The 115,343-nt window shown below is 69.4% G+C and carries 103 protein-coding genes and 1 tRNA gene (2 of these 104 cut by a window edge); 36 read left to right on the forward strand and 68 right to left on the reverse strand.

Features of this window, described 5'->3' with window-relative positions; genetic code table 11:
- The 12 genes from WEF05_01595 to WEF05_01650 all read right to left on the reverse strand — a co-directional run.
- On the reverse strand, window positions 1-26 hold the beginning of the coding sequence (locus WEF05_01595) for a dihydropteroate synthase (GenBank protein MEX1100593.1). 898 nt of this gene lie to the left of the window's left edge; the window shows 26 of its 924 coding nt (coding positions 1-26); it begins with the start codon at window positions 24-26; its stop codon lies beyond the left edge, outside the window.
- Window positions 23-334, reverse strand: coding sequence for a virulence factor (locus WEF05_01600; protein ID MEX1100594.1), 312 nt, complete (start codon window positions 332-334; stop codon window positions 23-25). Before WEF05_01600 ends, WEF05_01595 begins: the two co-directional genes overlap by 4 nt.
- Window positions 335-339: 5 nt before the next feature.
- Window positions 340-1,038: a B12-binding domain-containing protein gene (locus WEF05_01605; GenBank protein MEX1100595.1), complete on the reverse strand. Its 699-nt coding sequence runs from the start codon at window positions 1,036-1,038 to the stop codon at window positions 340-342.
- Between the two features lie 9 nt (window positions 1,039-1,047).
- Entirely contained in the window at window positions 1,048-3,507 is a 2,460-nt protein-coding gene (locus WEF05_01610; protein MEX1100596.1) for an FAD-dependent oxidoreductase, read from the reverse strand.
- 115 nt (window positions 3,508-3,622) lie between these two features.
- A complete protein-coding gene (locus tag WEF05_01615; protein ID MEX1100597.1) occupies window positions 3,623-5,077 on the reverse strand; it encodes an aldehyde dehydrogenase family protein in 1,455 nt (484 codons plus the stop codon).
- 93 nt (window positions 5,078-5,170) lie between these two features.
- Window positions 5,171-6,181 (reverse strand): ABC transporter substrate-binding protein, encoded by a 1,011-nt coding sequence (locus WEF05_01620; GenBank protein ID MEX1100598.1) that lies wholly within the window; start codon window positions 6,179-6,181, stop codon window positions 5,171-5,173.
- Between the two features lie 97 nt (window positions 6,182-6,278).
- On the reverse strand, window positions 6,279-8,369 hold the full coding sequence (locus tag WEF05_01625; protein ID MEX1100599.1) for an ABC transporter permease subunit: 2,091 nt from the start codon (window positions 8,367-8,369) through the stop codon (window positions 6,279-6,281).
- A gap of 3 nt (window positions 8,370-8,372) precedes the next feature.
- On the reverse strand, window positions 8,373-9,386 hold the full coding sequence (locus WEF05_01630; GenBank protein MEX1100600.1) for a glycine betaine/L-proline ABC transporter ATP-binding protein: 1,014 nt from the start codon (window positions 9,384-9,386) through the stop codon (window positions 8,373-8,375).
- Window positions 9,387-9,527: 141 nt separating this feature from the next.
- A complete protein-coding gene (betA, locus tag WEF05_01635; GenBank protein MEX1100601.1) occupies window positions 9,528-11,192 on the reverse strand; it encodes a choline dehydrogenase in 1,665 nt (554 codons plus the stop codon).
- A gap of 122 nt (window positions 11,193-11,314) precedes the next feature.
- The gene (locus WEF05_01640) at window positions 11,315-12,256 is read right to left on the reverse strand and encodes an EamA family transporter (GenBank protein ID MEX1100602.1); all 942 of its coding nucleotides are present in this window, start codon (window positions 12,254-12,256) and stop codon (window positions 11,315-11,317) included.
- 39 nt (window positions 12,257-12,295) lie between these two features.
- Window positions 12,296-14,398: an acetate--CoA ligase family protein gene (locus WEF05_01645; GenBank protein ID MEX1100603.1), complete on the reverse strand. Its 2,103-nt coding sequence runs from the start codon at window positions 14,396-14,398 to the stop codon at window positions 12,296-12,298.
- Complete coding sequence (locus WEF05_01650) at window positions 14,395-15,258, reverse strand: enoyl-CoA hydratase-related protein (GenBank protein MEX1100604.1); 864 nt, start codon at window positions 15,256-15,258, stop codon at window positions 14,395-14,397. Before WEF05_01650 ends, WEF05_01645 begins: the two co-directional genes overlap by 4 nt.
- Before the next feature lie 168 nt (window positions 15,259-15,426).
- Here WEF05_01650 and WEF05_01655 point away from each other — a divergent pair, with 168 nt between their 5' ends.
- Window positions 15,427-16,719, forward strand: a complete 1,293-nt coding sequence (locus WEF05_01655) for a spermidine/putrescine ABC transporter substrate-binding protein (GenBank protein MEX1100605.1) — start codon at window positions 15,427-15,429, stop codon at window positions 16,717-16,719.
- Window positions 16,720-16,729: 10 nt separating this feature from the next.
- On the opposite strand, the gene WEF05_01660 is transcribed toward WEF05_01655, so the two are convergent.
- Together WEF05_01660 and WEF05_01665 are read right to left on the reverse strand one after the other, a co-directional pair.
- A complete protein-coding gene (locus WEF05_01660; protein ID MEX1100606.1) occupies window positions 16,730-17,221 on the reverse strand; it encodes a hypothetical protein in 492 nt (163 codons plus the stop codon).
- Between the two features lie 78 nt (window positions 17,222-17,299).
- Window positions 17,300-18,523, reverse strand: a complete 1,224-nt coding sequence (locus tag WEF05_01665) for an NAD(P)/FAD-dependent oxidoreductase (protein MEX1100607.1) — start codon at window positions 18,521-18,523, stop codon at window positions 17,300-17,302.
- Window positions 18,524-18,685: 162 nt separating this feature from the next.
- Between WEF05_01665 and WEF05_01670 the strand changes: the two genes are divergently transcribed.
- From WEF05_01670 to WEF05_01680, 3 genes are all read left to right on the forward strand, one after another.
- On the forward strand, window positions 18,686-19,972 hold the full coding sequence (locus WEF05_01670; protein ID MEX1100608.1) for a spermidine/putrescine ABC transporter substrate-binding protein: 1,287 nt from the start codon (window positions 18,686-18,688) through the stop codon (window positions 19,970-19,972).
- Window positions 19,973-20,043: 71 nt separating this feature from the next.
- Entirely contained in the window at window positions 20,044-21,072 is a 1,029-nt protein-coding gene (locus WEF05_01675; GenBank protein MEX1100609.1) for an ABC transporter permease, read from the forward strand.
- Window positions 21,069-22,007, forward strand: coding sequence for an ABC transporter permease (locus WEF05_01680; GenBank protein ID MEX1100610.1), 939 nt, complete (start codon window positions 21,069-21,071; stop codon window positions 22,005-22,007). Before WEF05_01675 ends, WEF05_01680 begins: the two co-directional genes overlap by 4 nt.
- A gap of 52 nt (window positions 22,008-22,059) precedes the next feature.
- Here the strand turns inward: WEF05_01680 and WEF05_01685 are convergent, their stop codons facing one another.
- A complete protein-coding gene (locus WEF05_01685; protein ID MEX1100611.1) occupies window positions 22,060-23,184 on the reverse strand; it encodes an ABC transporter ATP-binding protein in 1,125 nt (374 codons plus the stop codon).
- Between the two features lie 70 nt (window positions 23,185-23,254).
- Here WEF05_01685 and WEF05_01690 point away from each other — a divergent pair, with 70 nt between their 5' ends.
- A complete protein-coding gene (locus WEF05_01690; protein MEX1100612.1) occupies window positions 23,255-24,478 on the forward strand; it encodes an MFS transporter in 1,224 nt (407 codons plus the stop codon).
- A gap of 171 nt (window positions 24,479-24,649) precedes the next feature.
- A complete protein-coding gene (locus WEF05_01695; protein MEX1100613.1) occupies window positions 24,650-25,798 on the forward strand; it encodes an aromatic ring-hydroxylating dioxygenase subunit alpha in 1,149 nt (382 codons plus the stop codon).
- On the opposite strand, the gene WEF05_01700 is transcribed toward WEF05_01695, so the two are convergent.
- The 3 genes from WEF05_01700 to WEF05_01710 all read right to left on the reverse strand — a co-directional run bounded on the left by WEF05_01700 (window position 25,795) and on the right by WEF05_01710 (window position 28,769).
- The gene (locus tag WEF05_01700) at window positions 25,795-26,409 is read right to left on the reverse strand and encodes a TetR/AcrR family transcriptional regulator (GenBank protein ID MEX1100614.1); all 615 of its coding nucleotides are present in this window, start codon (window positions 26,407-26,409) and stop codon (window positions 25,795-25,797) included. The two genes, WEF05_01695 and WEF05_01700, sit on opposite strands and share 4 nt — an antisense overlap.
- 7 nt (window positions 26,410-26,416) lie before the next feature.
- Complete coding sequence (locus tag WEF05_01705) at window positions 26,417-27,874, reverse strand: aldehyde dehydrogenase family protein (protein ID MEX1100615.1); 1,458 nt, start codon at window positions 27,872-27,874, stop codon at window positions 26,417-26,419.
- 61 nt (window positions 27,875-27,935) lie between these two features.
- Window positions 27,936-28,769, reverse strand: coding sequence for an SDR family oxidoreductase (locus tag WEF05_01710; GenBank protein ID MEX1100616.1), 834 nt, complete (start codon window positions 28,767-28,769; stop codon window positions 27,936-27,938).
- A 98-nt stretch (window positions 28,770-28,867) separates the two neighbouring features.
- Here WEF05_01710 and WEF05_01715 point away from each other — a divergent pair, with 98 nt between their 5' ends.
- Complete coding sequence (locus WEF05_01715) at window positions 28,868-29,143, forward strand: hypothetical protein (protein MEX1100617.1); 276 nt, start codon at window positions 28,868-28,870, stop codon at window positions 29,141-29,143.
- Here the strand turns inward: WEF05_01715 and WEF05_01720 are convergent.
- Together WEF05_01720 and WEF05_01725 are read right to left on the reverse strand one after the other, a co-directional pair.
- The gene (locus tag WEF05_01720) at window positions 29,130-30,599 is read right to left on the reverse strand and encodes an FAD-binding oxidoreductase (protein MEX1100618.1); all 1,470 of its coding nucleotides are present in this window, start codon (window positions 30,597-30,599) and stop codon (window positions 29,130-29,132) included. The genes WEF05_01715 and WEF05_01720 overlap by 14 nt on opposite strands.
- 9 nt (window positions 30,600-30,608) lie before the next feature.
- Window positions 30,609-31,031: a DUF3054 domain-containing protein gene (locus tag WEF05_01725; protein ID MEX1100619.1), complete on the reverse strand. Its 423-nt coding sequence runs from the start codon at window positions 31,029-31,031 to the stop codon at window positions 30,609-30,611.
- Between the two features lie 103 nt (window positions 31,032-31,134).
- Here WEF05_01725 and WEF05_01730 point away from each other — a divergent pair, with 103 nt between their 5' ends.
- Window positions 31,135-32,205 (forward strand): polysaccharide deacetylase family protein, encoded by a 1,071-nt coding sequence (locus WEF05_01730; protein MEX1100620.1) that lies wholly within the window; start codon window positions 31,135-31,137, stop codon window positions 32,203-32,205.
- Window positions 32,206-32,262: 57 nt separating this feature from the next.
- Window positions 32,263-32,694 (forward strand): DCC1-like thiol-disulfide oxidoreductase family protein, encoded by a 432-nt coding sequence (locus tag WEF05_01735; protein ID MEX1100621.1) that lies wholly within the window; start codon window positions 32,263-32,265, stop codon window positions 32,692-32,694.
- A gap of 18 nt (window positions 32,695-32,712) precedes the next feature.
- Here the strand turns inward: WEF05_01735 and WEF05_01740 are convergent, their stop codons facing one another.
- Both WEF05_01740 and WEF05_01745 read right to left on the reverse strand, forming a co-directional pair.
- Entirely contained in the window at window positions 32,713-33,648 is a 936-nt protein-coding gene (locus WEF05_01740; protein MEX1100622.1) for a TIGR03620 family F420-dependent LLM class oxidoreductase, read from the reverse strand.
- Between the two features lie 51 nt (window positions 33,649-33,699).
- Entirely contained in the window at window positions 33,700-36,039 is a 2,340-nt protein-coding gene (locus tag WEF05_01745) for an MMPL family transporter (protein ID MEX1100623.1), read from the reverse strand.
- A 132-nt stretch (window positions 36,040-36,171) separates the two neighbouring features.
- Between WEF05_01745 and WEF05_01750 the strand changes: the two genes are divergently transcribed.
- From WEF05_01750 to WEF05_01770, 5 genes are all read left to right on the forward strand, one after another.
- Window positions 36,172-36,864: a TetR/AcrR family transcriptional regulator gene (locus WEF05_01750; protein MEX1100624.1), complete on the forward strand. Its 693-nt coding sequence runs from the start codon at window positions 36,172-36,174 to the stop codon at window positions 36,862-36,864.
- A gap of 49 nt (window positions 36,865-36,913) precedes the next feature.
- Entirely contained in the window at window positions 36,914-37,771 is an 858-nt protein-coding gene (locus WEF05_01755; protein MEX1100625.1) for a hypothetical protein, read from the forward strand.
- Between the two features lie 250 nt (window positions 37,772-38,021).
- Window positions 38,022-40,280, forward strand: a complete 2,259-nt coding sequence (locus WEF05_01760) for an EAL domain-containing protein (GenBank protein MEX1100626.1) — start codon at window positions 38,022-38,024, stop codon at window positions 40,278-40,280.
- A gap of 51 nt (window positions 40,281-40,331) precedes the next feature.
- Window positions 40,332-41,630 (forward strand): GAF domain-containing sensor histidine kinase, encoded by a 1,299-nt coding sequence (locus tag WEF05_01765; protein MEX1100627.1) that lies wholly within the window; start codon window positions 40,332-40,334, stop codon window positions 41,628-41,630.
- A complete protein-coding gene (locus tag WEF05_01770) occupies window positions 41,627-42,283 on the forward strand; it encodes a response regulator transcription factor (GenBank protein MEX1100628.1) in 657 nt (218 codons plus the stop codon). The genes WEF05_01765 and WEF05_01770 overlap by 4 nt, the downstream gene beginning before the upstream one ends.
- A gap of 18 nt (window positions 42,284-42,301) precedes the next feature.
- Here WEF05_01770 and WEF05_01775 read toward each other — a convergent pair whose 3' ends face one another.
- Window positions 42,302-43,507: a DEAD/DEAH box helicase gene (locus tag WEF05_01775; protein MEX1100629.1), complete on the reverse strand. Its 1,206-nt coding sequence runs from the start codon at window positions 43,505-43,507 to the stop codon at window positions 42,302-42,304.
- Window positions 43,508-43,683: 176 nt separating this feature from the next.
- Here WEF05_01775 and ade point away from each other — a divergent pair, with 176 nt between their 5' ends.
- Window positions 43,684-45,450, forward strand: coding sequence for an adenine deaminase (ade, locus tag WEF05_01780; protein ID MEX1100630.1), 1,767 nt, complete (start codon window positions 43,684-43,686; stop codon window positions 45,448-45,450).
- Window positions 45,451-45,463: 13 nt separating this feature from the next.
- Here the strand turns inward: ade and WEF05_01785 are convergent, their stop codons facing one another.
- From WEF05_01785 to WEF05_01795, 3 genes are all read right to left on the reverse strand, one after another.
- Window positions 45,464-46,636, reverse strand: coding sequence for a hypothetical protein (locus WEF05_01785; protein MEX1100631.1), 1,173 nt, complete (start codon window positions 46,634-46,636; stop codon window positions 45,464-45,466).
- Window positions 46,633-47,733 carry a hypothetical protein gene (locus tag WEF05_01790; protein MEX1100632.1) on the reverse strand — a complete coding sequence of 367 codons (1,101 nt, stop codon included), beginning with the start codon at window positions 47,731-47,733 and terminating at the stop codon, window positions 46,633-46,635. The genes WEF05_01785 and WEF05_01790 overlap by 4 nt, the downstream gene beginning before the upstream one ends.
- 129 nt (window positions 47,734-47,862) lie before the next feature.
- Window positions 47,863-48,846, reverse strand: a complete 984-nt coding sequence (locus tag WEF05_01795) for a phosphoribulokinase (protein MEX1100633.1) — start codon at window positions 48,844-48,846, stop codon at window positions 47,863-47,865.
- A gap of 178 nt (window positions 48,847-49,024) precedes the next feature.
- On the opposite strand from WEF05_01795, the gene WEF05_01800 reads away from it, so the two are divergent.
- Window positions 49,025-50,857, forward strand: a complete 1,833-nt coding sequence (locus WEF05_01800) for a transketolase (protein MEX1100634.1) — start codon at window positions 49,025-49,027, stop codon at window positions 50,855-50,857.
- On the opposite strand, the gene WEF05_01805 is transcribed toward WEF05_01800, so the two are convergent.
- Window positions 50,854-53,313 carry an EAL domain-containing protein gene (locus WEF05_01805; protein ID MEX1100635.1) on the reverse strand — a complete coding sequence of 820 codons (2,460 nt, stop codon included), beginning with the start codon at window positions 53,311-53,313 and terminating at the stop codon, window positions 50,854-50,856. The genes WEF05_01800 and WEF05_01805 overlap by 4 nt on opposite strands.
- Window positions 53,314-53,460: 147 nt before the next feature.
- Here WEF05_01805 and WEF05_01810 point away from each other — a divergent pair, with 147 nt between their 5' ends.
- Both WEF05_01810 and WEF05_01815 read left to right on the forward strand, forming a co-directional pair.
- Window positions 53,461-53,919: a hypothetical protein gene (locus tag WEF05_01810; GenBank protein MEX1100636.1), complete on the forward strand. Its 459-nt coding sequence runs from the start codon at window positions 53,461-53,463 to the stop codon at window positions 53,917-53,919.
- 226 nt (window positions 53,920-54,145) lie between these two features.
- The gene (locus WEF05_01815) at window positions 54,146-55,561 is read left to right on the forward strand and encodes a lysine 2,3-aminomutase (GenBank protein MEX1100637.1); all 1,416 of its coding nucleotides are present in this window, start codon (window positions 54,146-54,148) and stop codon (window positions 55,559-55,561) included.
- Between the two features lie 12 nt (window positions 55,562-55,573).
- Here the strand turns inward: WEF05_01815 and WEF05_01820 are convergent, their stop codons facing one another.
- Window positions 55,574-56,806 (reverse strand): spermidine/putrescine ABC transporter substrate-binding protein, encoded by a 1,233-nt coding sequence (locus tag WEF05_01820; GenBank protein MEX1100638.1) that lies wholly within the window; start codon window positions 56,804-56,806, stop codon window positions 55,574-55,576.
- Window positions 56,807-56,930: 124 nt separating this feature from the next.
- Here WEF05_01820 and WEF05_01825 point away from each other — a divergent pair, with 124 nt between their 5' ends.
- Window positions 56,931-57,794, forward strand: a complete 864-nt coding sequence (locus tag WEF05_01825) for a carbon-nitrogen hydrolase family protein (protein MEX1100639.1) — start codon at window positions 56,931-56,933, stop codon at window positions 57,792-57,794.
- Here the strand turns inward: WEF05_01825 and WEF05_01830 are convergent.
- The gene (locus WEF05_01830; protein ID MEX1100640.1) at window positions 57,764-58,426 is read right to left on the reverse strand and encodes a TetR/AcrR family transcriptional regulator; all 663 of its coding nucleotides are present in this window, start codon (window positions 58,424-58,426) and stop codon (window positions 57,764-57,766) included. The genes WEF05_01825 and WEF05_01830 overlap by 31 nt on opposite strands.
- A gap of 70 nt (window positions 58,427-58,496) precedes the next feature.
- On the opposite strand from WEF05_01830, the gene WEF05_01835 reads away from it, so the two are divergent.
- Window positions 58,497-59,933 (forward strand): alkaline phosphatase family protein, encoded by a 1,437-nt coding sequence (locus WEF05_01835; GenBank protein ID MEX1100641.1) that lies wholly within the window; start codon window positions 58,497-58,499, stop codon window positions 59,931-59,933.
- Window positions 59,934-59,936: 3 nt separating this feature from the next.
- Here the strand turns inward: WEF05_01835 and WEF05_01840 are convergent, their stop codons facing one another.
- Both WEF05_01840 and WEF05_01845 read right to left on the reverse strand, forming a co-directional pair.
- Entirely contained in the window at window positions 59,937-60,755 is an 819-nt protein-coding gene (locus WEF05_01840; protein MEX1100642.1) for a hypothetical protein, read from the reverse strand.
- Window positions 60,752-62,269, reverse strand: a complete 1,518-nt coding sequence (locus WEF05_01845) for an alkaline phosphatase family protein (protein MEX1100643.1) — start codon at window positions 62,267-62,269, stop codon at window positions 60,752-60,754. The genes WEF05_01840 and WEF05_01845 overlap by 4 nt, the downstream gene beginning before the upstream one ends.
- 147 nt (window positions 62,270-62,416) lie before the next feature.
- Between WEF05_01845 and WEF05_01850 the strand changes: the two genes are divergently transcribed.
- Window positions 62,417-63,901 carry a sulfatase gene (locus tag WEF05_01850; protein MEX1100644.1) on the forward strand — a complete coding sequence of 495 codons (1,485 nt, stop codon included), beginning with the start codon at window positions 62,417-62,419 and terminating at the stop codon, window positions 63,899-63,901.
- On the opposite strand, the gene WEF05_01855 is transcribed toward WEF05_01850, so the two are convergent.
- The 3 genes from WEF05_01855 to WEF05_01865 are packed head-to-tail and all read right to left on the reverse strand — an operon-like array spanning window position 63,889 to window position 68,098.
- Window positions 63,889-65,379 carry a hypothetical protein gene (locus WEF05_01855; protein ID MEX1100645.1) on the reverse strand — a complete coding sequence of 497 codons (1,491 nt, stop codon included), beginning with the start codon at window positions 65,377-65,379 and terminating at the stop codon, window positions 63,889-63,891. The genes WEF05_01850 and WEF05_01855 overlap by 13 nt on opposite strands.
- Complete coding sequence (locus WEF05_01860) at window positions 65,376-66,812, reverse strand: sulfatase (GenBank protein MEX1100646.1); 1,437 nt, start codon at window positions 66,810-66,812, stop codon at window positions 65,376-65,378. The genes WEF05_01855 and WEF05_01860 overlap by 4 nt, the downstream gene beginning before the upstream one ends.
- A gap of 8 nt (window positions 66,813-66,820) precedes the next feature.
- Entirely contained in the window at window positions 66,821-68,098 is a 1,278-nt protein-coding gene (locus WEF05_01865) for a molybdenum cofactor synthesis domain-containing protein (protein MEX1100647.1), read from the reverse strand.
- A gap of 136 nt (window positions 68,099-68,234) precedes the next feature.
- On the opposite strand from WEF05_01865, the gene WEF05_01870 reads away from it, so the two are divergent.
- Both WEF05_01870 and moaA read left to right on the forward strand, forming a co-directional pair.
- Window positions 68,235-68,498 (forward strand): DUF6457 domain-containing protein, encoded by a 264-nt coding sequence (locus WEF05_01870; GenBank protein MEX1100648.1) that lies wholly within the window; start codon window positions 68,235-68,237, stop codon window positions 68,496-68,498.
- A 121-nt stretch (window positions 68,499-68,619) separates the two neighbouring features.
- Window positions 68,620-69,645 (forward strand): GTP 3',8-cyclase MoaA, encoded by a 1,026-nt coding sequence (moaA, locus tag WEF05_01875; GenBank protein ID MEX1100649.1) that lies wholly within the window; start codon window positions 68,620-68,622, stop codon window positions 69,643-69,645.
- A gap of 244 nt (window positions 69,646-69,889) precedes the next feature.
- Here the strand turns inward: moaA and WEF05_01880 are convergent, their stop codons facing one another.
- The gene (locus WEF05_01880; GenBank protein ID MEX1100650.1) at window positions 69,890-71,842 is read right to left on the reverse strand and encodes a prolyl oligopeptidase family serine peptidase; all 1,953 of its coding nucleotides are present in this window, start codon (window positions 71,840-71,842) and stop codon (window positions 69,890-69,892) included.
- Between the two features lie 15 nt (window positions 71,843-71,857).
- Window positions 71,858-72,721, reverse strand: coding sequence for a HemK/PrmC family methyltransferase (locus WEF05_01885; GenBank protein MEX1100651.1), 864 nt, complete (start codon window positions 72,719-72,721; stop codon window positions 71,858-71,860).
- Between the two features lie 58 nt (window positions 72,722-72,779).
- On the opposite strand from WEF05_01885, the gene WEF05_01890 reads away from it, so the two are divergent.
- A complete protein-coding gene (locus tag WEF05_01890; protein ID MEX1100652.1) occupies window positions 72,780-73,190 on the forward strand; it encodes a co-chaperone GroES in 411 nt (136 codons plus the stop codon).
- Window positions 73,191-73,238: 48 nt separating this feature from the next.
- Here the strand turns inward: WEF05_01890 and WEF05_01895 are convergent, their stop codons facing one another.
- Entirely contained in the window at window positions 73,239-73,643 is a 405-nt protein-coding gene (locus WEF05_01895) for a secondary thiamine-phosphate synthase enzyme YjbQ (GenBank protein MEX1100653.1), read from the reverse strand.
- On the reverse strand, window positions 73,640-74,245 hold the full coding sequence (locus WEF05_01900) for a hypothetical protein (protein MEX1100654.1): 606 nt from the start codon (window positions 74,243-74,245) through the stop codon (window positions 73,640-73,642). Before WEF05_01900 ends, WEF05_01895 begins: the two co-directional genes overlap by 4 nt.
- A 225-nt stretch (window positions 74,246-74,470) precedes the next feature.
- On the opposite strand from WEF05_01900, the gene WEF05_01905 reads away from it, so the two are divergent.
- Window positions 74,471-74,992, forward strand: coding sequence for a hypothetical protein (locus WEF05_01905; protein ID MEX1100655.1), 522 nt, complete (start codon window positions 74,471-74,473; stop codon window positions 74,990-74,992).
- A 31-nt stretch (window positions 74,993-75,023) separates the two neighbouring features.
- Here WEF05_01905 and WEF05_01910 read toward each other — a convergent pair whose 3' ends face one another.
- Complete coding sequence (locus tag WEF05_01910) at window positions 75,024-75,260, reverse strand: hypothetical protein (GenBank protein ID MEX1100656.1); 237 nt, start codon at window positions 75,258-75,260, stop codon at window positions 75,024-75,026.
- A 54-nt stretch (window positions 75,261-75,314) separates the two neighbouring features.
- Here WEF05_01910 and WEF05_01915 point away from each other — a divergent pair, with 54 nt between their 5' ends.
- The gene (locus WEF05_01915) at window positions 75,315-76,670 is read left to right on the forward strand and encodes an NlpC/P60 family protein (GenBank protein ID MEX1100657.1); all 1,356 of its coding nucleotides are present in this window, start codon (window positions 75,315-75,317) and stop codon (window positions 76,668-76,670) included.
- On the opposite strand, the gene WEF05_01920 is transcribed toward WEF05_01915, so the two are convergent.
- From WEF05_01920 to groL, 3 genes are all read right to left on the reverse strand, one after another.
- Entirely contained in the window at window positions 76,663-77,067 is a 405-nt protein-coding gene (locus tag WEF05_01920) for a thioesterase family protein (GenBank protein ID MEX1100658.1), read from the reverse strand. The genes WEF05_01915 and WEF05_01920 overlap by 8 nt on opposite strands.
- Window positions 77,068-77,124: 57 nt before the next feature.
- A complete protein-coding gene (gene larE, locus WEF05_01925; GenBank protein ID MEX1100659.1) occupies window positions 77,125-77,949 on the reverse strand; it encodes an ATP-dependent sacrificial sulfur transferase LarE in 825 nt (274 codons plus the stop codon).
- Window positions 77,950-78,088: 139 nt separating this feature from the next.
- Window positions 78,089-79,714 (reverse strand): chaperonin GroEL, encoded by a 1,626-nt coding sequence (gene groL, locus WEF05_01930; protein ID MEX1100660.1) that lies wholly within the window; start codon window positions 79,712-79,714, stop codon window positions 78,089-78,091.
- Window positions 79,715-79,927: 213 nt separating this feature from the next.
- On the opposite strand from groL, the gene WEF05_01935 reads away from it, so the two are divergent.
- Window positions 79,928-81,718 carry a prolyl oligopeptidase family serine peptidase gene (locus WEF05_01935; protein ID MEX1100661.1) on the forward strand — a complete coding sequence of 597 codons (1,791 nt, stop codon included), beginning with the start codon at window positions 79,928-79,930 and terminating at the stop codon, window positions 81,716-81,718.
- A gap of 25 nt (window positions 81,719-81,743) precedes the next feature.
- Here WEF05_01935 and WEF05_01940 read toward each other — a convergent pair whose 3' ends face one another.
- Window positions 81,744-82,154 (reverse strand): pyridoxamine 5'-phosphate oxidase family protein, encoded by a 411-nt coding sequence (locus WEF05_01940; GenBank protein ID MEX1100662.1) that lies wholly within the window; start codon window positions 82,152-82,154, stop codon window positions 81,744-81,746.
- A 16-nt stretch (window positions 82,155-82,170) separates the two neighbouring features.
- Window positions 82,171-84,135, reverse strand: a complete 1,965-nt coding sequence (acs, locus tag WEF05_01945; protein ID MEX1100663.1) for an acetate--CoA ligase — start codon at window positions 84,133-84,135, stop codon at window positions 82,171-82,173.
- Between the two features lie 366 nt (window positions 84,136-84,501).
- On the opposite strand from acs, the gene WEF05_01950 reads away from it, so the two are divergent.
- The gene (locus WEF05_01950; GenBank protein ID MEX1100664.1) at window positions 84,502-84,654 is read left to right on the forward strand and encodes a DUF5679 domain-containing protein; all 153 of its coding nucleotides are present in this window, start codon (window positions 84,502-84,504) and stop codon (window positions 84,652-84,654) included.
- Between the two features lie 64 nt (window positions 84,655-84,718).
- Here WEF05_01950 and WEF05_01955 read toward each other — a convergent pair whose 3' ends face one another.
- Window positions 84,719-85,189, reverse strand: coding sequence for an Rrf2 family transcriptional regulator (locus tag WEF05_01955; protein ID MEX1100665.1), 471 nt, complete (start codon window positions 85,187-85,189; stop codon window positions 84,719-84,721).
- A 135-nt stretch (window positions 85,190-85,324) separates the two neighbouring features.
- On the opposite strand from WEF05_01955, the gene WEF05_01960 reads away from it, so the two are divergent.
- The 3 genes from WEF05_01960 to WEF05_01970 all read left to right on the forward strand — a co-directional run bounded on the left by WEF05_01960 (window position 85,325) and on the right by WEF05_01970 (window position 88,962).
- Window positions 85,325-86,119, forward strand: a complete 795-nt coding sequence (locus tag WEF05_01960) for an HAD hydrolase family protein (protein MEX1100666.1) — start codon at window positions 85,325-85,327, stop codon at window positions 86,117-86,119.
- A gap of 78 nt (window positions 86,120-86,197) precedes the next feature.
- The gene (locus tag WEF05_01965) at window positions 86,198-87,475 is read left to right on the forward strand and encodes a glycosyltransferase (GenBank protein ID MEX1100667.1); all 1,278 of its coding nucleotides are present in this window, start codon (window positions 86,198-86,200) and stop codon (window positions 87,473-87,475) included.
- Window positions 87,472-88,962: a trehalose-6-phosphate synthase gene (locus tag WEF05_01970; protein ID MEX1100668.1), complete on the forward strand. Its 1,491-nt coding sequence runs from the start codon at window positions 87,472-87,474 to the stop codon at window positions 88,960-88,962. Before WEF05_01965 ends, WEF05_01970 begins: the two co-directional genes overlap by 4 nt.
- A gap of 19 nt (window positions 88,963-88,981) precedes the next feature.
- Here the strand turns inward: WEF05_01970 and otsB are convergent, their stop codons facing one another.
- The 3 genes from otsB to WEF05_01985 all read right to left on the reverse strand — a co-directional run bounded on the left by otsB (window position 88,982) and on the right by WEF05_01985 (window position 90,638).
- Window positions 88,982-89,707, reverse strand: a complete 726-nt coding sequence (otsB, locus tag WEF05_01975; protein ID MEX1100669.1) for a trehalose-phosphatase — start codon at window positions 89,705-89,707, stop codon at window positions 88,982-88,984.
- 2 nt (window positions 89,708-89,709) lie between these two features.
- Window positions 89,710-90,276, reverse strand: coding sequence for a LytR C-terminal domain-containing protein (locus WEF05_01980; GenBank protein MEX1100670.1), 567 nt, complete (start codon window positions 90,274-90,276; stop codon window positions 89,710-89,712).
- A 68-nt stretch (window positions 90,277-90,344) separates the two neighbouring features.
- Entirely contained in the window at window positions 90,345-90,638 is a 294-nt protein-coding gene (locus WEF05_01985) for a DUF3263 domain-containing protein (protein MEX1100671.1), read from the reverse strand.
- Window positions 90,639-90,766: 128 nt separating this feature from the next.
- Here WEF05_01985 and WEF05_01990 point away from each other — a divergent pair, with 128 nt between their 5' ends.
- From WEF05_01990 to WEF05_02005, 4 genes are all read left to right on the forward strand, one after another.
- Window positions 90,767-92,992, forward strand: a complete 2,226-nt coding sequence (locus WEF05_01990) for an ATP-binding protein (GenBank protein MEX1100672.1) — start codon at window positions 90,767-90,769, stop codon at window positions 92,990-92,992.
- Between the two features lie 184 nt (window positions 92,993-93,176).
- Window positions 93,177-94,178 carry a GGDEF domain-containing protein gene (locus WEF05_01995; protein MEX1100673.1) on the forward strand — a complete coding sequence of 334 codons (1,002 nt, stop codon included), beginning with the start codon at window positions 93,177-93,179 and terminating at the stop codon, window positions 94,176-94,178.
- A 161-nt stretch (window positions 94,179-94,339) separates the two neighbouring features.
- Complete coding sequence (locus tag WEF05_02000; GenBank protein MEX1100674.1) at window positions 94,340-95,638, forward strand: hypothetical protein; 1,299 nt, start codon at window positions 94,340-94,342, stop codon at window positions 95,636-95,638.
- 7 nt (window positions 95,639-95,645) lie between these two features.
- A complete protein-coding gene (locus WEF05_02005; protein MEX1100675.1) occupies window positions 95,646-97,250 on the forward strand; it encodes a D-aminoacylase in 1,605 nt (534 codons plus the stop codon).
- A 34-nt stretch (window positions 97,251-97,284) separates the two neighbouring features.
- Here WEF05_02005 and WEF05_02010 read toward each other — a convergent pair.
- From WEF05_02010 to WEF05_02050, 9 genes are all read right to left on the reverse strand, one after another.
- Window positions 97,285-97,358, reverse strand: a tRNA-Thr gene (locus WEF05_02010).
- 12 nt (window positions 97,359-97,370) lie between these two features.
- Window positions 97,371-98,153, reverse strand: coding sequence for a 23S rRNA (guanosine(2251)-2'-O)-methyltransferase RlmB (rlmB, locus tag WEF05_02015; GenBank protein MEX1100676.1), 783 nt, complete (start codon window positions 98,151-98,153; stop codon window positions 97,371-97,373).
- A complete protein-coding gene (ispF, locus tag WEF05_02020) occupies window positions 98,150-98,644 on the reverse strand; it encodes a 2-C-methyl-D-erythritol 2,4-cyclodiphosphate synthase (GenBank protein MEX1100677.1) in 495 nt (164 codons plus the stop codon). Before ispF ends, rlmB begins: the two co-directional genes overlap by 4 nt.
- On the reverse strand, window positions 98,637-99,359 hold the full coding sequence (ispD, locus tag WEF05_02025) for a 2-C-methyl-D-erythritol 4-phosphate cytidylyltransferase (protein ID MEX1100678.1): 723 nt from the start codon (window positions 99,357-99,359) through the stop codon (window positions 98,637-98,639). The genes ispF and ispD overlap by 8 nt, the downstream gene beginning before the upstream one ends.
- Complete coding sequence (locus WEF05_02030; GenBank protein ID MEX1100679.1) at window positions 99,356-100,471, reverse strand: PIN domain-containing protein; 1,116 nt, start codon at window positions 100,469-100,471, stop codon at window positions 99,356-99,358. Before WEF05_02030 ends, ispD begins: the two co-directional genes overlap by 4 nt.
- A 94-nt stretch (window positions 100,472-100,565) precedes the next feature.
- The gene (locus tag WEF05_02035; GenBank protein MEX1100680.1) at window positions 100,566-101,075 is read right to left on the reverse strand and encodes a CarD family transcriptional regulator; all 510 of its coding nucleotides are present in this window, start codon (window positions 101,073-101,075) and stop codon (window positions 100,566-100,568) included.
- Between the two features lie 114 nt (window positions 101,076-101,189).
- Window positions 101,190-102,563: an AAA family ATPase gene (locus WEF05_02040; protein ID MEX1100681.1), complete on the reverse strand. Its 1,374-nt coding sequence runs from the start codon at window positions 102,561-102,563 to the stop codon at window positions 101,190-101,192.
- A gap of 56 nt (window positions 102,564-102,619) precedes the next feature.
- The gene (locus WEF05_02045; GenBank protein ID MEX1100682.1) at window positions 102,620-103,252 is read right to left on the reverse strand and encodes a peroxiredoxin-like family protein; all 633 of its coding nucleotides are present in this window, start codon (window positions 103,250-103,252) and stop codon (window positions 102,620-102,622) included.
- 183 nt (window positions 103,253-103,435) lie between these two features.
- Window positions 103,436-105,922, reverse strand: a complete 2,487-nt coding sequence (locus WEF05_02050; protein MEX1100683.1) for an ATP-dependent Clp protease ATP-binding subunit — start codon at window positions 105,920-105,922, stop codon at window positions 103,436-103,438.
- Between the two features lie 431 nt (window positions 105,923-106,353).
- Between WEF05_02050 and WEF05_02055 the strand changes: the two genes are divergently transcribed.
- Entirely contained in the window at window positions 106,354-106,746 is a 393-nt protein-coding gene (locus WEF05_02055; GenBank protein ID MEX1100684.1) for a response regulator transcription factor, read from the forward strand.
- Window positions 106,747-106,778: 32 nt separating this feature from the next.
- Here WEF05_02055 and WEF05_02060 read toward each other — a convergent pair whose 3' ends face one another.
- The 11 genes from WEF05_02060 to ftsH form a co-directional block, all read right to left on the reverse strand.
- On the reverse strand, window positions 106,779-107,561 hold the full coding sequence (locus WEF05_02060; GenBank protein ID MEX1100685.1) for a type III pantothenate kinase: 783 nt from the start codon (window positions 107,559-107,561) through the stop codon (window positions 106,779-106,781).
- Between the two features lie 151 nt (window positions 107,562-107,712).
- The gene (panC, locus tag WEF05_02065; protein ID MEX1100686.1) at window positions 107,713-108,573 is read right to left on the reverse strand and encodes a pantoate--beta-alanine ligase; all 861 of its coding nucleotides are present in this window, start codon (window positions 108,571-108,573) and stop codon (window positions 107,713-107,715) included.
- The gene (locus WEF05_02070; protein ID MEX1100687.1) at window positions 108,564-109,418 is read right to left on the reverse strand and encodes a Rossmann-like and DUF2520 domain-containing protein; all 855 of its coding nucleotides are present in this window, start codon (window positions 109,416-109,418) and stop codon (window positions 108,564-108,566) included. The genes panC and WEF05_02070 overlap by 10 nt, the downstream gene beginning before the upstream one ends.
- A 94-nt stretch (window positions 109,419-109,512) precedes the next feature.
- Window positions 109,513-110,628 carry a hypothetical protein gene (locus tag WEF05_02075; GenBank protein ID MEX1100688.1) on the reverse strand — a complete coding sequence of 372 codons (1,116 nt, stop codon included), beginning with the start codon at window positions 110,626-110,628 and terminating at the stop codon, window positions 109,513-109,515.
- Between the two features lie 299 nt (window positions 110,629-110,927).
- On the reverse strand, window positions 110,928-111,452 hold the full coding sequence (gene folK / locus WEF05_02080) for a 2-amino-4-hydroxy-6-hydroxymethyldihydropteridine diphosphokinase (GenBank protein MEX1100689.1): 525 nt from the start codon (window positions 111,450-111,452) through the stop codon (window positions 110,928-110,930).
- 5 nt (window positions 111,453-111,457) lie between these two features.
- Complete coding sequence (locus WEF05_02085) at window positions 111,458-111,805, reverse strand: dihydroneopterin aldolase (protein ID MEX1100690.1); 348 nt, start codon at window positions 111,803-111,805, stop codon at window positions 111,458-111,460.
- Window positions 111,802-112,527: an alpha/beta fold hydrolase gene (locus WEF05_02090; protein ID MEX1100691.1), complete on the reverse strand. Its 726-nt coding sequence runs from the start codon at window positions 112,525-112,527 to the stop codon at window positions 111,802-111,804. The genes WEF05_02085 and WEF05_02090 overlap by 4 nt, the downstream gene beginning before the upstream one ends.
- A 29-nt stretch (window positions 112,528-112,556) precedes the next feature.
- The gene (gene folP / locus WEF05_02095) at window positions 112,557-113,423 is read right to left on the reverse strand and encodes a dihydropteroate synthase (protein ID MEX1100692.1); all 867 of its coding nucleotides are present in this window, start codon (window positions 113,421-113,423) and stop codon (window positions 112,557-112,559) included.
- 56 nt (window positions 113,424-113,479) lie between these two features.
- Complete coding sequence (locus WEF05_02100; GenBank protein ID MEX1100693.1) at window positions 113,480-114,067, reverse strand: histidine phosphatase family protein; 588 nt, start codon at window positions 114,065-114,067, stop codon at window positions 113,480-113,482.
- Window positions 114,068-114,084: 17 nt separating this feature from the next.
- The gene (gene folE / locus WEF05_02105; protein ID MEX1100694.1) at window positions 114,085-114,693 is read right to left on the reverse strand and encodes a GTP cyclohydrolase I FolE; all 609 of its coding nucleotides are present in this window, start codon (window positions 114,691-114,693) and stop codon (window positions 114,085-114,087) included.
- Window positions 114,694-114,754: 61 nt separating this feature from the next.
- Window positions 114,755-115,343, reverse strand: the 3' end of a protein-coding gene (gene ftsH, locus WEF05_02110) for an ATP-dependent zinc metalloprotease FtsH (GenBank protein MEX1100695.1). It continues 1,295 nt past the right edge of the window; only the last 589 of its 1,884 coding nucleotides appear in the window; the start codon falls outside the window, past its right edge; the stop codon is at window positions 114,755-114,757.

A 115,343-nucleotide genomic window follows, 5' to 3' on the forward strand; every position in this document is an offset into this window, starting at 1 on the left:
GCCGAGCTGAGGACGGTCTCGGTCATGCGGGGCCTCCGTCGGCGCGCCGGCCGCCGCTGCGGATCAGGGCGCGCAGCGCCTCGTCGGGATGCGCGGCCTCGATCCGTTCCGCCTCCGCATGCGCCTCGGCCTCGAGGTCGTCTCCGCACGGGCGGGCGTCGCGCGCCCACTCGGCCAGATACTCGTCGGTGCCGATCAGTCCGATGCTCGTCGCGGCGGCGTCGATCGCCTCCTGGAACCGGTCGGTCAACTGGACCCGCGCCGACTCCCTCCCCTGCTTTGCCGTGACCTGCGCGGGGATGTCGCGCCAGCGGATCACCGTGAGCTCGGCCATCGCGATCAGGCCCCCGCCGCCGCGCGGCGCGCGAGCACGAGCGCCTGCGCCGTCTCGGCGGCGATCGCGGCGTCACGGCAGTAGGCGTCGGCGCCCACGGTCTTGCCGAACTCCTCGTTCAGCGGCGCGCCACCCACCAGAACGATGTAGTCCTCGCGGAGGCCCTTGTCGACGAGCTCGTCGATCACGACCTTCATATACGGCATCGTCGTCGTCAGCAGCGCCGACATCCCGAGGATGTCGGGCTCGTGTTCCTCGAGCGCCTCGAGGTAGTTCTCCACCGGATTGTTGATGCCGAGATCGACGACCTCGAACCCGGCGCCTTCGAGCATCATCGACACGAGGTTCTTCCCGATGTCGTGGATGTCGCCCTTGACGGTGCCGATCACGACCTTGCCGACCCGTTCCACACCGGTCTCGGCGAGCAGCGGCCGGAGGATCTCCATCCCGGCCTTCATCGCGTTCGCGGCCAGCAGCACCTCCGGGACGAACAGGATGCCGTCGCGGAAGTCGATCCCGACGATCCGCATCCCATCGACCAGGGCGTCGTTCAGCACCCGGTCGGCCGCCCATCCGCGACCCAGGAGGATGTTCGTTCCCTCGACGATCTCGTCGGCCATGCCGTCGTAGAGATCGTCGTGCATCTGCTTGGTGAGCTCGTCGTCGGGGAGGGTCGACAGGTCCAGTTCCTGCTCGTCGCTCATCGGGCGCTCCTAGCTCCTCGGGCGTTCGTTCTTGGGGTCGAACAAGGGATCGGCCGCGACCGTCGCGGCATACCGCTCGTCGAAGTACTCGATCCGGACGGGGGTTCCCTCGACGGCCAGCTCGACCGGCAGGTACCCGTAGGCGATCCCTCGACCGATCGAGTAGCCGTGGTTGGCCGAGGTGACGTAGGAGACCACCGCTCCCTGTGCGTCGCGGATCGGCTCCTTGCCGAGCACGACCGCGGACGGATCGTCGAGGGTCATACACGCGAGCTTGTGGCTCGAGCCACCTCGGGCGATCCGCTCGAGCGCGTCGCGGCCCTGGAACCCGCCCTTGTCCATCCGCACCGCGAACCCGAGGCCGGCCTCGAACGGATCGTGCTCGGTGTGGATGTCCTGACCCCAGAGGCGGTAGCCCTTCTCCAGGCGCAGGGAGTCGAACGCCCCGAGGCCCGCCGCCACGATCCCGTGCTCACGCCCCGCGTCGAAGAGCAGCTCCCAGGCCCGCGCGCCCATCTCGAACGGGCCGTACACCTCCCATCCGAGCTCACCGACGTAGGAGATCCGCTGGGCGAACACGGGCACCTCGCCCAGGTGGATCGGCCGTCCGGTGAGGTACCCGAACGCCTCGTTCGACACGTCGTCGGTCGTCACCGCCGACAGCACGTCGCGTGCACGCGGCCCCCAGAGTCCGAAGCAGAACGAGCTCGTCGTGCGATCGACGATCCCGACCCGCTCACCGTCGCGGGCCTGCGCGCGCAGCCACGCGAGGTCGTGCATCGCCGATCCGCCACCGGTCACGACCTGGAACAGGTCCTCGGCCAGCCGCGTCACGGTCAGGTCGCACCGGATGCCACCCCGGGGCGTGAGCATCGCCGTGTAGATCACCGACCCGACGGCCCGGTCGATCCGGTTCGCGCAGATCCGCTCCAGGAATGCGAGCGCGCCGGCACCACCGACCGCGAACTTTGCGAACGGCGTGATGTCGAACAGCGCGACACGTTCGCGGGTCGCCAGGTGTTCGGCGCCCTCGATCGGCGACCAGTGCTGCGCTGCCCATCCCGATCGCCGCTCCCACGGGTCGCCACGGAGCAGGTCCCCGTTGGACGCGAACCATTGGGGGCGCTCCCACCCCGCTCCCACCACGAACTCCGCGTCGAGCGCGGCGTGCGCCTCGTAGGCGGGGGTCAGGCGGAGCCTGCGTGGGCGCTCCATCTGCTGGCGGGGATGGATGATGTCGTAGACCTCGCGGTAGTTCTGCGCACCGCGTTCGCGGACGTACGGCGGGGTCGTCATGTACGGGTAGAACCGGTTCGCGTCGGCCTCGGCGAGGTCCATGCTCGGCTCGCCGGTCGCGATCCACTCGGCGACCTGACGGCCCATGCCGCCTCCCTGCGTGACCCAGACCGCTTCGCAGATCCAGAATCCGCGCACGTCGGTCGACTCGCCGACGATCGAGCCCATGTCGGGCGTGAACGAGAACATCCCGTTGATCGCGGTGGACAGGTCGATCCGATCCGTCAGGGCCGGCATGATCCGGGTCGATTCGCGTTCGCACTCGGAGAAGTGCTCCGGCGTGAACGGCATCACCGACGGCATAGGACCGGGCTCGGACGGGTGGCGGATGTCTTCCGGGTCGGTGAGCACGGGTTCGTGGCGATAGTTGCCCAGCGCGTAGCGGTCCTCGCGCTGGCGGTAGTACAGCGAGACGTCCTGGTGACGCAGGATCGGGTGAGCAATCTCGTCTGTCTGACCCGCGAGCTCGGGGAGCGGCTCGGTCCACACGAGCTGGTGTTGCACGGCCGCGAGCGGGATCGGCACCCCCGCCATCGCCCCGAGCCGCGGCCCCCAGATCCCCGCGCACACGAGCACCTGCTCGCACTCGACGTCGCCCCGGTCGGTCCGCACACCGTGGACGTGTCCCTCTCGGATGTCGAACCCGGTGACCGTCACGCCACCCTCGAACGCGGCGCCCCTGGCCTCCGCCTTCCGCGCGTACGCGGCGGCGAGACGAACGGCCTTCGCAGCTCCGTCGGAGGGGACGAAGAGCGAGCCGTGGATCGTCGACGGGTCGAGCAGAGGGATCTTCGCGGCGGTCTCGCCGGGGTCCAACAGCTCGGCACCCTCGATCCCGTAGGCGCGGGCGAACCCGAGACGGCGCTTCAGCTCCTCCATGCGCTCGTGTGTAGTCGCGATCTCGATCCCGCCGACGCCGTACCAGCCCGGCTGCCCGTCGAGAGCGAGCTCGGCGTACTGGGCGACCGTGTCCTGCGCGATCCGGCACATCGTCCGGGATCCGTTCGTCTGGAACACCAGTCCCGGGGCGTGTGAGGTCGACCCGCCGGTCTCGAAAAGCGGTCCCTGATCGAGAACGAGGACATCCGTCACGCCGAGTTCGGCCAGGTGGCGGGCGGCGCTCGTGCCCACGATCCCCGCTCCCACGATCACCAGTTGGGCCCGATCGCGCATCCGGTTCCCCGCGCTCCTTAAGCTTCTCGCCCGTGCGACGGCGTACGCCGTCGCCGGCACCGATGGTCGGCCCGCGTGGTTGCGCTGACAACCCACCGGTTGCGACCTCAGCAACTCAGCTCTCGCCGAGGTTGAGCACCACGGTCTTGAGCTCGGTCAGGCGCTCCATCGAGTAGCGCCCTCCGACACGGCCGATACCGCTCTTGGAGCCCGCGCCGCCGCCGAAGGGAAGGTGGGACTCCCAGTAGTTGGTGCCCTCGTTCACGTTCACCCACCCGGTGCGCACCCGCTCGGCAAACCGTAGCCCCCGCGCCAGGTCGGCGGTGAAGATCGCCGACAGCAGCCCGTACTCCGAGTCGTCGACGAGCGCCACCGCCTCGTCCTCGCTGCGGATCGTCGAGACCGGAACAACCGGACCGAACGTCTCCTCGCGCGCCACCTGCATCCGGTCGGTCACGCCGTCGAGGACCGTCGCCTCGAAGAACAGCTCGCTGCCGTGCTCGGGCGCACGACGGCCGCCGGTGACGACGGAGGCACCTGCCTCGACCGCTTCGGCCACGTGCCGCTCGGTCTTGTCGGCGACACCGGCGTTGTTCACCGGACCCATCGTGGTCGCGTCGTCCAAGGGATCGCCGAGGTGGATCTTCTCCGCGACGGCGGCGGAAAGCTTGCCGACGTACACGTCGTGGACGGTTTCGTGGACGAGGATCCGTTCACCCGCCGTGCAGCTCTGTCCGGCGTTCAGGAAGCACGCCGTCAGCGTCGCCTCGACCGCCGCGTCGATGTCGCCGTCCTCCATCACGACGAGCGGTCCGTTGCCACCCATCTCCAGCAGCAGATCCTTGCCGGCCGCGCGCTCCGCGACGCGATGACCGGTCGCGATCGAGCCGATGAACCCGATCGCGCTCGTCCCGGGATTCGCGGCGACCTCGTCGCCGACGACCGCGCCCTCGCCGGTCACCATGTTGAAGACGCCCGCCGGCAGGTCGGCCTCGACGATGCACTCGGCGAAGCGAACGGCGCACACCGACGTCGAGGGCGCGGGCACCCAGACGATCGCGTTCCCGTAGGCGAGCGCCGGGGCCAGGATCTCCCCCGGCATGGTGTACGGCCAGTTCCACGGACTGATGATCCCGACGACGCCGCGCGGCACGCGGTAGAGCAGCACGCGCTTGTTCGCATCGAACGACGGCGGCATGATCCCGTCCATTCGGATCGCGTCGGCCGCGGCCATCTCGAAGTAGCCGAGTAGTTCCTCGACCTCGTCGTTGGCCTCGGCGGCCAGGGGCTTGCCCTGATCGATCGCGAGCGTGCGCGCGAGCTCGATGCGGTTGGCGTCGATCGCCGCGGCGATCCGTCGCATCCCTGCCGCCCGGTCGAAGGCCGACATCCCGGCCCACCCACGACGCGCACGCTGGGCAGCGCCGATCGCGCGCTGCACGTCCCCGCGCGTGCCGCTGGGCACGGTTGCGACCACCTCGCCCGAGCGCGGGCTCGTCGCTTCGAGCGTCGCGCCGTCGGACGCGTCGGCCCACGTTCCGTCGATGTACAGCTTCAGGTTCTCGCTCATCGCTCCCCGTCCCCGCAACGGCGACGGGGGCGGCCCATGGACCGCCCCCGTCTCACCGCCGTGCTTCCCGTGTTCGGACCGTCCTGTTCGTGCTCAGGCCGCCGGCATCCAGGAGTCGACGACGTCCTGGTTGGCGTCGATCCAGGTCTGCGCGGCCTCCTCGGGATCCGCTCCCTCCTGCAGCTCGAGGGCGACCGAGTTCTGGTCCTCTTCGGTCCACTGGAAGTTGGAGAGGAACTCGAACGCCGCCGGGTCCTTCTCCGCGAAGTCCACGCTGAACGCCTTGTAGAGCACGTCGTCGGCGTAGTCGCAGTCATAGCCCGCCGCCTCGTCCGGATCGTCGAGCGCGATCTGCTCGCACTCCTCATCGAACTCCGGCAACTCGACCTCGACGAGGTCGTACTTCGCATTGGCCCACTGCGGGGTCCACCAGTACATGACGATCGGCTCTTCGTTCTTCACGGCGTTGTCGAGCGCCGACAGCGACGCGGTCTCCGATCCGGAGTACACGACCTCGAGGTCCAGTCCCAGACTCTCGATGATCGCCTCGTCGAAGATCGAGTACGTCGTGTCCGCACCGAGGAAGCGGCCCTTGTCGCCCGTCTCCGCCGTTGAGAACGCGTCGGCCTCGGTGAAGCCCTCGTACGTGGCGTACTCGGGGGTATCCTCGACGACGTAGGACGGCACGAACCATCCGATGTTGCCGGTGATGCCGAGCTCGCCTCCGTCGACGACGGTGCCGGCCTTCTCGATGTACTGCGACCGGTCCTTCGCATGGCCGGAGGGCCAGACCTCGAGCGTCGCGTCGACATCACCCGAGGCCATCGCGGGGAACTGCGCGGATTCGTTGATCTCCTGGAGCTCGACCTCGCAACCCATCTCCTCCTGCATCACCTGTTGGACGACGACCGCGTTCGCCTCGGCCCCGATCCACGGGTTCACGGCGATCACGATCGGGTCGTCGGTGGAGCACTGCGCGACGCTCGCCGTGTCGCCGTCGCCTCCGGTGTCCTCGGGTGTGTCCTCGACGTCGCTACACGCGGCGCCCACGAGCGCGAGTCCCGCCACGCAGGCGACGAGCGTCAGCCACTTCGAACCCTTCATGCGTCCTCCCTCCGTCGGCACGGCCGCTGCCGCTGCCGCTGCCTCACCCCGGCCGTCGCCACCGCTCCGGCCGCTGCTTCCTGGTACGCCATTCGAGTCATCTCGAGCTCTGATCGCCCGATCCGCCCGATCCGCCCGATCCGTTCGCTCCGTTCGCTCCGCCCACGATCGCGCGCAGCTTGGTCCACGGCGCGAACCCCATCTCCCCGACCGGCCCGCGCAGGGTGCGCGGCGCCGATCCCATCGCCTGCGTGATGCGATCGAGCACGATCGCCAGCAGCAGGATGCACGTACCGGCGACCACCCCGCGGCCGATCTGCTGCTTGCCGAGCGCGAACACCACCTCTTGTCCCAGCCCGGCCGCGCCGATCAGCCCGGCGATGATCACGACGGACAGGACCATCATGATCGTCTGGTTGATCCCGAGCAGGATCGTCGGTCGCGCGAGCGGCAGTTCGACCTTCGCGAGCATCTGCTTCGAGGTCGCACCGTACGAGCGACCGGCCTCGGTGATCTCGGCCGGAACCTGGCGGATCCCGAGGTTGGTCAGCCGCACGCCCACGGGCAGCGCGTAGATCAGCGACGCGATGATCGCCGGGACGCGTCCGGGCTCGAAGAGGAGCAGCACCGGCACCAGGTAGACGAATGCGGGCATCGTCTGCATCGCGTCGAGCACGGGCCGTGACCACCGCTCGAACCGGTCGCTGCGCGCGGCGAGGATGCCGAGCGGGATCGCGAACGCCGCGGTGATCGCGACCGCGACGAGCACCTGGGTAAGGGTCCCCATCGACAGATCCCACATCCCGAGGAACCCGAGCGCGGCGATGCACGCGAAGCACCCGATCGCGAGCTTGATCCCGGACACCCGCCACGCGAGCAGGGCGAACGCACCCGCGACCATCCACCACGGGACGCCGACGAACAGCGCCTCCAGCGGATCGAGGACGTAGATGATGAGGAAGTCGTTGATCGCGCCCGTGACCCCGGCAAGGTTGGTCTGGGACCACTCGACGATCGCGTTCGCCGGCGTGGCGACCGAGGTCTCGAGCGCCTCGGGGAACACCTGCTGGCGGAGCACCTCCCGGCCGATCAGCACCGCCGCGACGGTCACCACGACCGCTGCCACCACTTGCATCCGCCGGGTCACCACGAGTCCGCCGATCCGCAGGGGGGGCGTCGTGCGGCGATCCCGGTCGCTCCAGGCGGTCGTCACGCGATCGAGCACGATCGCCATCACGACGATCGCGATCCCGCCGTTGAGCGCCTCCCCGACGTTGAAGTCCTGGAGACCCTCGATCACCGCCTGACCGAGTCCCCCGGCGCCGATGAACGCGGCGATCACGACGAGGCCGAGCGCCATCATGATCGTCTGGTTCACCCCGAGCATGATCGAGGGCTTGGCCATCGGGATCTGCACCGACCGCAGCTTCTGCCGTTCGGTCGCACCGAAGGAATCGGCCACCTCGAGCGAGGTCTCCGGAACGTTGCGGATCCCGAGCGCGGTCAGCCGGATCGCGGGCGGCAGGGCGAACGCGAGCGTGGCGAGCAACGCCGGCGGGGCCCCGACCCCGAACAGCAGCACGAACGGCAACAGGTAGGAGTAGGCGGGAATCGTCTGCATCGCGTCGAGGATCGGCCGGAGGGCCCGCTCGACGCGGGGACGCCGCCCCGCCCAGATCCCCAACGGGATCCCGACCAGTACGGCGAGTGAGACCGACACGATGATCAGGGCGAGCGTCTCGAGGCTCGCCTCCCACACGCCGAGCAGCCCGAAGCTCGCGACGCCGAGGCCGGCGAGCAGCGCCATCTTCCAGCCCGCGAGCACCCCCGCGAGCGCTCCCGCCCCGACCACGAGGCCGAGCCAGGTCATCCGCTCCAACGCGGCCACCGTGCTGTCGATCGCCGCCTCGACCGCGTCCGAGATCGGCGTCAGGAACAGCGTGAACAACGGGCTGGTGCGGGAGTTCTCCACCGTCCAGTCGCGGAACGCATCCAGTGGAGCGGTGACGTCGATCACCAACGACTCGGGGAACCCCGCGCGCAGCCATACGAGCCCGATCACCGCGACCACGACGGCGACCACCGCCCAAGCGATGCGACGCGGCCAGGGGCTCGCCGCTCGATGGAACACCGCCGGCGCGACCTCGCCCACCACGGGGGACGGCGTCCGCGGCGGAGCGATCGCCATCCGCTAGCGCTCCTCGACCATCGCGCCGAGCACCCGCGACCGATCCACGATGCCGAGCACCCGCTCGTCCTCGACCACGCGCAGCGTGAGGTCTTCGTCGACGACGAGCGGCAGCAGCTCCTGCACGACGGTCGTGGGTGCGACATCCGGTCCGTAGCGGCGTCCGTCCGTTGACGGCGGCGCCACCATGATCGAACGGGCCGTGAGCACGTGGGCGCGCGGAACGTCGCGGACGAAGTCGGCAACGTAGTCGTCGGCGGGAGCGGACACGACCTCCTCGGGGGTTCCGACCTGGACGAACCCGCCGTCTTTCATGATCGCGATCCGGTCGCCGAGCTTCAGCGCCTCCATCAGGTCGTGGGTGATGAAGACCATCGTCTTGCGGAGCTCGCGCTGCAGGCGGATCACCTCCTCCTGCATGTCGCGGCGGATCAGCGGATCCAGGGCACTGAACGGCTCGTCGAACAGCATGATCTCCGGATCGGTCGCGAGCGCTCGGGCGAGCCCGACGCGCTGCTGCATCCCACCGGAGAGCTCGTCGGGGTAGGACTCGCCCCAGCCTCCGAGTCCGACCACCTCGAGAACCTCGTTCGCGCGCGCGGTGCGGGCGTCTTTGTCCACCCCTTGCACCTCGAGGCCGAACGCGGCGTTGTCGACGATCCGCCGGTGCGGGAACAGACCGAAGTGCTGGAACACCATGCTGACCCTCGTCCGGCGGAGCTCCCGCAGACGATCTGCGCTCAGCTGCAGGATGTCGTCGCCGTCGATCGCCACGCTGCCGGCGGTCGGCTCGATCAGCCGTGAGATGCATCGCACGAGCGTGGACTTCCCGGAGCCCGACAGCCCCATCACGACGAAGACCTCGCCGGTCCCGACGTCGAACGAGACGTCCCGGACGGCGGCGACACAGCCGGTCTTCTCCAGCAGTTCGGCGCGGGCGAGGTTCGCGTCCGGCGAGCCGATGATCCGTTCGGCCTTCGGACCGTAGACCTTCCACACGTCACGACACGACAGCATCAGGTCGGCAGGGGGATCGGTCCGTTCGTTCCCGCTAGACACCCTGGTCGAAGATACTGGGAGCACCTCCTCCCGTGCGCAAGGCAGGGGTTGCGGTCATCGCAACCATCCGCGCACTCGTCAACCGGACGCCGCGGCCAGTCACGAGGCCTGCTGATGCCGGTAGAACCCGACCTCCTCCGGGGGAAGGGGTGTGTTGCCGAGCAGCAGGTCGGCGGCCTTCTCCGCGACCATCATCACGGGGGCGTAGATGTTGCCGTTCGTGACGTAGGGCATCACCGAGGCGTCGACCACCGACAGACCCTCGGTGCCCCGAACCCGCATCGTCAGCGGATCGACGACGGCGAGCTCGTCGGTTCCCATCTTCGCCGTGCACGAAGGGTGCAACGCCGTCTCGCCCTCCCGCGCCACCCACTCGAGGATCTGCTCGTCGGTCTCGACCGCCGGCCCCGGCGACAGCTCGCCGCCGTCGAACGGAGCGAACGCCGGGCGGCCCAGGATGTCGCGCGCGACGTCGATCGCCTCGACCCACTCGCGGCGATCCTGGTCGGTCGACAGGTAGTTGAACCGGAGCGCCGGATGCGTCCACGGATCACGGCTGGTGATCTTCACCGTCCCCCGCGCATCGGAGTACATCGGGCCGATGTGCACCTGGTAGCCGTGGTCCCCGGCGGGAGCCGACCCGTCGTAGCGAACCGCGACCGGGAGGAAGTGGAACATCAGGTTTGGGTAGGCCACCTCGTCGTTGCTCCGTACGAACCCTCCGGCCTCGAAGTGGTTCGTCGCGCCGAGACCCGAGCGGAACACGAGCCACTGGAACCCGATCCACGGGCGGTTGCGCCACTTCAGACCCGGTGCGACCGACACCGGCTGGGTACAGGCGTGCTGGATGTAGACCTCGAGGTGGTCCTGAAGGTTCTCCCCGACGCCCGGCAGGTCCGCGACCATGTCGACCCCGAGCGCGCCGAGCTCGTCCGCTGCGCCGATCCCCGACAACTGCAGCAGCTGTGGCGAGTTGATCGCCCCTCCGCACAGCACGACCTCCCCGGCGCGAACCCGCTTCGGCGAGGTCCCCAACCCGTGGACGTATTCGACGCCGACGGCACGCGACCCCTCGAACAGGATCCGTGTGACGAACGCACGGGTGCTGACCTCGAGGTTGGGACGATGCCGGACCGGGTGGAGGTAGGCGCGTGCGGCCGAGAGACGACGGCCATGGTGCACGTTCCGGTCGAAGGGCGCGAACCCCTCCTGGCGGTAGCCGTTGACGTCCTCGGTCAGGGGATACCCCGCCTGCTGCACGGCCTCGAAGAACGCCCCGAACAGGGGGCTCGTCGCCGGACCGCGCTCGAGCGCGAGCGGGCCCGCGTGGCCGCGGAACGGATCCTCGAGCTCGGCCGCGAGGCAGGACTCCATCCGCTTGAAGTACGGCAGGCAGTGCGCGTAGTCCCATGTCTCCATCCCCGGATCCGCGGCCCACCGCTGATAGTCCAACGGGTTCCCGCGCTGGAAGATCATGCCGTTGATGCTGCTCGAGCCGCCGAGAACCTTCCCCCGCGCGTGGTAGATCCGGCGCCCGTTCATGCGTGGCTCGGGCTCGGACTCGTACTTCCAGTCGTAGAACCGGCTCCCGATCGGGAACGTGAGCGCCGCGGGCATATGGATGAAGACGTCCCAGAGATAGTCGGGCCGGCCCGCTTCGAGCACCAACACCCGGTTCGAGGCGTCGGCGCTCAGTCGGTTCCCGAGCGCGCTCCCCGCCGAGCCGCCGCCCACGATCACGAAGTCGTACTGCGTCGCAGTCACCTGCGCCCCTTCCGGTGATGCATGTCTCCGACGCCTCGGAGCGTTCCGACGCCCGGCGCCGGAGGCCGAACGCGGGCGATGCTACAGGAGGGCCGGCGAGCGCGGGACCGGCCGGTTGCGCATCACGCGCCACCGATACCGAGCAGGATGAGCCCGACGACCACGAGCCCGATGCCCGCGTACTGGTTCGGCGCGGGGCGCTCCCGGAACAGGGTCACGCCGCCGAGGACCGGGATCAATGTGAAGGTTGCCGACACGGCCGCCGTGATCGATACGAGCCCCAGCTCGCTGCCGCGGGCGTACGCCCAGATGCCGAACACGTCGGCGATCCCGACGGCGATCGCGAGCACCACGTTGCGGCGCGTCGTCCCCGATGGCGCGAGGATCCGCTCCGCGCGCGATCGATCCCGCCCGGGAGCCTCGGAGGCCAGCATCTCGTCGACCACGCCGTGCTCGACGACGGGGGTCGCCCGGCGCCGCACCGTCAGGACGACCGCGATCAGCACGAGCGAGCCGATCCGCGACACGATCGTCGGCGGGAACACGCCGTAGTCCTGCGCGTAGCCGCCCGTCGCGAAGGCGCCGACCCCGAACCCGATCATCGCCGCCACGGCGTACGGGATCCCTCGGCGGCTCCCGGCTTCCGCGACGCCGAGACGCCGGATGTCGGTCGAGGTCAGCACGACCCCGACCAACGTGGCCACGATCCCGGCGATCTCGAGCCCGCCCAGCGACTCTCCGAGGACGGTCACCGCGAGGAGCACCGTGACGACGCCGAAAGCCGAGGCGATCGGCGAGACGAGGGCGATCGGCCCCAGCTCCAGCCCGCGGTAGAGGCCGAAATAGGCGACCCCCGCGCACAACCCCGTCCCGAACAACACGAGCGTGCCGCCTGCGGGGAGGTCCCACGGCGGGGAGAGCACCGCGAAGAGCAGGAGGAACCCGGCGACGCCGGTCAGCTGGGCGATGACGGTGACCGGACGGCTGCCCATCCGGCGCGAGGCGATCGCGGCAGAGAGGTCGGAGACGCCCCATCCGAGTGCGGCGAGCAGCCCGAAGAACATCTGCCGTGGCCGCCTACCGGCCGCCGCACCGTGTCGGGATCACTCGGGGGCGCGCGCCTCCGCGAGCGCGTCCACCGCCACGGCCCCACGCGCCCCCACCAGGAGCGGGTTCGCCTCGAGGGAGGTCAGCCGGCCGCGCAGATCGTGGGCGGCACGCGCGATCGCTTCTACGGCCTTCGCGACGGCCTTCAGATCGTGCTCCTCGGCGTCGAGCCCACACCGGGATGCTTGTTCGTCCACGTAGCGTTGCGCTTGCTTGGGCGAGAGCGGCGCCGGGACGAACACGGCCTCGCCCATCTCGGCCCGCCCCCCGCCGGGACGCATCGTGATGCACGCACCGAAACGCTCGTCGATCACCGCGCCGACCAGCACCTCGTGGCCACGCACCATCTGCTGCACGATCACCTTCGGAGCCTTGGCGCCCGCGCGTTCCGCCGCCGTGAGGACCTCCCCGGCCGCCTCCGCCACCTCGGTCGGATCCTTCAGCCCGAGCCGGACGCCACCGAGCTTCGCCTTGTGCGGGATCTCCGGCGCGAGCGCCTTCACGGCGACCTGGCCCCCGATCGCCCGCGCCGCCTTGGCTGCCTGCTCCGGGGTCGTGACGACGTGCTCCTTCGGCCGCTTCACCCCGTAGAGCTCGAGCAACGCCGCCCCCTGTTCCTCGTCGAGCGCGCCCTCGAGTCCACGCAGCAGCCGCATCGCCTTCGTCCGCGCCGGGTGCGCCTCGAGATCGGGCACACGACGCTCCTTCGCCGACTGCAGGTCGACGAGTGCCTTGATCGCACCGGCGGCGGCACGATGTCCCTGCAGGAACGGGATCTGCGCGTCGTCCACGAAGATCTTCGCGGCCTTCGGGTACGACAGCGGGCTCATCGCCACCGATGCGAACACGGTCTTCGTCTCCTTCTGCAGCTCGCGCACCCGTTGGAGCACCGGTTCGGCCCAGCTGTCCTCACCCTCGAGCCGGGGAGGGAACGCGTCGAACGCGACGAAGCCGACGTTCGGATCGTTGGCGAGCGCCTCGAGGGCGCCGACGAACATGTGGGTCTCGACCGCGGCCTGTCCGGTCACGTCGAGCGGGTTGTTGAGGTTCGCGAACGACGGAAGGGTCGCGCGTAGCTTCTTCGCCGTCGCCTTCTCGAACTCCGGAAGGTCGAGCCCGGCCGCACCGGCCGCCTCCGCGTAGAGTGTGCAGGCCCCGCCGGACTGCAGCGCAGCCGAGACGCCGGTCGTCGTGAGCTTGCGGTGGTAGCTGAGCAACAGGGCGGCCTCGAACATCTCGACCGGGTCGGCGACCAGCGTCGCACCAAGCCCGCGGAGCCACGCGTCGCGCAGGTCCGTATCGCCGGCGAGGGCGCCCGTGTGTGCGACGATCGACCGCCGGGCGGCCTCGCTCTTGCCACCCGGAGCGCACACGAGGATCGGCTTCCTCGCGTCGGCGAGGGCGCGCAGGCCGCGCTCGATCCCCTCGACGTCGCGCATCGTCTCGATGTAGGTCGTGACAACGCTCGTGTGCGGATCGTCGGCGGCCCACTCGAACATGTCGCCGAGCCCGAGCACCGCCTCGTTCCCGACGCCGAGGATGATCCGTAGGCCGACCCCGCGGTCCGAGGCGATCTGGTTCATCGTCCACGCGACCGTTCCCGACTGGGAGAGCACACTGATCGAGCCCGGGATCGGATCGGGTGGCGGCGTCGTGCCGTACGCGGCAACGCGATCGACGTAGTTGATGAACCCTTCGACGTTCGGCCCGAGGACCGGCATCTTGTGGTTCGCGGCCACCTCCTGGAGCTGGCGCTGGAGCTCGCGACCTTCGTCCCCCGCCTCGGCGAATCCAGACGACACCACCATCGCCGAGCGCACGCCTGCTGCACCCGCCTCGTCGACCGCGCGCACCGCGACCTTCGCGGGAACGACGCACACGAGCAGATCCACGCCCTTCGGCAGGTCTCCGGCCGAGGCGTAGCAGCGCCGTCCCCACACCTGTTCGTATTTAGGGTTCACCGGGAGGATCTCCCCGGAGAACCCGACGTGCTGCAGGCTCCGGAAGATCTCCGGCGCCCACGAGTCCGGCGACTCCGAGGCACCGACGATCGCGATCGATCTCGGTGCGAGCAGCGGCTCGAGCTTCGACGGCTTCACGCGTCACCGCCGCCGTGCTGCTCGCGGAAGCGCGCGTCGCGCCAGGCGATCGCTTCCTTCAGTCCCTTCTCGAGCGTGATCGAGCGGAACTCCTCGCGCTCGGGGAGGTCCGCCGTCTCGATCAGGGTGTCGAGCGCGACGTTCGCATCGATCGCCTCGCGGAACCCCTGCACCTCCCACATCTTGTTGATCGCCTTCTTCTGGAGTGAGATCGCGAACGGATCGTTCTTCGCGATCTCGTTCGCGAGTTCGAGTGTCGCGTCGTCGAGGTTCTCGCGCGGCACCACGCGGTTCACGAGCCCGATCGCCTTCGCCTCCTCCGCCGAGATGCGGTCCTCGCCGGTGAACAGCAGCTCCTTCGACTTGCGGGAACCGATCACCCACGGCATCACCATCGTGACGACGCCGGACCCGAACCGGATCTCCGGCTCGCCGAACCGCGCGTCATCCGACGCCACACACAGGTCGCACACCATCATCAGGTCGCAACCGCCTGCGAGGCAGTAGGAGTGCACCTGGGCGATCACCGGCTTGGGATGGTCGAAGAACGCGAGCATGTCGTCGGCCGAATGCTTCAACTCCTCGTACCAGCCGGCGGAGTCCTTCGTGCCGGCGTTCGCGTCCTCGTTGAGGTCGTAGCCGGAGCAGAACGCTCGGCCCTCCCCGCGAAGGACCAAGACGCGAACCGTGTCGTCGTCCGCCGCCGACGCGAGCGCCTGCTGCATCGCGCCGAGCAAGGTGCCATTGAGCGCATTCAACGCTTTCGGTCGGTTCATCGTCAGCCGGCGAACGGGACCGATGTTCTCGACGAGCAGGACGGGGCCGGTGTTCTCGGGGGTGCTGATGCTCTCACTCCTCACCGCGTGACGGTCCCCACCTGCGCGCGGGAACCGGGCCGCCGCATCATACAAGAGCAGGTCAGGGCACCGATCCATGCCCGACGCGGGCTCCTCGCGCCGGCCGATCGACCCGAAGGAGCATCCGCGCGTGCATTGCCGAAGGGCGGGACCGTGGCCCAGGATGGACGGATGCCGCCCCGACACGACCGCGCGCGCACCCGCATCGACCGCCGGACGTTCCTGCACGCTTCGCTGGCGGCGACCGCCGGGATCGCGACAGCCGGTCTGGTCGCCGGCTGCCGCAAGACTGCCGCCTCCGGGCCCGCGGGTCCGACGACCGGCGTGCTGCTCGATCCCGGAAGGCCGAGCGTGTGGCCGATCGACGAACGCGCGGCGCCGATCCCCGGCGGGCTCACCCCCGAGCGCGGCGCCACTCTGCGCGTGTACCAGTGGCGCGACTACCTCTACGACGATGTGCTCGAGTCGTTCGCCCGCCGCCACGCGCGCTACGGCGTCGACGTCCACGTGGAGAGCTTCACCACGATGGAGGAGGCGATCGCCCGGCTCCGCCGCCCGGGGGCGTCCTTCGACGTATTCTTCCCCACGATCGACGCGCTGCCCGACCTGGTCCTATCGGGGATGCTCCGGCCCCTCAACCACGCCTACCTGCCGAACGTGGCGAACCTGTGGCCCTGGTTCCGCGGGTCCTCGCGTCCCTTCTACGACGCCGGGCAGCGCTTCACCGTGCCATACACGGTGTATTCGAGCGGGATCGCCTACAACCGCGACCTCGTCCGCGACGTCGACGCTCCTCCGACGGCCGGGTTCGACCTGTTGTGGAACGAGCGGTACGCCGGGGCGACGGCCTTCTACGACCAGTACCGCGAGGCGATCGCCCTGTCGCTGCTGCGCGACGGCCTCGACGATCCGATGCGCGCGAGCGACGTCGAGATCGAACGGGCAGCGTCCTCGCTCGTCGATGCGGTCGGAGGTCTGGACGCGCGTCTGGCAACCGACGCGGCCTACAGGGACGTTCCGGCGGGGCGCCTCGCCGCGGCGCAGGCGTGGTCGGGCGACGTGGTCTCGGCCGTTCGCCACGGCCGCGGCGGGCCGCGGGCCGCGGACCGTTTGGGCTACTGGTGGCCGATGACCGGAGGCGTCGTCGGCATCGATCTCACGGCCGTGCTCATCCAAGGCCGCAACCCCGTCCTCGCGCACGCGTTCCTCGATCACCTGCTCGACGAGCGCGTCGCGATCGAGAATTACTCCTGGAACGGATACCAACCGCCCGTCGCCGCGCTCGACCGAGCATCGCTCTCGTCGCCCGGTTCGCCGTGGACCGGGATGCTGCCCGATCACCTGCTGCATTGCGGCGTGCTGACCCAGCGCGAGTTGGAGCAGGGACGGTTCCTCGTGCGGCCGGCGCCCTCGGCCGACGGGACGTGGTTGCGAGCGTGGCAGCGCGTGGTCGCAGCGACCTGACCCGCCGCGGTCAGATCGTCGATCCGGCCCGGGCGAGCGCGAAGGTCACGTCCGGGTCGTAGCCGCGGGTGCGCAGCACGCTGTCGCCTGTCGTCGCGTCGATCATCTCGAACCACAGGTTCCGGTCGTCGCAGATGCCCTGGCGGTTCGGGTGGCGGCTCGCCTGAACCAGCTCGCCCTTGAAATCGGAGATACAGATCCCCCGGGTAAGGACCACCCACGCCGTGGCATCCGTCCCCTCGAACCGGTCGTGGACCGTGGCCAGCGACAGCACCGCGGTGCGACGTGCGCGGTCGCCGTAGGTGCCCTGGGTCCGAGCGGCCTCGGGATCGATCGCAGGCACGAATCCGTCCGGCGGGGGGCGGAGCTCGAAGCCGAGGGACCCCGGCAGCTCCTGGACGCCCGTCTGTCGCAGGGTCGCGTAGGCGTCCGGTCCCCCACGGAACGCGAGGAGCGCGGCAACCGCCGCACCGACCGCCGCGAGGCCGGCCACTCCGATCATCCACTTGCGCACCGTTCGAGGACCTCCCTACCCGGAAGGTCCACGCTACCCGCGTGAACCAACGAACCGCCAGGCAGCTCAGACCAGCAGCTCGATGAGCAGCTGCGCGGCGTGACGACCGGAGCGCAGCGCCCCCTCCATCGTTCCCACATGATCTGGGTCGGCGACATGCTCCCCGGCGAACGCGACCGATCCCCATCGCTCCTGCAGCAGGGGCAACCGATCCCGTCCCGGAGCGTCGAGGGCCGAGTACGCGCCGCGAGCGAAGGGCTCGTCGGCCCACACCTGCAGCCGCGCGCGGCCCTCGAGCGCAACGTCGGGAACCAGTTCGCGCAGGCGCTCGAGCCACACGGTCGGATCACCCCCCGCGACCTTCAGGGCCCGCACCGCCGCGGGGGAGCCGCAGAACGAGGTCAGCGTCGGCCGGGTTCGGCCGTCGGCACCCGCGGCGATCCAGCACCACATCGGGATCCGCGCGCTCTGGACGGACCGGGGACGCGCTCCCGGTTCGATCGCCACCGCGAGCTTGGCGGCGACCCCCATCGGACGCTCGCGCAGCGCCGCCGAGACTCCGACGGGCAGGGGTGGTTCGAACGCGATCTCCGGGACGATCGTGACCGGCACCGCGATCACGGCCGCCGTCCCGGACACCGTCACCTCCCGGCCGTCGGCCCGCTCGGCGAACACCCGCACCGAGCCCTCCTCCTGCCGGACCCGCGTGACGCGGTGGCGCAGGCGCACATCGGCCAAGGAATCGGCGATCGCGACGGCGACGGACTGGTTGCCCTCCTCGCAGCGGAGGTACTCGGCACGATCGAGCGAGAGGTCGCCCGGTTCGAGGCTCGCGAGCGGGACCCGCGCCAGGTCCACCGCGCAGGTTCCCTGCAGCCGCATGCGCAGCGTCGCGACCGCGCCGGGATCCGTATCGATCCCGTCGAGGAAGTCGGCGATCGAAGCCGCGTCCACCGTGCCCACATCCAGCGTCGCGAGACGGGTCGCGGCGGAGGCGACGGCGGACTCGAACGCCGCGAGGGACGGCGCCCCAGGCCCGGCGGGCGTCCGTCGCCGGTAGTCCGTTCGGGTGGGCGCCAAGGCGAGACCGAACCGATCGCACAGGGTCCGGATCTCGGCGTCGCCGGGCATGATCCACTCGCCCCCGAGCTCGATCACCGACCCGTTCGGCAGGCGGGACGATCGAACCCTGCCCCCCGGCTCGAATCGCGCGTCCAGCACGGTCGTCGCGACTCCCCGGTCCTGCAGAGCACGCGCGGCCGAGAGCCCGGCGAAACCGGCCCCAACCACGACGACCCTCGGCGACGTATCTCTCAACATACGGTCACGCCCGGTCGACGCGGTGGAAGGCTTGCGTAGTCCGGTCGGACTATGGTACTCACCCGCCTGAACCGCGAGTCAGACCCCGGGGCGGTCCCGGAGGTGGCTCGCCTGGCATCGCAAGGAGGGCCGATGCTGCGTCACCCACGAGACCGATCGAGCTCCATCAGCCGTCGCGAGTTCCTTCGGCGCGCCGCGGCTGCCGGCATCGCGCTCCCCAGTGCCGCGGCGATCCTCGCCGCCTGCCAGGGCGGCGACGACACCACGACCACCTCGGACACCGGCGTCGGCTTCAACCTCACGCCGTCACCGGACGACCCCGTCACGATGCCGATCTACGACGACAACCCGGCGATCGCCTCGAACCTGGAGCCGGAGACCGACACGGTCTTCAAGGTCTTCAACTGGACCGACTACTACTGGAAGAAGAAGCTCGAGGAGTTCGGTGCGATGTACGACGTCGAGGTCGAGTACACGAACTTCTACAACATGGAGCAGGCCGTCGAGCGGCTGCGCACCGGTGACCTGGACGCCGATGTGTTCTTCCCGACGATCGATCAGCTCGGGCGTCTCGTGGCCGGCAAGCTGCTGCAGCCCATCAATCATGACTACGTCGGCACCTTCGACAACGTCTGGGCCGAACTCCAGAGCCCCTTCTACGACCAGGAATCGCGCTACTCGGTCCCGTACGTGATCTATACGACGGGGGTCGGGTTCCTGCGTACCGCGATCGACCCGGACGAGGTCTTCGCGATGGAGAACCCGTACGAGATCCTCTGGGACGAGAGGTTCGCCGGGAAGGTCGGTGTCTACGACGACTTCCGCGAGGCGATCGCGATGTCGCTGCTGAAGAACGGCATCGCCGATGTCAACACGGAGGATCCCGCCGACATCGACGTGGCGAAGAATGATCTGATCGAGATGGTGAACACCGTCGACGCGCGGTTCTCGATCAACGGCGCCTACGCGAAGCTGCCGCAGGGTGTGTTCGACGTCCACCAGGCGTGGTCGGGAGATATGATCGGTGCCCAGTACTACACGGGCAACGACGTCACCGCGGAAGACCTCGCCTTCTGGTTCCCGGAGGAAGGTGGCGGGGTGATCGGCAACGACCTCATGGCGATCCCCGCCACGGCGAACAACCCGGTCCTCGCCCACCTGTTCCTCGATTTCAGCCTCGATGCGAAGCACGGGCTCGAGAACTTCAGCTGGGTCGGCTACCAGCCGCCGCTGAAGTCGATGGAGGCCGACACGCTGGTCGCCGATGGGTACGTGCACGAGAGCGTGGCCAATGCCGTGGTCGGGCAGGGACAGTTCAAGGACAACGTCCGATACCTGGCCCTCTCGGCCGAGGGCGAACAGCTCTGGCTCGAGGCATGGGAGGAGATCAGCTCGGGCGCCTCGCAGGGCGACAGTTGATCGACCCGGCGCGGGCCACCCCCTCCATCGGTACGATGCCGATGGAGGGGCACCGAGTGGGAGGCAGCTAGGTGGGTCGATCGACCACCGACACCGCACGCACCGCAACGGCGCTCGACCGACTGCCCGGGGGCGGAGACGGCGCACCGGAGCCGGACGGGTCGAAGCGTCGGCGGAGGGGCCGGACGAGGGTCGTAGCACGAGGCGTCGGCCTGCCCACCTGGTTCTGGAAGGCGTTCTCCGCTCCCGGTCTCCTCTGGCTGGTCGTCCTGTTCCTCGTACCCTTCTACACGGTGTTCGCCGTAGCGCTCGGGGGCCGGGATCCGATCTTCCTGAGCCCGGTCCCGGTCTACAACCCGATCGCGTGGAACCCGACCGAGTTCCAGAGCGTGGCGAGCCAGATCTTCGGCGGGGGTCCGCTCCAGGTCGTCCTGCTGCGTACCTTCGGGTATGTCGCGGTGGCCGCGGCGCTGTGTCTGATGATCGGCTACCCGGTCGCGTACTACATCTCGCGTCACGCGCGGAGAACCAAGGCTTTGCTGCTGGTCGCGCTGATCGCGCCCTTCTGGATCAGCTACCTGATGCGCATGCTGGCGTGGGTGAACCTGCTCGAAGAGAACGGGATCGTGAACAGGTTCCTGCAACAGATGGGCCTGATCGGGCAGCCGATCAACTTTCTGAACGGGAGGCCGTCGACCGTCATCCTCGGGCTGGTGTACGGCTACATCCCGTTCTTCATCCTGCCGCTGTACGCCTCGCTCGACCGGATCGGTCCGAGCATGCTCGAAGCGTCCCGTGACCTCGGCGCGAGTCCGCGGCGGACGTTCTTCCGGGTGACCTTGCCCCTGTCGCGACAGGGGATCCTCGCCGCGGGCGTGATCATCCTGCTCCCGATGTTCGGCGACTACTACACGAACACCCTGCTGTCGGGGAACCCGAAGACGAACATGTTCGCGAACCTGATCGACCAGCAGCTGCACTCACGCACAGGACACGCCCGCGGAGCGTCGATGGTGATCATCCTGTCGGCGCTGCTCCTCGTGTTCATGGGCTACTACCTCTGGAGCACCACCCGCGCGGCGAAGGAATACGAAGCATGAGCGCGGCCGCACCCCCCCTCGACCAGCACGGACGGATCCGGACCTGGTTCGCGAACCCGTGGGGCAAACCGCGGTTCTTGGCCGTCCTGACCTGGGGATTCGTGCTCTGGTCGATCGTGCCGGTCGTCATCGCGGTGCTGATCTCGTTCAACTCGAACCGCTCGACATCCACGTTCACGGGACCGTCGTTGTTGTGGTGGACCGGCGGCGAGCTCGGCACCACCGGTGAGGAGGTCCTCGGTGTCTTCACGGACCCCGACCTGCGCGGCGCCGTGGCACAGACCCTGAAGCTCGCGTTCGCCGACATGCTGATCGCGACACCGATCGGCGTCGCGTTGGCGCTCGGTCTGGCGCGTTGGCGCGGGCGCGGATCGGGGAGTGCGAACTTCCTGATGCTGTTCCCGCTCGTGACGCCGGAACTGGTCATGGGAACCGCGCTGTTCCTGGTCTTCATCAACCTGTACGACTTCGTGAGCATGGGAACGCCCGCCCAGATCCTCGGACACGTGACGTTCTCCATCTCCTACGTCGTGATCGTGGTGCGCGGGCGGCTGTTCACGATCGGTCGGGAGCAAGAGGAAGCCGCGATGGACCTCGGCGCCTCGCCCTTCGGCGCCCTGCGCCGCGTTCTGCTCCCGCTGCTGGCGCCCGCGATCTTCGCTTCGGCCATGATCGTGTTCGCGATCTCGATCGACGACTTCGTGATCACGAGCTACCTGCTCGGCGGACAAGACTCGACGACCGTGCCGGTGTTGATTTATCAAACGGCCCGAGCCGGCCCTACGCCGGCCTTGAACGGCGTCGCAACGCTGATGCTCGTGGGTTCTCTGGTCGCGATCACCTTGGGCGTGCTCGTCCAGCGTCGCGTGAACAGGCGGCGCGAGGGCGATCGGCGTGGGTCGGCGGTCGAGGATTTCGCGCGCTTCGAGCTGTAGCGATCCCGAGAAGTCGCAAGGGGGGCCTCCCCCAGGAGATGCGGCGGTCGGGTCAGGCGGTGCGCGCTTGCAGATCCGCTTGCAGCTCGGACTCCGGAGTGGCGTCCTGCAGCACGCGGAGCGCTTCGGGCGGGAAGTGCACCGACACGGGAGTCCCCGCCTCGTACGGGAAGGCCTCCGAGCCGTCGTTGGTGACCCATGCCTGCAGCTTCTGCCCGTCGGCGAGCGTCACGAGCCCGTGGATCACCGAACCGACGTAGACCTTGCGCTCGACCAGACCCGGCAGGCGGTTCTCACCGGCCGCCCCCTGAGGTTCGACGTCGACCCGCTCGGGACGGATGCACAGCTTGACCGCCCCGGTCGCGTCGATGTCGCCCTGGCCCGCCTCGACGGTGACGTCCCCGAGCTTGACGCGGCAGCGCTGACCCGTGGTGCCCTCGGCGGAGCCGTCCATCAGGTTCGAAACGCCGAGGAAGTCTGCGACGTAGGCGGTCGCCGGCTGCTCGTAGATCTCCGCCGGGGGGCCGATCTGCTCGACCCGGCCGTTCGACATGACCGCGATGCGGTCCGACATCGTCAGTGCCTCTTCCTGGTCGTGGGTCACGTAGATGAACGTGATCCCGACCTCTTCCTGGAGGGCCTTCAGCTCGACCTGCAAGGCCTTGCGCAGCTTGGCGTCGAGCGCCCCGAGCGGCTCGTCGAGCAACAGGACCGACGGGTTGAGGATCAACGCGCGAGCGAGCGCGACGCGCTGCTGCTGGCCGCCCGAGAGCTGCGTCGGCCGGCGCTCGCCGAAACCGGCGAGCTGCACGAGCTCGAGAGCCTCCCCGACCCGCCGGTTGGTCTCCTCCTTCGAGGCGTCCTGGTACTTCAACCCGAACGCCACGTTCTGCTCGACCGTGAGGTGGGGGAACAGCGCGTAGTTCTGGAAGACCGTGTTCACGTTCCGCTTGTGCGGTGGGATCTGCCCCACGTCCACGCCGTCGAGCAGGATCTGCCCCTCGGTCGGTCGCTCGAAGCCCGCGATCATCCGGAGCGTCGTGGTCTTGCCGCATCCGGAGGGGCCGAGCATCGAGAAGAACTCCCCGGTCGGCATCCGAAGGTTGACGCCGTCGACGGCGACGACGTCGCCGAAGCGCTTCACCAGGTCGACGAGTTGGACCTCTCCCCCAGCCATGACTGGCGGAGTCTATACCATTCCCTTCGGCGGTCGGTACCCCCGACCGGCATGGCATGCTGTCGCGTCCATGGACGAGTTGGGACCCCAACACAGCCCCGGCGGATCGGTCACCCCGAGCTCGCTGGCGAACCGTCGTGGTCCCTCGGGCGTGCTCGTGCTGCTGGCGGGTTACGCAGCGTTCGGGATGTACTGGGGCGTCTGGGTGGTCATCCAGCTCGATTTCCTCCGCGAGAACCACATGAGCGAGGGCGCCCTCGGGTTGCTGTTCTCGGGATTGTCCGTCGTCTCGATCGCGACGATGACGCTGCTGACCCCTCGGATCCAGCAGCGACCGCTCGCGATGACCATCGCGATCGGACTCATAACGATGGCAGGGGGTGGCGCCCTGATCGCGATCGGCGCGGGTCCGATCCTCCTGGCCGGCTTCGTGGTCCTCGGCGTGGGCAACGGTCTGATCGACGTGTTCTCGAACATCGCCGCCCAGGGGGTCGAGGCCCGCGAGCGCCGGCCGGTCCTCCAATGGTTGCACGCCTCGTACAGCGTGGGCGGCATCGTGGGGGCGATCGGAGCCGGAGCGGCGATCGAAGCAGGCGTGTCGTTCACGACGGTCATGCTCGTGGAGATGCTGGCACTCGTCGCGGCGGCGACGTGGACGATCACCTCACCGCGGCTCCGCCGGCTCCCGCGCCCGGCCGCGGCGCAGAGCGGGTTCTCGCTCGGCGTCCTGCGCCGCGCTCCGAGGTTGCTGCTCCCCGCCCTCGTGATCATGTTCGCCTTCTTCGTCGAAGGCTCGATGGACGTGTGGTCGGGCACCTACGTGCGCAAGACCCTGGGATCGACGGCGTTCGTCGCCGGGGCCGCCTTCGCCGCCTTCAGCCTCGCGATCGCCGTGGGCAGGCTCACCGCGGGCAAGCTGCTCTTCGGACTCGGCTACGACCGCACGATCCTCGTGTCCGGCGCCGGCGCCTTCGTCGGAGGCGTGATCGCGACCCTCACCTCGAGCCCGCTCGTGGCGGCGATCGGGTTCCTGATCCTCGGGTTCTTCATCTCCGCCGCGGCGCCGGCCGCGTTCGGACTCGCGGACCGGACCGACCAGGATCCGGCGAGCGCCGTGGCTGGCATGAGCACCGTCGGCTACACGGGGTTCGTGATCGGACCGCCGATCATGGGCCTGCTCGCCGAGAGCAGCGGTCTGCGCCTGACGATGGGCGTGATCGCGATGAGCACGCTCGGGGTCGCCGCCTGCGGCATCCTGGATCGCCTCCGTCACGGCGCCTCGGTCCGCACGTGAACGGGGCCGGCCGCCCCTTCCCAGGTCCCCGGCGGCCGGTGTATCCTGCACGAACTTAGAATGACTGTTCTAATCTTGCCGAGCGCGTTCTCGCACGCACCGTCGCACGCACCGTCGTGCGCACCGTCGTGAGATGAAGCAGGCAAGCTGAACGGACGAGGAGGCACCCGGATGTTGGACCAGCATGACGACCGGATCCGCTACGACGAGGACGACTGGACCCCCCGTCCCACGCTCGGCGCCGAGGACTACCGGAGCGAGGACATCTGGCAGGCCGAGCGCGAGAAGATCTGGTGGGGTGACTGGGTCTGCTTCGGCCGCAGCGAGGAGGTCGCCAACCCCGGCGACTACCTCGTCCGCGACCTCGCCGGCGAGTCGATCTTTATCGCCCGCAACCGCGAGGGAGTCCTGCACGGCTTCTACAACGTGTGCAGCCACCGAGGGACGAAGTTCCTCGACGAGGGGTGCGGCGCGGTCAAGAAGGCCTTCAAGTGCCCCTACCACGCGTGGACCTACGATCTCGACGGGAACCTGATCGGCACGCCGAACGTGCAGGAGGACGAATCCTTCGACCGGTCGCGCTACCCGCTGCACGGCTTCGCGGTCGAGGAGTACGCGGGGTTCCTGTGGGTCAGCCTCGCGGAGCAGCCGCGCCCGCTGATGGACGCGCTCACCCACGGCGCCGAATCGATCACCGCGTTCGAGCGCTTCAAGATGGAGGAGTTGCGGATCGGCGCGCGGATCGTTTACGAGGTCGCAGCGAACTGGAAGATCGTCGTCGAGAACTACAACGAGTGCCTCCACTGTCCCACCGTTCACCCCGAGCTCGTGCAGGTGGTTCCCCTGTTCCGCTTCGGCGAAGTGTGGGATGGCGAGACCCGCGACGATGGCAACTGGATGATGGAGGGCGCGACCAGCTTCACCGCGACGGGCGAGAGCGCGTTGCCCAAGCTGCCGGACCTGCTCGAGGACGACTACAAGATGTACTACGGCTCCTACGAGTTCCCGAACCTGATGCTGAACCTGCACCCGGACTGCGTGATGTACTACATCGGCTATCCGACCGGACCCAACCACACGACGGTCGTGTCCGAGTTCCTGTTCCGCCCCGAGACGATCGCCGACCCGAACTTCACGCCCGAGCCGGTCGTCGAGTTCTGGGACCTGATCTCCAAGCAGGACTGGGGCATCGTCGAGCGCGCACAGACCGGCGTCGGTTCGCGGGCGTTCAAGCAGGGCGTCTACCCGCGCCAGGACCGCTTCCTCTACAACTTCAACGAGGAGTGGCGCCAGGTGATGGGCCGGCAGCTCGGCGGCTAGGTTCCGGCGGCGCCGGGAGCCACGCCCAGCCGTTCCGAGGCGGCGCGCAAGCATACCGACACCGCGTGCGCCCGTGGGTAGCCGGGCATCCCCGCCGTGATCTGCACGGCGTAGCCGGTCACGAGCATCGAGACCCACTCGACGAAACCCTCGACGTCGACCTCGCGGAACGCGCCGACCCCGATCCCTTCCCGGACGATCGTCGCGAGCGCGGCGTTCCAGTGGGCGTCGCGCTCCTCGAGACGCGCGACGATCGACGGATCGTGGACCGCCCGCGCCCAGAGCTCTAGCCACAGGGTCCATTGCTCGTCACCCGCCCCCACGGGCATCGAGAGCTCCAGGAACCGGGCCAACCGCGCGGGGGGGTCGGACGAGCGGTCGAGCTCGGCGGCCAGGGTCGCGTAGAACTGCGAGTCCTCGCTCCACCGAAGCGCCTCGAGGAGCAGCTCCTCCTTCGAGGAGAAGTAGTACATCACGTGCCCGGGGCTCATCCCGGCGCGGTCGGCGATGTCGGCGATCCGCGTCTCGGCGAAGCCTCGCTCAGCCATCGCGGCCGCAGCAGCGCGCAACACGCGCTCGCGCCGCTCCGGGTTGGTACCCCGGCTCTCCACCCGTCCCTTAGGCGTCCTCGGCGAGGTTGAAGTAGATGTGCTTCTCCTCCATGTAGTCCGAGACGCCCTCCTTGCCCAGCTCGCGGCCGATCCCCGACTGCTTGTAGCCGCCCCACGGAGCTTCCGTCGGGGCCGGCTGCGTGTCGTTGATCCACACGATGCCGGCACGGAGCGAGCGCGCGGTGTTGATCGCCTTCTTCACGTCGGAGGTCCACACGGCGGCGGCGAGCCCGTACGGGTTGTCGTTCGACAGCTCGATCACCTGCTGGGTCGTCTCGAACGGGATCACCGTCATCACCGGACCGAAGATCTCCTCTTGCGCGATCGTCGCGGAGTTCTCGACGTCGGCGAAGATCGTCGGCGGAACGAAGTACCCCGCCGCGAGCTTTCCGTCGCCGGGCACGGTTCCCTGGGCGGCGAGCTTCGCCTCCTTCTGTCCGATGTCGATGAAGTGCTGCACCCGCTCCTGCTGCTCCTTCGATACGAGCGGACCCATCGTCGTGTCGGGATCGGCCCCGTCACCGACCTTCACCGCGTTCGCCCTGTCCACGAGCGCGCTGAGGGCGTCGTCGTAGATCTCCTTCTGGATGAAAACGCGCGAGCCCGCCGAGCAGATCTCGCCCTGGTTCCAGAAGATCCCGTTCGCCGATCCCTCGATCGCCGCGTCGAAGTCGGCGTCGGCGAACACGATGTTGGGCGACTTGCCCCCGAGCTCGAGCGTGACGCGCTTCAGCGTGTCCGCACCGGAACGCATGATGATCTTGCCGACATCGCGCGAGCCCGTGAACCCGACCTTGTCGACGCGCGGATCGGTGACCAACGGGGCGCCTGCCGTCTCCCCGAATCCGGTGATCACCTGCAGCACGCCGGGCGGCAGCCCGGCCTCCTCGAGGATCTTCGGGATCTCGAGGGCGGTCAGCGGCGTCTGCTCGGCGGGTTTGAGGATGAACACGCACCCGGCGGCGATCGCCGGAGCGATCTTCTGCACCGCCATCGGCATAGGGTAGTTCCACGGGGTGATCCCGACCGCGACACCGGTCGGCTCCTTCACGACGAGCGAGAGGGCATCGGGACCGACCGGCGGGATGTAGCCGTCGATCTTCGTCGCCCAGCCCCCGTAGTACTCGAACATGAAGGCAACCTCTTCGAGGTCGTCGCGCGCCTCGCCGATCGGCTTGCCGCAATCGATCGTCTCGAGCTCGGCGAGTCGCTCGAGCTCCCGGCGCATGATCTCGGCGGCGCGCAGGAGGATCCGCCCGCGGTCGCGCTCGGAGGTCCGGGGCCACCACGCTCCGTCGTCGAACACCGAGCGCGCGAACCCGACGGCTCGGTCCACGTCGGCCGGCTGGGCGTCGGGGACGGTAGCGACGACCTCGCCGGTCGCGGGGTTGAACACGTCGAACCGCTTGCCGTCGAGCGCATCGGTCCACTCGCCGGCGATCGACATCTTCAGCTCCTCGGCCATCGGGGTGCCTCCTCTTGGTCTGGTTCCCACGGCGTTCTTCCGCACTCCGAGACTCCAAAGCCTACCCGTCCGGCACGGGAGGGGAGAAGCCCAGTCCCCACGCGTCGGCGCCGCCGTCGATCATGACGGTCGTACCGGTGATGTACCCGGCTGCATCGGTCGACAGGAACGCGATCGCGGCCGCGACCTCGTCGACCGAGCCTGCGCGGCCGAGCGGAACCTGGGACGCCCATTCCTTAACGACCTCCGAACCCCCGTACCCCTCGAGTCCTTCGCTGGCGATCAGCCCGCAGGCGATGCAGATCGCGCGGACCCCGAAGCGGCTCCACTCCAGGGACAGGCCCGACGCGAGGGTCTCGAGCGCGGACCGTGCCATCGACGAGTGCACCATCTGCGGGATCCCGCGCCGAGGACTGAACCCGATCGCGAAGATCACGCCGCGACGCCGAGGGATCATCCATCGGTTCGCGACTTTCGTCGTCACGTCCCAGACGGCGTCCACGTTCAGCCGGTGCACCGCGCGCATGCCCTTCGTCGAGGTCTCCTCGGCCGCCGCGGCGAACTGCCCGCCGGCGTTGTTCACCAGGATGTCGACACGACCGAACCGCTCATCGACAGCATCGAGCAACGCGTCGACCTGTTCGGATTCCCGGACATCGGTCGCCAGGGCGAGGCAAGCCGTCCCCGCAGCCGTCAGCTCGCGCTCGACCTCCCGGATCGGTTCCTCACGACGCCCACAGATCGCGACGGACGCGCCCGCACGCGCGAGCGCACTGGCGGTGGCCCGACCGATCCCCGTTCCGCCACCGGTGACGATCGCGATCCGACCGCCGAGAACACCGCTCGCGATCGGATCGGCGAACGGGAGGTCGCGTGGAGCCGCCGGTTCCTCCATGGCGGGGAGTATGCCGCAGGCACCCGCGCCGGTCGAAATCGGATACCGCCCGATCCGGGCGCAACCACGGTTCTCACGCTCGGCGGTAGGATCGGTCCGTGCTCCTGTTCATCGTCGTGCTGTTGCTGCTCGCCGCGATCTTCGGCGTGCTCGGAACCGTCCTCAAGGTCGCCTTCGTGCTGGTCCTGGGCGCGGTCCTCGCCGTCGCCACGATCGCGCTGCTGGGCTACTACTGGTTCCGCTACCGGCTCCGCGAGTATCAGCGCCGGACGCAGCAGGTGGGCCCGGGGGGAAATCCTCACGTGCCGCCGGTCACGCCCTCGAGCACGATCGACGTGGGTGAGCCGGTCCGCGACGAGCTCACGGACGACTGACCCGATCCCGCCCGCGTCGCCGCCGGGCGATCAGGGCCTCGCGGTAGGCCAGCGGTGCAACCTGGAGCGCCCGGGCGACCGGCCCGCGCCCCCGCCCGCGCTCGTCCGCCCGATCGCCGGACTCCATCCCCCAGACGGCCAGCCGGACGAGCGGCCAACGCAGTGGTTCGGGCGGTGCCGTCCCGATCGGCGCACCGACGACGGGCATCGTCGACCACCGGTCCTGCGAACCGAGGACGAGCGAGGCGAGGATCCGCCCGCCGAGCTTGGTCTGGGCGAGCCCGTGACCGGAGAACCCGAGCCCCGCGTGCACGTTGCCGGATGCGCGCGTATGGAAGAACGGAACGAACGTGGGCGTCATGTCGATCGGTCCACCCCACGCGTGCGTGCAGCGAACGCCCTCCAACTGCGGGAACAACCACACGAGACCCCGTGCCGCCTGCTGGGCGACGCGACGATCGTGGGTCGCCCGGCGGCCGATCGAACCGCCCCACACGACCCCCGTGGATCCGCCACCGATCGCGAGCCGTCCATCGTCGGTCCGCCGCAGGTAGTAGAGGAGATCCCGGCCGTCGGCGAGACCCGTCCAGCTGGTCCAGCCCAGGTCGTCCCGGATCCGATCGGGGATCGGTTCGGTGACGACCATGTAGTCGGCGATGTTGCCGAACGCGGTCCGATACCCGGGCCAGGCAGCCGCCCAGGCTCCGATCGTCAGCACGACGTGATCGGCACGCACCGCTCCGCGCTCGGCGCGAACGATCGTCGGCGTGCCCTCCTCGAGCGAGATCGCGCGCGTTCCCTCGAAGATCGCGACGCCACGCTCGAGCAGCACACGACGGAGTCCGCGCGCGAGCCGTGCCGGCTGGCAGATCGCATTCGCGGGAGTGAACGTCGCGCTCGTGATCCTCGGGGAATCGGCGATCGCTCGCGCCTGCGGGAGGGTCAGAGGCCGGATCGCGTCCGGCCGGCCGTTGCGAACGGCGAACGCGGCCGGACCCTGGTCCGGGTCGCCCTCCTGCCACGAGCCGGTGCGGACGGCCATGACGCCCTCCGCGTGGAACCACGCATCGATCCCGTGCCGGTCGAGCCATCTCCCGACCTCGTCCACCTCTTCCGCGAGCGCCGTCGCGTACCGCCTGCCCTCCTCCAGCCCGAACAGGCCGCACAGTTCCGGGAACTCATGCCATGACGAGGAGAAGAACCCCCCGTTGCGTCCGCTGGCTCCCCCACCGCAGATGTCCTGCTCGAGCAGAACGATACGCAGCCCGGGCTCCCGCTCGGTCAGCTCGTAGGCCGCCCACATGCCGGCGAAACCACCGCCGAGGACACAGACGTCCGCGCCGATCCGCCTCTCGAGGGGGGGACACGGCGCACCACGATCGGCGGCGAGCGCCTCCTCGAGCCAGAAGCTGCGCCGATCCCCGGGGGGCGGCGCCTCGATCCAAGAGGTCGTCATGGAACGGACCTACGCGGCCCCGGCCGAGTCCGAGCGACGGCGCGGACGCCGGACCCCTGGGATCGCAGCCAGCAGGCGCCATCCCATGAGGAGCACGCCCGTCATCGCGAGGGTCACGGCGAGGAAGACCACGAGGTCGGTGCCCGAGGGATGTCCGAGCACCAGCGTGCGGACCGCAACCGCGACCGGCACGCTCACCGCCCACGTCAACACGAGCGTGCGCCTCCCGGGCTGCCGGTAGGTTCCGGCGACGAGGGCGATCGCGAACCATGCGCCGACCAGGGGGACCGCCGTACGGGCAACGGCGGCGGCCGTCGAGCTGGCGTCGTGGCTGCGCAGTCCCAGCAGGACGAACGCGATCAGTGCCAGAGCATCGCCCACGGCGAGCACCGGGACCTTCACGGCGGGACGATCGAGCGGACCGCGTGCCATGAGGAGCATGGTCCCATACGGGCCCGATCACACGGCCGCCGGAGGGAACCGGCGGCGGGTGGTTGACGTCTCGGGGAAGATGGACCGGCACCCTCCCATGGCCATGGCCGACACGAAGACACCTCGTCGAGCGTTGCTCGTCGGCGTGCCGCTGCTCGCGCTCGCGATCGCGGCCGTCGTCGCCTTCGTCGTATTCCGTGGGCCGCCCCCGGTCCCGATCCGGGTCGACGGGCAGCAGATGCTCGTCGACGAGGGAACGACGTTCGGCTCGCTGCTCGCGAGCGAACACCTCGAGGCACGGAACGGGCGGCTGCTCGACGTCGATGGCGGGATCCTGCAGCGACGGCACGACCCGGGACGGATCCTCCTGAACGGGCTCGAACCGCCCTCGCGTGGGGTCCTGCTCGCCGACGGTGATCGGATCGACGTCCTCGACGGCAAGGACGAGACCGAACCCACGGTCCGCACGACCCGCCGTCTCGGAACGCTCCAGGCACCCAACCCCGCCCGCACACTCGGTCGCGGACCGTCCGACATCACCACCGTTCGCGGGCAGCTCTCGAACCTGCTCGTTCGCTCGACGATCCGGCGGGTCGGCCCGATCGAGCAACCGAACGCGGTCGCGCTCACCTTCGACGACGGACCGTGGCCGAACCACACCGCGAAGATCCTCTCGATCCTCGAGCGCATGAAGGTGAAGGCGACCTTCTTCGTCGTCGGTTCCTGGGCCGAGCGCTACCCGATGCTCGTCCGCCGTGCGCGGGCGATGGGCATGCAGATCGGCAGCCATTCCTGGTCGCATCCCTACGATCCCCCGTTCGACTCCCTGCCGACCCAGAAGGTGGAACGCGAGATCGCCGACACCGATGCACTCCTGGACCGGCTCGGGATCCACACGGGCCTGTTCCGGCCACCGGGCGGAAGCTGGGACGCCGAGGTTCGCGACATCGCCCGGTCGTACGGGATGCGCCTGGTCCTGTGGGACGTCGATCCGCACGACTGGATGGCGAAGACCTCCCCGAAGGAGCTGGTGAAGACCGTGCTCGCCCGGGTGCGGCCGGGATCGGTGATCCTGCTGCACGACGGCGGTGGAGATGCAGCCACCACGATCGAGGCGCTCCCCGAGATCATCGCGGGCATCCGCAAGAAGGGACTGGGGTTCACAACCCTGTAGCCGGTCCCGCTGCACGTGCGGGCGTCGGGTTCTTTCGCGGACGGTAGCATCGCCACCATGGGAACCGAGCGCGCGGACGCGGAGAGACCCGAACGGCTGGTCATGCTCTACGACGAGGACTGCGGGCTCTGCCGGTGGATCACCGATCGCGTCCTCGACTGGGATCGTCGCGGGCGCGTCCGGGCCGCGCCGATCCAAGGGGCCGAAGGGGATCGGCTGCTGGCTGCGATCCCGCCGGAGCGACGCATCGGATCGATGCATGCGGTGAGGACCGACGGGACGCTGACCTCGGCCGGACGCGCGGTCGCCTCGGTGCTCCACGAGGTTCCCCTCGGCGAGCCGTTCGCGTGGCTCGCCGATCGCGCGCCGTCGCTCACCGAACGGCTCTACCGTCTCGCAGCCGACCACCGCACGTGTCTCGGCGGCGTCGTCGGTGCCGAGGCGTGCGCCGTCGATCCTCAGCGCCGCCGCACCCCACCCCCCGCATAGCTGCGCGACGAAGCGCGCTCATCGGAGCGCGGCGAACACCTCCGCGAGGACGTCGAGCCGCACCGTCGCACCGTCCTCGTCCTCGATCACCTGCACGCAGACGTGATCGGCACCCGCGTCCAGATGGGCTCGGACGCGCTCGACGATCGCGTCGACCCCACCCCACGCCATCGTCGCTTCCAGGAGTCGGTCACTCCCCGGGGAACGCACGTCGTCGTCGCTGAAGCCGAGCCGTCGCAGGTTGTCGGCGTAGTTCGGCAACTCCAAGTAGTGGCGCGCCCACGATCGGGCGACCTCCAGCGCTCGATCCCCGTCCGCCAGCGGGATCACCGTCTGCTCGACCGCCAGGAACGGATCGGGGCCCAGCGCCCGACGAGCGACCTCTGTGTGCGCGACGGGAACGAAGTAGGAATGCGCTCCCGCGGTCTGTGCAGCCGCCAGCCCGAGCATGCGGGGACCGAGCGCGGCGAGCAGCAGGGGGACGGGCGGCTCGGGTTGCGGACCCCCGTAGGGTGCCTCGGCGATCGCCTCAACGTACCCGGCCATGCGGGTGAAGGGCCGCTCCCAGGTGGAACCACGCGGCGCCGCGGAGTAACCGTGACCGGCGCCGACCCCGAGGATGAAGCGGCCCGGGTAGGCCTCGCCCAGGGTGCGCGCACCGCTCGCCGCCGCCTGGGGATCGCGGGCCCACATGTTCGCGATCCCCGTCGCGACGACCAGCCGGTCGGTCGAACTGAGCAGGTGGCCGGCGTGTGCGAGCGCCTCCTTGCTCCCAGAGCCCTCGGGGATCCACAGCACGGGGAACCCCTGGTCTTCGATCGCCCGTGCCGTCGCCGCCTCGTCATCCGCGGACATCACGTCGAACGCGAAGCTCCACACGCCGATCGGACCGATCGTCCGCCGCAGACGACCGCGGGCCGCCTCGAGTTCCGGGTCGGAGAGCACCTGCCCCATCGGCCCCGACCCTATCGTCCTCACGATCGCGGCGCGTGAACCGCGCGCCCCCTAGACCCGGTCGTCGGTCTTCACGGCCCGTTCCGCCTGACCGTTGCCGGCCCGATCCGGCCCCCCACCGGTGACGGTGGGGGGCAGGGTGGGCTCGTGGCCCTCGACGCTCACCGTGGGGATCCACTCGAGCCAGCGCGGGAAGTACCAGTTGCGGTCCCCGAGGAGCTTCATGCTCGCCGGCACGAGGACCGATCGAACGATCGTCGCATCCATGAAGACCGCGACCGCGAGCCCGAACCCCATCTGCTGGAGCGGTACGAGCCGGCCCGCCGCGAACGCGGTGAACACCACGACCATGATCAGCGCGGCTCCGGTGATGATGCCGGCCGTCGTCCGCAAACCGTAGGCGACCGCCTCGTCGTTGTCGCCGGTCTTGTCGTACTCCTCCCGGATCCGGCTCAGCAGGAACACGTGATAGTCCATCGACAGACCGAACAGGATCGAGAACAGCAGCAGCGGGATCCAGGCCTCGATCGCCTCGACCTGCTGGAACTGGAACCCGATCGCGTTGAACGCGCCGATACCGAATCCGTGCTGGAACACGAGCACGATCGCGCCGTAGGCTGCACCGACCGACAGCAGGTTCATGATGACGGCCTTGATCGGCACGACGATCGAGCGGAACACGACCATCAGCAACAGGAAAGACATCCCGAGGACGAACGCGAGCACGATCGGTTGATAGGAGTCGGCCACCGAGAGGAAGTCCGCGAAGAACGCCGGGGTTCCGCCGACGAGCACGAGCGTTCCCGTATCGCCGAACGCCGCCGGCACGGCACGATCGCGGAGGTCCGACACGGCCTCGAACGTCTCGAGCGCGAAGGCGTCCCCGGCCGGGATCGCCTGGACGACCGCCGCCTGCCCGTCGTCGGCGGGAACGACCTCGCTGCCCTCGGCGAAAGCATCGATGCCGGCGATCTCCTCCTGGAGGGCGGCGATCGACTCCGCGATCGCAGGGTCCTGCACATCGCCCTCGACGTAGATCTGCACGGGGTCGGTCCGGCCGCCCGCGGAGAACTCCTGCGAGAGAACCTGGAACGCGCGCTTGGATTCGACGTCGTCCGGCAACGACGCGGCGCTCTGCGTCGTTCCCTCGTCGATCGTGAAGTAGATCGCTCCGAGACCGCCGAGGATCGCGACCGAGACCACGAGGCTGAGGACCGGCGCGCGCATCACCCCGCGGGTGAAGCGGTCCCAGAAGCCACCCTGGGGATCGGGGTCACCGAGCTGGCGCGATCGCCGGGTCAGGCGCGGCCAGTTGATCCGGTCCTTGAGCAGGGACAACATCGCCGGGAGCAGCGTCAGCGACGCGAGCATCGAAGCGAGGACGACGAGGATCGCACCGGCCGCCATGCTGCGGAAGATCGTGGTCGGGATCAGGAACATGCCGAGCAGCGCGAACACGACCGTGAGTCCGCTGAAGAAGACCGCGCGGCTCGCGGTTGCCCCCGTCGCGCCGATCGCACCCATCGGATCGAACCCCTTGCGACGCTCCTCGCGATAGCGCGCGACGATGAACAGGGAATAGTCGATCCCGACCGCCAGACCGATCATCGTCGCCATGTTCTGCGTGAAGATGTTGAACTCGAACAGTTGCCCGATCAGTGCGACGGCACCGAGGGCCATCGGGATCGAGACGAACGCGATCGAGATCGGGAGCAGCGCGGCGAGCAGGGCGCCGAAGACCACGATCAGCACGAGCAGGGCGAACAGCAGCCCGATGCCCTCTCCCTTGCGCAGGTCCTCCTCCGCGATCTCGGTCGTGTCGGCGTTCAGGGTCGCGGGGCCCGCGAGCAGCAGTTCGAACCCCGCCTGCTCGTGCTCCTCGATCACGCCCTTGAGCGCGTCGACGACCTCCGCCGTGTTGTCGGCGATCGGCACGAGGATCAGCGTTCCGTCCCCACCGGTCGAGACCAGGCTCGCCGCACGTTGCTCGAGCGCCTGCGCCTCTTGCGGTGTCGCAGCCTGTTGGGCGGCACCCTGCAGGTCGTAGACCGTCACGACGTCGCCGCCGACAACCTCGTCGCCGAGGGCGCCGATCGAGGTCTGCACGTCGGACACGTACGAGGTGAACGTGGGGTCATCGACCGGGGTGCCGTTGCCGAGGACGACGAAGAACTCGGTGTCCTGTTCCTCCCCGGTCACGTTGGCTTCGATCAGCTCGCCCGCGCGAACCGACTCGGGGTCGTTCGTGAACTCGATGTCCGGCGTGAGCACGTCGCCGAGCAGGGCGGAGGACGCAGTGCCGAATGCAACGACCGCGACCACCCAGATCGTGATCGTTCGCCAGGGGTGTCGCGCGCTCGCGCGCGCCATCGTCTCGGGGTTCAGGCGCATCCGGTTCCTCTCCTTCGGTGATCGACGTGCAGGAACGTACGCGGTAAGCTTACGGTGTCAGTCAGTATAGGCTGACGACGTAAGCTGTCAAACACGCTGCAGCACTGGCTGTTGGGAACGAGAGGCGACCCCGTGACCGACCGACCCGCGACGATCGCTGAAGAAGCGGCCCCGAGGGCACCGCTGACCCGGGAGCGGATCGTGATCGCCGGACTCTACGTCATGAACACCGAAGGACTCGAGGCGGTAACGATGCGCCGGCTCGGACGCCGGCTCAGCGTCGAGGCGATGTCCCTGTACCACCATGTGCAGGACAAGGACGATCTGCTCACCGCGATGAGCGAGCAGATCCTCCGCGAGATGGACGTTCCACAGGATCCGGGCGGAGATCCCCTCGAGCAGCTGCGCGTCCTCTCCCAGAGCTTTCGGCGGGTCCTGCTCGCCTACCCGGAGGGAGTCAAGCTGTTCACGGCCAGCCGCGCCCCGTTCCGGAGTCCCGAGGCGCTGCGGCCGATTGACCGGACGCTGGCCGTGCTCCAACGTACGGGACTGTCGGATCAGGACGTGGTCAACGCCTACTGCCTGTTCGTGGGCTACACGCTGGGCTTCGTGACCAACGAGGTCAGCGGATTCCTGTCGAGCGAAGCACAGACGCGGAAGGCCGCCACGACCGAAGACGTGCTCGCTGCGATGTCCGAGGCGTTCCCCTCGCTCGCGAGGTTCCTTCCCTCGATGGCCGATCGTGACCCCGAGGCGAACTTCGCGTTCGGGCTCGAGGTGATCCTCGGCGGGATCGCCGAGCGTGTGGCCCGTTCCGACGGATGAGCGCCAGGTGACGGGAACCGGGTCGGGTCCCCGTCTCGTCCAACGACCCATGCGCCCGACCATACGCATCCTCCCGGTCCTGATCGCCGGTGCGCTCGTGCTGGCCGCCTGTGGTTCCGTCCCGACCGGGGACGGTGGCACGGAGACGATCGACCATCCGACGGGCGCCGGCGACCTCGTGCTCCGGGTGAGCACCGAGGGCGGGTTCGTCCCTGTGGACTACGCGCTCTCGGCGGTGCCGGGTTTCTCCTTGATGGGCGACGGAACGATGATCGTCACCGGTCCGCAGATCGAGATCTACCCCCCACCGGCGATGACGCCTCTCGTGCAGCGATCGATCGACGAGGCGGGGGTGCAGGCGATCCTGCAGCGAGCCGAGGCGGCCGGACTGCTCGGACAGGATCGCTCGTACACCTCGATGCAGGTGACCGACGCCCCCACCACGACCTTCACCGTCGTCGCCGGTGGAAAGGCCCACGTCGTCTCGGTCTACGCGCTCGGCATCGGCGACGACGCATCGGGCATGTCCGAGAGCGAGCGGCGGGACCGGCGTGCCCTCGGCGACCTCCAGAACGACCTGTTCGACCTGCAGCGTTGGTTGCCCGACGGCTCGATCGGTCCCGAGGTCCCCTTCACGCCGGCGGCCGTCCGCCTGTTCGTCGGGCGCTACCGGGGCGACGCCCAGGTCCCACAAGAATCGGTGCCCTGGCCCCTCGACGAGCCGCTGTCGGAGATCGCGGTCACCCCCGTTCCCGGCGGGTTCTCCTGCGGGGTCGTCGAGGGCGCGAACCTCGAAGCCGTTCTGCCCGAGCTCGACCGGGCGACGACGCTCACCCCCTGGGTCAGTGACGGAAGGCGCTCCGCGCTGATCCCACGGCCGATGCTTCCCGACGAGCGCGGCTGCTAGTCCCGCGCGGACGCGTTCGCGCAGGTCACGTCCGTTGCTTCGGCCGGGGGTCCCGCGGGCAGGAGAGGTGCGCAGGTCGAACGGTCTCCCCCGGCTCCGCCCGAACCGCTAGGCCGCCTCACCTGCACAAACCCCCCGCTCACCCCTGAACGGCCCGTCAAGGCGGGCTCGGAGGGGGCCGATACGAATCACAGCACGCACGAGGCGTCGTGTGCGCTGCGACGTACCGGAAGAGGGAAAAGGCGACTGCATGGCGGCGGAGATGCCCGAACCCGGCGCAGCCGGAGATCCACAGATCGACATCGTGTCGCTCCCGATCGGGGGGCCGGCGCTGGAGCCCGTGAGTGCGGAGACCTCGCCGCAGGAGCTCACCGACCTCGTCGCCACGCTCCAGCAGCGCTACCGAGCACTGGCTGAGCGCCTGCCCGCGATCGTCTACGTCGACGAGATCAACGACATCTCCTCGAACCTCTACACGAGTCCTCAGACACTCGAGGTGCTCGGGATCACCCAGCACGAGTGGATGTCGGACCCCGACCTGTGGTTGAACATGCTCCACGACGACGATCGCCCCCGGGTGATCGTTGAGCACGAGCGTTCGAACGCGACGGGCGAGGACTTCGCTATCGAGTACCGGCTCCGGGCACGCGACGGCCATTGGGTCTGGATCCGCGATCACGCGGTGCAGATCCGAGACACCACGGGCCGGGCGAAGTACTGGCAGGGCGTGATGCTCGACGTGACCGACCTGAAGGAGGCGCAGCGCCAGCTCGCCGAGACTCAGAAGAAGTACAAGGCGATCGTGGAGGACATCCCCGCGATCGTCTACATCGACGAGATCGACGATGCGATGACGACCTCGTTCGTGAGTCCCCAGATCGAGGAGCTGCTGGGGGTGACGCCCCGGGAGTACACCGACGATCCGGAGCTCTGGTTCCGGATGCTGCATCCCGACGACCGTGACGAGACGTTGGCGCGCTACGTGGCGGGTCGTGACTCGGGCGAGAGCTTCGAGTTCGAGTACCGGCTGATCGGCCGCGAGGGACAGATCGTGTGGTTCCGCGACTCCGCGGTCGTGATCCGCGACGAGAACGGAGCTCCCGCGCAGGTCCAGGGCGTGATGCTGGACATGACCGAGCGCAAGGAGGCCGAGGACAAGGCCGCCTTCCTCGCCTACCACGACAAGCTCACGGGCCTGCCGAACCGGGTCATGTTCGAGGAGCTCCTCGAGCTCGCGATCGCCCGTGCCCGCCGGCACGAGGCTGCGGTCGCCGTGGTGACGACCGACCTGGACGACTTCAAGCTCGTGAACGACTCACTGGGCCACGAGGCGGGCGACGAGCTGCTCCGCCAGCTCGCGGATCGTCTGCGTGAGGCCACCCGCGAGACCGACCTCGTCGCCCGTCAGGGTGGAGACGAATTCCTCCTGCTCCTGTCCGACCTCGACCGGACGCCCGATGGGGTCGCGGAGATCGGCGACAGCGCCACGATCGTCGCAGAATCGGTCGCTGCGCGCGTGCAGCAAGCCTTGGACGACCCGTTCCTGCTCGACGGCACGGAGGTCTACGTCTCGGCGAGCGTGGGGGTGAGCCTGTTCCCGGCAGATGCCCAGGACGCAGGGACCCTGCTGAAGCACGCCGACCAAGCGATGCACCAAAGCAAGCGCATCGGCCCGGGCGGGATGTCGTTCCACACCGAGGACGAGGGCGACGCGATGACCCGCCTGTCGCTGACCACGCGTCTGCGCAAGGCCGTCGAGCAACAGGACTGGGAGCTGCATTATCAGCCGATCGTCGATCTGGACCGAGCGGAGATGGTCGGCGTCGAGGCCCTGATCCGCTGGCCCGATCCGAACGGCGGCCTGATCCCGCCCGGCGAGTTCATCCCGCTCGCCGAGGAGATGGGTCTGATCGAGGCGATCGGTGACTGGGTCGTCGAGGAGGTGGCGCGCCAGGACACGATCTGGCGCGACCACGACCTTCGGCTCGAGCTCGGATTCAACCTCTCGCCGCGGCAGATGTGGCAGCCCGACCTCGCCGAGAAGATCATGAACCGCCTCGAGGCCACCGGTGTCGAGCCCGGCAACGTGGTCGTGGAGATCACCGAGTCGACGGCGATGATCGACCCGGACCGGACGCAGCGGATCCTCAACGAGTTGCACGACCGCGGGCTACGCCTCGCGATCGACGACTTCGGTACGGGCTACTCGTCCCTGTCACGGCTGAAGCACCTGCCGGTCGACATCCTGAAGATCGACCGCGCGTTCGTGCGGGACGTCGACAAGGATCGCAACGCGGGGAGCATGGTCTCGGCGATGATCGCGCTGGCCGGCTCCCTGGGGATGACCCCGCTCGCCGAGGGCATCGAGACCGAGGAGGAATGGAAGTTCCTGCTCGACCACGGCTGCCTGCTCGGACAGGGCTTCTACTTCTCCAAGCCCGTCCCGGCCGAGGACATCACCGCTCGCCACCGGCGCCAGGGGATGCGCGTCGTCGACGCGACCGCCTGAGGTCGTTCCCGACCTACCGGACCCGACCGCCTCCCGCGTACGCTACGGGGCATGCCGATCGCCTACGAACAGATCGAGGCGGAGAACCGGATCCTGCACCGTGTGATCGAGACGATCTCGTCCAGCCTCGACCTCGATATCGTGCTCGACGAGACGATCGACCTCGTGATGGCCGCCACGCGCGGCGACGCCTGCTTCCTCCATCTCTACGACGAGCAGCGGCAGGTGCTCACGCTGCGCGCCGCCTCGGAAGGCTTCCGGGGTGCGGTCGACCAGGTCGTGCTCGGGATCGGCGAAGGCGTCGCGGGCTGGGTCGCCGAGCACCGCGAGGTCGTGATCATCCCGGAGAACAAGTTCTCCGACCCGCGCTACAAATACATCCCCGAGTTGCGGGGTGAGCAGTTCACCTCCCTGTTGTCGGTGCCGCTCGTCTCCCGCAGCGGCTCGCTCGTCGGCGCGTTCAACGTCCATGCACGGGAGCGTCGCGACTTCTCCGACCGGGACGTCGAGTTCCTCCGTTCGACCTCCTCGCTCGTCGCCGCCGCGATCGAGCACGCGAACGTGTTCCGAGCTCTCGAGGAGAAGGAGGGAGCACTCGCAGACCTCGTCCGGCGAACGATCGAAACGCAGGAAGAGGAGCGGCGGCGGCTCGCCAGCGAGATCCACGACGGCGTGACCCAGCAGCTCGTTTCCGCCTGGTACCGGCTCCAGGCGCTTCGCCGCCACATGGGCGACCCCGAACGCGCCGAGACCGAGCTCGCACGAGCCCAGGAGATGGTCGACGCGGCGCTCGAGGAGGCGCGGTGGGCGATCCAGGACCTGCGTCCGACCACGCTGGACGACCTCGGCCTCGGGCCGGCGCTCAAGGCACTCGTCGCGCGCTCGCTCGAGGACGAGACCGCGTTCGAGCTCGACGTCGACGACGCGATCACGCTCCCGAACCACCACGAGGTCGCCGTCTATCGGATCTGCCAGGAGGCGCTGAACAACGTGTGGAAGCACGCGGACGCCTCGCACGTCGCGGTCACCCTGACGGTCGAGAACGAACAGGTGCTGCTGCGCGTGACCGACGACGGAACGGGATTCGACGTTCGCGACTATCGGTCGAGGCGCCCCGAGACGTCGTTCGGTCTGCTCGGCATGTCCGAACGCGCCGACCTGATCGGCGGACGCATCGACGTCCGCAGCCGCCCGGGGGACGGAACCATCCTCGAGCTCCGCGTCCCGCAGCCACCGCCTGCCGATCCGCCGCCGGCATCCGGGCGACGGTCCCCCGCCGAGCACCCACAGCGACCCGGCCGGTCGCGCGAGGACGGGCGGAGCGAAGTGCAGGGGTGGAACGCGACATGAGCGACGACCCGATCTCGCTCGTGATCGTCGACGACCACCGGGTCGTGCGCGAAGGCCTGCGCGCGATGCTGGACGGGATCGAGGAGGTGCGCATCGTCGGCGAGGCCGAGGACGGAGCGGGCGCATTCGCCGAGATCGAACGGGAGCAGCCCCAGGTCGTCCTTCTCGACCTCCGGCTCCAGAAGGAGAGCGGGCTCGACATCTGCCGTGCGATCGGAGAGCGGTTCCCCGACGTGCACGTCGTGTTCCTCACGGTCTACGAGGACGAGCAGTACGTGTTCGAAGCGCTCCGTGCCGGCGCCCGCGGCTACATGCTGAAGAAAGCGAGTCCGGAGGACCTCGTTCGGATCCTCGGCAGCGTCCAGGCGGGTGAGGTCGTGATCGATCCCTCCCTCGGCGGGCAGATCGCGCTCCGCGCCGCATCGATGCGCACGGGCGACTCGTGGCCTGGCGTGCACGAAGGACTCACCCGCCGAGAGGGCGACGTGCTCGAGCAGCTCGTGAAGGGGTTGAACAACCGCGAGATCGCCGGGGCACTGTTCATCAGCGAGGACACCGTGAAGACGCACGTGCGGGGGGTGCTTCGCAAGCTCGGGGTGAAAGACCGCGCGCAGGCGGTCAGCTACGCGCTCCGCAACGGCCTGGCTACCTGACGAGCGGCCGGGCTCGCGTCAGAACTTGCGGCGGGTCGGCTTGCGCAGGCCCGAACGGCGACCGCGGGTGCTGCCGGAGAACACGACACGCGGAGGAGCGACCTTCATGCCTTCCTCCTCGAACTCGCTGTGGAGGTCGAGGCGTGCCGCGACACGGCTGACGTCGCCCTGCTGCTCCGGTGTCACAAGGGTGATGCCGCTGCCCGAACGTCCCGCTCGCGCCGTGCGACCGACGCGGTGGACATAGCCCTTGTCGTCTTCGGGCGGGTCGAAGTTGATCACGTGTGAGATGTCGTCGAGGTCGAGACCGCGAGCGGCGACGTCGGTCGCGATCAGGACGTCGATCTTGCCGGCCTCGAACTGCTGCAGCGTGCGTTCGCGCACCGGCTGGCTCAGATCGCCATGCAGTGCAGCGACCTTGAGCCCTTTCGCCTTGAGCTTGCCGACGAGCCGGTCGGCCCCGCGCTTGGTTCGGACGAACACGAGCGCGAGCTTGCGGTCGTCTCCGGACAAGACCTCGAGCAGCGCGTCGACCTTGTCGTGGGTGCCGACGGGGATGAAGCGGTGATCGGCGGCCTCGACCGTCTGCTTCGGCGCCTCGATCTCGTGCAGACGCGCGTCGCGTGTGTAGGCGCTCGCCATGCGCCCGACCGCACCGTCGAGCGTCGCGGAGAAGAACATCGTCTGACGCCTCTTCGGGAGCTGCCGAACGATCCGATCGACCTGCGGTTGGAACCCCATGTCGAGCATCCGGTCGGCCTCGTCGAGGACGAGGGTCGAGATGCTGTCCAGCTTGATGAACCTGCGCTCGGCGAGGTCGAGCAACCGGCCGGGGGTGGCGATCACGATCTGCGAGGAACCGGCGCGCTTGCCCTGGTCGTTCACGCGGGTTCCGCCGTAGGCCAGCGCGACCTGGAGTCCGCGCGCGCCGGCGATCCCCTCGAATTCCTCCGCGACCTGGACGGCCAGCTCACGGGTCGGGACGAGCACGAGCGCGGACGGCGTCGGCGAGTCGGGCGTCAACCGCTGCACGATCGGGATCGCGAACCCGAGCGTCTTGCCCGAGCCGGTCTGCGACTTCGCGAGCACGTCGTAGCCGGCCGTGGCGTCCGGAAGGACCTCGGCTTGGATCGGGAAGGGTGCGACGGCACCGCGCTGGGCGAGGGCCTCGATCACGGCGTCGTCCACGTCGAATTCGCGGAACGAAGGTGTGGTGGTGGTCATCCGGTTCTCCTGCTCTGGGGGCTGCGTGGCCGCGATCATCGACGTCACGGCGGGTCCGAAGTCCGACCCTTCGCGCACAGGAGCACCGGAGAGGCGAACTTCACAGGAACGGCGCTCGCCGGTCCTTGTCAACGAGTCTACCAGGCACGACGGAGCGGCCGGGTAGGCTGGGAGAGATGCTCCCGGGACCGACGCACGAGCCGGGCACCCGCCGTGCTCGCACCGAAGAGCTGTCGCGACGGCTCGCGGTGGCGCGGGGCGAGGAGGCCGCGGACCTGGTCCTGACCGGAGGCCGCGTCTTCTCCGTCTTCACGAACGAGTTCCTCGAGGTCGACGTCGCGATCTCGGGAGGACACGTCGCGGGCCTCGGGCGGTACGAGGGAACCGAAACCGTGGATGTCGAGGGCGGGATCCTCGTGCCCGGTTTCATCGACGGACACCTGCACGTCGAGTCCACCAAGCTCGTGCCGGATCAGTTCGCGCGCGCCGTCCTGCCCCACGGGACGACGACAGCGGTCATCGATCCGCACGAGATCGCGAACGTCCTCGGCCTGGCCGGGGTCCGGGAACTCCTCCGGCGGATCGATGACGTACCGATCGACGTCTTCGTGATGGTCTCCAGCTGCGTGCCGGCGAGCCGATTCGAGTCCAGTGGGGCAACCGTCACCCCCGAGGAGATCGCCGCCTTCCTCCGTGAGGAGCCGCGAGCGCTCGGTGTTGCCGAGATGATGGACTTCCCCGGGGTGGCTCGGGGCGACCCGGTCGCCCTCGCGAAGATCGAGGCGGCCTACGACGCAGGAGACCGGCACATCGACGGTCACGCGCCGGGGCTGTCGGGCCCCGCCCTGAACGCCTACGTGGCGGCGGGCCCGGCGAGCGACCACGAGTGCACGACGCAGGAGGAGGCGCTCGAGAAGCGTCGTCTCGGGATGTGGATCATGCTCCGAGAGGGATCCGCTGCCCGCAACCTCGAGGCGCTCCTGCCGCTCGTCCGCGATCACGGCCCTCGGAACTGCCTGCTGTGCACCGATGATCGAGAACCCAACGACCTCCGCGACGAGGGACACATGGACGCGGTGCTGCGACGAGCCGTCGCCCTCGGCTGCCCCGCGGAGGACGCCCTCGTGATGGCCACGCTGCACGCCGCCCGGTACCACCGCCTGCATCGCTACGGTGCGATCGCTCCGGGCTCGCTCGCCGACATCGTGTTGCTCGATGACCTCCAGCGGTTCGCGCCCGCGCGTGTCTGGAAGCGCGGCCTGCTGGTCGCGGAGGACGGACGGGCGCTCGAGATCGGGTCACCTCCCCCGATGCCGGACTGGATGCGAGGTACCGTGCACGTGCCTGAGCTCACGACCGAGGACTTCGCGGTTCCCGCCGCGGATCGCGTTCGCGTGATCGGCGTCCGCCCGGGTCAGATCGTGACGGATGCGCTCGAGGACGACGCGCTGGTACGCGGCGGGCGCAGCGTCGCCGACCCGGATCGCGATCTCGCCAAGCTCGCGGTCGTCGAACGGCACGCGAAGACGGGGAGGATCGGTGTCGGGTTCGCACGGGGGTTCGGGATCCGGCGCGGCGCGCTCGCCTCGACGCACGCACACGACGCGCACAACATCGTGGCGCTCGGCGTCGACGACGAGGACATGGCCGTGGCCGTCCGACGGCTCGCGGAGATCGGTGGAGGACAGGTCGCCGTCGCGCACGGCGACGTGCTCGCGGAACTCCCGTGCCCGATCGGCGGCTTGCTCACGGAGCTGGTCTTCGAGGAGGTTGCCGACCGGTTCGACCTGCTCGAGTCCTCGGCGCGCGAGCTGGGCGTCACGCTGCGAGCCCCGTTCATGGCGATGTCGTTCCTCGCGCTGTCGGTGATCGGTGATCTGAAGCTGACCGATCACGGCCTGCTCGACACGGTTCGGTTCGAACTCGTTCCGGTCGTGCTCTGACGCCGCCCGATCCTCAGTCTCGACGCAGACCGTGGCGTTCGGGCCCCGCATGCTCCACATCGGGATGAGCCTCGAGCCATGTGCGCAGCGACGCCCGCCACAGCGCCCGCTCGTGGAACTCCCCCGCTCGCCGAAGGCCTCCGACACCACCCCGCTGGAACAACGTGCGCAGCAGAGGAGCGAGCTGATCTCCGTAGAGCTGCATGCAGTCCTGCGGATGGACACCCGGCCAGGAGTAGCAGGACACGACCCAGCGACGGATCGCGTGCGGGATCTCGTCGGGCACCTCCTCCCACGCGGGATCGTCGGGAGCGAGCTTCCAACCGTCGAGATCTCCTTGGGGGATGCCCTCGATGCTCCGCACGGTCGGCGGATCGGCCTCGATCAGGTACGGATCGACGTTGCAGTCGCACACGACGGCGTGCTCGGGAAGCCACGCGAGCTGGTCGTTCGTGATGACGGGAAGGCTCGGATCGGAGCGCTGCGTGGTATCGACGAGGACGTCGGTCGCCGCCAGCCGGTTGCGCAGATAGTCCGCGTCGGCGGTCATGTTCCGCCCGAGCGTCACGACCTCCACTCCGCGCAGCCCTGCCAGTCGCTCCGCCCTGGTCGGGTCACCGTACTTCGTCGCCGCCTCGACGGCGTGCTTGCCGATCGCGCCGGCGCCGAGCACCGTGACGCGGACGGGGCCGCGCTCCGGGTCGCGGAGCCGCGGCCAATGGTCCTCCAACACCTCGAACGCGGCTTCGAGTCCGTTCCAGGCCACGGCGCGGCTGTTCACGACCAGGCGACGGCCCCGATCGTCGGCGATCGAATCGATCGAGATCGCTTCGAGCCCGAGTCGCTCGAGCCGTGCGACGCGGCGTGGCCGGGTCGGGTAGTGCAGCATCGAGATCAGTGTGGCACCGGGCTTCAACAGGTCGTACCGATCGTCGGGTGATCGCAGCACGAGCACGACGTCCTGTGCGGCCGCCTCCTCGTTCGACCCGGGGCGTACGCCCGGTCCGACGGCCATGTAATCGGCATCGGTCAGCCCCATCCCCGAACCGATCCCCGTCTCGACGACGATCTCGACCCCGAGATCGGAGACCGCCTCGACGAGATCCGGGAGGAAGTCGCGGAGCTCGCCACGCTCCTTGTGCATGCGGGGCAGACCGAGCGAACGGGCGCGTCCTGCCTCGCTCATCCGTGACGCTCCAGCCATCCATGCAGTTCCGCCCGCGCGACGGCCCGCTCCCAGAAGCTCACACCGTCCTCGCTCCACTGGTCCACCGGCCGATGCAGGATGAAGCGGAGGACCGGCTCGAGCTGCTCGCCGTACACGTCCATGCACCGGCGCGGCGACAGGCCCGGCCAGGCGGAGCACGAGAGAGTCCGGCGCCGGTTCGTCCGGTCGATCCGCGGGTCGAGGTCGTCGAACGCGGGGTCGTCGGGTTCGAATACCCACCGATCGAGATCTCCGTGCGGGATCCCCTCGATCCCCTTGATCAGCGGTGGATCGTGGGCCAGGTCGTATGGATCCACGGAGAGATCCAGCACGAGCGCATCCGCCGGCAACCGTGCGAGCCACCGGTTCGGTATCACGGCGCGCGTCGGATCGGGCCGCTGGGTCGCATCGACGAGCAGGTCGGTCTTCGCGAGCCGGTCGAGCATGTACTGCTCGTGCGAGGTGAGGTCGTAGTCGACGACGGTCACCTCGACGCCGGGAACCCCGCCGGCCGCCAGCCGGTCGCGCACCCCGGTATCGCCGTACCGCGTCGCGGCGTGGATCGCGTGGCTCGCCACGTGGCCCGACCCGAGCACGGTCACGCGAACGGAACCCCGCGCCGGATCGTCGAACCCTTCCTGCCGGCGCTCGAGCTGCTCGAAGGCGGCGCGCACGCCGTTCCATCCCACGGATTCGAGGTTCTCGATCAACCGCCTCCCCAGATCGTCGGCGATCGAGTCGAGCGAGACCGCTCCGAGCCCCTGGGCGGCGATCATCGCTGTGCGGTTGGGGCGCGTCGGGTAGTGGAGCATCGACACGAGCAGGGCACCCGGACGCATCCTCCCGATCGCCTCGTCGTCGGGGCACCGGATAACGACGACCACGTCCTGTCGCAACGCGTCCTCGTACGAGGAGAACCGGACCTCCGGGGCGAACGCCCGATAATCCTCCTCGGACGCGTCGATCCCCGATCCGTACCCCTCTTCGAGCACGATGTCCGAGCAGGAGGGCTCCGCCGCGAGCGATGCGACGAGATCGGGGAGGAAGTCGCGGCGCTCGCCGGCCTCCTTGTGCATCCGAGGGAACCCCAGCGTCAACCGCCGATCCGGAGGTGCAGGAGGTATCGCTCTTCCGATCACGCCCGGGACGCTAGCGCGAGCGGCGCCATGCGACCAGCGTCACCGTCGCCCGATCGCGGGACCGGTTCAGAGGTCGAGCGCGCCGCGCAGGGAGCCGCTGAGGTGGGCCACGATCAGCAACTGGGTAAGCGCCAGCGCCTCGCTCCTGCGCCGGTCGCCGCTCGGATGCTCGTAGCGCCCGATGTTCGTCCGGTGCAGCCCCGGTCTGCCCAGTCGCGTCCAGATCGCCTGTTCGATCGCGGCGCCGGCCACGGCGGGGCAGTCCCCGTCGATCTCGACGACCTGCACCGGCGTGCCGAGCGAGCGGTCGCGGGCCAGTCGCACCGGTTCTCGCCGACCCCCACCCGGGATCCCCCGCACGACGTTCGCGAGCTCGGAGCTCAGCAGCGAGGGACGCAACGCGATCCGCGCACCGAGGTTCGCGTACGCGTCGGGGTTCGTGCGCCGGAGGAACGAGACGACGACGTCGGCGTGCTCTGCCTGTGGACGGACATACAGGGCCGAGTCTCGTTCCCGCCGGCGGAGGTCGGCGACGACCTGGGCGATCTCGTACCCGCGCTCCTCGCAGTCGCGGGCGATCTTCCATCGGTGTCGCAGCTCCTCCTCGGGCTCGAGGTAGACGGACACATCGAAGCAGTCGCGGAGGCCCCGCGTTCCGAGCGCGAGCAGTCCCTCGACGATCACGACCTCCTTCGGCTCAACCATGACGGGGTCGGTGTGTCTGCCGGTCGCGTGGTCGTACACGGGCTTGTCCACCGCATCGCCTCGGGCGAGCGCGCGGAGGTGGCGCTCGATCGCCGGCAGATCGTTCGCCTCGGGATGCAGCGGCGTGATGCCGAGGCGCTCGCGTTCCGACCGGTCATGCCGGTGGTAGTCGTCGACACAGATCCGCGTCACCCGGTGTTCGCCCAGGAGCGCCCGGATCCCCTCGGCGAGCGTCGTCTTGCCAGATGCGCTGTCGCCGGCGACCGCGAGCATCACCGGTCGCGGCCCGGCGTGGGCGGCCCCGGCCACCCGGAGATCGATCACGCGCTCTGCGGTTTGCACCATGCTCCTGATGGTAAGAAGCGGCAGGTCAGACCCACAGCCCCCTGGGGGTGGAGCCGGGGGTGAACCCGCCCTCACCCGCCGGGGTGAGCCGCTCCGGTTCCGCGGCCCTCGCGCGCACGACGCGGCGGTAGGCTGGCGGCCCCGCGGCAACGCGGCCGGAAGGCGGAGGGGTGAGGGCATGGAGAAGGTCCAGGAGTGGAACGAGCTGGCGGCCCAGCTCGCGATCGACAGCATCCGGTGCTCGACGGCCGCCGGATCGGGCCACCCGACCTCGTCGATGTCCGCCGCGCACCTGCTCGCCGTCCTGTATTCCGACCACCTGCGCTACGACGTCGCCGAGCCGCGACACCCGGGAGGCGACCGATTCGTGCTCTCCAAGGGGCACGCCTCGCCACTGATGTTCTCCACGCTGAAGGCGATCGGCGCGATCACCGACGAACAGCTGCTGACGTTCCGGACCTTCGGCAGCCCGGTCGAGGGGCATCCGGTGCCGCTTCCCGACATGCCGTGGATCGACGTGGCGACGGGCTCCCTCGGACAGGGCCTGCCGATCGGTCTGGGTATGGCGCTCGGTCTGCGGATCCTCGAACGTCCCGGCCGAGTGTGGGTCTTGATGGGGGACTCGGAGGTCACCGAGGGTTCAGTCTGGGAAGCGATGGAGAACGCGAGCTACCACGGCCTCGACAACCTGATCGGGATCCTCGACATGAATCGGCTCGGACAGCGCGGTCCGACGATGCTCCAGTGGGACGGCGAGGCCTACGCCCGGCGCGCCGAGGCCTTCGGCTGGCACGCGCGGGTGATCGACGGGCACGACGTCGCCGCGATCACCGACGCCTACCGGGAGGCCGAGGAGACGGTGGGTCCGAGTCTGATCGTGGCGAAGACCGAGAAGGGACACGGTGTCTCGTTCCTCGCGAACAAGGAAGGCTGGCACGGGAAGGTGCTGAGCGCCGAGCAGGCCACGCAGGCGATCGAGGAGCTGGGTGGCGAGCGGGCGATCGCGATCACCCCCGCGAAGCCCGAGCAGATCGACTCCCCCGAGCCGGCGCGCCGCACCCTCGAACTGCCCGTGTTCGACGATGCGATCGCGACCCGGAGGGCGTTCGGCGACACCCTCGCCGCGCTCGCGTCGGCACGCGGAGACGTGGTCGCGCTCGACGCGGAGGTCGGCAACTCCACGTACACCGAGGAGGTCGAACAGGCCGAACCCGCCCGGTTCGCACAGATGTTCATCGCGGAGCAGGCGATGCTCGGGGCGTCGGTGGGACTCCAAGCGGTCGGACTCACTCCGTTCGCCGCGACCTTCGGGGCGTTCCTCTCGCGTGCGTACGATTTCGCGCGCATGGCGGCGATCAGCCGCGCGCACATCCGGTTGTGCGGCTCGCACGCCGGGGTGTCGATCGGCGAGGACGGTCCGTCTCAGATGGCTCTGGAGGACCTGGCCTCGTTCCGCGCGATCAACGGGTCGACGGTGATCTACCCGGCGGACGGAACCTCCACCGCCGCACTCGTCGCGACGATGGCCGACTGGGACGGCGTGGCGTTCATGCGGACGACCCGGGAGGCGACGCCGAAGCTGTACGCCGACGGTGAGGCGTTCCCGATCGGCGGCAGCAAGGTGCACGACGCGTCCGCCGACGACCACGCGACGATCGTCGGCGCCGGGATCACCCTCGTCGAAGGCCTGGCGGCCGCCGAGTTGCTCCGGGCCGAAGGAACGCCCGTGCGCGTTATCGATGTCTACTCGGTCAAGCCGATCGACGGCGCCACCCTTCGGCAGGCGATGGAGGAGACCGGCCTGCTCGTCGTCGTCGAGGACCACCGGACCGAGGGCGGGATCGGTGAGGCGGTGCTGGAGGCACTGGCCGAAGACGGGCGCGCGCTGTCGGGGAAGGTCGTGAAGCTCGCCGTGACGAAGATGCCGATGTCCGGATCGCCCACCGAGCTCCGCGACTGGGCGGGGATAAGCGCGTCGAAGATCGCAGACGCGGTGCGGGCGAAGCTCTAGGCGATCGAGATCGTCTCGCCCGGCGCCGCGCCGTCGACGACCAGTTCCCCAGCCCGGATCTTCTCGGTGAGTTCGTCCGCGGGGATCGGACGCGAGAAGTAGTAACCCTGGCCGAGCTGGCAGCCCTGCCCCGCGAGGTACTGCCACTCATTCTCGGTCTCGATGCCTTCGGCGAGGGTTTTCATCCCCAGGCCCCGGCCGAGCTCGATCACGGCGGTCACGATGCTCGCCGCCTCTTGATCGCGGTGCACCGCGCTGACGAACGCGCGGTCGATCTTCAGCACGTCGATCGGCAGGAACCGGAGCCGCGACAACGAGGAGTATCCGGTTCCGAAGTCGTCCAGTGCCAGCGTGAGTCCGCGTGAATGCAACTCGCTGAGCACATAGAGCCAGCGGTCGAAGTCCTTGACCGCCGAGGACTCCGTGATCTCCACGACGATCCGGCTCGGGTCCACCCCGCCCGCGTCGAGGCGGTCGAGGATGCGCGAGGAGATGTCGGGCTGCCACAACTGCCGAGGCGAGAGATTGAAGCCGATCTCGAGCGGGATCTCAGCCTGCCGCCACACCGCGTCCTGCCGGGCGATCTCCTCGACGACCCAATCGCCGATCGTCTCGATCAGGCCGAGCTCTTCGGACAGCGTGATGAAGTCGTTGGGGGGAACGAGGTTCCCGTCAGGCTCGCGCCAGCGCAGCAGCGCTTCGACCCCGATCATGCCGCCGCTGCCCAAGTCGACCACCGGCTGGTAATGCAGTTCCCACTGCTCGTGCTCGACGGCCTTGCGCAGCCGCGTGACGAAGGAGAGCTTCGCGATCGAGTCGACACCCACGGACGAGGCGAGCACGTAGCCTCCGACGCCGCCCTTCTTCGCCTCGGCCATGGCCGCCTCCGCCCCGAGGAGGAGGTCCTTGCGCGTCGCCGCGTGCTGGGGGAACAAAGAGATCCCGAGGCTCGCCGAGAGGTAGAGCTCGGTGCCGGCGACGGTGAACGGCTCCCGGAGGGAGTCGTGGATCCGTCCCGCCACACCCTCGGCGGTGACGATGGCCGCATCGAGCTCGCCCATCTCCTCGGTCTCGAGGTCGGCGAGCAGCAGGAGGAACTGGTCCCCACTCATGCGTGCGACGAGATCGGTCTCCCGGGTCGCCTCCCGCAGACGTTCCGCCAGCTGCCCCAACACCTCGTCCCCCGCCTCGTGGCCGAGGGAATCGTTCACGAGCTTGAAGTCGTCGATGTCGAGGACGAGCACCGCGACCGAACCGTCGTGGCGCCCCGCCCGCGCCATCGCCAGATCGAGGAACTCGTCGAACATCGCACGGTTCGGCAGGCCGGTTCGCTCGTCGTGGTAGGCGAGGAAGGCCGCCTCCTCCTCCGCGTGCTTCTGTGCGGTGATGTCCTGCATGAAGCCCTGGGAGATCACCGGCGTGCCCCACTCGTCATGGACGATCTTCGCGACGTCGCGAACCCAGACGACGCTGCCGTCCTTGTGGATCATCCGGTACTCGACGTCGAACACCTCACCCGTCGTGTTGTGACGGCTGTTCTCCGCGACGGCGCGATCGCGGTCGTCCGGGTGCAACACCTCGATCCACACGTCGTCGCTCGCGGTGAACTCTTCGACGGTGTAGCCGAGGAGCTCTTCGATCTGCGGGCTGATGTAGGCGGTCGTTGCCTCATCGTTGAGCTCGTCGGCGTAGGTGACCGCGGGGATGTTCTCCACGAGCGCCCGGTAGCGCGCCTCGGCGCTGCGCCGAGCGTCGTCGGCGACCTGGCGGCCGATCGCGGTGCCGAGGTGGGACGCCATCACGCGGAGCATGTCGAGTTCGACCTCGTCCCAGACGCGTTCCCGGACGCAGTCGTCGAATCCCATGAAACCCCACCAGCGCTCGCCGGCGAAGATCGGAACGAAGCAGTAGGAGTGGATCCCCTCGCTGACCATGTCCTCGCGCTCGTTGCCCGACACGCTCGACCGCCCTCGTTGGATGATCTCGCCGGCAGGCATCCGCTCGAGCCAGTCCGCGTAGCCGTCCTCGTAGGGCCAGTCGTGGTTGTCGGGGAGCGGCAGCGTGGCCGGGACCTGGTCCGCGCACCACTCGAAGCGCTGATCCATCAGGACGCGACCGTCGCCGTCGGTCCCGTTCTCGAACACGTAGGCGCGGCTGGCCTCCGCCGCGGTCCCGAGCTCGGCGAGCACGACTTCGATCGACCGCTCCCACGAGCCGCTGCGCAGGAAATGCTCCGTCGCGAACGAGACCGATTGCAGGATCGTCTCGCGGCGCTGCAGGACGCGCTGCTGCTCTCCGACGCGCCGTGCCATCACCAAGAGGTAGCCGAGGAACAGCCCGGCCATCCCGAGCAGGGACGCCCGCAGGATCAGGGCCGCTGTGCTCGCCGCGGGCACGACGAGGAAGGCCGCCGCGACCGCGGCAGCGAACAGCGCGATGGCGACGGCCTCGGTCAAGCGCCGTGCGCCCGCGCGGGAACCCGCAGGATCTCGTTGTGCTCTCCCCATACCCTGGAGGGGGTATCGGGTGGTCGCGAGACCGACTGTAGGGGAGCGGCCGTGCCCACGTGGGTGGCGGATCGGCCGCTGGTAGGCTGAGGCGCCATGGCCGACTATCGCCAAGTGATCCACGAGCGTCTGTACGTCAGGACACCGGGATCCGACAAGCTCCGCAAGACTGCCGAGGGGCGCCTCAAGCGCCTGGCCACCGACGGCTGGCGCGAGCTCGAGCGCTGGCAACGAGCCGACCACATCGAGGTCAAGCTCGAGCGGACCGGCGTGGTGCCGATGACGGCCCGACGGCCCCGCCCTGCCCCGGAGCAGAAGTTCGAGCGCAGGCGGGGTGGATTCGGTCGTGGCGGGTTCGGCGGCGGCGGTCGTGGCGGTGGAGGCGGTCGTGGCGGCGGGAACCGCGGGGGCGGACGAGGCGCCCCGCGCCAGACCGCACCTTCCCAGCAGGCGGCGCAGGCACCCGCGGCCACGCCCGAGACTCCGGCTCCCGCGGCCCCTGCTCCCGCTTCTCCCGCCGCGCCGGCTCCCGCGCCGGAACAGACCCCTTCCTGACCCGCGGCCACGACGGCCGCTCGATCCAGTCTCTTTAGCTCTCGTCGACCCGTTGACCCGGGGTTCGAGGAGCCGAACATCCTTCGGTCTGACGGGTTTCCGCACCAGATTCTTCCGGGTATCATGGGCTTTCCCGAACGTATCGACGATGTGCGGCCTGAACGACGAGTGAACGCGGGGACCCAGCCGACCGAACGGCGATCGAGACCGGCGAGGAGGTCGAGTGATGACCGAGCAGAGCCAGCACGACGCGACGACGGCGCGCCCCGGCCATCGTGAGGCACGCGCCCATGCCGCGGAGCAACCCTTCGAGTACCCGCTCAAGCGTGCATACGTGGAGCCGGACTGGACCCGTCTCCCGGGCTACGCGGGCGTCACGAAGCAGCAATGGGAGGACGCCCAGTGGCAGCGCGCCCACACCGTGAAGAACCTCAAGCAGTTCAAGGACGCGCTCGGTGATCTGATCTCCGACGACCTCATGGCCGATATCGAGCGTGACCAGGCCGAGCGCGCGACGATGTCGATGCTGATCCCGCCTCAGATGCTGAACACGATGGACACCGAGGACCTCTGGCGCGACCCGATCCGCCTGTACATGGCTCCGGCGCTCTCCGACCGCGACCAGGAATGGCCGAGCCACCCGATGTCCTCACGCGACTCGCTCCACGAAGCCGAGATGTGGGCGGTCGAGGGGCTCACGCACCGCTACCCCACGAAGGTGCTCGCGGAGCTGATCCCCACCTGTCCGCAGTACTGCGGACACTGCACCCGGATGGATCTGGTCGGCAACGACACCCTCCAGGTGCTCAAGTACAAGTTCGAGATCAAGCAGAACGACCGTTGGGAGATGATGCTCGACTACCTGCGTAAGACTCCCGTGGTCCGCGACGTCGTGGTGTCCGGCGGCGACATGGCGAACGTCCCGATCAAGCGGCTCGAGGATTTCGTGATGCAGCTGCTCGAGATCGAGAACATCCGGGACATCCGCCTGGCCACGAAGGGCCTGATGGGGATCCCGCAGCACTTCCTCCAGGACGACGTGAAGGCGTCGGCCGAGCGGATGGCGACGCGGGCACGTGAGCGGGGCGTCGACATCGCCGTGCACACGCACGTGAACAATGCCCAGCAGGTGACACCGCTCGTCGGCGACGCGGCGAAGGTGTTCCTCAACGCCGGGTTCCGCGACGTGCGGAACCAGGGTGTGCTGCTCCGCGGTGTGAACACGACTCCCCAGCAGCTGCTCGAGCTGTGCTTCATGCTGCTGGATCACGCGAAGATCATGCCCTACTACTTCTACACCTGCGACATGATCCCCAACTCCGAGCACTGGCGAACCGCCGTCTGGGAGACGCAGGAGCTGCAGTTCGCGTTGCTCGGCTACCTGCCCGGGTTCGCGACGCCGCGCATGATCGTCGACGTCCCGTTCGTCGGGAAGCGCTGGACGCACATGCTCACCAACTACGACCGGACGAAGGGCATCTCGTACTGGAAGAAGAACTACCGCACGGGGATCGAGTACGACGACCCCGAGGCGCTCGAGCGCGAGTACCCCTACTACGACCCGGTCAACACGCTGCCCGAGGAGGGAAAGCGATGGTGGCGTGAGCAGTCCGCGAGCGCTACCGAGCTGCAGCCCGTCTGAGATCGAGCCGCGTCAGGACTGCACCACGTCCAAGAACAGCTCGTTGTAGGCGTCGAATTCGTCACCCTCCAAAGCCTTGTAGGTGTGGAGGTTCGCCGAGGCCAGGTCGGCCGGAGGGAACAGCAGCGGGCTGTCCGCGAGCGTTTCGTAGTACCGGCGATCGGCGCCGGACGCGTCCTTCGCCTTCTCGCGCATCAGGGCTTGCACCCCATCGACCGGCGTCATGTACAGGACCCAGTCCGTGACCATCGCGGCGATCTCCGGGCGGTAGTAGAAGTCCATGAACGCGTGCGCGTCTGCCGGGTGTTCCGCGAGCGCGGGGATCTCCAGCGGGGTCGTCCACAACAGGCCGCCTTCGTCGGGGACGATGAACTCGAGCCCGTCGGCGCCGCCCAGGTACTTGTAGTAGAAGATGTCGCCGGACCAGGCCATCGAGGCCCACGTGTTCTGGTTCACGAGGTCGTCGATATAGCCCTGTCCGACGTACTGACGGACGATGCCGGCGTCGCGCTGTTCCTGGAGACGCTCCGCCGCGCGAGCCGCGTCGTCCAGCGTCGCCCGTTGCGGATCGACACCGAGCGAGAGCAGGGTAAGGCTCATCGTGTCGACCATCTCGGTCATCATCCCGACGTGCCCGGCGAGCCGCTCGTCCCAGAGATCGGAGAACGCGGCGATCTGACCCCCGGGCACGAGCTCGGGCCAGTACGCGATCCCCGTCACGCCCCCCTGCCAGGGAACGCTGTGCGCGTTCTGGGGGTCGTAGGCGGGATCGCGGAAGGCCGGCAACATGTTGGCCTCGACGGTCGGAAGCGCCGTCCAGTCCAACTGCTCGATCCACCCCTGGCCGCGCATCAGGTTGACGACCCAGTCCGAGAGTGCGATCAGGTCGTATCCCGTAGCTTGTCCGCTCTCGAACATCGGTGTGAGCTTCGCGAAGAACGCCTGATTGTCGGTGATCGCTTCGTCGTAGGTGACATCGATGCCCGTTTCGGCCATGAACGCCTCCAGGGACGGACGCTCGCCTTTCGCTCGATCGATGTAGAGAGGCCACTGGGCGACCGAGAGCTCACCGGCCGGTGCTGGAAGCCCTCCGGGTGTCGAAGTCGCACGGGGGGCGGCATCGTCGCCCCCGCACGCGGCCAGGAACGCGAGGGCCGTCGCGCCGACACCCGCCGCGCCCGCGCTGCGCAGGAACTCCCTCCGGGACCATTCCCGCCGCCGTTCGTCGCCCCCCGCGTTCCGCATCGGTCTCTCCTTCGGTCGCCCGCCGACGGCCCGGCTCCTCACGACCGCCGACCCTCGATCGGCAGGATGATGTCACTGACCGAGCGCTTGGTCAACATCCGGGCCGCGTGCTAGCGTCGCCCGCGTGAGCCGCCCGGTAACCTTCGCGAGCCTCCAGCTCCGACCCATACCGTTCGACGTCGAAGCGACCGTCGACAAGCTGGAGCGCGAGGCGCGGCGGCTCGTGGCCTCGTTCCCCCAGATCGATCTGCTGCTGTTCCCGGAGCTGTACCCGACAGGGGAGGACCCGTTCGGCCCGGGGGAACCTCCGGGGTTCACCGAGCGGGTCGCCGAGCCGGTTCCGGGGCCCCTGAGCGAGCGTCTGGGCCGGCTTGCCGCCGGCATCGGCCGCTATCTGGTCCCCGGGTCGGTCCTCGAGCGGGGAACGAGCGGAGCGATCCACAACACCGCGATCGTCCTGGGACCCGACGGCCGGCTCCTGACCTCGTACCGGAAGCTGTTCCCGTGGCGCCCCCACGAACGAACGGTACCCGGCGACGGAACCGGGCGCGTGATCGACCTTCCCGGGCTCGGCCGTGTCGGCCTGCTGATCTGCTACGACGGGTGGTTCCCGGAGGTCGCGCGCGGACTCGCGCTCGACGGAGCGGAGGTGCTCCTGCAGCCCACGCTCACGACGACGGCAGATCGTGAGGAGGAGATCGTGCTCGCGCGGGCGAACGCGATCGTGAACCAGTGCTACGTGGTGAACGTCAACGCCCTGGGCTCGCGCGGAGGGGGGCGCAGCGTCACCGTCGATCCGGACGGGCACGTGCTGACCGAGCTCGGCACGCAGGAGACGTTCTCGATCGACGTCGTGGACCTCGATCGGGTCGCGCAGGTACGGGAACGCGGACTCCGCGGGGTCTCGCGACCCTGGCGACAGCTGCTGGACGAAGCTCCGGCGGCCGCCTTCGAGCCCTATCGCCGGTTCCTGTCCTCCGCGCCCTGACCTCCCTCGCCCGGGACGAGCCGATCGTAGAGCGCGGTGAGGATCCTGTCGGTGGGGAGCTCGGGATCGAACACCTGCTGCTGCACGAGCCCGTCGGCGGCGGTCGCGAACGCGTCCCCGAGCGCGTGGGCGTCGAACGTCTGCGCTCGCTCGTCGCCGAGCTGACGGAACAGGACCGTGAACGGGGCGCGCCACCGCGCGTACTCGGCGGCGACCCGCTCGCGGATCCGGTCGTCGTCCAGCGCAGAGACGTAGAGGCCCAGGTGCACCCGCAGGGTGTCCCGGGTCGCGGGCTGGGCGATCCAATCGATCACCGCACGCATCCGCTCGTCGGCGGTTCCCGGACCGTCGACGAGCTCCTCCAGTGGCTCGACCCAGTCGCGCCGCGCGTGGACGACGAGGGCGAGGATCAGGTCGCGTTTGTCGTGGAAGTGGTAGTGCACCATCCCGTGGGAGACCTCGGCGATCCCGGCGACCCGTCGTGTCGTGAACCCGGCGATGCCCTGCTCCGCGAGCACTCGGCGCGCGGCGTCGAGGATCCGCCCGCGGGTTCGCGACGCGCGAGCGGCACGTGCCGTGGTCGTCTCCGATCCGGGGTCGGGAGCGGGTCGTTCCGTTCGTTCACGCGCCATGTGGAGACATCATGCCGGAAACGACGAGCGGACCGCCGGAATGGACCGCCCCGCTACACTTCCTCGACCGATGCAACGCCGAAGCAGCCGACGACAGTTCTTGCGCACGACGCTCGCCGCCGCCGGCGCGTCGGTGGTCGCGGCGTGCACGCGTGGCGCCGAGGTGGTCCGCGGAAGGCCTTCACCGAGCTCGTCGGCCTCGCGCACGCCGTCCCCGACCGTGGGCGCGACCCGCTACGACCCCACCGACGACCCGATCACCCAGGTCGACACCCGGTGGCCGATCAAGCGCGTCATCTATCTGATGCTGGAGAACCGGAGCTTCGACAACGTCTTCGGCGCCTATCCGGGTGCGAACGGCGTCCGCTCCGGGAACGACCTGGGCACCCGGATCCCGCTCCGGCCATGTCCCTCGTGGCTGCCGGGAGACCTTCCCCACGACTTCGGCGCCGCGTTCGCCTGCGTGAATGACGGCGAGATGGACAACTTCAAACTCTCGTGGCTCTCGGACGTCTCCGAGCACTACGCCTACTCGCAGATCGCGCGCGAAGATGTTCCCAACTACTGGAACTGGGCGAGCGAGTACGTCCTGTCCGACAACCTGTTCGCCTCGGTGCTGGGGCCGTCCTACCCGAACCATCTGTGCTTCGTTGCGGGTGACCACTTCGGTGTCTACGACAACCCGGAGAACTCCCGTCCCGTACCGGTCCCGGAAGGGGGACGTTCCAAGAGCTGGGGGTGCGACGCCCCCGATAACGTCTTCGTGTACCTGCGGGACGCGGACGGCGATCTCACCGAGACCCGCCCGTGTTTCGATCACGATACGGTGCCCGATCAGCTCCAGCGCGAGCGCGTCCCCTGGGCCTACTACGCGCCGAACCGGAACCAGGTCGGCTACATCTGGTCGACCCTGAACGCCTTCCCGAGCATCTTCGAAACCGAGCTGTGGGACGAGAACGTCCGTCCCGTCGACCACCTGATCGAGGACATCGAGGCGAACGCCCTCCCGGCGGTGACCTGGATCGTGCCGCGCTACGAGCTATCGGACCATCCGCCCTGGAGCTCTACGAACGCGCACAACTGGACCACCCAGATCGTGAACGCGATCATGGAGGGACCGCAGTGGGAGCACACGGCGATCTTCATCACCTGGGACGAGTGGGGAGGCTTCTACGACCACGTGGCTCCGCCGAAGGTCGATCAGAACGGACTCGGGATCCGCGTCCCGATGCTCGTGATCTCTCCCTACGCGGAACGGGGGATGATCGACCACGAGCTCGGCGAGTTCACGAGCCCCGTGAAGTTCATCCAGGACAACTGGGGACTGCCGAACCACACACCCCGGATCCGCCGGACCCACAACTTCGAGCACGTCTTCGACTTCGCCGCGAAACCCCGCGATCCGTCGCCCCGCCCGCTGGTCCCGGTGAGGGGAGATCCGTTCGTGCACCCGGGCCGCGATCCGAGCTGGCCGAAGAGGTTCAAGGTGCAAGACCTCGGGCAGTAGATCTCAGCGGCGACGAACGAGCCGCAGCGACGCGGTGATCGCCGCGAGTCCGAGCGCGACCGCGAGCGCGAACAGCAGCGGCCGCACCGAGGACCCACCGATGCCGTCGAGCGCCGCTCGATCCGGTGGAACCGCGGTGGGCGGGAGCCCGTCCGGCGGCGGTCCGTCCGGCGGCGGTCCGTCCGGCGGCGGTTCACCCGCTCCGCTCGGTGTTGCCTCCTCGGCCTCGATCCGACGCGTCGGACGCCCGTTTCCGAGTGGATCGCACGAGCCCTCGTCGCGGGCGATCACGCCCCAGCGGAGCCGGTCGAGAGGCACACCCTCCAGGTCCTCGTCCTGCACGAGCAGGCGTCCGGGGATCCGCACGACGAGCTCGGATCGCTCGAAGTGCACGGCGAAGTACTCGTTCTCCCCCTGCTCGGGCAACAGCAGGACCTCGATCCGAGGGTTCACGACCGCGTCGTAGCGCACCAGCCGGTTGACGTCGCGGTAGTAACCGAAGCTGTACGCGGGAAGCGTCGGGTCGCGCAGGAGCACGTCGGCCCGCCAGGGCATTCCGTCGGGATCGGGCGCCGGCGGACGTCGAGCGAACCGGACTCGGAACTCCACCGCCGTGCCCTTCTCGACGATGTGGGCGGTCGCGCCCCGCAGATCGATCACCCCCCCGTCGCCGGTCGCGTCTCCTGATCCACAGGTCGTCACGTCGCCTGTCGGATCGAGGCCTGGAGCGGCCGACGCGGCCGGCCCGCCCGAGAGGGCCGATCCGGCGATCACGGACACGACCACGCAGGATGCGACGATGATCGAGCGCGCACACCTCATCCGGGGAGGTTCTCCAGGTCACTGTCCGGGTCCGTGTAGTACTCGCAGTCTTTGCGGTAGTCGAGCAGGAACCGTTGCATCCGAGGCTCCTGTTCGAAATCGAACGCGCCCGAGAGCGGGTCGGCGTTCGCGTCTCGCTCCGTCATCGGCTTCAGCCCGTGGAGCTCCTCGATGAACGCGAGCACCGACGAGAATTCGTAGGGGGTCGAGTCGATCGCGCCGCCGTCCTTGCTCTCGCCGCGCCGCGCCCAGGGAGAGATGATCAGGGCGGGCGTGCGCGGTCCCAGTCCCATGATGTCCAGGTGCGGCGGCGGCACGTGATCGTAGAACCCGCCGAAGTCGTCCCAGACGATCACGAGCGCGGTGCTCTTCCAGTACTCCGAACGCATCAGCGCGTTCACCTGCTGGACGGTCCAGTTCTCGCCGGCACACGAGCTCTGTCCCGAACCGGGATGCTCGTTGACGCCCTCGGGTGGGACGAGCCACGAAACGGCGGGCAGATCCCCGCGCTGCAGGTCGGCGAGGAACGTCTCGGGCGGCTGCACCTTCTTCCACATGTCCGAGAATCGGACGTGCTTGATCGCCTGCAGCCCGTTCATCCACACATCGGGGTTCGCGTAGTACTTCCAGCTGATCCCCTCCTTCTCGAGCTGGTCGGGAAGCACCGGGATGTTGAAGCAGGTCCGTGTACGCACCCAGTACCTCTTGATCTTGTCGATCTGGTTCGGCCAGTCGTCGGTGATGTTCTCCTCGAGCCGCATGATCCTGTCGATGTCACGCTGCGCCAGGGTGTCCGGGAACCGATAGGTGATCTCGGACGGATCGTCGCAGTAGCTGCCCGGGTTGTCCGCATTGATCTTGTTGTCGACGACGCCGTAGGACTGCGCCGCCACGGTGTACAGATGCTCCGGGAACGTGGGGCCGAACATCGACGTGAAGAAGTTGTCGGCCAGCACGTACCGATCGGCGTACGCCCAGTAGTTCGGCAGGGTCCGGCGCGAGTGCCGCACGTACCCCGCGAGATCCGCACCCTCGCCGATGATGTTGAACCCGTTCATCGCGCCGCCGTTGATCGCGTACAACCCGGATTCGAACCCATGCGTGATGTCGTGCTCGAGGATCTCCGGAGCGGGCTTCAGGGGAACCGAACCTCCCGGTCGGCATCCGTCGTCCGTGCAGCGCAGGGTTTCGCCGCGCGAGGCGCCGCTTGCCCCCGGGTAAGCCCCGAAGTAGTGGTCGAACGTCCGGTTCTCCTTGATCAGGAAGATCACGTGCTCGATCGGCGCGTCCGGTGTGATCTCGGCTCGCTCCCCGTCGGGAACCGGAGAGGGGACGCCGGCCGTCGCCGACGGGGTGGGGCCTGCCGGCCCGGATGCGGGAGCCGTGCTCCCTGCACCCAGGCTGACCGCGAGCACCCCCGCGGCGACGGCGGCGACGGCGAGCACGGCCACGAGCACGAGGCCACGACGGCGATCCGCGGGATGACGGGGAGAGTCGGTCGGTGGGGTCGACACGGTCCGCACATGGTACCGGCGGTGATACGGTCCGCGACGCCTGCGCCGGGACACCCGCGGGAGGGATCCGGTCCGTCGATCTCGGGAACGAACTCGATGCCGCCACGTCGTTCCGCTCACCACGCCCCCGGTCGGGGATCGCTCGTGGTGGCGGTCGCGGTGGTCGCGGTGGTCGCGGCCGGGGCGCTCGTGGGGCCGCTCGCCCGTGCCGCGAGCGCCGCGACATCGGAGCCTCCCAGCGTCGTCCTCGTCGTCACCGACGACCAACGGGCGGGAACGCTCGACGCGATGCCGACCGTGCGCGCCGAGCTGGCCGGCCGCGGGGTCGACTTCCCCGAGGCGTTCGTCACGAACCCGCTCTGCTGCCCCAGTCGGGCCAGCATCCTCACCGGCCAGTACTCCCACTCGACGGGTGTCTATCGCCAGGTGCCCCCGTTCGGACGCTTCGAGTGGTTCCGGGACGACGACACGATCGCGACGAGGCTCGACGATGCCGGCTACGAGACGGCGTTGTTCGGGAAGTACCTCGATGGCTACCAACACGCGGCGCTCTCGGGCTACGTGCCTCCGGGGTGGGACCGTTGGGAGGCGTTCGTCCGATCCGCGTACGTGGACTACCGCCTGACGCACGACGGCACGATCGTCGATCACGGCGATACCGACGCGGACTACGCGACCGATGTGCTCGCCGCCGACGCCGCCTCGTTCGTGCGCGGTGCTGCAGGTCCGCTGTTCCTGGTGTTCGCCCCTCCGGCGCCGCATGCGCCGGCGATGCCCGCGCCGCGACACGTGAACGCGCCGGTTCCGGCGGCGAGACTGATGCCGCCGAGCTTCGACGAAGCCGACGTGTCGGACAAGCCCGGATACGTGCGGTCACTTCCCCGACTGGACGAGGAGGCGCGCGCGGAACTCGAACGGCTGCGTGTCGACCAGACGCGGAGCCTGCTCTCGGTGGACGAGGGCGTCGCAGAGATCCTCACGGCGCTCGAGGAGACGGGACGGCTGGAGAACACGCTGATGATCTACACCTCGGACAACGGGCTGCTTCTCGGCGAGCACCGATGGACCGCGAAGGAGGTGCCCTACGAAGAGGCGATCCGGGTCCCCTTCGTCGTCCGGTACGACCCGGTGACCCGCGGGCGGCCCGGCTCGGTTCTGGCCCCGGTGCTGAACATCGATATCGCCCCGACGATCGCGGAGGTGACCGGCGCCGTCCCTGCGCCCGTGGATGGACGCAGCATCCTGCCGCTGCTGCAGGGGAACGACCGGGGATGGCGGGACGCGTTCCTGATCGAACACCTGCGGGGGACGAACCCCGTTCCCACCTACTGTGCGATCCGTTCCCCCGATCACCTCTACGTCGAGTACGAGACGGGCGAGCGGGAGCTGTACGACCTCGAGCGAGATCCGTTCCAGCTGCGGAACCTCGCGGGGACCTCCGCGTCCGCGACCACCGCCGAGGAGCTCGGAGCCCGGCTCGCCGATCTTTGCGAGCCTCCTCCGCCCGGCTTGCACGGGTCGGCGTTGGCGCCGGACGCATGGATGACGGGCGTACTCGTCGTGCTGGTGGCGGGAGGCGTGGTTGTGGAGCGGCGGAGGCGTCGTCGATCACACGGAGCTCAAGGCTCGTAGATCGTCCATCCTTCGGTCGCCGCCAGAACGCCAGCACCGTCGATCGGACTCGAAGTCCCCGGACCGACGGCGACGAACACGCGGTCGCCGGCGGACGCGCGAACGGCGAGCCAGGCGATCGGATCCTCACCGGGGCGGACGGGGCGTGAGCGGCAACCCGACGCGAGGCCGATCTGTGGGAACGCGGCGGTGGCGACCACCGCGCAATCCTCGCCTGCCGCCAGCTCCCGCACCGTCTCGCCGGCTCGCCGCTCGGTCGCGCGCGTCGATCCGATCGCCTCGCCCACCCGAACCGCCGTCGCCACGTTCCACACGAGCAGCAGACCCGTGATCGCCAACGCGATCGCCCCGACCGCGATCGCCCCCCGAGACCGGCCCGGCGTCGCATCCACCCATCGCGCTCCGAGCGAGAGGGCACCTGCTCCGGCGGCGACCGACAACAGGGCGAGCGCCGGCAGCAGGAACCGCGGCGCGTACCCCCCGACGAACACGAGGTAGCCCGCCCCGAGCGCCGCCGCCGCGACGACGGCGGCCGTGACGCCCCGACGACGGGGTCGAGCCGAGAGCGCAACGACGGCGAGCACCACGAGCCAGAGCCACCATGCGACGCCGAGCACGGACACCGGCTCGGACACCGGGCCGATCGTCGGTCCGTCCGAGAGAGCGGCGTGTTGCAGCAGTCGCTCCCCGAAACCGCCCACAGCTGAGACGTGCGATGCGTCGAGCGCCGCGCGGACGGCTCCTCCGGGTCCTCCGAAGCGAACGGTCATCTCCACGATCCAGGGGGCCAGTCCCGCGAGCACCCCTGCACCGATCGTTGCGGCGAGCCGGCGGTCTCGTCGTGAGAACGCGGGAACGAACACCAGCGCGACCGCGAGGAACACGGCGTCCGATGGGCGAACGAACGCCATCGCGCTCAGAGCGATTCCCGCAGCGAAGAGGGAACGGCGCCGGTGCCGCTCCGCGTCCGGGTGGCCGGGGACATCGACGCTGGCCGCCTCCACCGCGAACCCGGTCGCCGCGACGGCGAGGATCGCCGACCAGAGGTTCGGCATCACCTCGCCGCCATACAGCAGCACGAGCCACGACGATCCGAACAGCGCCGCCCCGAGCGGCGCCCCCCATCCGAGAGGATGGACCCACACGCGGAACGCGCCCGCGATCGCCACCGCGGCGACGATCGCGAGCAGGATCCGGATCGCCGTCAGCGGAACGCCGGTCCCCGCCAGCGGAGCGACGAGCGCGACGATGCCCCGGGCACGCGACGCAACGAAGGGAAGCGTCGGCGCGTCCGGCGCCACCTGCGAGAGGTAGATCGCCTCGTCCCACGACGCCGCCCTGCCGATCGGGACGAGCGCGAGCTGCCCGACGACCGACACCGCGGCGATCGTCCAGAGCGCGCGGACCGGTCCCCGGTTGGCGTCGCCGGAGCGGTCGATCACTTCACGGTCGTCGCCGCGCCGTCCGTTTCGGTTCACGGTGCCGGTTCCGCCAGAGGCTCCCAGTCCCCCAGGGGCAGCGACGCCTCGAGCTTGCGCAGCAGGTCCCGGTAGCCGGGGTCACCGGACCGGTCATCGAGCTGGAAAGGATCCGCCGGGCCTCGCACCCCTGCGAGGTCGTAGAGCTCGCGCTCGCCGGTCTCGTAGGCCACGAAGAGCAGGCGGGCGGTCCGGATCGCGCGCCATCGAGGGACCACGGGATCCTCGCCGAGGAACTCCATGTGCACGGCGTCCCTCCACCTCACCTGCCGGGTGGGTTGCCCGTCCCCGCCGTGCCCGCCGAAAAGCGGCACGAGGCTCTCGCCGCTCGTCCCCCCGATCGGGGGCAGTCCGGCGAGCTCGGAGATCGTGGGGGCGATGTCGGTGTTGGCGACGAGACGCTCGTCGGTGCGCGCGGGGCTCCCGTCGCGCCGAACGAGCAGCGGGACCCGGGTACAGACGTCATAGGGACAGGACTTGGTCTCCCAGCGGTGCTCACCGAGCGCGTACCCGTTGTCGGTGAGGAACAGCACGATCGTGTCCTCGAACGCGTTCCGCGCGCGCAGGGCGTCATCGATCGTCCGCAGCGCATCGTCGAGCCCGAGCAGGGTCTCGTACTCCCGTCGCCGTTCCTCTCGATAGGTGTCGAGATCCGCCGCGGACAAGGGCGGCAGCGATCGCACCCACGAGGGCTTGTCAGAGACGTCTGCCTCGCCGGCCGCGGGTGGATCGGGGATATCGAGGCCGGCGAGCGTCCCGGCGTGTCGTGGGGCCGGCGTCCACGGCCGGTGCGGCGCGGACGGAGAGAACCAGAGGAAGAACGGGCGATCTGGTGGCATCGAGGCGATCGAGACGGCCGCCTCCGCCGCCAGGACATCGGTGCTGTAGGTCCACGGCCCCGCGCCGACGGAGCGCGGGACGCCGTCGACGACCAGCGTGTAGCCGGCGTAGACCGTTTCGTCGGAGATGTTGGTCTTCGCGACCCATCGATCCCACCCAGGCGGCAGGACGGGCCCGCCCGGGAAGGGATAGTCGTTCAGGTACTTGCCGACGAGCGCGGTCGCATACCCCGCCTCGTGCAACTGCGTGGCGATCGTCTGGGTTGGGTCCAGGCGGGCGCCGTCGCTGTTGTCGAGCACCCCGGTCACGGCCGACGTCCGCCCGGTCAACAGGGTCGCGCGAGCAGGACAGCACAACGGCGTCGTTGCGAACGTGTTGGGGAACCGGGTCCACCCTCCATCGGGGTCCGCGAGCTGGGACTGCAGGTACGGCATCGCGCCCTCGACCTCGAGAGACTCGACGGTCTGGTCGTCCGAGACGACGAGGATCACGTTCGGCCGGTCCGGTGACACGACCGGCGCGTCCGGACCGGCCGTTGCCACGCTCGCGGCGATCGTCCCGAGGGCCAGCACAACGGCGGCGGTCGGACGCATCCGGCGCCTCATCGATCGAGCCAGCCGCCGTCCTTGCCGTGACGATCGGCGACCAGCCCCGCCGCTATCGACAGCGCGATCTCCGCCGGATCCCGGCCGCCGAGATCGAGCCCGAGCGGGCTGCGGATCCTCGCCAGATCCGCGTCGGACAGGCCACGAGCGCGGAGCTCGTCGACGTAGTGCGCGACGTGGCGACGGCTTCCCATAACGCCGACGAACGGGGTCCCCGCCCGCAACCACGCCTCGAGGGCATCGGCGATGCCGGGAGCGTCGTGATCGGTGAACACGACCGCCCCGGGGACATGCGTCGCCCGCTCGCCGGGAACCAGCTCCTCGAGCATCTCGTCGAACACCGCGCTGTCTCCACCCGCGACGCGCTCGGTTCGCGGCTCGACCAGCACCGTGCGCATCCCGAGCGTGCTGGCGGCCGCGGCGAGGAGGCGCGCGACATCGGTGGCGGAGACGATCGCGAGCAGCGGAGCATCCGGGTGCGGCTCGAGGTAGACCTCGATCGTTCCGAGGTCGTGCTCGTAGGTGCGCGTCTGCGGCCTGCCGGTGTCGGCGACCTCCGTCGCGTCGGCGACCCCGGCCGCGTCGAACTCCGCGCAGCCGAGCGTCCCGCGCACCTCACCGTCCGGGACGATCCTCATCGTGTTCCCCACCACGCAAGGCGGCGAGCCGTGGATCCGAACCGCCTTCGCCTCGACCCACGACCGGCCGGCGATGCCGGGAGCAGGGGCGGCAGCTCCTGCGACGCCGGTTCCGATGTCCGATCGTTCCGGAGCCTCGTCGTGTCCCGTCGGGTGCGCTCCGCTCGACCCGGCCAGGAGTTGCACGGCATGCGGCACGACCGGCAGGATCGCCTCGAGCCCTTCACGAACCGCCTTCGGGCTCCCAGGGAGGTTCACGATCAGGGTGACGCCCGCGGCCCCAGCCACCGAGCGTGACAGCGCGGCGCGCGGCGTATGCGCGAGCCCCACCGCGCGCATCAACTCCGCCAGACCGGGCGCCTCCCGCTCGATCACCGCGCGCGTCGCCTCTGGCGTGACGTCGCGCGGACCGAACCCCGTTCCTCCCGTCGTGACGACGAGCGGCACGGCTTCGGCGACGAGCCGCCGAAGCAGCTCTTCGATCCGCGGGCGTTCGTCGGCGACGACCTCTCGGACGGCGATGACGAAGCCGGCGGCCGTCAGCAGAGACGCAGCGAGATCGCCCGATCCGTCCGCACGGGTTCCGTGTGTGACACCGTCCGAGACGGTCACGACGGCGGCTCGCGCGGTGCTCATGGTGTCCATCATCCCACCCCCGGCGGACGGCCCTCGTGGCGGGCGGCGCAGGCCGTCTCGGGGATACCTGTAGCGTGCTGTGGGGTGGATGCATTCGATCGGCGTTCTCGACCCTCACACACACAGGAGCCACGACATGACCGACGCATGGATCCGACGTCTCGCCGAGACCCTCGGCGTCGACCCACCCTCTGGCGACGAGACAGAAGCGCTGCTGTCGTCGGCACGCGACGTCGCCCACGGTGTCGAGCGGCGCATCACCCCGGTCTCGACCTTCGTCCTCGGCGCGGCCGTCGAGCGGCGGATCGGCGGGGGGATGTCGCGCGAGCAGGCCTTCCGCGAATCCCTGGACGTCATGGGGACGCTGATCCCGGATCCCGAACCGGGCGACACTCCGTAGCCACGTCGCCCATGGCCATCCGGCCCGGTCCGGACCGTTCCGAGAGATAGGTCTACGCTGGAGCGGACGGACCCGGGGGCCGATCGCCCCGCGGAACGAACCGACCCTCCCAAGGAGCACCGTGACGAGCTGGGAACCGCCGAGCGACCCCGCACCGACCTCCGGACCGCTCGTCGACGGGTTCGGGCGCGTCGCCGACGACCTGCGGGTGTCGGTCACCGATCGTTGCAACTTCCGGTGCACCTACTGCATGCCGGCCGAGGGCCTCGCCTGGCTCCCCAAGCACGAGATCCTTACCTTCGAGGAACTCACCCGCGTGCTCGGGATCTTCGTCAGCCTCGGCGTGGGATCGATCAAGGTGACGGGAGGGGAGCCGCTCGTCCGGGCCGACCTGCCGACCCTCGTCGGGATGTTCCGCTCCGTGGGACCCGACCTGGACATCTCGCTGACGACCAACGGCGTGCTGCTCGAGCGCCACGCCGCGGCGCTCGCCGACGCCGGTATCGATCGCGCGACGGTCTCGGTCGACTCCCTGCTCCGCCACCGGTTCCAGGAGATGACGCGCCGGGACGCCCTCGACACCGTCCTCGCGGGACTCCGCGCCGCGGAACGGGCGGAACTCACCCCGATCAAGATCAACTGCGTCGTGATCGGCGGAACGAACGACGACGAGGTCGTTCCCTTCGCTCGCTGGGCCCGCGAGACCGGCTATGAGGTCCGGTTCATCGAATACATGCCCCTCGACGCCCAGCACGCATGGGAGCGGGAGAAGGTCGTGGCGTCGGCGACCGTGCGAGAGCGGATCCACGCCGTGTTCCCGCTCGAGTCCTCGGGTCACGGACCCGAGCCCGCGACCACCTATCGGTTCGCCGACGGCGCCCCCGGTGCGGTCGGCGTGATCGGATCGGTCACCGAGCCGTTCTGCGACACGTGCAACCGGCTGCGCCTGACCGCCGAGGGACAGGTGCGCTCGTGCCTGTTCGCCCTCGAGGAGACGGACCTGCGCGGACCGATGCGCGCGGGAGCGAGCGATGCCGAGCTCGAGGGGCTGATCCGAGCTGCCGTCTGGCGCAAGTGGCCGGGACACCGGATCGACCACCCCGACTTCGTGCAACCGGCCCGCAGCATGTCGATGATCGGCGGCTAAGCCCCGGCTCGAGAGGTTCATCCCGCCGGTTCGGGACCGATGCCTCGCGTTCACCCCCCGGACACGTCCCACCTTTAGCGTAGTGATCGCCGAAAGGCACGCGCCCTCTGAGCGGGGAGCCGGACCGTCACCGGCTCCCCGCCCCCCTTCCGACGGAGACCTCCCGCATCTGCGCTCTCCATGGCGTCGCATCCCCCCACGGTATCGCCCGAGAGGCGGGGGAAGCTGGGTGCTCCCGCCGCGGTCAGTCCGGCGGGTTCTCGATCGGGAGCGGCTCGAGGTCTCCGGCCGGGACGAACCCCATGATCTGCGCGTAGAACGACAGCTCGGCCTCGAGCGCCTGCCGGATGTGCTCGGACGATCGGAAGCCGTGCTGTTCCCCGCGGAACAACAGGTACGCGTGCGGCAGCCCCTTGGACCGCAGGGCGGCCACGAGCTCCTCGGCCTGGGCGGGGGGCACCACCTGGTCTTCGTCCCCCTGCAGGACGAGCAACGGCGTCTCGAGGCGGTCCGTCGCATGGATCGGCGATCGCTCGCGGTAGCGGTCGATCGCCTCCGGGTAAGGACCGATCAGCCCGTCCAGGTACCGGGACTCGAACTTGTGGGTGTCCCGCGCGAGCGCCTCCGCGTCCGCCACCCCGAAGTAGCTCGCGCCTGCCGCGAAGACACCGCTGTGGAAGGTCAACGCGCACAGGGTCGTGTATCCACCGGCACTGCCGCCCCGGATCGCCATCCGGCGGCCGTCCACGTCCCCACGGCCGGCGAGGAAGCGCGCGGCCGCGATGCAGTCCTCCGTGTCGACGATGCCCCAGGCGCCCTCGAGGAGCCCGCGATAGGCCCGACCGTAGCCGGAGCTCCCGCCGTAGTTCACGTCGACCACGGCGAATCCACGGGTGGTCCAGAACTGCTTGCGCAGATCGAACGCGGCGACCGCGTGATCGGTCGGGCCGCCGTGGCTCATCACGATCAGGGGTGGCCGCTCCCCTGCCGGGGCGATGGCATCGGGGTTGCGGGGCGGAGAGAACAACGCATGCGCCGTGCGGCCGGCGGCGCTCGGGTACGCGAACGGCTCCGGCTCGGAGATCCAGGACGGATCGAGGGACAGGGCGTCGGTTTCCCGCAGTACCTCGACCGAGCGCGAGGCGAAGTCGATCGAGACCACCGACACGGGGATCGCGGGACCGCCTGCGAGCACCGCGATCGTCATCCCCTCGGCATCCAGATCCGGAGGCGCGAACGTGGTGAACGGCAGATCCATGTCGAGCATCTCGCCGGCGCCCGGATCCAGCAGCGCGAGGTGACCGACCGTGTCCCGTTCGTAGATCACTGCGATGCGGCCGTCGTCGAGGAAGCCGAAGTTCGCGGAGCCGAACTCCCAGGGCGGGGACGCGAACTCAGCGTCGGCCGGGTGGAGCGCAACGAGCTCGTCGTCCTCACCCACCCGGTAGAGGTTCCACCAACCGCTGCGATCCGAGACGACGTGCAACGCCCCCGTCGGGCTCCAGACGGGTTGCAGGATCGACTCTTCCGCGCCGCCCGCCACACGTCGCTCGCCCCGCGTCGCTCCGTCGGGAGCGAGGTCGGCGACCCAGAGCTCGGTGCCGTCCCAGGGCATCTGGGGCGTGTTCCAGCGGATCCATGTCAGCCGTGAGCCGTCCGGGCTCGGCCGCGGTGCGGCGAAGAAGTCCGCTCCCTCGGCGACGATCGACGGGGCCTCGGAGCCGTCGGCGGGCAGACGGACGAGCTCGTTCACGACGGTGCCGTCGGTCTCGTGGCGCTCGCGGACGCAGACGGCGAACCCGCCCCCCGGGAGGAAGCGGCCGTCCGCATAGCGGTGGCAGCCTCCGGTGTCCGGCGTGATCGGTTCCGGCGAGGAGCCCACGGCGTCCTGCCGGTAGAGGCGTTGGTCGGCGAGGTTCGCGAACACCACGACGCCCTCGCGAACCCAGAACGCTCCGCCCCCGTACTCGTGCACGCGTGTCCGAACGTTGAACCCCTCGGGTGTCACATCAACGGGCTCGGCGAACGGCGCCGCGCGCATCAGGACGTTCCGACCACCTTCGGCCGGCCGGAGCTCGGTCCACAGGGTGGCGCCGCCGTCGAGCCACACCGCACCGAGCCCGCGGCGTCCTTCGGCCACCGTCGCGGCCGACACCGGGGAGGCCCAGGTGCCGTAGCCGCCGACGGTGGGAGGCATCTCAGTCCCCGGGGCTCACGTTGCCGCCCGCCCCACGACGACCCGCGTCACGCCCATGCCGCCTTTCGTGCTGCGGACGTCGGCGAACCCCTCGGAGCGCAAGATGCTCGCGACCGAGCGGGCGCGGTCGGGCGCGATCTCCACGCAGACCCAGCCGCCCTTGCAGAGCCAGTCCCACGCCTCATCCGCCATCCTCTCGACGAAACCGAGGCCGTCGTCGCTGTGGTCGGTGAGCGTGTGCACGGGCTCGAAGTTCTTGATCTCGTCCGGAAGGTGTTCGAGCTCGCCCTCCGCAACGTAGGGGGGGTGGACGGTGATCACGTCGACCACCCCGTGCAATCGAGCGGGCACTCCACCGAACAGATCGCCCTGCACGAAGTCGACGTCGAGCCCGAGCTTGCGGGCGTTCCGCCGACCGAGCTTGATCGCGTCGGCCGCCAGGTCGGTTCCGGTCACGTCGGCTCCACCCACCTCGTTCGCGATCGCCAACGCAACCGCTCCCGACCCGCAGGCAAGGTCGATCGACACCGGATCGCCCCGCCGGCGCAGTCGCCGGATCGCCTGCTCCGCCAGGAACTCCGTCGAATCGCGTGGAACGAACACGCCCGGCCTCGCGTCGACCCACAGATCCCGGAATTCGCTCTCGCCGAGGATGTACGGAACCGGCTCGCCGGTCGCACGACGCTGCACGAGGCGTACGAACCGGCGCCGGGCCGGAGCCGGGATCTGGTCGTCGGGGTCCGGCTCGGAGTGGCCCATCACCCACGTGAGGAGCTCCTCCGCCTCGATCCGGTCCCGGTCGGCCTGCCAATGGTCGAGCGCTTCGGACGCTTTCAACGTCGCGACCGCGTTCGTGAGCAGTTCTTCTGCGTTCGTCACGGCGCGCATCCTATCCATCCGTTCCGACCGTGACGGGGCCCGTCGGTACACTGACGGGGTGACCAGCGGTTCAGCTCCCGTCGGCAGCACTCCCGAACCGCGCCCCGCGTCCCTGCGCCGTGCCTCATCGCGCACGATCGGCGCGCCCGCCACCTCGGCGCCCCAGGTGCGGCTCACGGGCGACCGCATCGTGGTGGAGCACCCGGACAGCGGCGAGCGGACATCCCGCGGCGGACTGCTGATCCCCGCGACCGCCCAGCCCGCCCCGAAACGGTGCATCTGGTCGGAGGTGCGACTGGTGGGACCGGACGTGCGGGGGCTCAACCCGGGTGACCGGATCCTGTTCCTCCCGCAGGCCGGCCTCGAGATCGAGCTGGACGGCGAGGAATACCTGTTGCTGCGCGAGCGCGACGTGCAGGCCGTCGCGGCCGCCGATCCCGGGGGACACGAGCCCGGGCAGTACCTCTAGCCGCTGGCTGCTCGTCGCGGCGCCCTCACTCGCGGTCGCGCGACACGGTCACCCCTCGAGGAACGAGAGCCGGATCAGGCGAACGTCGTTCTCTCGGTTCGGATCGACCAGCACGACGCTCTGCCACGTTCCGAGCACGACCTCTCCGCCCTCCACCACCAGGACGAGGGAAGGAGCAACGACCGCCGGCATGAGGTGGTCGCCACCGTGCCCGACCGACCCGTGCCGGTGTGCGTAGCGATCGTCGCGCGGGAGCAGCCGCTCCACGAACGCCTCCAGGTCCCGCTCGGAGCCGGCACCCACCTCGATCAACGCCAGGCCCGCCGTCGCGTGTGGCACGAACACGTGGACGAGCCCGTCCGCGTCACGATCCCTCACGAAGGCTCGGATCCGCCCGGTCAGGTCCGTGACGACGCGACCGCGCGTGTCGACCTCGAACGTGTCGGTGATCACGACGGGGGCTCCCGTCCCCCGTCGGGGTCCTCGCGGCGACGCGGCAGCGCAGAGGGAGGCGGCACATCGACGACGACGGTGGAGCTCGGTGGCGCGGGCCCTCGGGCGGGAGGTCGTCTCCTTCCCGCGGCGGCGAGCCACGCCGCAGCCGCGGCGCACAGACCGCCCGCGACCACCAGGTACAGGCCGGTTCCGCCGCTGACCTCGACCACACCGAATCGGCGTGCCTGCTCGACGATCGCCCGCGCCTGCTCGACGGACACCCCCTCGACCTCGGCGGTCCGTTCGGCCAGCGCATCCTCGCCGATCGACGCGCGGTCGGCGACGGCCACGGTGCCGAGGACGACCGCGACGATCCCGGCGGCCGCGAGGAGGGCGATCGGGATCCGACCACCAACCATCGCCACGATCCCGATCCCGAGCGTCGCCACACCGCACACGAACGTGACGATCCCGTACCAGGTCGCGATCCCGGTGAGCGAGAGCGACAGGGGGACGGCCTCGACCGAGACCCACCCGAGACACGAGCCCACGAGGAGCATCCCGGCCGCGACGAGAACGAGCACGGGCGTGATCGTGGTGTCCCGACCCGTGCCGCTCACTCGCCCCCTCCCCTCGTCAGGTGACCGGCGCTCGGATCCGAGCCGCCGGTCGGCGCGGCGAGTGTTCCATGGGAAGCATGCCGGGACCACCTTCGATCATGGGCGACGCCTACCTGCATCGGCACTCTGTGCTCGACCGAAATGCTGTAAGCGTGTAATCTTCGGGTAACGGATCGTTGGGCGCGCCGAGGGCGCCCGGCTGGGGACGCGCCCGGAGGGAGACGGATGGGTAACGACGAGACGACGAGGGAACTCCTGGGCTGGTTCGCCGGACGGGTTCCCGACGGATGGTTCACGGGGGCTCCGGACGTGGCTGTCGACCGGGACGAGATCCTGGTGACGGGCACCCTCTCGGAACCCGACCTCCCGGGCGACGCCGGTGACGAGACGACGACCGCCGCACGTTTCGCCCGGATCGAGGGCTTCCGCGAGGACACCCGGACGCTCCGCATGCGGATCGCTGACGAGGCGCAGGCGCGCTTCGGGAGAAAGGTCTCGTGGGGAGCGCGGTGCGGAGATCGCACACTGCTGTTCACCACGGTGTCCGTTCCGGCGATGACGCGGCTGCGGATGCCCCAGCGGAAGGTGCTCGACACGCTCGTCGAGGCAGGAGTCGCACGGAGCCGGAGTCATGCGCTCGCGTGGTGCGTCGCGCTGGTTGCCGAGCGGCAGGAGGACTGGCTCGCAGACCTCCGTCAGGCCCTCACGGAGGTCCAGAAGGTGCGATCCGAGGGCCCCTCGGACTGACCAGCGATCGGTCGCTCGCGCCGGCGCCGGGTCAGGCGTTCGGCCCAGCGGGCGGTTCCGGAACACGCCGCAGCGCCACGATCATGTTGACGGCGCTCGATACGAGGACATGGTCGCCGGCCGCCAGGTCTTCGGGGATGCTCTCGGATCCGAGACGAGCCGTCTCGACACGACGATCCGGGAACGTGACCGTGACATCGACGTACCCGACCCCGTGCACGTCCCAGGGCTTCACCTCGAGCACGATCGCCTCTGCCTCTCCGAGCACCGAGGCAGCCTACCCCAGGTTGCCGCGAGGACCTGGGTTGCTAGGGTGGGTCGGGTGCGGTTCACGCTCCACGCCCGGCTCAAGTCCGCGTCCGTGAGCGCCGAGGCACTCCAGATGGGGCCTCCGCAGACTCCACGGTTCCGTCGACCCCTGCGACGCGCGCTGCATCTCGCCGCGTTCGCGCTCGCCGCCCTCGTCGCGACGGGAGTGTTCACACCCGGGGTCGCATCGGCCGGCGGGTTCGACCTCACGGCGGGCGACGAAGGATCCGGACCGCCTGCGCCGGTTTCGGTGGTCGATCCGTCCGTCTACGCGCGAGGCTCGCGCATCGAGTGGGCAGACGTCCGATCGGGATACTGGGCTCGGACGGCGATCGACTACGTCGGGAAGCACAACAACTGGATGCGTGACTACCCGGAACAACGCAACGGGGAGACGCCCTTCAAGCCGAACAAGCTCGAACCACGGAAGCTGTTCCTGCGCGCGGCGGTTCGCGCGTTCGCACCCGACGAGAGACCGGACCCCGACATCGTCTTCGACGACCTCCCGAAGAGCTCGAACCTCTGGGACTTCGCCAGCGTCGCGGTCAAGCTCGGGTGGATCGAACGCTCCGGCGGGAAGATCCGTCCCGACGACGCCGTTTCGATGCAGGTCGTGCATCAGGTGCTCACGACCGCGCTGGGACTGCGCGGCCCGGTCAACGGCATCGACCGGCTCGAGACCGCGAACGGGATCGGGTTCAAGACGACCAAGTACACCGGCTCGACCTTGATCGGGATGCGGATCGGCCTGCGGTACAACCATGGCAACGAGCGCGACGACGTGACGCCGAAGAGCAAGCTTCCCCGGTCGGAGGTCGCGTGGTCGCTCTACCGAGCCGCGACCGTCGCGTCGTGGACGCTGGACGCGATGGACGTGTACACGAACCTCACCCTGCCGTCGATGAGCGCCGAGCGGGCGAAGATCGTGCGGTGGGGGCTGCGGTACGCGGGCTATCCCTACATCTGGGGCGGCGAGTGGCACCGTCGCACGCGCTCGGGCTACTGCTGCGGAGCTCAGCCCACGGGTGGGTTCGACTGCTCCGGGCTCACTTGGTGGGTGATCAAGCGATCCGGATCTGGCTGGGATCCCACGCCCCCGCGCAGCTACCGCGGCTGGGACCTCGCACAGCGTTCCTCCGCGGACATGGCGCGCGCCACTCGCAATCGGGTCGGCTGGAAGAACAAGAAGGTCGGCGACCTCTTGCTCTACGACGGCAACCGAGACGGCACCGTCGACCACGTGAACGTGTACGCGGGCAAAGGTTTCGCCGTCGACTCGTCGAGCAGCGCGGGGGGCGTGTCGCTGATGTGGGTCGGCAATGGCTGGTACCGCGATCACTTCAAGTACGCGCGACGCGTCGTCAAGTAGCGTCCTGCTCGAGCACGGCCTCGAGCACCTCACGCTCGTGATCGGTCAAGGGACGCGATGTGCTCCTCTCGGGGTCGCGCGGAACGATCACGGCCTCGGCCTCCGCAGAGAGTGAGCCGTCGGTCTTGCGGATCTGTTCCCTTGTGCGGATGCTCGACGTTCCGATGCCGGCGATCCGGCACGTCACGACGACCTCGTCGTCATCCTGCGTGAGCTGCTCGCGGTAGTCGATCCCGACATGGGCGAGCACGAAGTCCCACACATCGGCGATCTCGCCCAGGGTCCGCTGCGCCCACGCGTCGCGGCACTCCTCGAGGTAGTTCAGATAGACCGCGTTGTTCACGTGGCCGTAGGCGTCCATGTCGCGCCAGCGGATCTTGATCCGTTCTGAATGCACGTCGTCGATCCCTCCCGATCCGTACCGGTTCTGCAGCGGCGAAGCGGCCCGTGGAGCCTACGTGTCGTCGCGCGCGGTCGCGTGCATGCTGCCGGACCGGAAGCCCTCGAGATCGAGCGTGACGAAGGCGTACCCGAGGGAACGCAGCCGCTCGACGACCTCGGTTCGGATCGCCGGATCGGTCAGCCGGGCGAGTTCGTCGGGCTCGACCTCGATCCGGGCCAGATCTCCGTGGACACGCACGCGGCACTGCCGGAAGCCGAGATCCTTCAACGTGCGTTCGGCCCGCCCGACGCGCGTCAGCTCTCCCACCGTGATCTGCTGCCCGAACGCGACGCGGGACGAGAGGCACGCAGACGAGGGCTTGTCCCAGGTCGGGATGTCGAACTCGAGCGCCGCTGCACGCACGTCCGCCTTCGTGAATCCCGCTTCGACGAGCGGATGGCGGACCCCGTGCTCGGAGGCGGCGCGCAGCCCGGGCCGCACATCACCGAGATCGTCGACGTTGGCGCCCGACACGACGACGGGCAGGCCCTCCTGATCCGCGATTCGCGCGAGGACGCCGTACAGCTCGTCCTTGCAGTGGTAGCAGCGGTCGGCGCCGTTCTCGAGGTAGCCCGGCTTGGACATCTCGTCGGTGCGCACCATGCGATGCCGGATACCCTGCGCCGAGGCGACCTTGCGGGCCTCGCTCAGCTCACCGGGAGGGAGCGACGCGGACACGCCGGTCACCGCGAGCGCCCGGTCGCCGAGGACCCGCGCGGCGACGGCCGCGACGAGGGTCGAGTCGATCCCCCCGGAGAAGGCGACCACCACCCCCCCGGTCCCCGACAGGACCGTCCCCAGATCGGCGATCCGGGCCGCGTTCAGGGTGGCGCTCATCGGCCGACATGCTCCCACGTCGCCCGCGAGGTGCCCGGCCCCGACACACGAACGGGGCCCGGTTTCCCGGGCCCCGTTCGTGTGGAGAGAGGGGGGCTCCACCCCGCATTCGCGGTGGAGGCCCCGGTGGTTCAACCCCTCAGAAATCCATCCCTCCGGCACCGTCGGGCATCGCCGGGGCCGCGGGAGCCTTCTCGGGCCGATCCGCGATGACCGCCTCGGTGGTGAGGAACAGCGCCGCGATCGAGGCCGCGTTCTGCAGCGCCGAGCGCGTCACCTTCGTCGGGTCGATCACGCCGAACTTCAGCATGTCGCCGTACTCACCGGTCGCCGCGTTCAGCCCCTGACCGGGGTCGAGCGCCCGGATCTTCTCGACGATCACGCCGCCTTCGAGACCGGCGTTGTGCGCGATCTGCTTGAGCGGCTCCTCGAGAGCCCGGTGCACGATCTTCGCGCCGGTCGCCTCGTCGCCCTCGAGATCGAGCTTGTCGAGTGCGGTCTGGGCGTTCAGCAACGCGACGCCGCCCCCGGGGACGATGCCCTCCTCGACGGCCGCCTTCGTGGACTGCACGGCGTCCTCGATCCGGTGCTTCTTCTCCTTCAGCTCGACCTCGGTGGCCGCACCGACCTTGATCACGGCGACACCGCCCGACAGCTTCGCGAGCCGCTCCTGGAGCTTCTCGCGGTCGTAGTCGGAGTCGGTCTTGTCGATCTCGGCCTTGATCTGGTTCACACGGCCGGTGATGTCCTCCTGCTTGCCGCCACCCTCGACGATCGTGGTCTCGTCCTTCGTGACGACGATCTTGCGAGCGGTGCCGAGCAGGTCGAGCGTGGTGTTCTCGAGCTTGAGGCCGATCTCCTCGGAGATCACCTCGGCGCCCGTGAGGATCGCGATGTCCTTCAGCATCGCCTTGCGGCGGTCGCCGAAGCCCGGCGCCTTCACCGCGACGCTGCGGAAGGTCCCACGGATCTTGTTCACCACGAGCGTGGCCAGGGCCTCACCCTCGATGTCTTCGGCGAGGATCACGAGCGCCTTGCCCGACTGGCTCACCTTCTCGAGCACCGGGAGCATGTCCTTCACGGCGGAGATCTTCTGGTTCACGATCACGATGTAGGGGTCGTCGAGCACCGCCTCCATCCGCTCCGGGTCGGTGACGAAGTACGGCGAGATGAACCCCTTGTCGAAGCGCATACCCTCGACGAGCTCGAGCTCCATGCCGAAGGTGTTCGACTCCTCGACCGTGATCACGCCGTCCTTGCCGACCTTGTCGACCGCCTCGGCGATCTTCGCGCCGATCTCGGAGTCGGCCGCGGAGATCGCTCCGACGTTGGCGATCTCCTCCTTGCCCTCGACCTCCTTGGACAGGTTCTTGATCGACTCGACGGCGCGCTCGGTCGCGAGCTCGATCCCCCGCTTGATCGAGGTCGGGCTTGCCCCGGCCGCCACGTTGCGCAGACCCTCCTTCACGATGGCCTGGGCGAGCACCGTCGCGGTGGTCGTGCCGTCGCCTGCGACGTCGTCGGTCTTCTTCGCGACTTCCTTCACCAGCTCGGCGCCCACTCTCTCGAGCGGGTCGTCGAGGTCGATCTCCTTCGCGATCGACACGCCGTCGTTCGTGATCGTCGGCGCCCCCCACTTCTTCTCGAGGACCACGTTGCGGCCCTTCGGGCCGAGCGTGATCTTCACGGCGTTCGCGAGCTGATCCATGCCGCTCTCGAGCGCGCGCCGTGCCTCCTCGTCGTAAGAGATGATCTTCGCGGCCATCCCGTCCTCCTCTGTCGTCTCGGCCGTGCGTTCCGGTAACCAGGTCGTGGCTTCGTCCCGTCGCCCTCGAGGCTTCCGGGGGTTCTCAGCTTGGGCCCTCGACTGCTAGCACTCTCTAGCTGTGAGTGCTAAGGATTCTACCCGCAGAACCCCCATCGGTGACAAGGGGGCCGCTCACCGGGCTTGCCCCGAGGCTGCGGTACGGTCCTCGCCATGCCCGCGATGCCACGAAGCTCGGTGAACTGGACCCGCAGGTACACGGCCGTCCGGCTCGGGTTCCCCGCGTGGACGGAGGCGTTCCCCGGCCGCGTGGCGTTCGTCTCGACCGAGAGTGGGATCTGGCAGGTATGGACGGCCGAGGCGACGGGCGAGCGGCGCGTTCGCCTCAGCGACGAGACCGTCGGTGTCGAGGCCGTCCTCGTCGCTCCGGACGGCCGGATCGTGTGGTGGCGCGACGCGACGGGCGACGAACGCGGCACCTGGGTCGGCGTCGATCCCGAAGGTGGCACTCCCGCGGCTCTGGTCGAGGGGATCCCCGCCGGCTGGAGTACCGGGATCTCGTTCAGCGGTGACCTCGTCGCGATCGGGGTGGCGACCGGCGAGGAGTATCGCGTGTACCTCGCAACGGGCGACGGGCCACCGCGGATCCTGACGCGGAGCCAACAACCACTCGGTGTCGGTCGCCTCGACGTTCCCGGCTCAGGAGGGCTGTCGGCCGACGGACGGCTCCTCTGCGTCCGCGAATCCGAACACGGAGACATCGTGCATCAAGCCCTCCGCGTCGTATCGACGGACGATGGGGCGACGGCGGGCGAGCTGGAGGACGCGGGGTCGCATCTGGACCCGGTCGGTTGGAGCCCGGTCCCCGGCGACCGGAGGCTCGCGTTCACTTCCGAACTCGCCGACTTCGAGCGACCGGCGATCTGGGATCTCGCCACCGGCATCCGCCGCGACCTCGAGGTGGATCTTGCCGGGGCCGTGATCCCGCTCGGATGGTGGCCGGACGGATCGGCGATCCTCGCCCGGCAGGAGCACGAGGGACGGGACCGCCTCGTCCGCGTGAACGCAGAGACGGGCGCCACCGAGATCGTCGCCGACACCGGTGGCGAGATCATCGAAGCGGCCGTGCGGCCGGACGGAGAGATCTGGCTCGCGACGAGCGACACCGAGCGCCCGCAGCACACGGTCACCTCCGGTGGCCGGGTGGTCCTGGCGCCACCCGGCGAGCCCGCTCCGACGGGACGGCCGTACGCACCGTTCTGGTTCGACAATCCACACGGCCAGGCGATACAGGCCTTCGTCGTCACCCCGGTGGGAACGGGTCCGTTCCCCACGGTGATCAGCGTGCACGGCGGACCGGAATGGCACGAGCGCAACCGGTACGACCCCGAGGCCCAGTCGCTGGTCGACGCCGGGTACGCGGTCGCGCTCGTGAACTACCGCGGCTCCACGGGATACGGCGTCGCGTTCCGACGCGCGCTGTACGGCGACCCCTGGCTGCCCGAGACCGAGGATGTGATCGCCTGTCTCGACGCTCTGATCGCCGCGGGGATCACCGACCCCGACCGCGCGGCGTTCTCCGGCTGGTCCTGGGGAGGATGCCTCGCCTGTCTCACCGAGGGGCTGCATCCCGATCGCTGGAAGGCGGTCGTCGCAGGGATCCCCTCGGGGGACTTCGTCGCGGCACACCACGCCTCGATGCCCGAGATCAAGGCCTACGACCTCGCGCTGTACGGCGGGACGCCCGAAGAGAAGCCCGAACTCTGGGCGGAACGCAACCCGATGACCTTCGCCGCGAGGGCGAAGGCTCCCGTCCTGGTGATCGCGGGGGAGAGCGACCCCCGGTGTCCGCTCGAGGGGATCCTTCCGTGGGTCGAGGCGGTACGCGCTGCCGGCGCCGACGCGCAGCTGATCAGGTACGCGGCGGGTCATCACGCGAACGCGACCGACCAGCAGGTTGCGCACATGGCTGGGATCCTCGACTTCCTGGCCCGCCACCTCTGATCCGCCGGGTCGGGCGCCCGCGGCGTTAGACGTTCCAGGCCGAGACCCGGTCGAAGGGAACCTCCACGATCATCGAGGTCCCCGCGTCGATCGGAGCCTGGGCCTCGTACTGCTCGAACTTCCCGTAGAGCAGGTTCCGTCCTCGCTCGAAGTCCGGACCCGACTCCAGGAACAGCACCGGTCCGTGAACGATCACCTGCCGCAGCGCCGCCCAGTCCTCCGAGTACTCGTCGAAGCCGATCGCCACCCAGTCATTGAACCGCATGTTCCGGACCTTCTGCGTGTCGATCTCGGTCGCGAAGACGATGCGATCCATGTCGAGCACCGTGCAGATCGGAACGACGTGCGGCATGCCGTCGGGCTTGACCGTCGCGAGCGCCGCGACACGGCGCGCGGAAACGAAGGACGCCTGCGCGGGAGAGAGCCGATCGGGCACGAGAGCTCCCCCGGCCTCAGTCGTCGGCGCCGCCGGCCTCGACCTCCTGCTCGATCTGCTGGAGGATCTCCCCGTTCTGCAGCGTGGTGACGTCGCCGAGCGGGCGGCCGCGGGCGACGTCGCGGAGCAGACGCCGCATGATCTTCCCCGAGCGGGTCTTGGGCAGGTCGGGGGTGAAGATGATCCCGTGCGGACGCGCGATCTTGCCGATCAGCGTCGCGACGTGCTCGCGGAGCTCCTTCGCCACGGCTTCGTCGCCTTCGACCCCCGACTTCAGGGTCACGTAGGCGACGATCGCCTCGCCGACGAGCTCGTCCGGGCGCGAGACGACCGCTGCTTCGGCGACCTTCGGGTCGTCGACGAGAGCCGACTCGATCTCGTAGGTCGACAAGCGGTGGCCCGCGACGTTCATCACGTCGTCGATCCGCCCCAGGAGCCAGTACGAGCCCTCCTCGTCCCGCTTCGCACCGTCCCCGGCGATGTAGGTCTCGGGACCGTACATGTCGAAGTAGGTCTGCACGTACCGGTCGTCATCACCCCAGATCGTCCGCGCGATCGCGGGCCATGGGCGCTTCAAGACGAGATACCCACCTCCCCCGAGCGGAACGGGGTCCCCGAGTTCGTCGTACACATCCGCCTCGATACCGGGGAACGGATCGGTCGCCGATCCGGGCTTGAGACGGGTGACGCCCGGGAGCGGCGTGATCAGGATCGCTCCCGTCTCGGTCTGCCACCACGTGTCGACGACCGGTGCCCGTTCGCCTCCGATGTACTTCCAGTACCAGATCCACGCCTCAGGGTTGATCGGCTCCCCGACCGAGCCCAGGAGCCGGATCGACGACAGGTCGTGCGCCTCCGGGTACTGCGTTCCCCAGCGCATGAAGGCACGGATCGCCGTCGGCGCCGTGTACAGGATCGTGGCTCGGTAGCGCTCCGCGATCTCCCAGAGACGGTCCTTGTCGGGGAAGTCGGGCGCGCCCTCGTAGAGGATGCCCGTCGAGTGGTTCGCGAGCGGGCCGTAGACGATGTAGCTGTGGCCGGTCACCCAGCCGATGTCGGCCGCGCACCAGTAGACGTCGTCCTCGTGGATGTCGAAGATCAGCTTGTGGGTCGTCGCGACCTGTGTCAGGTAGCCACCGGTCGTGTGAACGATGCCCTTGGGCTTGCCGGTCGTGCCGCTCGTGTACAGCAGGAACAACAGGTCCTCGGCCGCCATCTCCTCGGGTTCGCATTCGGTGGATTGCTCCGCGATCAGCTCGTGGTACCAGTGGTCACGTCCCTGCACGAACGGATGCTCGGTGCCGGTGCGCCGGACGGTGATCACGTGCTCGATCGTCGGTGTGTCCCGCAATGCCTCTTCCGCGTTCTGTTTCAAGGGCACGACCGCGCCGCGACGCCAGCCGCCGTCGGCGGTGATCAACACCTTCGCGCCCGCGTCGTTGATCCGATCCTTCAACGCCTCGGCGGAGAACCCACCGAACACGACCGAGTGTGGAGCGCCGATCCGAGCACAGGCCAGCATCGCGACGGGCAGCTCCGGGACCATGCCGAGGTAGATGTTCACCCGATCGCCCTTGCGGACGCCGAGCTGCTTCAGGCCGTTCGCGAACCGGCACACCTCCTCGTGCAGCTCGGCATAGGTGACGGTTCGGACATCCCCCTCCGGCTCTCCCTCCCAATGGAACGCGACCTTGTCGCCCCCGCCGGCCTCGACGTGCCGGTCGAGGCAGTTGTACGAGGCGTTCAGCGTGCCGCCGTCGAACCAGCGGACCCACGGCGGCTTCCAATCCATCACGGTGTCCCAGGTTCGGAACCAGCTGAGTCGTTCGGCCTGCTCGGCCCAGAACGCCTCGGGATCGGCGGCGGCGTGCTCGTAGATCGTCCGGTCCGTGACGAGGGCCCGTGCCCGGAATCCCTCCGAAGGCTCGAAGACCCGCTTCTCGTTCAGGAGCGCGTCGATCGTCTGCTCGACCTCGGTCATCCGGCATCCGTTCCTTTCCTCGGTTCCTCGCTGCGGACCTGGCGATCCGGGCAGGTGACAGGCGTCCGCGCGAGCGTGGGAGGAGCATCGTAGTCCCGCCTCCCGATCCGCGCGAGATGCCCTCCCAGGCACGGGCTCGGTCGCCGCAACGGGCCTCGCGGCGACGATCCAGGGATGCGGCGAGCCGCCACCGCGGAGCCCGGGGGTGCGCAAGAGGTTGCGCAAGGGGTTGCGCGAATGAGCGACCCTCGTGCGTGACGGTACTTGCATCCCCGCAGGGTTGGGGGGAGCATCAGGCACGAGGTTGCCCGACTGGGCAGCCTCGAAGCGCGCCTGAGGGGGCCGTAAGGCGGAAGGAGGCCGGACGTGGCCGAGTACGAGGCGTACTGCGTGAAGTGCCGCGAGAAGAGGAAGTTCGAAGGCACGGAGACCACGCTGAAGAACGGACGGAAGGCCGCGAAGGGCCAGTGCCCCGTGTGCGGTACGAACGTGATGCGGATCCTGGGGAAGTCCGGCTAGATCCCCCCGACGACCCGGGTCCTGCGTGCAGGGCTCGGGTCGTCCGGTTCCGCGCTCCCCCGCCTCAGTTCAGACGGGACAGCAGCTGGTCGGGAGAGAACACGGTCGGCGCCGTCGACGCGGCGTGCCGGGCCGCCAGATCGGCGATCGTCGTTTCGTCGAACACGCGTTGGACCGCCAGTGCCACGTCAGCCCAGAACCCCTGCAGCCCGCACCTGCTGTCTTGGAAGCAGGTGTGATCCTCCGGACTCAGGCAGAACATCGGAACCGTCTGTCCCTCGATCGCCTCGGCCACCTCGGACATCCGGATCTGGTCGGGCGGCTTCGCGAGCCGGCATCCACCGCCCGCCCCACGGAAGCTCTCCACGAGTCCGGCCTTCGACAGGGATCCGAGCTGCTGTTCGAGGAACCGCAGCGGAACCTGCTGCTCCTCGGCGATCTCGCGCGCCGGGATCAGGTGACCCTCTTCGCGACGCAGCGACAGCTCGATCAATGCCCGGATCGCGTATTCGAGCTTCTGTGAGACCTTGAGCACCGCACCGTCTCCTGCGACGAGGTCGGAAGGCCAGAGTAGGGTTAGGTCCACCTTCCGTCAATGATGACCAGCGCAAACGCATCGATCCGACCCCTCGGGGGCGGCTCCGGGCAGCCGCCGGACTCCCGTCCGCGGGTGCTCTACGCGGACCTGGACGGCACGCTCGTGGGACCTGGAGGATCGCTGTTCGCCGCAGGCGACCCGTCGCCGTCGATCCGCGCTGCGGAGGCCGTTCGGTCGCTGCACGAGGCGGGCGTGGAGCTGGTGCTCGTGAGCGGCCGCGGACGGCCGGGGCTCTTCGAGCCCTCCCGGATCCTCGGGGCCGACGCCTTCATCGCGGAGCTCGGCGGTCTGCTCGTGGAGCGGATCTCGACCGAGGAGATCGTCGTCCCGAACTTCGGAGCCTTCGAGGGAACGGGAAGCCCCTACGAAGCGATGGCCCGGACGGGGGCGGCCGCGTTCCTCCTCGAGCGCTTCGAGGGGTTCCTCGAACCCTTCCGGCGGTTCAACCTCCCAAGCGCCCGCGTCGCCTCGATGCTGTTCCGTGGGTACGTCGACCCCGCCGAGGCCACCGAGGCGCTCGGATCCGCGGGATACGGCTGGCTGGCCGTCCACGACAACGGCCGGGTGCACGGCGGATCTCCCGCGCTGCGGGTCACGACGCCGCACGCGATCCACCTCACGCCGAAGGGGGTCGACAAGCCGTCGGCGATCGCGCTGCACCGAGCACGCCATGGGATCGAACGCGAGCACGCGGCGGCGGTCGGGGACTCCCGGTCCGACCTTGCGATGGCCTCGGAGGTCGGCACCGCGTTCCTCGTGGCCAATGGGGTGGCGGGGGACATCGAGGACGCACCGGCGAACGCATGGGTCACCGCGTCCGTCCACGGGGATGGGTTCGCCGAAGCCGTGGCGTGCCTGCTGGGCTGAGCGAGCAGCGGCCCTCCGCCGAGGCAGCACCGAACCGTTCCCACGACGGGATCCTCGGCCGCGACTAGACTCGCCGTCGTGCTCCCCACCGTTCCCGTTCCGCCCAAACGCCTCGACGACCTGCTCGCCGACACGGGAGAGGAGGCGGTCGAGCGACTGCGGGAGGCGGCCGAGCCGCTGAAGGGCGCTCGGATCCTCATGCTGAACAGCACCGCGTTCGGAGGCGGGGTCGCGGAGCTGCTCCAGACGCAGGTGGGGATCCTCCAGGACCTGGGGATCGAAGCCGTCTGGGCCGTCATGGAAGGCGCCGACCCCTTCTTCGACGTCACCAAGACCGTGCACAACGGCATGCAGGGCGCCGAGGTCGCGTGGACCCGCGGCATGGAACGCACCTATTGGGACACCGCCCGGGAGAACGCAGAACGACTCGTCGATGAGCGCTTCGACGTCTGGTTCATCCACGATCCCCAGCCCGTCGGGATCCGGCGGATCCTGGCAGAGTACGGACACGACGACGGCACCTGGATCTGGCGTTGTCACATCGACCTCTCGGACCCTAACGCCGCGGTCTGGGGGTTCTTCGAACCGTTCGTGAACGCCTACGACGGTGCGATCTTCACGATGGAGGAGTTCTCCCAGCCGGGGCTTGACGGCCCCGAGGTCGCCTTCATCCCGCCGTCGATCGATCCGACGTCGGCGAAGAACGTCGACCTGTCCACCGCGACGGTCCACGACCTGATCGCGACCTTCGGGGTCGACCCCGATCGTCCGATCGTCACGCAGGTCTCGCGATTCGACCCGTGGAAGGATCCGATCGGCGTGATCGATGTCTACCGCGTCGTGCGCGAGGAGGTCGGCGATCTGCAGCTCGTGTTGGCCGGATCGATGGCGCACGACGACCCGGAGGGGATGCGCTACCTCGACCTCACCGAGGAGCACCGGCGCGACGACCCCGACATCCATCTGCTTACCAACGTCCAGATGGTGGGCAACACCGACATCAACGCCTTCCAGCGAGCATCGGTCGTGGGGATCCAGAAGTCGCTGCGCGAGGGCTTCGGCCTCGTGGTCGCCGAGGCGATGTGGAAGCGCAAGCCGGTCGTCGGCGGCAACGTCGGCGGGGTCCGCCTCCAGATCGAGGAGGGCAAGAGCGGCTACCTCGTCGACTCGGTGGAGGACTGCGCGCAGCGGACGATCGAGCTGCTCCGCGACCCGGATCTCTGTCGAGCGATGGGGGAGGCGGCCCGGGCCCGGGTCCACGAACGGTTCCTCACGACCCGCGAGCTGGAGGACTACCTCCGCCTGATCGGACGTCTGGCCGGCGGGGGAAACGGCTCGGGAGGCGACGGCGTGTGAGCGACACCTCGGTGGACCGCGGCCCGCTCGTCGTTGCGTCCAACCGAGGTCCAGTGACGTTCGAGCTCGGCGCGGACTCGTCCCTGTCGTGGAGCCGCGGGAGCGGGGGACTGGTCACCGCGCTCACCGGCGCCCTCGAGGACACCCACGGCGAGTGGGTCGCCGCCACGATGAGCGAGGGGGACGTCGAGGCCGAGCGACGTGCGGGCAACAGGCCGATCGACCTCGGTCCCGACGGTCTCGACCTGCGGATGCGCTTCCTCGAGGTGCCGCCGGAGATCTACGACGGGTACTACAACGGGATCGCGAACGGCGTGCTGTGGTTCGCGTTCCACTACCTGTGGGACACGGTGCGCTCGCCCACGTTCGTCGAGGAGACGTTCGATGCCTGGGATGACTACGTTCGCGTCAACCAGATGTTCGCCGACGCCCTTGCCGAGGACACGACCGAGGACACGACGTACCTGATCCAGGACTACCACCTGGCGCTGGTCCCGAGGATGCTCCGCGAGCACCGTCCCGACGCGCTGATCGCCCATTTCTCGCACACACCCTTCGCCGGTGCCAGCTACATCCGGATCCTGCCGAACCGGATACGGGACGAGCTGCTCCACGGCATGCTCGGGGCCGACGTGCTGGGGTTCCAGGGACACGACTGGGCGGAGAACTTCCTCAACGCCGCACGGCTGCTCCCGAGCGCGCGCGTGGACCTCACCCGCTCGCGGATCCGCGTCGAGGGACGCGAGGTGCTCGTGCGGGCCCATCCCGTCTCCGTGGACGCCGCCGCGCTGCGCCAGACAGCGGGAACGCCCGAGATCCGGCAACGGCGCGCCGAGTTGGCCGGATGGCGTGGCGACGCGAAACTGCTACTGCGTGTCGACCGGCTCGAACTCTCGAAGAACATCCCTCGGGGGTTCATCGCCTTCGAGCGGATGCTCGAGCGAGAGCCCTCGTGGCGCGGCCGGGTGAAGTTCCTCGCGATGCTTTCGCCCTCGCGTCAGGAACTGCCCGAGTACCGGACCTACGGCGACGAGTGCCGCGAAGAGGCAGAGCGGATCAACCGGAAGTACGCGACGAAGACCTGGACCCCGATCGAGGTCCGGATCCGCGAGGACTACGAAGGCGCGCTGGCCGCGTACGCCGAGTACGACGCCCTCCTCGTGAATCCGGTGTTCGACGGCATGAACCTGGTCGCCATGGAAGGACCGCTGTTGAACCGTCGCCACGGGGTGCTCGCCCTGTCGCGCAACGCGGGTGCGTTCCACCGGCTCGGGCGGTACGCGGTGCCGCTCAACCCCTTCGACATCGAGGAGACGGCCGCTGCGATCCACGAGGCGCTTACGATGCCCGAACACGAGCGCGCCCGGCGAGCCCGGGGATTGTCGCGGCTCGTGCTGGCGAACCCGCCGCACCGATGGGTGTCCGACCAGCTCGCGGATCTCGAACGCGTGCGCCGGCGACGGGTCGCGCGCGCGGCTGCGGTGTGATCACCGGCCCGAACGAGGATCAGACGAGCGTCCGGAGCAGCTCGACGAGACCCGCGGGCCCCTCGACACGCAGATCCGCGGCGGCCGCCAGCTCCGGGGGGGTCTCGAGGCCGAGCACGGCAACGCGCACCACATGAAGACCGCCGGCCGTCAGGCGCCCGAGTGCTGCGAACGCGTCGATGTCGGCCACATCGTCGCCCGCGAACAGGACGGCATCGAGCGCCGCGGTCCCAACGAGCCGCTCCACGACCCCGCCCTTCATCGGCCGGTCGGGCGGGACGAGCTCGAGCACCATCTTCCCCTCGATCAGCTCCATCCCACCCTCGATCGCCACCGGGTCGAGCATGGCCACGAGGGTTCGACGGGCGGCGGTGGGGTCGGGCGCCTGACGATAGTGCACCGCCAGCGACACGCCCTTGTCTTCGACCCATGCCTCGGGAACGATGCCGGCTGCCGAGTCGACACGGGGTCGGATCGCATGCGTCAGCTCCGATGCGGCGTCTTCCAAGCCGTAGAGGCCCTCGTAGACGAGCCCCGGAACGCCGATCCGCTCGATCAGCTCGGCGGAAGCCCGCCCCGAGACGACGGCCACGAGTTGGAAGCGCTCGACGAGGGCGGCGAGCACCTCGGTCGCTCCGGCTACCGGCGCCGCCTGCTCGGGCCGCGCGACGATCGGGGAGAGCGACCCGTCGAAGTCCAGGAGAATCCCCGCGCGGTCCGGCCGCTCGCGGAGCGGATCGAGCACGGTCAGGACGTGTAGTCGGAACCGACGAACACGGCGACCTGCACATCGGCGCTGATCTTCGACGGCTCGCCGTTGATCAGGATCCCCGGGGCATCGCCGAGCGGCGCGATCGTCGCGTCGCGCACCTCGAGGACCTCCTGCGCGATGTACTCCGCGGCCGCCTGGTTCGCGCCGTCGGGGTCTTCCTCGTAGTACAGGCCGGTCGTTTCGAGAGCCTCGGCCGAGTCACCCGGTTCCATCGCCTGCTGGGCTCCGTTCTTCGGCCGCGTGAGGATCACGTCGACCGTCCCTGCGAGCCCGGTCGCATCGGTCGCGTTGAAGACCGCGATGCGCAGGCCGGTGATGTCGGTGACCGGCTCGTCGCCGGTGGTGCCGGCGTCCGGGTCACCCGCGTTCTGCTGGTCCCCCGTCTGCTGCCCGCCGTTCTGCTTGTTCGGCTTCTCCTTGGTCGGAGAGGCCGCGGGCTCGGGGTTGGCGGCCACGGTGGGAGCCTCGAAGGCGTTCGCGAGCACGAGGATGCCGCCGACCACCAGCGCAACGATGAGCAGGAACCGGGACGGATTCGCCATGCGGGCATCCTATCGGACCTCCGGGATCGGGGGTTCGAACCGGGCGAGAGCGGCCGAGCGGCCCCCGGTCAGCGCTCGACGCCGAGTCGCCGCGCGTACCGCTTGCGGCGCCGCTGTTCCCGTAACCGTCGGAGACGACGGACGAGCATGGGATCGTAGGTGAGCGCGTCGGGGGAGTCGATGATCCGGTGCAGCAACTGGTGGTAGCGGGCCGCGGAGATGTCGAAGCGGTCACGGATACGACGTTCCTTCGGCCCGGGGTGTTTCCACCACTCGCGCTCGAAATCGAGGATGTCGCGGGAGCGCTCGTCGAGCGCCGAAGCGTCACCCCCCGCCTTCCCCGCGGGGACCACGCCGTCCATGTGCTCAGGCTAGCGGCGGCCGGCCTCGGTGCAAGCACCTGGAGTCCCTTCTCCGCCATCACACATCGGCGTTGCCTGGGCGAGCGTTCACGGTGAGACAATGCGACGCAAGAACGACCATCGGAGGGATGGTGGAGGACACCCCGGATCCCGGTTCCGACGACGACCCGATCTCGTCCGATCTCGTCGAGCAGCGCCGGGCCACCGCGGAGGGTCGCCGCAACGCCGATCATCGGCCGGCCGCGCAGCTCAACATGCTCCACAGCCTCGCGGCCAAGCTCGGCAGCCTGAACGACGTCGAGGAGATCGGCGGGGCGATCACGACCGAGCTCGGCACGATCATCGACTACCACAACTGCCGCATCTATCTGATCCAGGACGACGGGCGAACGTTGTGGCCGATCGTGTTCCGCGGCCAGATCGGTGAGTACATCGACGAGACGTTCGAGGAACTCTCCAGCGTCGTCGGCGAAGGGATCACGGGTCGCGTCGCCGAGTCGGGCGAATCGCTCCTGGTCGAGAACGCGCTGTGGATCGAGTGGGCGGTCACGATCGAGGGCACCGACGACATCGACGAGTCGATGCTCGTCGTGCCGATGAAGATCGGCGAGCGCGTCGTCGGTGTGATCGTTTTGTCGAGCCTCGGTGTCGGACTCTTCGACGAGGACGACCAGCGTCTGCTCGAGGTCCTCGCCGCGCACGCGGCAACCGCGTTCGAGAACGCGAAGCTCCTCCAGCGCGAGCGCGAGGCCGCGGAGACCTCGACCGCGCTGCTGGCCCTGTCGCAGGCTCTCACCCGGGTCCACGACGTCGAAGCGGTGCTGCAGACGGCGACCGAGCGCGCGGCCGAGCTCCTCCCGGGACGTCCGATCTTCACCTGCCTGCGCGACCCCGCCTCGGGCGACTACCGGCTGTGCGCCGTCCGGGGGTTCGACATCGACGCGGCGCGCGCCGCCGGGGGCTCCGTGGACATCGACGCGGAGAGCGTGGACCCGCTGTTGCTGTCGGTCAACGAGCCGTTCGTGATCTCGCGCGAGCGGCTCGAACAGCTTCCGGAACGGTACCGACTGGGCGGGGGCGATCCGAGCGACGTGCTGGTTGCGCCCGTCCGATTCGAGCCGGACGGGTTCGCGGCGATCGGGATCGTGGCACCAACGGTCGACGCCGGCTTCTCCGAGCGCGACCATCGGCTCGCCCAGGGACTGGCGGACCTGACGTCGCTCGCGCTCGGCAACGCCCGTCGCTTCGGCGAGCTCGAGCGCTTCTACGAACTCGTGGAGGGCACCGATGCGGTGTTCTGGGAGGCCGACCCCCGCACCCTGCGGTTCACGTTCCTGTCGGGCAGGGCCTCCGAGGTGCTCGGAGACCTGGGCGAGGACCCGCACTGGGGCGACCATGCGATCGAGGCCGACCGCGGGCAGGCGATCGCGCGGATCCGCGGAGGAACGCGTGACCGCCGATCGGTGATCGCGGAGTACCGAGTCGGCGAGGGCGAGCGCGCGATCTGGATCCGGGACCTCGTGAGCGTCGTCACCGATCCCACGGGCGAGGTCGAGCTCGTTCGCGGCATGATGGTCGACATCACCGAGCGGAAGCGCGCCGAGGAAGCGCTGAAGGTCAGCGAACGGAAGTACTCGGAGGCGTTCGAGCGGGAACGAGAGGCGGCGACCCGGTTGCGCGCGCTCGACGAGATGAAGAACACGTTCCTCGAGGCGGTGTCCCACGATCTCCGCACGCCGCTGACCTCGATCCTCGGTTCCGCGATCACCCTCGAGCGCACGGCGCTGGACATGCCGGCTGACGACGCGCTCGATCTCGTCCATCGGATCGCGACGAACGCGCGCAAGCTCGAGCGCCTGCTGGGAGACCTGCTCGACCTCGATCGTCTGCAGCGCGGCATCATCGCGCCGCAGCGTCGCCCGACCGACGTGGGCGCGTTGGTGCGGCTCGCCGCGGAACAGACGGAGCTGCTCGGCGGCCGCGAGGTCGAGATCGACGCGACGCCGGTGATCGCGTCGATAGACGCGGCCAAGGTCGAGCGGATCGTCGAGAACCTGCTCGTGAACGCGGCGCGGCACACGCCGCTCGAGGCCAAGCTCTGGGTCCATGTGCTCGCGTTCGGCTCTGGGGTCGAGGTCGTCGTCGAGGACGACGGGCCCGGCGTCCCCGAGGCACAGCGGGAGGCGATCTTCGAGCCATTCCGTCAGCTCCCGGGAGCCGCCGATCACTCCCCGGGCGTGGGGATCGGCCTGTCTCTCGTAGCCCGCTTCGCCGAGCTCCACGGCGGCCGGGCCTGGGTCGACGAGCGCCCGGGTGGCGGCGCGGCGTTCCACGTGCAATTGCCCGGTGGATGAGGGCCCCGGAGCTCGATCGTCGGGCCTCTAGGTCTTCGGTCGTACCCGAACGGGGGACACAGGCCTACCCCGGAACGGGTATCGGAAATACGACGGTCGGACCCTGTGGTGAGGGCGGCCGATATGCCGATGCTCAGGTAGCTAGTTAGAACCGGGCCGGGGTCCGAGTAGGGGAGGCCGCAGGATGGCAGCCGTACGCACCGCACCGCAGCAGCCCGCACCGCTGAGCCGCGACGCACTCTTCCGGACGATCGGCCCCCTGATCGGCACGGCCTACCTCGGGTTGTGCTCGATCGTCTTGCCGAACGCCACGGGCGACGACGGCGCGATGCTCCTGAAGGCCGCAACGCTGACGACGATCACGGTCGCGGCCATGCTGATCGTCCCCTGGCACCGGCTGCCGCGTGCCGTGCAGGTGGCGCCCGCATTGATGTACGTCCTCGTGGCCCTGCTGATCCGCGAAGGAACAGGCGGGGCGACGTCGATCTTCGCCCAGCTGATCCTCGTTCCGATCCTGTGGCTCGCCGTGTACGGCAGCCTGGGCGAGGTGGTACTCGGGATCGGCGCGATCGCGCTGGCGATGGTGGGATCGCTGCTGCTGACCCCGGACCCGAAAGGAGCCGTCACCGGCACGATGCTCCTGGTCGTTGTCGGGGCCGCGGTCGGCGTCGGCGTCCAGCGTCTGTTCGCCTTCCTCCGACTGCACGCCGACCAGCTCGACCTGATGGCGCGAACCGATCCGCTGACGGGTGCAAGCAACCGTCGCGCCTGGCAGGAAGAGCTCAACGAGGCGATGGACGAAGCCGAGGAGAGCCACATGCCCTTGTGCGCGGCCTTGATCGACCTCGACCACTTCAAGGAGTTCAACGACGAGCGCGGCCACCAAGCGGGCGACCGTCTGCTGAAGGAGGTCACCGCTCGCTGGCGCAACCAGCTGCGTGAGGGCGACATCCTGGCCCGGCTGGGAGGCGACGAGTTCTCGATCCTGTTGAAGGGGTGCCCCCTCGACGCGGCGCAGGGGATCGTGCGCCGGCTCGTCGAGGACCTGCCCTACGGTGCATCGTGCTCGACCGGTCTCGCCCACTGGGACGGGGAAGAGGGCGGCGAGGGGCTGCTGCGCCGCGCGGACGAGGCCCTCTACGAGGCGAAGGGCGCGGGGCGAAACCGCATCAGCGTCGCTCCCTGATCCGCAGGTTCCGCAGGTCACACGGCGTCGCCCACGCGCGCCGCAACACGACCTTCACACGCTCGTCGATCGCGCATCCTCGCAGGTCGCACGCACACGTCTTGCCCTGCGGAAGACTGTCGGGCGAAAGACGGTTGTGGGCACTCCGGGCGGCGGGTACGGTGAGCCATCCGTTCCGCGCGCTCGGCCCGAACACCTTCATGACCAGCGACGACGACCCGATGGACGCCCCCGACGACGCCCCCACGACGCTCTCCGCCCCGCCCGGGGCCGACGGCGTCGTGGACCTGCCCGCGACCGAGCAGGCGGCGCGCAGGCGGGTGAGCGAGACGCGGCGCCCCGGGAAGCGGGCCACCAATACCCTGGTCCGGGTCGCAACGAAGTTCGCCACGTTCCTGGTCGCGCTGTTCCTGTTCATCCTCGCGCTCCAGTTGATGAAGACGGGCGCCAAAGCCGTCGCGCCCGGCATCGAGGGCAGCTTCCTGTTCTCGAACGGGGCCTCCACCCTCGGGTTCGGCTGGATCTCCGCCTACGTGGTGCTGTCGGGTTCGCCCGTCGCTGCGACGTCTCTCGCGTTGTTCGACGGTGGCGTGATCTCCCCGTTGGAGACCTTCACGATGCTCTCGGGGTCGCGGCTCGGCGCCTCGTTCATCGTGCTGCTCACCGGCTTCCTCTACGCGCTCCGCAACCGGGGACACAACCGCCGGGAATCGATCGGGATGGGAGTGCTCGCGCTCTCGCTCACGGCGATCGTGTACCTGCCGGGATTCGTGATCGGCTACTGGTTGCTCTCGAGCGAGGCTCTGTCGGGGATCCGGTGGCACGCGTCCGAGGACCTGCTCGGCGTCGTCGACTACGTGTGGGGCCCCGTCGAGCGGTTCCTGTACGGGCTCGTTCCCGGTTCCTCGGCGACGGCGGCCGACCCCGAGCTGTGGGTGATGTTGCCGATCGGACTCGGGGTGCTCCTGCTGTCATTCAAGCTGTTGGACCGCGCGCTTCCGCAGATGAGCGGCTCTGAGCGCCGGGCAGACCGGCGCACCGAATGGCTCAAGCGGCCGTGGCCGATGTTCCTGATCGGCTGCCTCGTGGCGACCCTGACCCTATCGGTCTCCGTCGCGTTGACCGTTCTCGTGCCGCTTGCGAGCAAGGGGATCGTCAAGCGTCGAGAAGCGATCCCCTACATCATGGGCGCGAACATCATGACCCTCGCCGACACGCTCGTTGCCGCGATGATCCTGGGGAATCCGGTCGCGGTGCAGATCGTGCTCGCGCAGGCGATAGGAGTCACGATCGTGACCCTGGTGATCCTCGCGTTCATCTACAAGCCGACGGCCGACGGGGTCCTGAGCCTCGACCGGTGGGTGGTCGGCACGAATCGCCGGCTCTGGGGGTTCGTCGGCGCCCTGCTGCTGCTCCCGTTGCTGCTGATCCTGTCGGGTCTGTTCGTCGGCGGCACGTGATCGAGCGGTGATAGGCACCCGGCTCCTGATCCACGACGGATCGATCGTCGACGGTTCTGGAGGCGCCCCCTTCCGGGGTTCGGTCGTCGTCGAAGGCACGAGGATCGCCGCGGTCCTTCCCGAAGGCGCGCCGGTGCCCTCCGACCTCGAGCGGATCGACGCCGCGGGCCGCGCGCTGTGCCCGGGGTTCATCGATGTGCACACCCATTCGGATCTCTCGCCGTTCGTCGAGCCGTGGATGGACTCAGCCCTGCGTCAAGGGATCACGACCGTCGTCGTCGGGAACTGCGGGGCATCGCCCTGGCCCGTGGCCGGCGCGCCCGAGATGGCGGTTCTCACCGGCGTCGAGCCGGCATCGATACCTGCGACGTGGCCGGGCTTCGGCGCCTACCTCGCCGCCGTCGACGCGTGCCACCCGGCGCTCAACGTCGCCGCTCTCGTAGGTCACGGCGCGGTACGTCAGGAGATCCTCGGGACCGAGCGCCGCCCGCCCGATCCCGCCGAACTCGGGCGCATGCGATCTGTGGTGCGTGAGGCGATGGCGGACGGTGCGGCGGGGCTGTCTACCGGCCTGGTCTACATACCGGGGATGTACGCGAACACCGACGAGATCGTGGCACTTGCCGAAGAGACGTCCCGCCACAGCGGGGTGTACGCGAGTCACATCCGAGGGGAGGGAGTGCTGCTCTTCGACTCGGTCCGGGAGGCGATCGAGATCGGGCGACGGGCGGGCGTTCCCACTCACGTCAGCCATCTCAAGCTCGAGGGAGCGGGCGTCTGGGGCCGCGGGACCGAGCTGCTCGAACTGCTCGATCGTGCGCGCGAAGACGGACACGACACCACGGCCGACCAGTACCCCTACACGGCTTGGGAATCGGAGCTCTGGAGCCTTTTGCCCCCCTGGGCGCCTCCCGAGGCACTCACGGAGGTGCTCGCCGATCCGAGCGAGCGGGATCGTCTCGAGCACGCCGTCGCCGAAGGGGAACCGGGGTGGCAGAGCTCGATCGACGGGGTCGGATGGGACCGCATCATCGTCTCCACGCACAGCGGTGACGCCTCGACGCAGGGCCGTTCGATCGCCGACATCGCTCGGGAGCGAGGAACCGATCCGTTCGATGCGGCGACGGCGTTGCTCGTGGCCGATCGGGACACCGGCGTGATCGGCCACGCGATGCGCGAAGAGGACGTCCGGCAGATCTGCGCGCGCAACGACGTCCTCGTCGCGTCCGATTCGACCGCGATGTCTCCCGCGGGACCGCTGGGCGCCGCTCCGGTGCATCCCAGGACCTACGGCACGTTCCCGAGGGTGCTCGGTCCCTACGTCCGCGAGGGGGTGCTGTCTCTGACCGCGGCGGTTCGCAAGATGACCGCGCTGCCGGCCGAGCGGTTCGGCCTCGTGGGGCGCGGCACGATCGCAGCGGGCTCGTTCGCCGACCTCGTGCTCCTCGATCCGTCCCGCGTCGCCGATCGTGCAGGGTTCGGCGCACCGCATGCGTTCCCTGACGGCATCGACCTCGTGATGGTCGGCGGAGCCACCGCATGGTCGGCCGCGCAGGGCAACGGCGAGCGCGTCGGGCGAACGCTCAAGCGGGGCGGATCCCCGACCGCGTAGCGGCGACATCGGGGAAGGGATAGACGGAACCTCGAGCCGGCGGTCGGATTCGAACCGACGACCTAGCGATTACAAGTCGCTCGCGCTACCGGACTGCGCCACGCCGGCGTCCGGTCGAGTCTACGCGCTCGGTGCCCGTCCGCCGTCAGCTCCGGCCTGCGACCGGACACGCGAAGGAAGCACGTACGCGTACAGCACGGCGGCCAGCGACGCGGACGCGTTGAGCGAGGTGACCCGCCCATGCATCGGGAGCGCGACCAGCGTGTCGCAGCGTTCGCGGGTGAGGCGCGCCATGCCCTCACCCTCGCTCCCGACCACGACGGCGACCGGTCCCGAGGGACACGCGTCGTCGTAGATCGACGAGCCGGCTGCGTCGTCCAGGCCGACGACCGAGAAGCCGCGGTCGGCCAGCCGATCGAGCGCTCGCGGGATGTTCGCGACGTGGGCGTGCGGCAGGTGCAGCAGGGCTCCCGACGACGCGGTCACGGCCGCCGCCGTCACGGGGGCCGCCCTCCGCACCCTGGTGATGAGCATCGCCGATCCCACGGCTTCCGCGGATCGGGCGGCCGCGCCGAGGTTCTGCGGATCGGTGACGCCGTCGAGGACTACGACGACCGCGTCCGGTTCGAACGGCCAGGTCCCGAGCTCTCGCTCCGAGAGCCGGCGCGTCGGAGCGACCCGTGCCACGACGCCTTGGTGATCCTTCGCGCGCTCATCGAGCTGGCGCCGAGGCACTTCGCGGACCTCGAGGCCCGCTTCCCCGGCCTGGGTGAGCACCTCACGCATCCCCTGCGTCGCACGCGCACCCTCCGCCACGAGGAGCTCGCGGGCGCGACCGGAGCGGATCGCCTCGGCGACCGATCGCCTTCCGGAGACGAACGAGCCCTCGGACGGCAGGCTCACCCGGGTCCCGCGAGGAGCATCGCGATCGCGATGCACGCGACTCCGTCGCCGTTCAGACCGAGCCCCTCGGGGCGCGTCCCCTTCACCGAGACCGCGCCGGCGTCGACCCCCAAGACGGCGGCGAGAGACGCACGCAGATCTCCGCGTCGTGGAGCGATCGCGGGGCGGTCCGCCAGCACCGTCGCGTCGCAGGACACCGGGTGAAGGCCCTCGGCCCTGACGAGGGCGGTCGCTCGCCCGAGCAGCTCCGAGCCGGCGATCCCCTCGACGGACGCATCGGTGTCGGGGAAATACGTGCCGATGTCCCCCAGGCCCGCGGCACCGAGCAGCGCGTCGGCGATCGCGTGACACACGACGTCGCCGTCGGAGTGACCGGCGACGCCCGGCTCCCCCTCGAAGTGCACTCCACCGAGCAGCAGAGGACGGTTCGCATCCCGAGGATGCACGTCGAAACCGAGACCGATCCGCGGGACTCCGGCGCGTTCAGGCACGGGTCGCTCCGGACATCAGGGCATCGGCGCGACGGAGATCGTCCGCGTTCGTGATCTTGAAGTTCTTCTCGTCGCCGGGGATCACCACGACCCTCCCGCCGTCCGCCTCGACGGCGGCGGCGTCGTCGGTGAACACCTCGCCCGTCGCGGCCGCACGCTCGTGCGCGGAGCGGAGGGCCGGCGCCCGGAACGCCTGCGGTGTCTGCGCCGCTCGGAGGTCATCTCGCGGCACGGTTTCGGCGACCACACCGTCCCGGACCCGCTTGATCGTGTCGTGCATCGCCACGCCGGGAACCACGCCGTCGGCGCCGCTCACCCGCAAGGCGTCGATCACCTCGGTGAATGATGCCGGCGGTGCGAGGACCCGCGCCGCGTCGTGGCATACGATGATCTCTGCGCCGTCGGGGATCGCACGGAGTGCGGCGGCCACCGAACCATGCCGCGAGCCGGCACCGGCGACGACCGCCACGGGGACTTCGACCCCCTCGAGCAGTCGCGCCGCCTGTTCCTGCATCCCGGCGGGAACGGTGACCACGAGCGCGTCGACGGCCTCGCTGCGTCCCGCAGCGGACGCCGCCACCTCGACGATCGGCCGACCGCCCACCTCGGCGAAGGCCTTGGGCACCTCGGCATCCAGCCGGCTGCCCGATCCGGCCGCGAGCACGACGACGACCGAGCGCGCGGCAGCGGGAACCGCCGAGCCGGCCGTGCTCACGGTTCCGAGGTCGCGAGCGTGGCGAAGACCATCCTGCCGGTGGTGGTCTGGATCACGTTCGTGACGCTGACCGAGACGTCGTCGCCGATCCGTTGCTTCGCGGACTCGACGACGACCATCGTGCCGTCATCGAGGTAGCCGACGGCCTGATCGTGTTCCCTGCCCTCCTTCACCAGATGCAGGGGGAGGGCATCGCCCGGGGAGACCGGGAGCCGGAACGCCGACGCGAGCGCGTTCACGTGCATCACCGGGACCCGGACGGCCTCGGCGACCTTCGAGAGGTTCGCATCGACCGTGATCAACTGTGCTCCACGCTCACGGGCGAGGCGTACGAGCGCCGCGTCGACATCCCGCACACCGGCCTCCTCGACGAGGCGCACCTCGACGGTCGGCATACGTTGCAGCTCCGCGAGGATGTCCAGGCCCCGACGGCCACGCGTGCGGCGGCGCGGATCGGACGAGTCCGAGATCGCTTGCAGTTCGGTCAGCACGCCCTCGTGCAGCAACAACGTGCCACCGACGAACCCCGTGTTCGCGAGGTCGGCGATGCGTCCGTCGATCAGGGCGCTCGTGTCGACCACGATCAGCTCACCCGAGGTCCCACCGGTCGCGCGGGGCTTCAGGCCGATCACGCCGAACAGCTCGTCCGCCTTCGATCGTGCGAGGCCGAACCCGAGGGAGCCGAACGTGAGGTAGGCGAACACGATCGCCGGCCACGCGGCGGCCGTCGGCAGGCGGAACAGCGGGAAGGTGATCAGCGCCGCGACGATCATCCCGAGGATCATGCCGACCGTCCCGGCAGCGAGCTGGTGGCCGGGCATGCGGCGGAGCTCGTGCTCCATCCCCCCGACGGCCCGCGCGGTGACACGGCCGAGGACTCCACCGACCACGTACCCGACGGCGGCGCCCAGGAACACGAACAGCGCGAGCCGGGAGGATGACGATGCCCTTCCCTCGGCGGTCTCGGTGCCGATCGTGTAGCCGGCGGTCCCGAGCAGGGCGATGAAGATAAGACGGACGCCCTCGACGAGCCTGCCGCGCGGCGCCGATGACCGGCGGCGCGGTCGATCGGCCTTCGGTTCTACGTCGTCGGGACGGCGGGACTCGCGCACCATAGGAGCCTCTCCTGCCGGAGCGGCGTCTGCAACCGGCCGCGGGGCGCTGCCGCCGTCAGCTTCTGGCACGACCTGTGGAGAAGCCGGCCCGCTAGGCCTCGGCCGGGACCTTCGCGCCGTGGGCCTCCTCGAGGACCTTCTCGATCATGGCCTCGGCCTCCTCCTCGGTGCCGCCGGTGGAGCACGACAGCTCGGAGATCAGGATCTGACGGGCCTTGGTGACCATCCGCTTCTCACCGGCGGAAAGACCCTTCTCGCGTTCCCGGATCGAGAGGTTCCGCAGGACCTCGGCGACCTGATAGGGGTCGCCGGAGTGAAGCTTCTCCATGTTGTTCTTGAACCGACGGCTCCAGTTGGCGGCCATCGAGGACTCGTCCTCTTTCAGCACGTCGAGGACCTTCTTGACCTCGCGCTTGCTGACGACCTGGCGCAAACCGACCTCTTCGGTGTTGTCGACCGGAACCATCAGCGTCAGGTCCCCGTAGGCGACGCGCAACACGAAGTACTTGCGACGTTCCCCGAGGAATTCCCGTTCGCGGAGCTCTTCGATGACTGCGGCGCCGTGTTCCGGATGCACGACCGTATCGCCCTTACGGAACACACGACCCCCTAGATCGGTAGGAAAGAGATGTTGCGGTGACTAGTAACTAAGGGTACCACGGGGAGCCGTTCGGCCGCAAGTGAAATCGGGCCGTTCGACGGCCATCGTCCCAGCTCAGCCAGGGTGCGAAGGGCGGATGGACCTTCGGCTCCCCCGATCTGAGTCCTCGGCGGAACCGACCCAGGAAAGAGCGTCGAGCAGGCGAGTGACCGGGATGACCCGGAGCCCTTCGAGGGGTTCCGAACCCCCCGCCGCATACACCGTAGCGCAACCGGCCGCGCGCGCCGCGGCGAGACGCTGGGACAGACCGGGAGCCGGCCGGACCTGCCCCGTGAGACCGACCTCGCCGACGAACGCCGACCCGGCGGGGGGCGCGGTTCCGGTCGCCGCGGACGCCAGCGCGACCGCGACCGCCAGGTCGCATGCCGGGTCGTCGATGCGGACACCGCCGAGCGAGGCACCGTAGAGCTCGGCCCGACCCAACCCGATCGGGAACTCTCGATCGAGGACCGCCGCGACGAGCTGGAAGCGGCGGCCGTCCAGACCCGTCGCCTGTCGCCGCGACCCTCCCTCGGTGGGCGCGACCAGGGCCTGGACCTCGACCGCGAGGGCGCGACGCCCAGCGAGCGGGAGGGCCGTCGCCGCCCCGGGCTGTTCGGTTCCGGAACGGAGGAGCTCGGCCGGATCGATCTCGTCGAGCCCCGTGGCGCGCATCTCGAACCACGCGACCTCGCCCTCTTGCCCGAAGCGATTCTTGCCGCCGGCGAGCATCCGGAGACCCGACCGAGGGTCCCCGTCGAAGGTGAGGACCGTGTCGACGGCATGCTCGAGCGTGCGAGGGCCCGCGAGGTCACCGTCCTTGGTGACGTGACCGGCCATCAGCACGGCGATGCCCTCGGCCTTGGCGAGCCCGACGAGCGTGTCGGTGCAGCCCCGTACCTGCGAGGGCCCACCGGGCAGCTGGGTGCCGCTCGGGTCGCGTAGGGACTGGATCGAATCGACCACGAGCAGCGCCGGCCGGGCATCGCGGGCCGCTTGCAGCACCTCGGGCAGCTCGCGGCCCGGGACGAACGAAACCTCGGAGGCATCCACACCGATCCGCGCGGCGCGTGAGGCCACCTGGTCGCGGCTCTCTTCGCCGGAGGCGAACAGGCAGGAGAACCCGGCATCCGACAGGTGCGCAACCAGCTGGAGGAGAAGGGTGCTCTTGCCGATGCCGGGTTCCCCCGCGAGGAGGGCAACGGACCCGGGCACGATGCCCCCGCCAAGCACCCGGTCGAAGCCGGGGAAACCCGTCGGCGCGCGCTCGGGTTGCTGTCCGCGCTCGAGCGAGAGGGTTGCGACCGGAACGCGGGAGGAACCAGGACCGCCGGAAGGAGGGAGATCGGCGATCGTGCCCCAGCCACCACATCCCGGGCAGCGCCCCACCCACTGTGCGACCTGCTGGCCGCACGAGGTGCACGCGTACAGCGTCCGTACCTTGCCCATGCAGCGCACCGTAGGAGGTGGCACCGACACGCTCGTGCCCCGCTCCGGCGCGCGGCTCAGGAACCCTTCGCGGAGAGCGAACGGAGCAGGTCGACGATCGCGTCGTTCGAGGGTGCGTCGGCGACGTGCTCGTTGCGGTGCGCCAGTCGGACGACGCCGTCGTGACCGCGGATGACCCCGCCGGTGTCGATCACGAACGTCCCCGGCATCTGCATCAGGTCGCCCCCCTGCAGCCCTCCCTGCCGAGTTTCCTTGGCGAGTCCACGGCGGATCGACTGGGGCAGCACACGTGGACCGAGGACCTGGTTCATCGATCCCCTGCCGAGCCCGTACGCGCGGTAGGCATCACGCCAAGGATCCATCAACAACGGGAACGGGAGGCGTTTGCGCGCGCTGAACGCCTCCGCCGACCCGGGGCTGCCGTGCCCGACGAGCACGACCTGTCCACCGACCTCGCGCACGCGCGACTCATCGCGACACAGGCTCGCCACCTGAATCTGACAGAACGGACACCCGAAGTAGCGCAGGAACACGAGCACGACCGGTTGGTCGGCCCAGAAGCTCGCGAGCGCGACCGGACGACCACCGAGCGCGAGCAGGTCCGCGTCAGGCGCGGCATCCCCTGCCGTCGGGCCGTCGGCCGCCTCGCTCCGCGCAGCAGGTTGCGCCGATCGTTCCGTGTCCACCATCCCGCATCCCTCCGTCCCTCAAGTCTTCGGGACCGAAGTGGACGAGGATGAACACGGGGGCGAGGAACGACCACTGGACCTAACCCACGATCCGTGGTCGATCCCCCGTCCGACGGACCACGGGAGGCAGATCGGGACTCGTGTGATCCCTCGGGGGAACGCGCGCTCGAGCCGCGGGAAGGTCTACCCCTCGGAGGAGCCGGCGAGCTCGACGGGAGGCGTGTCCGGGGGCACGCTCGCGTTCTCGAAGACGATCTCGCCGTCGCGGACGTCGACGATGATCGTCTGCCCGGCGCGGAACTCCTTCCACAAGAGCTTCTCCGAGAGCGGGTCTTCGACCATGCGCTGGATCGTGCGACGCAGCGGCCGAGCGCCCAGTGCGGGGTCGTAGCCCTTCTCGGCCAGGAGCACCTTCGCGGCCTCGGTGAGATCGATCTCGAGATCCTTGGCCTTCAGCTGTTCGCGGACCCGCTTCATCATCAAGTCGACGATCGCCTGGACCGTGCTCTGCGACAAGGCGTGGAAGACGATGACCTCGTCGATCCGGTTGATGAACTCGGGACGGAACGAGCGCTTCAGCTCGTCCATCACCTTGTCCTTCATCTTGTCGTAGGTCACTTCCTCGTTCCCTGCGGCCGCGAAGCCGACGCCCGGACCCTTCTGGATGTCGCGGGTCCCCAGGTTCGAGGTCATGATGATGATCGTGTTCTTGAAATCGACCGTGTGACCCTGCGCGTCGGTCAGGTGACCATCCTCGAGGATCTGCAGCAGCGTGTTGAACACGTCCGGGTGCGCCTTCTCGATCTCGTCGAACAGCACGACGCTGAACGGCTTGCGCCGGACGGCCTCGGTGAGCTGGCCACCCTCTTCGTAGCCGACGTAGCCGGGAGGCGAACCGATCAGGCGCGAGACCGTGTGCTTCTCCATGTACTCGGACATGTCGAGCTGGATCAGCGCCGACTCGTCGCCGAACAGGAACTCCGCCAGCGCCTTGGACAGCTCGGTCTTCCCGACACCCGACGGGCCCAGGAAGATGAACGAGCCGGACGGACGCTTCGGATCCTTCAGCCCGGCACGGGTACGACGGATCGCGCGGGAGACGGCTTTGATCGCCTCGTCCTGGTCGACGATGCGCTTGTGAAGCTCGTCCTCCATGCGCAGCAGCTTCTCGGTCTCCTCCTCGGTCAGCTTGAAGACGGGGATGCCGGTCCAGATCGACAGGACCTCGGCGATCTCCTCCTCGTCGATCTCGGAGAGGACGTCCATCTCGCCGGACTTCCACTCCTGCTCACGGCTCGCGCGCTCCTCGAGCAGCTTGCGCTCCTCGTCGCGGAGGCGCGCGGCGCCCTCGAAGTCCTGCGAGTCGATCGAGGACTCCTTCTGGAGGCGAACGTCGGCGATCTTCTCGTCGATCTCGCGCACGTTCGGGGGAGCCGTCATCCGGCGGATCCGCATCCGGCTTCCGGCCTCGTCGATCAGGTCGATCGCCTTGTCGGGCAAGAACCGGTCGGAGATGTAGCGATCGGCGAGGTTCGCCGCCGCCACGAGCGCGTCGTCGGTGTAGGAGACGCGGTGGTGAGCCTCGTAGCGATCGCGCAGCCCCTTGAGGATCTCGATCGAGTGCTGCACCGTCGGCTCCTCGACGTCGATCGGCTGGAACCGACGCTCGAGGGCGGCGTCCTTCTCGAGGTGCTTGCGGTACTCGTCGCGCGTGGTGGCGCCGATCGTCTGCAGTTCGCCGCGCGCCAGCATCGGCTTGAGGATGCTGGCCGCGTCGATCGCACCCTCGGCCGCGCCGGCGCCGACGAGGGTGTGGAGCTCGTCGATGAACAGCACGATGTCGCCGCGGGTCTTGATCTCCTTGAGCACCTTCTTCAGGCGTTCCTCGAAGTCGCCGCGGTAGCGGGAGCCGGCGACGAGCGCGCCGAGGTCGAGGGTGTAGATCTGCTTGCCCTTGAGCGTCTCGGGGACCTCTCCGGAGACGATGTTCTGCGCGAGCCCCTCGACGACGGCCGTCTTGCCGACGCCGGGCTCGCCGATCAGCACGGGATTGTTCTTGGTGCGCCGCGACAGGACCTGCATCACCCGCTCGATCTCCTTCGCGCGGCCGATCACCGGGTCGAGCTTCGCGTCGCGCGCGTGCTGCGTGAGGTTGCGACCGAACTGGTCGAGCACCATCGAGCCCTGGCCGCTCTGGCCCTCCTGAGGGCCGCCCGCCGTCTCCTTGCCGCCGGTGTAGCCCGATAGCAGCTGGATCACGGTCTGACGGACGCGGTTGAGGTCGGCCCCGAGCTTCTGCAGCACCTGGGCCGCGACGCCCTCGCCCTCGCGGATCAACCCGAGCAGGATGTGCTCGGTGCCGATGTAGTTGTGGCCGAGCTGCAGCGCTTCGCGCAGCGACAGCTCGAGGACCTTCTTCGCGCGGGGCGTGAAGGGGATGTGTCCGGTGGGAGCGGCCTGCCCCTGGCCGATGATCTCCTCGACCTGCTGGCGCACCGCCTCGAGCGAGATGTTCAACGACTCGAGAGCCTTGGCGGCCACGCCTTCGCCCTCGTGGATCAGCCCGAGCAGGATGTGCTCGGTGCCGATGTAGTTGTGGTTGAGCATCCTCGCCTCTTCTTGGGCGAGGACGACGACCCTTCGGGCTCGGTCGGTGAATCGCTCGAACATATGCGGTCCTTCTCGGGCGCGATGACCCGGTCGCTCACCTGCGAGGATCGTCGGATCTGCGTCCTACCCTCGAGGTTTGTCGTCGTGTCCGGAGGGGCGCGGGGTCCGGACGTACCGCCGCCGCCGTCCGCCCGGTCAGTATACCCCCGGCCTCTGCTACCCCCTGAAGCACCTCCTCGTGCTCGATCCCTATCCGGTCCGTCACCCTGGTATTCGGAAGAACTCCGGGGCCGGGTGAGTGTTTCGGGGAACTTCTCCGGGTCAGTCTTCGATCGGCCGGTACGCATCGCGGACTCCCCCAACCGGGCCATCCGAAGTTCCCCCGTGCGGCCCGTTGCCCGGGACGCACGGCGTCCACGAGAATGGCACGAGCACCACCCACTTCCCCCCTTACCTTCCCCTCCTGTTTGTGCTTCCCTTGATAGGAGAAGATGCCTGTGCGCGTACTGATCGTCGACGACCATCCCGCGTTCCGCAGAGCTCTTACCTCTGCCTTGCGCATGGTCGATGGGTTCGAGGTTGCCGGTGAAGCGGGGGGTGGCGTCGCCGCCTGCGAAGAAGCCGCGATCGTCGTGCCCGATGTCGTCTTGATGGACCTGTCGATGCCGGACCTGTCCGGGATCGAAGCGATGAAGGTGATCCACGAGTCCCGACCCGACGTTCCCGTCGTGATCCTCACGGCGCACGCCGATCCGGGGGTCGAGAAGGAAGCGCGCGAGGCGGGGGCGTCCGGCTTCCTCGCGAAGGGGATCGGTCTCGACGAGCTCGTCGTCGTCCTGAAGAACGCGGCCGAGGAAGGGCGCCAGCCGCAGCGCGTGGGATAGCGGGCGACGCGCTGGGATCGAGCGGCACCTCCTCAGGCATCGGGCTCGACGACGTTCCGGTCGAAGATCAGACGCAGACCCTCGAGGGTGAGCCACGGGTCGTGTTCGTCGATGCTCGCGCAATGCGGGACGACGAGATCCGCGAACCCGCCGGTCGCGATCGTCGTGGCATCTCGGTCCAGCTCGTCACGGACCCGGGCCACCATCCCGTCCACTTCGGCGGCGGTGCCGTAGAGCAGCCCTGACTGCAGGCTCTCCACGGTGTTCTTGCCGATCGCGCTCTTCGGTGCCACGAGCTCGACCTGCGTGAGCCGGGCGGTCGCGTGGAACAGGCTCGCGCCGCTCGCCTGGATCCCCGGCGCGATCGCGCCGCCCACGTACTCGCCCTTGACGGAGATCGCGTCGTATGTGGTCGCGGTTCCGAAGTCGACGACGATGCACGGAGCACCGTAGCGCTCGACGGCGGCGAGCGCGTTCACAACCCGATCCGCGCCGACCTCGCGGGGATTGTCGGTCTTGATCGGGATGCCCGTCTTGGTTCCCGGTCCGACCACGATCGGTCCGAACCCGAAGTAGCGCCGGGTCATCTCCCGGATCGCCTGGGTGACGGTCGGCACGACCGAAGCCATCACGACCGCGGTGATCTGACTGTCGAACGCGAGGTCGCGCTGCGCGAGCATCCCTCCGAACAGCACCGCCAGCTCGTCGGCCGTCCGGTCGGCCCGCGTGGACAAGCGCCACGTGAACGCGAGCTCTTCGGCGCGGAACACGCCCAGCGAGAGCTCGGTGTTGCCGACGTCGACGGCGAGCAGCATCGCGGTTTCAGGCCCTTCGTCCGGGTCCCGATCCATTGGCGGTTCGACCGAACGAATTGCGCGGCGGTCGACCGCGGGACGAGGTTCATCCTGGCGGACCGGAGCACTCGGCGACAACCTCCTCTCCCGGGGCCCCCGCGAGCGGAACGGCTCAGGCAGGCGACGGCAGCAGGAGATTGTCGATCAGACGGACCTCGCCCACCTGCGCCGCCACGAGCGCGCGGTGAGCGCGATCGGGTTCGAGCGTACGGACCTGCTCGAAGGTCTCCTCGTCGACGATCACGGCTTGATCGAGCCGGACCGCCGACGTGGCGCCCACCTCGCGAGCGATCACCGCGACGAGCACGGCCGCGTCGGTCTCTCCCGACCGCGCCAGCTCGGCGGCTTCCGAGAGCCCGAGGAACAGACACCCGGCAGCATCTCGCTGCTCGGGGTCGAGCAGCGCGTTGCGCGAGCTGCGGGCCAAACCGTCGTGTTCGCGAACGGTTGGACACCCGACGATCGACGCGGGCAGCAGGAGATCGCGCACGACACGGCGGACGATCGCGAGCTGCTGAACGTCCTTCTCCCCGAAGTAGACGGTGCATGCGCCGACGATGTCGAGGAGCACGACGACCACCGTCGCGACGCCGCGGAAGTGTCCCGGACGCGCGGCGCCCTCGAAGCGCTCGCCGAGAGGTCCCGGGTCGACCGTGACCTCGGGCTCGCCGCCGGGGAACAGCTCCTCCACCGGCGGGACGAACACGAAGTCGACCCCCTCACGTTCGGCGGCCCGCAGGTCGTGGCGCTCGTCGCGCGGGTAGCGCTCGAGGTCGGACGCATCGTCGAACTGCAGGGGGTTCACGAACAGGCTCATCACGACGACGGCCGCCTCGTCACGGGCGCGGCGAAGCAGCGACGCGTGACCCTCGTGCAGCCCTCCCATCGTGGGAACGAACCCGATCGGCTCCTTCGCTCGCCTAACCCGATCGCAGGCGGTCCGGAGCTCGGCGACCGTGCGGATCACCTCCACGGTTCGAGCACCTCCTCGACCCCGAGCCGCTCGTCCGGTGCGAGCCGCCCCGACCGTGCGCCCAGGTCGAGCGCGACCCGAGCCAGCGCGACGTACGCGGGCACGGCATCCGGGGCGGCGGCTGCGAGCGCCTCGAGGTTGCGCCGAACCGTTCCGGCGTCCCCACGGACGGCCGGGCCGGTGAGGGCCGACGCGGGGCCGAGCTGCGCGACGTTATCGAGGGTCGCCCGGCTCAACGGCAAGAACCGCTCCAGGGCGTCCTCGAGACCGGCTCGGACGAACAGGTCCTCGGCGAGGGCCGTGATCGTCACGAGGTAGTTCGAGGCGAACACGGCGGCCGCGTGATACAGCGCCTTGCGGTCCTCGTCCACACGCACGGGCACCGCCCCGAGCGCGCGCACGAGGTCCTCGCCGACCGCGGCGGTCTCCTCGTCGGCGGCGGTGACGGCGATCGGGGCGCCCGGCAGCGAACCCAGCGCGGATCCGACGTCCGGGAAGGTCTGCAGCGGATGCAGCGACATCGTCCGCGCTCGGGCCGCCCGGAGCACATCGAGTCCGAGCGCCCCGGAACAGTGCGCGACGATCTGCTCTCGTGAGAAGGCACCGGTCGCCGCGATCGACTCGCATGTCGCTTCGACCCTGTCGTCGGGGAGGGCGATCAGGACGAGATCGGCACCCGCGACCACCTCGGCGTCGGTTCCGACGGGGATCCCGGGAAGATGCTCGGCCGCACGTGCGCGCGTCGCCTCGCGGCCCGACACGCCGACGATCCGATGCCCCGCCCGGCCCAGGAGCACGGCGAGCGCCGTGCCGACCCGGCCTGCCCCGACGACCGCGACCTCCATGCGTCGAGTATGCCAAGCACGGGGGCGCTCCCCCGGGGCCGGGCGTTGGGGAGCACCGACCGTCGGATACCGGGCACCCACCGGAGCAGAGCGGTCACGACGGCGAGGGCAGCCACAGGACCGCCCCCGTGGGCAGCGGCGCGTCCTCGGGGATCTCCACGCGGGAGAGCTCGCCGTCCTCGATCCGGATCATCTGCCGTTCCATCACGAGGTAGATCGAACCGTCGTCCGCGTACGTGGCCCCGCCGATCGGTCCCTCGACGCGCCACATCAGGTGCGCCTCGCGCGCGCCCTCTCCCACGCCGCCGGGCACCTCGTAGATCGAGGCCTCTCCTTCGAGGGGCCCGGCGACGGTCAGCGCATGGGAACCGTCCGGCGTCCAGGCGAGCGTGCGCTGCACCTGGAGCGGCGTGCCGTCCCGGTCGTCGACGATCGGTGCGGGGTCTCCCCGGCCGCGCCACGCGAGCTCGCTGCCGCCGGCGAGCTGGGCGATCGGACCCGGATCGGGGTTGCGGCCCGGAACGTACCCCGACGAGAGGAACCGAACGGGGGTCACGATCATGTCGCCCGTGGGGGAGACCGATCCGATCACGCGATGGGGAACCTCCCGGTGCAACACCCGCGCGGGACTGGTCCACGAGGTTCGGACGACCTCGCCGCGGGCGATCGACAGATAGGTGCGATCGAGGTCGCGTCCCGCGGCGAGGATGTCGCCGCAGAGCCGGTCGGTCCGGAAGACCGTGGACCGAGCCGGTGCGCCGGCGAGCTCGACCACCTCGACGGAGACATCGGATCGACACCGCCGATCGGATCCCGCGTCGACCGAGACGACCGACAAGCCGCGCGGACCCCACGAGATCATGTCGCCGATCGCGATCGGGAACACGCGCGCGTTCGCCGAGATCGCCGACAACGTGAACGCCTGCCGGGTGCCGTCGGGCACGAGCCGCGTGACGCCGATCGACCCGAGCCCGTCGGCGATCCGTACCAACTCATAGACACCGGGCAGGGGCTGGCCGGCGGTCACGGAACCGCTCTCCAGATCGAGTCGGTAGATGCCCGTTCGATCAGGATCGTCGTCGGAGGAATACAGCAGAACTCCGGGACCCCCGCCGGAGGGCACCGCCGCGCCGTCGGTCCGGCCGGCGGGCCGAAGCGTCGAGGCCAGGAACGCGCCCGCGACGAGCAACACGGTCGCCGGAACGAGCACGTGACGCAACGTTCGCCGCAGGGGGACCGGCGTGGGGGCGGCGACGGCGTGGGCGGCGCTCGGGTCCGACCGCCCCACCGCGCCGGGATCGGGTTCGGTCGCCGGTGGCGCCGGTTCCCCGCGCGTCCGGTCGCGCGGTGAGGGTTCGGACCGGTCAGTCGCCGTGGGTTCGGACCGGTCGGAGGGTTGGGGTTGCTCCCCGGACTCGAGGAAGACGGGAACCCCGCACGACGGGCAGGGCTCTTGTGCCTCGACGCCGGCGCCGCGCCAGTCGCAACGCAGGCACACGGCCGATCGGTTCATCGCCGCACCACGAGGGGGGGAGCCACCGGACGAACCTCGGGCACGTCTGGAGACACTCCACGGAGGTCGCGCACCCGACGACCTCCGGGCAATCGCGGATCGGCGATCAGCTCGAGCAGAGGAACGAGGACGAACGCGCGCTCATGCATCCTGGGGTGGGGAACCTCCAGATCCGGATCGTCGATCGCAGCATCACCGTACGTCAGGATGTCGATGTCGATCGTCCGCGGCCCCCACCGGACGGTCCGTTCGCGTCCGAGCGCCGCCTCGATCCCGTGCAGCGCATCCAAGAGCGTGTGCGGCTCCAGGCTCGTCCGGACCCGCACGACGGCGTTCAGGTAGTCGGGTTGCTCGGGTCCACCGACGGGGACGGTCTCGTACACGCGGGACGAGCCGAGCAGCTCGATGCCGTCGGTGGCTCCGATCCGGTCGGCAGCCGCCTGGAGCGTCGCGAGCCGGTCTCCGAGATTCGCGCCGAGTCCGAGGAAGGCGTCCACGCCGGAGGGCGGCCCCGCCGCCACCGCACTCACTCGGCGGTCGCGGCGGCGGCGACCCCGTCGATCCCGAGCTCGAGCGCCGCGCCCGGTTTGTGGACCACGGCCGTCGCGCGGAGCACATCGCGTTCGGCCACGATCACCTTCGCGATCTCGGTCGCGAGCGACTCGATCAGATCGAACGACCGGTCGGCGACGATCTCGCGCACGGTCTCGATCGTCCCCCGGTAGTCGGCCGTCGCCTCGATGTCGTCTCCGCTCACCTCGACCTCGAGATCCAGATCGACCACGAACCGCTGCGGGGCGTCCTTCTCCCCCGGGTTCGCCCCGTGTCTTCCCTCGGTCGTGATGCCGGACAGGAACAGACGGGTCGTGCTCATCCGCCGTCCTCCTCGACCGATCCCTGTGCATCGTCGATCAGGTCGTCGATCCCTTCCTCGGTCATCGTCGGACGCCGTCCGAGGGTGACCAGCACCGGTCCCTCCTGCTCGTGACGATGCGACCGTCCGAGGTAACGGAACCGGAGCCATTCGAACAGCAGAGGTACGAGCGTCGCGGGCTCCTCGAGCGGCATGTCGTGACCGGCCCCGGGGATCGTCGCGAGCGCGGACATCGGCAAGGCATCGGCGAGCCGTTCCGCATCGGCGACGGGCGATCGGTCGTCGTCCTCTCCCCAGACGAGGAGGGCATGCACGTCCTCGCGTGCCCCGAGGCTCGCGACGTCCGCCTGCTCGGTACCGGTGAGGATCGCATCGACGAGCACGAGGGCGCCGACCCGTGGGAGCCTCGCAGCGAGCTCGAGAGCGGTGGCACCTCCCACCCCATGGCCGACCAGCGCTACGCGATCCGACCCGAGCGCGTCGAGGAGGGCTGAGACCCGTTCGAACCGTTCGGCTGCGCCGACGTCGTCCGGCAGCTCGGGGGCGAGCACGCGGAACGCCTGAGCGAACGTGGGGACGTAGTCGCGCCAGTAGTCGGGCGACGCATCCTCGCCGTGGAGCAACACGATCGCCGCGTCGTCACCGGCGTCCACATGGCGGATCGGGCCGGCGGCCGTCGGCGTCGTTCGGAGCGCCAGGACGGAGCTCGTGGGATCGTCCACGGACCGGGCCTCCCCTGGGCGTGGTTCGGTCACGATCCCTCCTGCGGAGCCGTTCCCGCTCGGATCGCGTCGACGACGCGCACGACGCGAACGATCCGGCCGACGTCGTGCACGCGCACGATGTGCGCACCGGCGCCGACGGCCCAGGCGACGGCCGCCGCCGTTCCCTCGAGCCGGTCGCTCGGATCCTCGACGCCCGTGAGCATCCCGATAAACCGCTTCCGCGAGGCTCCGACCAGCACCGGCAGGCCGAGATCCACGATCCGATCGAGGTCGCGCATCAGGACCAGGTTGTGCTCGAGCGTCTTGCCGAACCCGATCCCCGGGTCGACGCAGACTCGTTCACGGTCGATCCCCGCGGTCTCCGCGTCGGCGACGCGGTTGGCGAGGAACCCGCGCACCTGTTCCACGATGTCGTCGTAGTGGGGGTCACGCTGCATCGTGCCCGGCTCCCCGAGCATGTGCATCGCGACGTAGCCGGCGTCCGAACCGGCCACGCTCGACAGCATCGCCGGGTCGCGTCCTGCGGCGACATCGTTCACGATCGATGCGCCCGCGGAGATGGCGGCCCGGGCGACCTCGGCCTTGCGCGTGTCGACGGAGACGACGAGCTCCGGGAGCTCACCGACGAGGCGTTCGATCACCGGGACCACCCGGCGCAGCTCCTCGTCGACCGGAACCTCGTCGGCGCCGGGACGGGTCGACTCCCCTCCGACGTCGACGATGTCCGCGCCCTCGCGAGCGAGTCGCACCGCGTGCTCGACCGCCGGCTCCGCGTCGAGGAATCGACCGCCGTCGGAGAACGAATCGGGCGTCACGTTGAGGATGCCCATCACGAGCGTCCGTTCGCCGAGCCCCAGGACATGCTCGCCGCACCGCCATCGCAGGGAACCCATCTCATCATGCTAGCCCGGGTCCGCGACGACGGGCGAGGCGGCGCGTACCGTCGTCGCTAGGGGTCGACCGCACGCTCGATGCGCCCCGCTGCGATCTCGAGCTGCCGCCGGGTCAGGACGAAGGGTTCCGCGTTCGGGACGGGTGGGTACACGGACCGCTCGTCCAGGTCCGCTTCCGCCGCGGCGAGCACGGTGCTGATCGGCAGCCCGTGGCCGATCACGAGCACCGCCTGTTCGGTGCGCGCGAGGATGACGCGAAGGGCCGTGGCGACGCGCGCCAAGACCTCGCGCAGACTCTCCCCGTCCGGCGGCGCGTCGGCGGGATCAGACGCCGCGGCCCAGGCGAGGTACTCGTCGAGATCCATGCCCTCCCACGCGCCGCCGCGAGGATCGTTCAGCTCGGCAACCACCACGGTCGGCAGGTTCCGGTGCCCGACCGCGAGGTCCGCGGTCTCGATCGCACGCGGGAACTCGCTCGTGATCACGGCACGGATGTCCTCACCGTCGATCACCGCACGGAGCTCACGCGCTTGGTCCCGGCCGCGCTCGGTCAGAGGAACGCGGAGCTTCGGATCGCCGTTGAGGACGTTCGCGGCGTTCGACTCGGACTCCGCGTGCCGGGCGAGGATCGCGCGCTCGAGCACCTCTGCCCTCCGCTCGCCTAGCGCATGCCGATGTGGCTCATCGCCTCCTGGCGGGTACGGGCGTCGTTGCGGAACAGCCCGCGCACCGCGGAGGTGATCGTCATCGACCCCGGCTTCTTGATGCCGCGCATCGTCATGCACAGGTGCTCCGCCTCGATCACGACGAAGACGCCGCGCGGACTCAGCGCATGCTCGAGCGCCTCGGCGATCTGGGTCGTCAGCCGTTCCTGGACCTGAGGCTTCTTCGCGAGCAGATCGACCAGGCGCGCGATCTTCGACAGGCCGGTGATGCGTTGATCCTTGTCCGGGATGTAGGCGACGTGCGCTCTGCCGGTGAACGGGATCAGGTGGTGTTCGCACACCGAGTACAGCGGGATGTCGCGGACCATGATCATCTCGTCGTGGTCGGCGCCCTCCACGACCGTGACGACCTCGGCGGCGTCCTTCCCCACTCCGGCGGCGATCTCCTCGTACATCCGCGCGACCCGGGCGGGTGTGTCCTTCAAACCGCCGCGATCGGGGTCCTCACCGATGCCCTCGAGCACCAGGCGAACGCCGCGCTCGATCTTCTCGCGGTCGAACCCCGCGGGAGGACCGTAGAGGCGATCGAAGAGGTCGTGATCCATGCGGGCATCCTACAGAGCGAACCCCGTACGCCTTCCATCGGAGGGGCGGCGGGGCCGAGACTCAGCCGCGCAGGCCCTCGGGACCGCTGTACTTCAGACCCTGCTTGCGCACCGCCGAGCGGGAGACCGCGAGGCCGGCGGAACGAACGTCGGGTTCGCGCGGCGGACGCTTCGCCACGTTCTTGAACAATTCCTCGACCTGTTCCTTGTTGACGGTCTCCTTCTCCATCAGGAACTCGGCCCAGCCCTGGATCTCCTCCTTGTGGGTCGTGAGGATCTCGAGCGCGACGTCGTGCGCCTCGTCGATCAGGCGCCGGACCTCGTTGTCGATCTCGAAGGCGACCTGCTCGGAGTAATCCGGATGACTGGAGAAGTCGCGGCCGAGGAACACCTCGCCGGTCTTCTGGCCGAGCGTGAGCGGTCCGAGCGTGTCGGACATCCCGTACTCGGTGACCATCTGCCGTGCCATCTTCGTCGCGCGCTCGATGTCGTTCGCGGCACCGGTCGTGATGTCGGAGATCATCAGCTCCTCGGACACGCGGCCTCCGAGGAGCATCGTGAGCTCGTCGGTCAGTTCCTCGCGCGTCATCAGGAACTTGTCCTGTTCGGGGAGCGTGAGCGTGTACCCGAGCGCGCGCCCGCGCGGGATC

The organism is Actinomycetota bacterium (assembly GCA_040881665.1).
In the GTDB taxonomy this organism is placed as follows: Bacteria; Actinomycetota; UBA4738; order UBA4738; family HRBIN12; genus JBBDWR01.

What these genes read in the sequence shown, in the direction of transcription:
- WEF05_01600 (MEX1100594.1), bottom strand. Translation starts at nt 334, where the DNA reads ATGGCCGAGCTCACGGTGATCCGCTGGCGCGACATCCCCGCGCAGGTC.
- WEF05_01605 (MEX1100595.1), bottom strand. Translation starts at nt 1,038, where the DNA reads ATGAGCGACGAGCAGGAACTGGACCTGTCGACCCTCCCCGACGACGAG.
- WEF05_01610 (MEX1100596.1), bottom strand. Translation starts at nt 3,507, where the DNA reads ATGCGCGATCGGGCCCAACTGGTGATCGTGGGAGCGGGGATCGTGGGC.
- WEF05_01615 (MEX1100597.1), bottom strand. Translation starts at nt 5,077, where the DNA reads ATGAGCGAGAACCTGAAGCTGTACATCGACGGAACGTGGGCCGACGCG.
- WEF05_01620 (MEX1100598.1), bottom strand. Translation starts at nt 6,181, where the DNA reads ATGAAGGGTTCGAAGTGGCTGACGCTCGTCGCCTGCGTGGCGGGACTC.
- WEF05_01625 (MEX1100599.1), bottom strand. Translation starts at nt 8,369, where the DNA reads ATGGCGATCGCTCCGCCGCGGACGCCGTCCCCCGTGGTGGGCGAGGTC.
- WEF05_01630 (MEX1100600.1), bottom strand. Translation starts at nt 9,386, where the DNA reads ATGCTGTCGTGTCGTGACGTGTGGAAGGTCTACGGTCCGAAGGCCGAA.
- WEF05_01640 (MEX1100602.1), bottom strand. Translation starts at nt 12,256, where the DNA reads ATGTTCTTCGGGCTGCTCGCCGCACTCGGATGGGGCGTCTCCGACCTC.
- WEF05_01655 (MEX1100605.1), top strand. Translation starts at nt 15,427, where the DNA reads ATGCCGCCCCGACACGACCGCGCGCGCACCCGCATCGACCGCCGGACG.
- WEF05_01660 (MEX1100606.1), bottom strand. Translation starts at nt 17,221, where the DNA reads ATGATCGGAGTGGCCGGCCTCGCGGCGGTCGGTGCGGCGGTTGCCGCG.
- WEF05_01670 (MEX1100608.1), top strand. Translation starts at nt 18,686, where the DNA reads ATGCTGCGTCACCCACGAGACCGATCGAGCTCCATCAGCCGTCGCGAG.
- WEF05_01680 (MEX1100610.1), top strand. Translation starts at nt 21,069, where the DNA reads ATGAGCGCGGCCGCACCCCCCCTCGACCAGCACGGACGGATCCGGACC.
- WEF05_01685 (MEX1100611.1), bottom strand. Translation starts at nt 23,184, where the DNA reads ATGGCTGGGGGAGAGGTCCAACTCGTCGACCTGGTGAAGCGCTTCGGC.
- WEF05_01690 (MEX1100612.1), top strand. Translation starts at nt 23,255, where the DNA reads ATGGACGAGTTGGGACCCCAACACAGCCCCGGCGGATCGGTCACCCCG.
- WEF05_01695 (MEX1100613.1), top strand. Translation starts at nt 24,650, where the DNA reads ATGTTGGACCAGCATGACGACCGGATCCGCTACGACGAGGACGACTGG.
- WEF05_01705 (MEX1100615.1), bottom strand. Translation starts at nt 27,874, where the DNA reads ATGGCCGAGGAGCTGAAGATGTCGATCGCCGGCGAGTGGACCGATGCG.
- WEF05_01710 (MEX1100616.1), bottom strand. Translation starts at nt 28,769, where the DNA reads ATGGAGGAACCGGCGGCTCCACGCGACCTCCCGTTCGCCGATCCGATC.
- WEF05_01720 (MEX1100618.1), bottom strand. Translation starts at nt 30,599, where the DNA reads ATGACGACCTCTTGGATCGAGGCGCCGCCCCCCGGGGATCGGCGCAGC.
- WEF05_01725 (MEX1100619.1), bottom strand. Translation starts at nt 31,031, where the DNA reads ATGGCACGCGGTCCGCTCGATCGTCCCGCCGTGAAGGTCCCGGTGCTC.
- WEF05_01730 (MEX1100620.1), top strand. Translation starts at nt 31,135, where the DNA reads ATGGCCGACACGAAGACACCTCGTCGAGCGTTGCTCGTCGGCGTGCCG.
- WEF05_01735 (MEX1100621.1), top strand. Translation starts at nt 32,263, where the DNA reads ATGGGAACCGAGCGCGCGGACGCGGAGAGACCCGAACGGCTGGTCATG.
- WEF05_01740 (MEX1100622.1), bottom strand. Translation starts at nt 33,648, where the DNA reads ATGGGGCAGGTGCTCTCCGACCCGGAACTCGAGGCGGCCCGCGGTCGT.
- WEF05_01745 (MEX1100623.1), bottom strand. Translation starts at nt 36,039, where the DNA reads ATGCGCCTGAACCCCGAGACGATGGCGCGCGCGAGCGCGCGACACCCC.
- WEF05_01755 (MEX1100625.1), top strand. Translation starts at nt 36,914, where the DNA reads ATGCGCCCGACCATACGCATCCTCCCGGTCCTGATCGCCGGTGCGCTC.
- WEF05_01760 (MEX1100626.1), top strand. Translation starts at nt 38,022, where the DNA reads ATGGCGGCGGAGATGCCCGAACCCGGCGCAGCCGGAGATCCACAGATC.
- WEF05_01765 (MEX1100627.1), top strand. Translation starts at nt 40,332, where the DNA reads ATGCCGATCGCCTACGAACAGATCGAGGCGGAGAACCGGATCCTGCAC.
- WEF05_01770 (MEX1100628.1), top strand. Translation starts at nt 41,627, where the DNA reads ATGAGCGACGACCCGATCTCGCTCGTGATCGTCGACGACCACCGGGTC.
- WEF05_01775 (MEX1100629.1), bottom strand. Translation starts at nt 43,507, where the DNA reads ATGACCACCACCACACCTTCGTTCCGCGAATTCGACGTGGACGACGCC.
- ade (MEX1100630.1), top strand. Translation starts at nt 43,684, where the DNA reads ATGCTCCCGGGACCGACGCACGAGCCGGGCACCCGCCGTGCTCGCACC.
- WEF05_01785 (MEX1100631.1), bottom strand. Translation starts at nt 46,636, where the DNA reads ATGAGCGAGGCAGGACGCGCCCGTTCGCTCGGTCTGCCCCGCATGCAC.
- WEF05_01790 (MEX1100632.1), bottom strand. Translation starts at nt 47,733, where the DNA reads ATGCACAAGGAGGCCGGCGAGCGCCGCGACTTCCTCCCCGATCTCGTC.
- WEF05_01795 (MEX1100633.1), bottom strand. Translation starts at nt 48,846, where the DNA reads ATGGTGCAAACCGCAGAGCGCGTGATCGATCTCCGGGTGGCCGGGGCC.
- WEF05_01800 (MEX1100634.1), top strand. Translation starts at nt 49,025, where the DNA reads ATGGAGAAGGTCCAGGAGTGGAACGAGCTGGCGGCCCAGCTCGCGATC.
- WEF05_01810 (MEX1100636.1), top strand. Translation starts at nt 53,461, where the DNA reads ATGGCCGACTATCGCCAAGTGATCCACGAGCGTCTGTACGTCAGGACA.
- WEF05_01815 (MEX1100637.1), top strand. Translation starts at nt 54,146, where the DNA reads ATGACCGAGCAGAGCCAGCACGACGCGACGACGGCGCGCCCCGGCCAT.
- WEF05_01820 (MEX1100638.1), bottom strand. Translation starts at nt 56,806, where the DNA reads ATGCGGAACGCGGGGGGCGACGAACGGCGGCGGGAATGGTCCCGGAGG.
- WEF05_01830 (MEX1100640.1), bottom strand. Translation starts at nt 58,426, where the DNA reads ATGGCGCGTGAACGAACGGAACGACCCGCTCCCGACCCCGGATCGGAG.
- WEF05_01835 (MEX1100641.1), top strand. Translation starts at nt 58,497, where the DNA reads ATGCAACGCCGAAGCAGCCGACGACAGTTCTTGCGCACGACGCTCGCC.
- WEF05_01840 (MEX1100642.1), bottom strand. Translation starts at nt 60,755, where the DNA reads ATGAGGTGTGCGCGCTCGATCATCGTCGCATCCTGCGTGGTCGTGTCC.
- WEF05_01860 (MEX1100646.1), bottom strand. Translation starts at nt 66,812, where the DNA reads ATGCGTCCGACCGCCGCCGTTGTGCTGGCCCTCGGGACGATCGCCGCG.
- WEF05_01865 (MEX1100647.1), bottom strand. Translation starts at nt 68,098, where the DNA reads ATGAGCACCGCGCGAGCCGCCGTCGTGACCGTCTCGGACGGTGTCACA.
- WEF05_01870 (MEX1100648.1), top strand. Translation starts at nt 68,235, where the DNA reads ATGACCGACGCATGGATCCGACGTCTCGCCGAGACCCTCGGCGTCGAC.
- WEF05_01880 (MEX1100650.1), bottom strand. Translation starts at nt 71,842, where the DNA reads ATGCCTCCCACCGTCGGCGGCTACGGCACCTGGGCCTCCCCGGTGTCG.
- WEF05_01905 (MEX1100655.1), top strand. Translation starts at nt 74,471, where the DNA reads ATGGGTAACGACGAGACGACGAGGGAACTCCTGGGCTGGTTCGCCGGA.
- larE (MEX1100659.1), bottom strand. Translation starts at nt 77,949, where the DNA reads ATGAGCGCCACCCTGAACGCGGCCCGGATCGCCGATCTGGGGACGGTC.
- groL (MEX1100660.1), bottom strand. Translation starts at nt 79,714, where the DNA reads ATGGCCGCGAAGATCATCTCTTACGACGAGGAGGCACGGCGCGCGCTC.
- WEF05_01935 (MEX1100661.1), top strand. Translation starts at nt 79,928, where the DNA reads ATGCCCGCGATGCCACGAAGCTCGGTGAACTGGACCCGCAGGTACACG.
- acs (MEX1100663.1), bottom strand. Translation starts at nt 84,135, where the DNA reads ATGACCGAGGTCGAGCAGACGATCGACGCGCTCCTGAACGAGAAGCGG.
- WEF05_01980 (MEX1100670.1), bottom strand. Translation starts at nt 90,276, where the DNA reads ATGGCGAATCCGTCCCGGTTCCTGCTCATCGTTGCGCTGGTGGTCGGC.
- WEF05_01985 (MEX1100671.1), bottom strand. Translation starts at nt 90,638, where the DNA reads ATGGACGGCGTGGTCCCCGCGGGGAAGGCGGGGGGTGACGCTTCGGCG.
- WEF05_01990 (MEX1100672.1), top strand. Translation starts at nt 90,767, where the DNA reads ATGGTGGAGGACACCCCGGATCCCGGTTCCGACGACGACCCGATCTCG.
- WEF05_01995 (MEX1100673.1), top strand. Translation starts at nt 93,177, where the DNA reads ATGGCAGCCGTACGCACCGCACCGCAGCAGCCCGCACCGCTGAGCCGC.
- WEF05_02040 (MEX1100681.1), bottom strand. Translation starts at nt 102,563, where the DNA reads ATGGGCAAGGTACGGACGCTGTACGCGTGCACCTCGTGCGGCCAGCAG.
- WEF05_02045 (MEX1100682.1), bottom strand. Translation starts at nt 103,252, where the DNA reads ATGGTGGACACGGAACGATCGGCGCAACCTGCTGCGCGGAGCGAGGCG.
- WEF05_02050 (MEX1100683.1), bottom strand. Translation starts at nt 105,922, where the DNA reads ATGTTCGAGCGATTCACCGACCGAGCCCGAAGGGTCGTCGTCCTCGCC.
- WEF05_02055 (MEX1100684.1), top strand. Translation starts at nt 106,354, where the DNA reads ATGCCTGTGCGCGTACTGATCGTCGACGACCATCCCGCGTTCCGCAGA.
- WEF05_02060 (MEX1100685.1), bottom strand. Translation starts at nt 107,561, where the DNA reads ATGCTGCTCGCCGTCGACGTCGGCAACACCGAGCTCTCGCTGGGCGTG.
- WEF05_02070 (MEX1100687.1), bottom strand. Translation starts at nt 109,418, where the DNA reads ATGGAGGTCGCGGTCGTCGGGGCAGGCCGGGTCGGCACGGCGCTCGCC.
- WEF05_02085 (MEX1100690.1), bottom strand. Translation starts at nt 111,805, where the DNA reads ATGAGCACGACCCGTCTGTTCCTGTCCGGCATCACGACCGAGGGAAGA.
- folP (MEX1100692.1), bottom strand. Translation starts at nt 113,423, where the DNA reads ATGGGTTCCCTGCGATGGCGGTGCGGCGAGCATGTCCTGGGGCTCGGC.
- folE (MEX1100694.1), bottom strand. Translation starts at nt 114,693, where the DNA reads ATGGATCACGACCTCTTCGATCGCCTCTACGGTCCTCCCGCGGGGTTC.